Below are 112,498 nucleotides of genomic sequence, written 5' to 3'. Positions count from 1 at the left end.
GGGGCGGCCGGGGCGGCCGGGGCGGCCGGGGTGACTGAGGTGTTCTCGCCGGGCGCGATCCAGAACCGCACGGCGGTGCCGAACGCCCCGACGGCCAGCGACACGGCCAGCGCCGGGCGCAGATCGCTTGCGGGGTCGAGGCCGAGGCGGCGGGCGACGATCGCCACCGACTCGGTTTCGGCCTCGTCCTGCACCCGCAGATAGGCGGGCAGCAGCGCCGGCTCCGCGTGGAGCAGGCGCAGCAGGTCGCGCGAGCGGGGCAGGCGGTGCCAGGCGGTGGGCTCCTCGCCCAGCCAGCTCCGCAGGGCCCGGTAGTAGGCCGTGAGCGGGGTCTCCTCGGCGGGGCGGTCGGCGAGCGCCGCGTTGATCCGCGCGAAGTCGGCGCGCAGGGCGTCGACGACGGCGTCCTCCTTCCCGGCGAAGTACCGGGAGAAGGTGCGGCGGGAGACGTCGGCACGGTCACTGATCGTCTCGACGGTGACCTGGTCGAGGCCGTGGGCGAGGACCAGGTCCACGGCGGCGTTCGCCATGGTCTCCCGGCTCTCCCTGACCTTGCGGGTCCGACGGCCCTGCTCGCTGCTCATACCGACGACTGTACTCCTCAAACTGTCCCAGTGGGACATATGACCCAATGGGACAGGCAGGAGATCGGGACGCCGGAGGGAAGGGGGCTGGGCGCGTGCCGTTCTTCGGCCAGATCGCGTTCCTGTCCGGCGGCCCCCCGCGTGCCATGGTGAGGAGCCCGCTGGTCCGTACCAGCCTCACCATCGATCCGAGGAGCCAGCGCCATGCGCACAACGGTCCTGCCGGGCGAGGGGAACAACGGAGAACCGGGCGAGGACGGCATGCCCACCCACCGGCTGCAGGTCCCGATGCCCAACGCGCTGCCCTTCGCCATCGGCACCTTCGACACCATCGGCCCCATGTCGCGCGCGCCCTTCCCGCACCGGCACACCTTCCACGAGATCGTCCACGTCACCGGCGGCACCGGCGGCCACGTCGTCGACCTGAGCCGATTCGCGCTGCGGCCACCGAACCTGTGCTTCATCACCCCCGGGCAGGTCCACCACTGGGAGGACGTCACCGGCCTGGAGGGACACGTCATCCTCTTCACCGACGACTTCCTCCTGGACCATCCCGCCGACCGGTACGTCCTGCGGACGCTCGCCCGGCGTTCCTGGCTGGACCTGTCCGCGGATGCCTCGGAGTGGACCGCGCGCCTGGTCGCCGAGATGGACGACGAGTACCGGTCGGGGGCCGACGGTTTCCAGAGCGTGCTGCGTGCCCTGCTGCACGTCCTGGTCGTACGGGCGGCCCGGCTTCCCGCGCCCCGTGCGGCGCCGGTGTCGCTCCTGCCGCCGCACGAGGGGGCGCCGCCCGTGCCGACGTACTCGCGGCCGGTGTCGGTGGCCGAGGAGTTCGTGACGCTGCTCGGCGCCTCGGAGGGCGCCCTGCAGTCGGTGCGGTCGTGCGCGGACCGCCTGGGCGTCTCGGTCAGCTACCTCAGCGAGGCGGTGAAGGCGTCCACCGGCCGCACGCCCGGCGAGCTGATCCGACAGACCCGGGTGCACGAGGCCAAACGCCTTCTGCTGCGCACGGAGTTGTCGGTCCGTCAGGTGGCGGGGCGGGTCGGGTTCGGGGATCCCGCGTACTTCTGCCGCTTCTTCCGGCGGGAGACCGGCGCGAGTCCGGGGGACTTCCGCCGAGGCACCGGCGATATTCACCACGACCACCGGCTCGAGTCCATCGCCGGGCCCTCTTCCCGCGCATAGCTTCATAGCCGATCCGGAACCCACCCATCCCTTGAGGCTCAGGAGGAGCGATGGACCACGAGATCGGCACCCCCACCGGGGACGGCCCGACGGGCGACGACGGCACGTCCGGCGGGGACGGCGCCCCCGCACCCGGTATCAACGGCAGCAGGGGCCCCAGCCGCAAGACCGTCCTCAGGGCCGCCGCCGCGATGGGCATGGCCGTGCCCGTGACCCTCATGGGCGTGCCCGCCCTGGCCCGCACCGCCGGCGCCCGCGGCGAACAGATCGAGGCGACCCCGACCTGCGACGACGGTGACGATCCGACGATCCCGCAGATGGAGGGACCGTACTTCAAGCCCAACTCCCCGCAGCGCACCTCGCTCGTCCAGCCCGGCACCCCGGGGGTGCGGCTCACCGTCACCGGCTATGTCTTCGGCCTCGCCTGCAAGCCGATCTCCCGGGTCCTGCTCGACTTCTGGCAGGCCGACACGTACGGGACGTACGACAACACGGGCTACCGCTTCCGGGGGCACCAGTTCACCGACGCGAACGGCGCGTTCAAGCTCACCACGATCGTGCCCGGCCTCTACCCCGGCCGCACCCGCCACCTGCACGTCAAGGTGCAGGCCCCCGGGCGTCCGATCCTGACGACGCAGCTCTACTTCCCCGGTGAGCCGCGCAACAACACGGACCCGATCTTCGACTCCCGGCTGCTCATGAACGTACGCTCCGTCGGCAACGCGAAGGAGGCGGACTTCGACTTCGTCCTGAACGTCCCGCAGTAGGCGACGTGGCGCGCGATACGGGCGGGGCGGCGTACAACCTTCGGTGCCCCTGGCAGGTCAAGTGACCGGCCGATGTGACCCCGTGGTGAACCACGCGTGAACCACCGGGAACAGCACTCACCGAGGGACCTAGGGAAACCGTATGCCACGCGCCAGCCGCAGAGTCCGTCTCACCATGCCCCTGATCGCCGCGTCCCTGCTGGTGAGCGGAGGCCTCTCGGCCTGGACGCTGGGCCAGGGCACCGCCCGCGCCGCCGCGCAGGACGCCGGGGCGGGCCGCCCGGGCTCCGCCGCCGGGGCGTCGGACGACTTCAACGGGGACGGCTACGCCGACCTGGTCGTCGGCGCCCCGGGCGGCACGGTCTCCGGCAAGGCGAAGGCCGGGTACGCCGTGGTGACGTACGGCTCCAGGAACGGTCTCGACCCGGCCCGCAAGAAGGTCGTCAGCCGTTCCACGAGCGGGGTGCCGGGCGCGGCCACGGCCAAGCAGGAGTTCGGCCGGCACGTCGCCAAGGGCGATCTGGACAAGGACGGTTACGCGGACGTGGTCATCGGCACCGGTGTCCGCGGCGGCGGCTCGGTGATCCTCTGGGGCTCCGCGAACGGCCTCACCGGCGGTACGAAGATCGACGCCTTCGGATTCGCCCCGCAGACGGGGGACTTCGACGGCGACGGCACCACCGACCTGGCCCTGTTCGACCTGATGGCCGTGCACGGCGACGACCCGTCCGCCCAGCCGGCCCGCCTGTGGAAGGGCCCCGTCACCCGCACCGGCACCCCGGCCGCCACTCTCGACTTCATGGACAAGTCGCAGTGGTGGAGCTACGAGAGCGACCAGCGCCCCTATCCCGGCTGCCGCGAGAAGCCCGAGATCTGCGTGGACGGGCCGCTCTCCGTGCAGGGCGGGGTGATCCCGCAGGCCGTCGGTGACATCAACGGCGACGGCCGCTCCGACATCGCCATCAACGACTACACCGGCGACGGCGGCTGGACCAACCGCATCCTGTACGGCAGCCCGACCGGCTTCAAGCGCGGTGACCCCACGGGGTTCAGGGGCGCGCTGGCCCTCGGCGACATCAACGGAGACGACTACGACGACCTGGTAGTCGGCGACAGCGACAACGACGAGACCGAGGTCAAGGTCAAGGTCGCCTACGGCTCGGCGGGCGGCCTCAAGCCGGACGTCCAGGAGTTCGACCAGGACCTGCCCGGCGTTCCCGGCGCCCAGGAGGAGGGCGACAGTTTCGGCAGCTCCGTCTCCGTCGCCGACGTGACGGGCGACGGCTACGCGGACATCGCGGTCGGTGTCACCGGCGAGGACGTCAGGACGGTCACCGACGCGGGCTCGGTCGTCCTGGTGCGCGGCAGCGCCGACGGTGTGACGGGTGCCGGCGCGCAGGCCTTCCACCAGGACACGGCGGGCATCCCCGGAGTCGCCGAGAAGGACGACCGGTTCGGGGCCGCCACGGCACTGGTCGACGTCACGGGCGACGGCCTCGCCGACCTCACGGCGTCCTCCGTCGCGGAGAACGAGCAGGCCGGCGCGTTGTGGTCGCTGCACGGCACGGCGACGGGCCTGACCGCGACGGGGTCGGTGGCCTTTGGCCCCAAGGACGTCGGGGCCCCCGACGCCGCGGCGCTCTTCGGGAGCAGGCTGCGCTAGGCGCGCGGCACGATCCGGATCCGTCCGTCCTGCGAGCGGGTCTCGCTCAGGCCGGGCGGATCAACTCCCAGGTGTCGACGGCGAAGTCGAGGGTCATGCCGTGCCGTTCGTACAGGGCGAGTGCGCCGCTGCTGTTGTCGGTGTCCACGCCCAGGCCGATGCGGTCGCGGCCCAGCGCCGCGTAGTGCCCGAAGGCGTGGCGCAGGAGATGGCCGCCGAGCCCGCGGCCGCGCGCCTCGGACAGGACGCCGATGTTGCCGATCCAGCCCGCCGACGCACGGTCGTTGTGGGTGCGCAGCACCGCGACATCGCCAAGACCTGCGACCCGGGCGACCCAGATCAGTGACCAGTCGACGCGCTCGGCGCCGATGTCGTCCAGCCACTGCGGGTAGGTGCGCGACCGGTGGTCGAAGTGCTCGGCGAAGGTCTCCTGGAGCAGGGCGTGGGCCCGCCTGCGGTCCTCCTCGGCGAGGCAGGCACGCAGCGTCACGCCCGGCGGCGCCACGGGCAACGGGTCTGCTTCCGGACCGATGTGACGCTCCATCACGTGGTAGCGGCGCACGGTGCGCCAGCCCCGCGCCCGCAGCGTCCGAGGGTCCGTGGTGGGGTCGAGGGTGAGGTGCAGGTGCACGACCGCGCGCGCCGCGCCGTTCGCCGCCGCCCGCTCGCCCGCACGGGCCTCCAGCAGGTCGAGCAGATGCTCGGCACCCGCCGGCCGGCCGGGCAGGACGTAGTGGTCGACGTCGATCCGCTCGCCGCCCGACTCGTCCCGCAGCAGCGCGTACCCGACGAGCAGGTCACCTTCGTACAGCAGCCAGGAGTCCCGCTCCAGGTCCACGGCGGGGTGCCCCAAGTCGGCCCTGACATCGGCCGGCGAGGTGTCGGCGCGGCCGATCTCCAGCTGATCGACTTCGTTGAGCAGCGCGCACACCGCGGCCGCGTCGTCGGGCGTCACCGACCGCACGGTCAGTCCTGCGGGCGGCTTCAGGGACGTGGTCATGGCACCACTGTCGAGTGGCGGAGGCCCTGGCCGCAACGGACTTTTCCCGGACAGGGGGCGAACCCGAACCCCGCCCGAAAGGGACTCGCCCCGCAAGGGAACCCGGCCCGGCCCGCGCCCCCGCGGCCGCTCCCCCGGCTCCCGGTCGCGCAGACACCGGTGAAGCCGCCCGCGAGGTGATCGGCGAGCGCGGCGAGGGCCGCGGCGGGCGGCAGGCCTGCCGGGTCCGCGCAGAGGTGGGCCGTCAGCCCCTCGCGCCCGGGTACCACGGCACCGTTCACGGGCGCGCGGCGAGCGCCGTGCCCCCCTCCCCCCCCGGCAGGCCGAGGAGCCGTGCGAGGCGCGCCCGTACTCACCGGTGATCCGCGGCGGGTCGGCCGCGTCGGGCGGCTCCAGGGCGACGGCACCGGTGCAGTGGCCGCGCAGGAGATCTCCCGCGTTCCGTGCGCCGGTTCACGCGCCGGTGCACCGCCGACCGCCCTCGGACACGTCTCCCGAGGCGGGGCTCCCGACCGCCCCGGGAAGGGGCGGCTCAGGCCAGTACGGCCCTGATCGTCTTGCCGCCCCGGTGGGCGCCCACGACCTCGAGGCGGTGGGAGAGCTGCCGCACCATCGCGAGGCCGCGCCCGCTCTCCCGGTCGATGCTGTACTTCTGGAACCGGGGGCGTTCGGGGCTCGCGTCGGTGACTTCGACGGTCACCCGGCCACCCGTCACCTCGACGCTCAGGCGGCAGGCGCTGTTCCCGTGCCGCACGGCGTTGGACACGAGCTCGGAGACGATCAGCGTCGCGTCGTCCACGCGCTCGGCGTCCACCTCGGTTTTTCGGCGCCGGGACCCGTGGAGGAACCCGGAGGCCAGCCTCCGTGCCCGGCCCGCCGACGCGGGCTCCCTCGGCAGCGCGTACTGCACACGTTCCGTGGGCCGATGGGCGCGCTGGTGCGCACGCATGGCAGCTCACTCCCCTCCCAGAAGACAAACCGGTGTCCACCCGCGATCAACGTCGCCACCGGGGCCGCTGCGTCAGGTGCGCGACCGGTCCTGCCCCACGGTGATGCCCTCACGGGTTGATCGCCAATCCGTCGGCCCCGTGCTTCCTTCGTCACACGTTGACCCTGACATCAACTTCAATCCAGACTGAGCCGTCGTGCGCCGGCGCTGACGCCCTGGCGCCGCGTCCGCCCCCTCCATGCCGGGAAAGGCCACTCATATGAACCCGACGCCCCGCGCCTTCAAGGACTACCAGGACGAGATCTACCTCAACGGCCTGGGCGGCGTCGTTCCCAAGTACCCCATGACGTACGCGGAGTTGGAGTCGCGCGCGCAGGCCGCGATGCCACCCTCCGTCGTGTCGTACGTCGCGGGCGGCGCGGGGGACGAGCGGACGCAGCACGCCAACGTCACCGCGTTCGACCACTGGGGCCTGATCCCACGCATGTTCGTGGGCGCGGCGGAGCGCGATCTGTCCGTCGACCTGTTCGGGATGACGCTGCCCTCTCCCCTGTTCATGGCACCCATCGGTGTACTCGGCATCTGCGCGCAGGACGGGCACGGCGATCTCGCGACGGCGCGGGCGGCAGCGCGGACCGGGGTGCCGATGGTCGCCTCCACGCTGTCCGCCGACCCGATGGAGGAGGTCGCCGCCGAGCTCGGCGATACGCCCGGCTTCTTCCAGCTGTACACGCCGACCGACCGCGCCCTCGCCGAGAGCCTGGTGCGCCGGGCGGAGAAGTCCGGGTTCAAGGCGATCGTCGTCACCCTGGACACCTGGATCACGGGGTGGCGCCCGCGCGACCTGAGCACCTCCAACTTCCCGCAGCTGCGCGGCCACTGCCTGGCCAACTACACCAGTGACCCGGTCTTCCGCGCCCGGCTGTCCACCACCCCCGAGCAGGACATGCAGTCGGCGGTCCTGCAGTGGGTACAGGTCTTCGGCAACCCCCTCACCTGGGACGACCTGCCGTGGCTGCGCTCGCTGACGTCGTTGCCGCTGATCGTGAAGGGCCTCGGCCACCCGGAGGACGTGCGCCGCGCCAGGGACGGCGGGGTGGACGGCGTCTACTGCTCCAACCACGGCGGCCGCCAGGCCAACGGCGGCCTGCCCGCGCTCGACATGCTCCCCGACGTCGTCGAGGCGGCCGACGGGCTGCCCGTCCTCTTCGACTCGGGGGTGCGCGGCGGCGCGGACATCGTCAAGGCCGTCGCGCTCGGCGCCACCGCGGTCGGCGTGGGCCGCCCGTACGCCTACGGGCTCGGCATCGGCGGGGCCGACGGCGTCACGCACGTGCTGCGCTCGCTCCTCGCCGAGGCCGACCTGCTCATGGCCGTCGACGGCTACCCGACCCTCGCGGACCTCACCCGGGAGGCGCTCCGGCGCGTGCGCTGACCGGGACCGATCACACCGAGTAGACACCTCTGCGTTTCATGTGAGACATTTATGTCTCATTCGAAATTGAGGTGTTACACCACATGACCCCGCAACGTGATTCACGGCGCTGGGCCGTCCTCGCGATCCTCTCCGGCAGTCTCCTGCTGATCGCCATGGACACCACGATCCTGAACGTCGCCTTCCCGTCCCTCGTCGCCGATCTGCGGCCCAGCTCCGTGCAGCAGCTGTGGATCATCGACATCTACGCCCTCGTGCTCTCCGGACTCCTCGTGACCGCGGGCGCGCTCGGCGACCGGTGGGGCCGCAAGCGGCTGCTCCTGATCGGCTTCGGCATCTTCGCGCTGGCCTCGCTGCTCGCCGTCTTCGCGACGGCCGCCTGGCAGGTCATCGCCGCCCGCGCGCTGCTCGGCGCGGGTGGCGCGGCGATCATGCCGGCCACCTTGTCGATCCTGCGGAACGTCTTCACCGACGCCCGCGAGCGCGCCCTGGCCTACGCGGTCTGGTCGGCCGTCTTCGGCGGCGGCATGGCGCTCGGCCCGGTCGTCGGCGGCCTGCTGGTCCAGCACGACGGCTGGCACTCCGCGTTCCTGATCAACATCCCCGTCGCCCTGCTGATCATCGCCCTCGGCGCGTGGATCCTGCCCGAGTCCCACCAGCCCCGCCAGGGACGCTGGGACTGGTGGGGCGTCGGCCAGTCCGTCGTCGGCATGCTCGCCCTCGCGGGCGGCATCAAGCAGCTCGGCAAGGGCGGCCCCGCCGACCCCGCGGCCTGGGCGCTCCTTGTCGTCGCCGCGGTCACGCTGACGGTCTTCGTCCGCCGCCAACTGCGTCTGGAACACCCGCTGCTGCGGGTGCGCCTCTTCGCCTCCCGCCCCTTCGCCATCGCCGCGGCCTCGATCTTCCTCGGCATGATCGCGCTGGGCTCGGCACTGTTCCTGATCACCCAGTGGTTCCAGTACGGGCAGGGCTACACCCCGCTGGAGGCGGGCGTCCGACTGCTGCCGGCGCCGCTGGGCCTGGTCCTCACCTCGCTGATCACCCCGGCGCTGATGCACCGCCTGCCGATCCGGCACGTCATGGGCGGCGGTCTGCTGCTCATGACGGCGGGGCTCGCCCTGCCGTGGCTGCTCCAGCTGTCGGGGCCGCTCGGCTACGGCGGGATCGCGGTGGCGCTCGCGGTGCTCGGCTGCGGCGTCGGCATCGCGACGACCGCCGCGTCCGTGACGCTGATGGCCGCCACTCCGGCCGAGGACGTCAGTGGTGCCGCGGCGGTCGAGGAGACCTGTTACGAACTGGGGGCCGCGATGGGCGTGGCCGTACTCGGCAGCATCGCCACCGCGCTGTACCGCGTGAACCTGCCCGACCTCGGCCTCACGGCGGACACCACGGCGGCCGTGAGCGACTCGATCGGCGAGGCGGCGCGGGTGGCCTCCGAGCTGACGGGACCGGCCGGTTCGGCACTGCTGGCCCGGGCCGGTGAGGCGTTCACCTCCGGGATGACGCCGACGTTCCTGATGGCGGCCGCGCTGCCGCTCGCGGCCGCGGTGCTCACCTGGGCGAAGATCCCCAAGGGGCTGCGCCCGACCGAGAACGCGCACTGACGCCCAACTGGCCGCACCCGCCACTCACTTCACGCCTATCATCTGTTCGGCCCCGGGTTCGCTCACGCGTGCGGTCCGGGGCCGACACATGCTCTTCAGTGAGAGGACAACGGGGAATTGAGTTCCATACGCAAGCGCGGCGCACGCAAGCGCCGCATGGCGATGGCCGGTGTGGGTGCCGCGGCGGCCATCGTCGCGGGCGTGCAGCTGTCGCCCGCCGCGTTCGGCACCGGTGACGACGACGGCAGGCCGACGGCCGCGGGGCAGCCCGCGACGGCCGACTTCGGCGCCTCCCGCACGGACGGCACGACGTTCAAGGACGGCGTCATGTCGCTGAAGTCGCAGCCCGAGGGGTTCTCGGCGAACGCCTCCGGGCGGGCCGCGGCCGCCGTGCCGCAGGGCGAGGGCTGGAAGTCGGGCGGCATGTCCAAGTACCTCGCCACCGGCTACACCATCAAGTTCTACGACAAGAAGTCCGTGGACTGGCTCGGCCCGTACGTGAAGAAGTCCGCCGCGGACCTCAAGCGCGTCACCACGCTGCCGGTGACCGTCGACACGAACCCCGTCGGCTGGGACTACACCCGCCCCAGGGGCGAAATCATCATCGGTGTACTGCACCACCCCTGCATCCCGCCGGCCGACGGCGGCTCCACCGGGTGGAAGGTCGTCCGTGACGGCTCCGGCATCAAGAACCTGAGCTGCGGCTTCTACTCCGCCTCCCTCGCCGACACGGTGACCAGCGGACACGCCTACATCGACGACGAGTTCTTCACCTCCGCGGGCAAGCCCGCCCCGGCCTGGGGCGAGCCCTACCTGCGCAACCACATCAGCCACGAGCTCGGGCACACGATGGGGCTCACGCACGCCAACCGCAGCGCGACGCGCGGGGACTGCGTCAAGGGCACCGACTCCGGACAGAGCCCGGTGATGTGCACCCCCGTCACCGCCTACACGGACAAGCGCGCGGGCACCTACGTCCAGCAGTACGACGTGCAGGGCCTGCGCCACCTGGCCCGCGGCGGCGGCGCCAAGGTGCCCCCGCAGGGCAAGGTGACGGGCATCGGCTCCAAGTGCCTGGACGTCAAGGGCGGCAAGGCCGCCAACGGCACCCAGGTCCAGCTGTACACCTGCAACAAGGGCCCGGGGCAGTCCTGGATCCTGCAGAAGGACGGCACCTTCCGCTCGCTCGGCAAGTGCCTGGACAACTACCGCAACGCGAGCACCAACGGCAACAAGATCAGCCTCTACGACTGCAACGGTGACGCGTCGCAGCGCTGGTCGGTCAATGCCAAGGGCCAGATCGTGCACGTCGCGTCCGGCAAGGTCCTCGACGTGACGGGCGGCTCGACCGCCAACAGCACGAAGGTCCAGCTGTACACGGCGAACACGAACAAGCGCCAGGTGTGGGTCACGCCCAAGTAGCCCACGGGGGCCGGGCGGGGACGATCGACTCGTCCCCGGCCGGCCCTCTTCGCATGTCACCCGCGGTACGGCCGGCGGCGCGGCGGCGGGCGCAGCGGCTACAGTCACCAGCGATCAGCACCGCCCACCCGGGAGAATCTCGCACCATGGCCGTCGACGAACTCGACACCCGCATCCTGCGGCTGCTCCTGGAACAGCCCCGCACCAGCCTGCGCGAGTACGCGCGCATCCTCGGCATCGCCCGCGGCACCCTGCAGGCGCGGCTCGACCGCATGGAGCGGGACGGTGTGATCACCGGCACGGGCCCGTTCCTCTCCCCCGCCGCGCTCGGCCACCCCGTGCTCGCCTTCGTCCACATCGAGGTCACCCAGGGGCACCTGGACGAGGTGGGGGACGCGCTCGCCGCCGTGCCCGAGATCATCGAGGCGCACTCGATCACGGGCGGCGGCGACCTGCTGACCCGGGTCGCGGCCCGCGACAACGGGCACCTGGAGGACGTCATCCAGGAGCTGATCAACCTGCCGGGCGTGGTGCGCACGCGGACCGAGATGGCGCTGCGCGAGCGGGTGCCGCACCGCCTGCTCCCGCTCGTCGAGTCGGTCGGCAGGTCGTCGGCCGGACCGGGATGACCTGGCCGTTTGGCATGCTGGAGGCATGAGCACCTTCGGCAGCACCGCGGTCGTCCTCGATCTCGACGGCACCCTCGTGGACAGCGAACCCCACTACTTCGAAGCGTCGCGGGCCCTGCTCGCCGACCGCACGGGCCGGGCGTACACCTGGGCCGACAACGAGCAGTACGTCGGCATCAGCTCCCACGAGACGCTCGCGCTGTGGAAGAAGGAGTACGGCATCGAGGCGTCGGTGGCCGAGCTGCTCGCCGATCTCGACCGCCGCTACCTGGCGCTGGCCCGCGCCGACACGCCCGTCTACCCGCAGATGCGCAAGCTCGTCGAGCACCTGCACGACGCGGGCGTGCCGATGGCCGTGGCGTCCGGGTCCTCCCGGGCCGCGATCGAGGCGATCCTGGCCGGCACGGGCCTGGACGCCCAGCTGACCACGTTCGTCTCGGCCGAGGAGGTCCCGCGCGGCAAGCCGGCGCCGGACGTGTTCCTCGCGGCGGCCGAGCTGCTCGGCGCGGAGCCCGCCGACTGCGTGGTCTTCGAGGACGCCGCCCCGGGCGTGCTGGCGGCGCGCGCGGCCGGGATGCGGTGCGTCGCGATCCCGTACGTCGCGGCCCACGCGGACGACGAGGCGTTCGCGTCGGCGGAGCTGCTGGTGCGGGGCGGCCAGCGCGAGTTCACGGCCCAGGCGGCCCTGGACGTGCTCACGTCCGGCCGCTGACCGCTCTTCCCCTCCCCCCCCGGCCGGCGGTGACAGGCCGCGCGTTCCCCGCTCAGGCCGCCCCGGCGACCCGCTCGGGGGTGAGCAGCTCCGCGAGCCGCTCCGCCGGCATCAGCCCCTTCTCCAGGACCAGCTCGGCGACGCCCCGGCCGGTGCTGAGCGCCTCCTGGGCGATCTCGGTGGCCGCGGTGTAGCCGATGTGCGGGTTGAGCGCGGTGACCAGGCCGATGGAGGTCTCCACCGAGGCGCGCAGCACCTCCGTGTTGGCGGTGATGCCCGCCACGCACCGCTCGGCGAGCGTGAGGCAGGCCGCGCGCAACGAGGTGATGCTCTTGGCGAGCGAGTGCAGGATGATCGGCTCGAACGCGTTGAGCTGGAGCTGGCCCGCCTCGGCGGCCATGGTGATGGTGACGTCGTTGCCGATGACCTCGAAGGCGACCTGGTTGACGACCTCGGGGATCACCGGGTTGACCTTGCCCGGCATGATGCTCGAACCGGCCTGCACCGGCGGCAGGTTGATCTCGTTGAGCCCCGCGCGCGGGCCCGACGACAGCAGCCGCAGGTCGTTGCAGCTCTTGGAGAGCTTGACCGCGATCCGCTTCAGGACGCCGGACAGGTGCACGAAGGCACCGCAGTCCTGCGTCGCCTCGACGAGGTTGGCCGCGGTCACCAGCGGCATGCCGGTGATGTCGGCGAGGTGGCGGCGGGCCGTCTCGGCGTACCCGGCGGGGGCGTTGAGGCCGGTGCCGATGGCGGTGGCGCCGAGGTTGATCTCGTGGATCAGCTCGACGGCCTCGGCGAGCCGCATGCGGTCCTCGTCGAGCATCACGGCGTACGCGGAGAACTCCTGGCCGAGCGTCATCGGCACCGCGTCCTGGAGCTGGGTGCGCCCCATCTTCAGGACCTCGCGGAACTCCAGGGCCTTCGCGGCGAACGCGTCCTGCACCACCGCCATCGCACGCAGCAGCCCGTGCACCGCGCTGACCGTCGCGACCTTCACGGCGGTCGGGTAGACGTCGTTGGTGGACTGGCTGAGGTTGACGTCCTCGTTGGGGTGCAGGTGCCCGTACGCGCCCTTGGGGTGGCCGAGGAGTTCGAGGGCGCGGTTGGCGACGACCTCGTTGGCGTTCATGTTGGTGGAGGTGCCTGCGCCGCCCTGGATGACGTCGACCACGAACTGGTCGTGCAGGTGTCCCGCGCGGATCTCCCGGCAGGCGGCGGCGATCGCGTCGGCCTTGGCCTTCGGGAGCAGCCCCAGCTCCTCGTTGGCGCGGGCGGCGGCCTCCTTGACGGCGGCGAGCGCGTCGATCAGCTGGGGGTACACGGAGATCGGGATGCCCGTGATGGGGAAGTTCTCCGTGGCGCGCAGGGAGTGGATCCCCCAGTAGGCGTCGGCGGGTACGTCACGGTCGCCGAGCAGGTCGTGCTCGCGGCGCGGGGCGCTGGTGGGCGCGGCGGTCATGGTGGTTCTCTTCCGGCAGACGTGCTGGGCGGTGCTGGGGTCCGGTCGGCGGACGGCTCAGGCGGCGCGGTCGGCGGCGGGGTCCGCCGGTTCGGCGACGATGCGGCGCAGAGCGGCCGTGCGCGCGCCCGGGTCGCCGGCCGAGAGCAGGGCGGCGAGGAGCGCGGTGCGGACCTGGCCCGCGCGCAGGGTGCCGGTGAGGACCGCGCCGGCGGCGGAGAGGTCGACGGCGCCGCCGTGCGTGTAGATCTCGGTGACGGGTCCCGCCTGGACGCGGGTGGTCAGGGCGACGACGACGCCCCGCTCGATGGCGGCGGTGACGGCGGCGACGAACTCGGGGGTGGCGTTGCCCGCGCCGGTGGCGACGAGCACGATGCCTGCGGCGCCCGCCTCGACCGCGGTCTCCAGGAACAGCGGGTCGGCGTCGACGTGGTGCATGACCATGTCGATGCGCGGCAGGGACCCGGTCGGCAGCTCCGCGGGAAGCGGCAGCGGCTCGGGGCGCGCCGGGCGGTGCAGGATCGAGACCTTGCCGAAGCCGACCTTGCCGACGGGCGGCCGGGACGGGTCGGCGAAGGCGTCGGCGGCCAGGGTCTGGGTCTTCACGGTGCCGCGCGCGGCGTGCACCTTGCCGTCGAAGACGACCAGGACGCCGAGGTCGCGCACGGTCGCGGCGGTGAGCAGCGCGTCGTAGAGGTTGCCGGGCCCGTCGCCGTCCTCGGCGCCGAGCGGCTTCTGCGCGCCGGTGAAGACGACCGGGCGCGGGTCGTCGTGGTGGAGGTCGAGGAGGAACGCGGACTCCTCCAGGGTGTCCGTGCCGTGGGTGACGACGATGCCGTCGACGCCGGGGTCGGCGAACACCTCGCGCACGGTGCGCAGCAGGGTGACCTGCTGCGCGGAGGTCAGGCGGGGGCTGTTCACGTTGAACAGGTCGATGACCTCGGAGCGTATGCCGTGGGGTATCGAAGCCGTGGCGAGCACCTCGCGACCCGGGGCGTCGGCGGCGAAACCGGTGCCCTGCCAGCGGCTGGCGATGGTCCCGCCGGTGCTGATGACGACGACGCGGCGCGCGTGTGTTTCCACGACCTTGTACCTCCCAGGGATCCCGAGGAACTCCAGCCCCCTGAGCAGTGGGCAGCCTCGACGCAAGGATAGATCGAACATCGCGCAATGTGCTTGCCAAGAATCGATCCATCCGCAACACAAGTGGTCAATAATTGCGTCATGGACGACATCGATCGCAATATCTTGCGCGAACTGCAGAACGACGGCCGCCTGACCAATCAAGAGCTGGCCGCCCGGGTCGGCCTCAGCGCGTCGCCGTGCATGCGCCGGGTGCGCCAGCTGGAGCTGGACGGCGTGATCCAGGGGTACCGCGCGGTCGTCGCCCCCGAGGCCGTCGGCCGGGGCTTCGAAGTGCTCGTCTCCATCGAGGTGCGGCGCGACCGCGGGACGGTCGAGGCGTTCGAGGCGGCCCTGCAGGACATTCCGGACGTCATCGAGGCGCACCGCCTGTTCGGCAGCCCCGGCTGCCTGCTGCGCATCGCCGTCGCCGACCTCGCCGCGTACGAGCGCCTCTGGATCGAACGGCTCACGGCCCTCGCCGGAGTCACCGAGGTCAACTCGCAGATCATCATGAAACGGATCAAGGAGCCACAGGGCCTGCCGGTGGACGACTGAGCCGCGGCCCGGGCTCCATCGGCACACCAACTCCCCTTTGGTACAGACCTATTGACGACTGGTCTGGTCCAGCCTAAGTTGACGCACCGCACCAGGCACGTCTCCAGGTCCCCCACCGCACCCAGGGAGCACAGTGTGATCGGTCGGACGGTACGCCTGCTGGGGTCCGCCCTGGCACTGATCTGTTGCGCACAGCTGCCGGCCGCCGCGGCCGCAGCCGATCCCCCCGCCCCCAAGGCCGACACCTGCGCGATCAAGGCGAAGCCCGCGGGCAAGGTCCTCCAGGGGTACTGGGAGAACTGGGACGGCGCGTCCAACGGCGTGCACCCGCCGTTCGGCTGGACCCCGATCACCGACCCCCGCATGCGCGAGCACGGCTACAACGTGATCAACGCGGCCTTCCCCGTGATCCGCTCCGACGGCACCGTGCTGTGGGAGGACGGCATGGACGCGACGGTGAAGGTCGCCACGCCCGCCGAGATGTGCCAGGCCAAGGCCGACGGCGCCACCATCCTGATGTCCATCGGCGGCGCGGCGGCCGGGATCGACCTGAGCTCCAGCAAGGTCGCCGACCGCTTCGTCGAGACGATCGTGCCGATCCTGAAGAAGTACAACTTCGACGGGATCGACATCGACATCGAGACCGGCCTCGTGGGCAGCGGCAACATCAACCAGTTGTCGCCCTCGCAGTCCAACCTCATCCGCATCATCGACGGCGTGCTCGCCAAGATGCCCGCGGGCTTCGGCCTGACGATGGCCCCGGAGACCGCGTACGTCACCGGCGGCAGCGTCGTGTACGGCTCGATCTGGGGTGCCTACCTCCCCGTCATCAAGAAGTACGCCGACAACGGCCGCCTGTGGTGGCTCAACATGCAGTACTACAACGGAAGCATGTACGGCTGCTCCGGCGACTCCTACTCCGCCGGTACCGTCCAGGGCTTCACCGCCCAGACCGACTGCCTGAACAAGGGCCTGGTCATCCAGGGGACCACCATCAAGGTCCCCTACGACAAGCAGGTCCCGGGCCTCCCCGCCCAGCCGGGAGCCGGCGGCGGCTACATGTCCCCGAGCCTGGTGGCCCAGGCCTGGAACACGTACAACGGCGCACTGAAGGGCCTGATGACCTGGTCCATCAACTGGGACGGGTCGAAGGGCTGGACCTTCGGCGACAACTTCAAGCGGATCGCCCGGTAGAGGGCGCACCCGTGCGGCGGGACCACTCAGCCCCGCCGGAAGACGGCGACCGTGCGCCCGGGGACGGTGAAGGTACCCGAACTCCTCTCGTACGCCGATGACTTGACCTTCTGGTCGGCGCCCGAGGCCTGCACCGGATGCAGGGCGTACCGGGCGCCCTCGACGGCGGCGACGTGCTGGCGCCGCGCCCCCGGGCTCGCGTTGATCACGATCACGAGGTCGCCGAGCTTCATGGTGATGACCCCGGGCACCTCTCCCTCGGTGCCGGACAGCGGGAAGGAGAGCGCCGACTGGACCTGTCCGGCCGTGGCGAGGGAGAACTCCGGCTCGCTCGTCCGTATCCTCAGCAGGTCCTGGTACGCGGACGACGCCCCCTCGATCTCCGCGCAGCCGGGCGTCAGCGCCGCCGCGGACGCCAGCAGGGGCTTGGCGTAGGGCCACTTGTCCTTGTTGTCGGCCGCCGGCGGCAGCCCGCGCCCGAAGCCGTTGCCCGCGCGGCAGTCCCAGTGAATGGCGTTGAACCAGTCGCCGCTGTCGTAGGAGTTGCGGTCCAGGGACTTGGAGCGCAGCAGGTCCGTGCCCGCCTGGGAGAGCGCGGGCCCCTGGGAGAGCGAGGCGGTGGCCATCGCGAGGACCTGCATCCGGGCCCGGTCGGCCGCCGAGGTGCCCGCGGGCAGCTTGAAGGCGAGCGCGTCGTACAGCGATTCGTTGTCGTGTGCGTCGGCGTAGGAGAGGGCGTCGCCAGGAACCTTCGCGTATCCGGCCGGGGCGCCGTTGTAGTCGACCTGCGCGCCCGTGACCCTGCGGCCGGCGGAGTCCTTGAAGGTGAAGCCGGCGAGGTGGCCCGCGAGGCCGACCTTGATGAGGTCCTGGTAGTGCAGGAGCCGCGCTTTCTGCTCGACCGGCGTGCCGTTCGCCTTCGAGGAGTTGGGGTCGGTGTACAGGCCGGTGGCGAAGCCCTGCACGCCCGGGTCCGCGTCGAAGGGGCCGCCGCCGCGCAGGGCGTCGCGGGAGCGGTCGGAGAAGGTCGCGACGCCGGTGCCCGCCATGTTCTTCTGGGTGGCCTGGACGAAGCGGGCGTCGTCGGCGACCTCGCCGAAGTTCCATCCCTCGCCGTACAGGACGATGTCCTTGCCGTCGACGCCGTTCTTCGCCACGGTCAGCGCGTCGAGGGCCTTGCGGACGGCGACGATGTTGGCCTTGGGGTGGTGTCCCATCAGGTCGAAGCGGAAGCCGTCGACCTTGTACTCCCTGGCCCAGGTGACGATCGAGTCGACGACGAGCTTGCCCATCATGGTGTTCTCGGGGGCCGTGTTGGCGCAGCACGTGGAGGTGGCGACCGTGCCGTCGGCGTCCAGGCGCTGGTAGTAGCCGGGCACGATCTTGTCGAGGACGGACTTGCCGGCCTGGCCGCTCGCGACGGTGTGGTTGTAGACGACGTCCATCACCGCGCGCAGGCCGGAGCCGTTCAGCCCCTGCACCATCCTGCGGAACTCGACCGTGCGACGGGTGCCTTCGGGGTCGCTCGCGTACGAACCCTCCGGCACGGTGTGGTGCAAGGGGTCGTAGCCCCAGTTGTAGGCATCCTTGCCCGCGCTCTTGGACACGCACGCCTGCTGTTCTTCGGAGTCGGGGGCATAGGACGCCAAGTCGCAGTCGGGGCCGTCCTGTCCGGAGGCGCGCTCGGGGATGGTGCCGATGTCGAAGGCCGGCAGCAGGTGCACGTACGAGGTGCCCGAGCGGGCGAGGCGGCGCAGGTGCCGCATGCCGTCGGACGTCTTGTCGGCGAACGCCAGGTACTGGCCGGGGTGGTCCGAGGTGCGGTCCTCGACGGAGAAGTCCCGGATGTGCAGCTCCTGGATCTGCGCGTCGCGCAGGGGCGTCGCCCTCGGCTTGCGCAGGCCGGCCCAGCCCTTCGGCGCGAGCTCCGGGTCCGCCAGGTCGACGGCGAGGCTGCGCGCGGAGTCGGCGCTCAGGGCGGTCGAGTAGGGGTCGGTGACCTTGTTGGTGACGACCTTCCGGACGCTCGGCGCCCACACCTTGACGGCGTACCGGTAGGCCTTCCCCCGCCAGCTCCGGGGCCCGGTCACCGACCACACGCCGGAGGCGCGGTCGCGGCGCATCACCACGGTGCGGCCGCCGATGTCCAGGGCGACGCGCTGCGCGGTGGGGGCCCAGACGGCGAGCGTGGTACCGCCGTGCCCGAACCGCGGGCCGAGCGTGGCCTTGCCCGCGGCGGCTCCGTACAGGTCGTCGAGGACGCCCTGGGTCTGTACGCCGGTGGCGGCGCGCAGGGTGCCGTCGGCGGAGCGCCCGGTGGCGACGAGCTGGCCGGTGAGGGCGGCGCGGACCCGGTCGCGGTCCCGGTGGTCCACGGTGAAGGCGGCGTAGCCCTTGAGGTGCGGGAACCTGGCCCGCTGCGCCGCGGTGAGACCGCCGTCGACCGGGGTGAGCCGCAGCCGGTGGGCCGTACCGCTGACGTCGCCGCCTTTGACGGTGAGGCCGCCCCGGGGCGCGTACAGCAGCTCGTGCGCCGTGCCCGTACCGGTGTCCCAGGCGAGGGTGGACCGGTCGATCCACTGGGCCCGCGCCTTCGACAGGTCGAGCCCGTCGGCCGGGTCGGCCGCGGCGGACGGCTGTGACGGGGCGAGCGGCACGGCGCTCGCCGTCGCGGTCAGGGGCGCGGTCACGGCCAGCAGGGCGAGTGCCACGGCCACGGCGGTACGGCGCGGGGAGCCGGTCACGGGGGTTTCTCCTTGAGGGGTGACGAGAGGGGTACGGCCGCCCGGCGCGGGGACAGGGATGGGCCGGGCGGCCGGTCATGAGGGGAGCCGGTCAGCAGCTCCGCGCCCCGGCGTGCAGCGCGAGGGCGGTGTTCGGGGCGACGGAGGCGGTGAACCGGCCCGAACCGTCCACGGCGACGCTCCGGCCGCTCTGCACGTCGCAGTACGCGCCCGCCGCCAGGGAGGACTGGAAGGTGCGGTTGACGGCGGAGCCCTCGTGGTTGACGACGACGTACGCCTTGTCGCCCCGGCCGAAGGCGATGGCGTCGCTGCCGTTGTCCCACCAGTTCGTGACCGGCGTGCCGCTCGCGGCGTTGCGGAACTTGACCATGGCGCGGATCTCCGGCCAGGCGTGCTGACACTTCCAGCCGTCCTGGTAACAGGCCTTCACCTGGCCGCCGTTGGGTGATCCGGCGTCGGCGTCGCCGAACTCGTAGCCGGAGTGGACGTCCGGCGAGCCGTAGGGCCAGGCCAGCATGAAGACGTGCGCGAGGGTGTGGTTCGCGCCGTCCTTGTAGCTGAGGGTCTGGCCGTGCCGCTCGGTGTCGTGGTTGGCGACGAGGACCGCGGCCGAGCCGCTCGGCAGATACCCCCAGCCCTCGCCGAAGTTCTTGAGGTAGGCAAGCTTCTCGTCGGTGAAGACCCGCTTCAGGTCCCAGGCGTAGCGGAACTCCTGCACGTCCCCGGTGGCCGTGTACTCGCCCGGGGAGACCGTCTCCCCCGCGCCGTACAGCGTCTCCTGCTTCCAGTACACGCCGGGGTCGCTCAGCCGCGACTTGATGTTCTTCAGGTCGTCCACGGGGATGTGCTTGGCCGCGTCGACGCGGAAGCCGTCCACGCCCAGCGACAGCAGGTCGTCGAGGTAGGCGGCGATGCGCCCGCGCACGTACTCCTCGCCGGTGTCCAGGTCGGCCAGGCCGCCCAGTTCGCAGTGCTGGACGTTCCAGCGGTCCTGGTAGTTGCCGATGGCGGACGTGCAGTCGTTCATGTCCGCGGCGGAGTACGTGCCCGGGTAGTCGTACTTGGTGAAGCGGGAGCCCGCGGAGCCGGTGCCGGAGGCGTTGGTCATGTGGTTGATGACCGCGTCGGCGACGACCTTCACCCCGGCCGAGTGGCAGGTGTCGACCATGTCCTTGAACGCGGCGCGGTCACCGAGACGGCTGCCGATCCTGTAGCTGACGGGCTGGTAGGCGGCCCACCACGCGTCGCCCTGGATGCGCTCCTGGGGCGGGGAGACCTGGACGTATCCGTAGCCGTCCGGGCCGAGCCGGTCCGTGCAGGCCTTGGCGACCGACCGGAAGTTCCACTCGAAGAGGACGGCGGTGACGTCCTTGCCGCCGGGCGGGGCGGCCTGGGCCGCCGGCGCCCCGCCCACGACGCTGCCCGCGAAGCCCGCCAGCAGGGCGAGCGCGGTCGCGACGGATCTGCGGTGCTTGCCGGTCCGGTCTGTCATCGGTACCTCCTGCGCGTTGAAGGAGCTTTCAGCAAGTCATCACAACTTGTTGCGAGTTGGACCGTAGGGCGCCCCAAGGACTTGGTCAACCCTCTGGACACCGGCCGGAAATCCTGGGGAAACGCGGGGCCTGAAGCCGTCCGCAAGAGATTGCAGCGATGCTGGTTTCAGCGGCGCGCCTGGGCCGTGGACCCGCGGACGACCAGCTCGGGCCGGAAGACGAACTCCGTGCGCTGCACGGGGTTCCCGTCGATCTCCTCCAGAAGGGCGCCCACCGCCGCGGTCGCCATGGCCTGCACCGGCTGACGCACCGTGGTCAGCGGCGGATCGGTGAAGGCGATGAGCTGCGAGTCGTCGAACCCGACCACGGAGACGTCGCCGGGCACCGCGAGCCCGCGCTCGCGCACCGTCCGGACGGCGCCGAGCGCCATCAGGTCGCTGCCGCAGACCATCGCCGTGCACCCGAGGTCCAGCAGGGCACCGGCCGCGGCCTGGCCGCCCTCGACCGTGAACAGCGTCCGCTGCACGAGCCGTTCGGCCTCTGTCGCGGTCAGGCCGAGCATGCTGTGCAGCGCCGCCGCGAAGCCCTCCGCCTTGCGCCGCGAGGGCACGTACCGCGTCGGGCCGACGGCAAGGCCGATCCGCTCGTGCCCCAGCTCCACGAGGTGGCGGACCGCCATGTGGACGGCCGCGCGGTCGTCGGGTGAGACGAAGGACACCGGGATGTCCTCGTGGTAGCCGTTGACCAGGACGAACGGGACCTTGCGGCGGGCCAGTTCGCGGTAGCGGGTGGGGTCGGCGGTCGTGTCGGCGTGCAACCCCGACAGGAAGATGATGCCGCTGACCCCGCGGTCCTCCAGCTGCTCCACCAGCTCGTCCTCGGTGGCGCCGCCCGGCATCTGGGTGCAGAGCATCGGGGTGTAGCCGTGCCCCGCGAGCACCTGCTCGATGACCTGCGCGAACGCGGGGAAGATCGGGTTGGTGAGCTCGGGGATGACCAGGCCCACCAGTCCGGCGCTGCGCCTCCTCAGCCGGACGGGCCGCTCGTACCCGAGGACGTCCAGGGCGGCGAGCACCCGGCGCCTGGTGCCCGCCGCGACCCCCGCCTTGCCGTTGAGCACCCGGCTGGCGGTGGCCTCGCTGACGCCGGCCTGGGCCGCGATGTCCAGGAGCCGCGGGGCGCCCCGGTGCGCGTCCCGCGGCCCGGCGGGGAGTGTCACACCGCCCACCAGACGGTGGTGTCCGCGGGCAGCCGCACGGTTCCCGCCACGGTCTCCACCGGCTCGGCGGCGAGCAGGACACGGCCGGGTGCGGGGATCCGTACGTCCTCGCCGGTGGTGTTCACGGTGCACACGAAGCCCTCGCGGGCGAAGGCGAGCACGCCGTCGGGGGCGTCCAGCCACTCGATGGCGCCGCCCGCGCCGAGCCCTGGTTCCGCGCGGCGCACGGCGAGCGCGTCACGGTACAGCTCCAGGGTCGAGCCGGGGTCCCCGGTCTGGGCCTGCACGCTCAGCGCGCCCCACCCGGCGGGCTGCGGCAGCCAGCTGCCGCCCGTGCCGAAGCCGTACGACGGGCCGTCGGTGGTCCACGGGATGGGCACCCGGCAGCCGTCCCGGAACCCGTCCTGGCCGTCGGCCCGGTGGAAGGAGGGGTCCTGACGCGCCTCGTCGGGCAGGTCGGTGACGTCGGGCAGACCCAGTTCCTCGCCCTGGTAGAGGTAGGCGGAACCGGGCAGCGCCAGCATCAGCAGGGTCGCGGCACGGGCGCGGCGCAGGCCGAGCTCGCGGTCGCCCGCGGTCCGCAACTGCGTGCCGAGGCCCGGCGGGTTGGCGAGCCGCGTGGCGTGCCGGGTCACGTCGTGGTTGGAGAGCACCCAGGTGGCGGGGGCGCCCACGGGCCGCATCGCGGCCAGCGACACGTCGATGACCCCGCGCAGTTCGGCGGCGTCCCACGAGGTGCCCAGGTACTGGAAGTTGAAGGCCTGGTGCATCTCGTCGGGGCGCACGTAGTGGGCGGAGCGCTCGACGGTCGGCGTCCACGCCTCGGCGACGAGGATGCGCTCGCCCTCGTACTCCTCGAGTACCTCGCGCCAGCTGCGGTAGATCGCGTGCACGCCGTCCTGGTCGAAGAACGGCATGACGTCGTTGCCGAGCAGCTTGAGCTGGTCGCGGCTGCCGATGTCGGGCAGGCCGTGCTCCTTGACGAGGCCGTGGGCCACGTCGACCCGGAAGCCGTCGACACCCATGTCGAGCCAGAAGCGCAGGATCGAGCGGAACTCGTCGTGGACGGCCGGGTGTTCCCAGTTGAAGTCGGGCTGTTCGGGCGCGAAGAGGTGGAGGTACCACTCGCCGTCATCGACGCGGGTCCAGGCGGGGCCGCCGAAGATGGACTCCCAGTCGTTGGGCGGGAGTTCGCCGTCGGCGCCCTGGCCGGGGCGGAAGTGGTAGCGCTCCCGGAGCGGGGACCCCGGGCCCTCGCGCAGCGCGCGCCGGAACCAGTCGTGCCGGTCCGATGAGTGGTTGGGCACGAGGTCCACGAGGATGCGCAGGCCGAGTTCGTGGGCGTCGCGGATGACCGCGTCGGCGTCCAGGAGGTTGCCGAACATCGGGTCGATGGCGCGGTAGTCGGCGACGTCGTAGCCGGCGTCGGCCTGCGGCGACGCGTAGAAGGGGGAGAGCCAGACGGCGTCGACGCCGAGGTCCCTGAGGTACGGCAGCCGGCTGCGGATGCCCCGCAGGTCCCCCATGCCGTCGCCGTCGCCGTCGGCGAAGCTGCGCGGGTACACCTGGTAGATCACCGCGTCGCGCCACCAGTCCGTGCGCGTCTCGGCGGTGGGGGCGGCAGGGGCGGCGAGGTGCTGGGTCATGTCTTCCCTGGGGATCGAGTGTGGTGGGGGCGGCGCCGGACGGTGTCGGTCCGGCGCCGCCGACGTGCGTGCGCACCGTGCGGGTCGCGGGTCGGCGGTCGCGGGTCGCGGGATGACGCCTCAGGACTTCGTCGCGCCCGCCGTCAGGCCGGAGACGAGGTGGCGCTGGGCGAAGCCGAAGATGATCGCGGCGGGCACCGCGACGATCACGGCGGACGCGGTCAGCGAGCCCCAGTCGCTGGTGTACTGGTTGACGAACGTCTGCAGGCCGCCGGCGAGCGTGAGGTTCTCCTCGCCGGTCATGAAGGCGGACGCGTAGGCGACCTCGGCCCAGCCGGTGATGAAGCTGTAGAAGCCGGTGACGGCGAGGCCCGGCTTGGCGAGCGGCACGATGAGCCGCCAGAAGGTGCCGAACGGGTTGAGCCCGTCGACCCGTCCGGCCTCGTCGATCTCGACCGGGATGGTGTCGAAGTAGCCCTTCATCATCCAGGCGCAGAACGGCACGGCGATCGTCAGGTACGTGACGACGAGCCCGACGGGCTGATTGAGCAGGCCGAGATTGGCGAGGAGGTTGTACAGCGGCACGATGAGCACCGCGACCGGGAACATCTGGGTGATCAGCAGCAGCCACATCAGCGGCCGCATGCCGGGGAACGTGAAGCGGCTCACCGCATAGCCGGTGGTCGCCGCGATGAAGACGCCGATGACCGTGGTCAGGCCGACGACCACGAGGGAGTTGAGCAGCCAGTTCGGGAACTCGGTGTCGTTCAGGACGTGGTCGTAGTTGCCGAGGGTGAAGTCCTTCACCAGATCGGTGGAGAAGGCCTCGCTCTCCGGCTTGAACGAGGTGATCAGGAGCCACAGCGGAGGTCCCACCGCGACGGCAGCGGCGATCAGCAGGGTCGCGTGCAGGGCGACCGACGCGAGCGGTCCCCGCTCGTCGCGCCCCCGGGCCCTCATCACCCTCTCCCGCTTGTTCCCCTGCTCATGTGCCTTCGTCCGCACTGCGGTCACCACACCTCTCCCTGCTTGCGGAGCGCGCGGCGGTAGGCCACCGCGATGATCGACAGGAGGGCCAGGATGAGCACTCCCCAGGCCGCGGAGCCCGCGAAGTCGCGTGGACTGACGACGAACGAGAGCCGATAGGCGTACGTCACGAGGATCTCGGTGGCGTCCCCGGGACCGCCCCTGGTCAGCAGGAAGATCACCGGGAACATGTTGAACGTCCAGATGCCGCTGATCAGGATCACCGTGCTCGCCACGGAACGCAGCCCCGGCAGGGTGATGTGCCTGAAGCGCTGCCAGGCGTTGGCGCCGTCCATCTCGGCCGCCTCGTACAGCTCGCCCGCAATGGACTGCAGGCCGCCGAGCATGGCCACCAGCATGAAGGGCACGCCGAGCCAGACGTTGACGGTGATCACCGAGATCTTGGCCCAGGTCGGGTCGTTGAGCCACGGGACCGCGTCGATGCCGCCGCCCTCGAGGATCTTGTTGAGGATCCCCTTCTTCTCGTTGAAGAGCAGCCGCCAGGTGAAGACGGAGACGAAGGCCGGCACCGCCCACGGCAGGATCAGCGCCATCCGGTAGAAGGAGCGTCCCGCCAGCTTGCGGTTGAGCATGGTGGCGAGCGCGAGACCGAGCACGAAGGAGAGCGCGACGCAGGAGACGGTCCACACCACGGTCCAGGTGAGCCGGTCCCAGAAGACGCCGTCGGTCAGGATCGACTGGTAGTTGTCGAGACCGACGGACTCGTACGTGGCCGGGATGTCGTTGACACCGATGTGCCGTTCGACGTTCGCCTCGTTGGCGTTGGTGGTCGACAGATACACGCCGCGCACCAGCGGGTACCCGACGATCACGCCGATCACGAGTACGACGGGAGCGACCATGGCCCACGCGTACCAGTGGGTGGCGAACGCCCTGCGCAACCGCCCCGGGTTCTTGCCGGGCCGGTGGCCGCGGCCGCGGACGCTCCTCGCGTCTGCGGCCTTCGCCACCGGCCGGCCGGTCTCGACAGCCATGGGTCGGTCAGCCCTCCTTGTTCCTCGTCGTCCCTGTCACGCGGTTACTTGTAGTCCTTGAGGAGCTTGCGGTAGGCGTCACCGACGCCCCGGGCGCCCTTCTCGGGCGAGGCCTTGCCGCTGAGCACCTTCTCCAGCTGCAGCCGGATCGGCTCGAAGAGCGCGTTGGCCTCCGGGATCCACGGGCGCTGCACGGACTTCTCCACGGCGGGCTTGAAGAACTGCACCATCTGGTTGTCCTTGACGGACTTCACGTCGTAGACGGAGGTGCGGGTCGGCAGCAGGCTGAGCTGCTCGGTGGTCTCCTGCTGCACCTTGGCCGAGCTCATGTACTTGATGAACGCGTAGGACGCGTCGAGGTTCGAGGAACCGGCGTACGCGGCGAGGTTCCAGCCGCCCTGCGGGGCGCCCTGACGCGCGCTGCCCGCCGGGGCGGGGGCGACACCGAGGTTGCCCTTGTCGTCCTTGAACTCCTTGCCCTTCAGGGCGCCCTCGATGGACCAGGGGCCGTCGAGCGCCATCGCGACGTCGCCGTCCTTGAAGGCGTTGAGCTGGTTGTTGTAGCCGTCGCTCGCGTCGGTGACCGCCGCCTTGGAGTCGACCAGGTCCTTCATCACCCCGAACGCCTTGGCGCCCTCGGGGTCGTCGACGGTGACCTTCTTGCTCTTGGTGTCCAGGAGGTCGCCGCCCTCTCCGTAGAGGTACGGGAGGTAGTAGTACGGGTCGTCGCCGCGCAGATAGAGACCGGTCTTGCCGGACTTGGAACTGATCTTCTTCGCGGCCGACTTCACCTCGTCGAACGACGTGGGCACCTCGACACCGGCGTCCTTGAGCATCTTCTTGTTGTAGAAGAGCGCCAGGGTGTCGATGGTCTGCGGCGCGGCGTAGACCTTGCCCTTGAATTCGGTGCTCGCGGCCGCCTGCGGGAGGTAGTCGTCGGCCTTGTCGAGCGCGACCGTGCCGTCGAGCGGGGCGAGGTAGCCGAGCGAGGCGAAGTCCTGGGTCCAGGCGACCTCGGTGCGCATCACGTCCGGGGCGCCGGAGTTGCCCCCGGCCGCGTTCTTGAACTTGGCGTTGGCCTCGCCGAACGGGACGTTCACATAGTTGACCTCGACACCGGGGTGCAGCTTCTCGAAGCCCTTGGCGATCTTCTGGTACGCGCCCTTCTCGGCGTCGTTCGAGGTGTCCCAGAAGGTGACGGTGCCGGAGAGCTTGCCTCCCTTGCTGCCGCCGCTGCCCTCGTCGTCGCTCCCGCACGCTGCCGCTGTCATGGCCAGGGCCGCGATCAGCCCGGTGGCCGCTATGCCACGCCGCATGTGAACTCCTTCAACTGATCCCGGAATCACGGGGAGACGAAGAGGTGCCTCCTGCTGGCCGCTCTGGACGCGGCGCCGCCGGGTTGCCAGGAACGTAACAGCGTTGCAATGCCGCCGAAAGACCTTGCGAAATATTTCTGCAAGCTCTGGTGATCGTTACTTCTGCGTGTCCTTACCGTTGCCGGGACCACGCTTGACGGCGCATCTGACCCACGACTCTCGCGCTGTGTATGGCCTCTGGTCTGCGACAACCGTGACGCCGAGGGCATCGACCTGCGACGGACAGGCCCGCGAAGCCGCCTGCAAGGCTCTTGCAAGACGGATCTTCCCGCAAGCCTTCACCGGCTGTGTGCAATCCCCCGGATCACCGGTACAGTCCGGTGCCATGACCGCACGGCTCGTCGACATCGCAGCCCACGCGGGGGTCAGCGAAGCCACCGTGAGCCGCGTCCTCAACGGCAAGCCCGGCGTGGCCGTGGGCACCCGCGAGGCGGTCCTCGCCGCCCTCGACGTGCTCGGCTACGAGCGCCCGGTGCGCCTGCGCCGGCGCAGCGCGGGGCTCGTCGGCCTCATCACGCCCGAGTTGGACAACCCGATCTTCCCCGCGTTCGCCCAGGTCATCGCGCAGGCCCTGACCCGCCAGGGCTACACGCCGGTGCTCGCCACGCAGACGCCCGGCGGCTCCACCGAGGACGAGCTCACCGAGATGCTGGTGGACCGCGGGGTCAGCGGCATCGTCTTCGTCTCCGGGCTGCACGCGGACACCACCGCCGACATGACGCGCTACGACGCCCTGCGCGCCCAGGGCGTCCCCTATGTACTCGTCAACGGCTTCTCCCCCGACGTGGCGGCGCCCTTCGTCTCGACCGACGACCGCGCCGCCGTGCGCCTGGCCGTCACCCACCTGACCTCGCTCGGGCACACCCGCATCGGGCTCGCGGTCGGCCCCAGGCGGTTCGTGCCGGTGGTGCGCAAGATCGAGGGCTTCCTGCTCGGTCTGCACGAGCGCCTCGGCCTCACCGACGAGGAGTCGGCCGAGCTGATCCAGCACTCCCTCTACACCCTGGAGGGCGGTCAGGCCGCGGCCACCACCCTCATCAACCGCGGCTGCACCGCCGTCGTGTGCGCCAGCGACATGATGGCGCTCGGCGCCATCCGGGCCGCCCGCGACCTGGGTCTCACCGTCCCCCGCGACATCTCGGTCGTCGGGTTCGACGACTCCCCGCTGATCGCCTTCACCGATCCGCCGCTGACCACGATCCGCCAGCCCGTGCAGGCGATGGGCCAGGCGGCGGTCCGTGCGCTGCTGGAGGAGGTCGGCGGAACGCCCGCCCCGCACGGGGAGTTCGTCTTCCTGCCGGAGCTGGTGGTGCGGGGATCCACGGGGTCCGGACGCAGGGAACAACCGGCTTCCTGACCGGTCCGGCGCGAACCCGGCACGCGCGTACGGAGACACACGCACCGCCGCCGGGATCGACCGACGGGTGCTCAGCTCCCTTCGCCCGCACAGGACTTGGCGCCCACGTGGACGGCGAGGGCGCTCTTCGCGCCGACGGTGGCCGCCAGAGCGCCCCCGTCGTCGACGGTCACGGGCCTGCCGGACTGCACGTCGCAGTACTCGCCCGCCGGCAACGACGTCTTGAAGGTCTCCTTCAGCTCGCCCTCGCCCGCGTTGATCGCGACGAAGGCCTTGTCGCCGCGGCCGAACGCGATGCCGCTGCCGCCGTTGTCCCACCAGTCGGTGACCTCGGCGTCGCCCGCCTCGGCGCGGAACGCGACCATGCTCGCGATCTCCCGCTGCGCGTGCTGGCACACCCACGCCCCGCCGGAGCAGTCGGCCTTGCCGTCGTCGGGCGGGCCCTCGTCCTTGCCGGTGAACGCGTAGCCGGAGTGGACGTCCGGGGAGCCGTAGGGAAAGGCCAGCATGAAGACGTGGGCGAGGGTGTAGGGCGCGCCCTGCTTGTAGGTGAGGACGTTGCCCTGCCGCTCGGTGTCGTGGTTGGCGACGAACACGGCGGCCGACCCGGACGGCAGCTTGCCGTCGGCGATGTTCTTCAGCCCGGCCGGACCGCCGCCCTCGAAGGCTCCCTTGAGGTCGTACGCGTACGGGAACTCCTGTACGTCCCCGGTCCCGGTGTACTCGCCGGGCTGGACGTCCTCGCCGGGCCCGGGCAGCGTCTCCTGCTTCCAGTACGCGTCCGGGTCGCTCAGCCGCGACTTGATCGCCTTGAGGTCGTCCGCGGGCATGTGCTTGGCCGCGTCGACGCGGAAGCCGTCGACCCCGAGGCCGATGAGGTCGTTCATGTACCCGGCGATCGTCGTGCGGACGTACTCCTCACCGGTGTCCAGGTCGGCGAGGCCGCCGAGTTCGCAGTGCTGCGTCTCCTCCCGCTTCGTGTAGTCCTGGATCTCCTTCTTGCAGTCGTCCATGTCCGCGTCGCCGTAGGTACCGGGGTAGTCGTACTTCGTGAACCGCGTCCCACCGGATCCGGTGCCCTCGGCGTTGGTCATGTGGTTGATGACCGTGTCGGCGACGACCTTCACGCCCGCCGCGTGGCAGGTGTCGACCATGCGCTTGAACGCGGCGCGGTCGCCGAGCCGGGAGGCGATCCTGTAGCTGACCGGCTGGTAGGCGGTCCACCACGCCGGACCGGTGACGCGCTCCTGCGGGGGCGAGGTCTGGACGTACCCGTACCCGGCGGGGCCGAGCGTGTCCGTGCACGCCTTCGCGATGGAGTCGAAGCTCCACTCGAACATCACCGCCGTGACGTCCTTCTCACCGGCTGCCGCCCTCTCCTTGACCGGTGCCGCCTCGCTCGGCTGCTGGGCTCCTACGGCGAGACTGCCCGCGGCGCCCACCGCCAGCGCGGCGCCCATGACGGCGATCCTGCGGGGTCTCGATATACGGCCGTGCATCGAAGGCCTCCTGTGTGTGGGGGGAATGAGAGGTGGGGGGAGGCGGAGGGGGGAGGGAAGGGCCCGGTGGGAGTGCGGGTGTTCCAAGTCCCTTACCAGGCCCCTCCTTTGACGGCTCTATGCAAGCTTCCGCCACCTTGCAGCAACTTGTTGCAGTCGGACCCTAGGAGCCCTTCCTTGAAGGGTCAACCCTTCGCACTCCGCGCATCCCCCGCCTCCCGCAGCTCCCACACCTCCCGCGAGGACCGCGGCCCTTGCGCCGGCTGCCAGCGCCCGCCGGTCGTCACCCCGCATCGGCGCGTGCACGGTAATCCGCACCCCGAGGCCGCGTGCGCCGGCCACCCGGCGCAGTGACGCGGTGAAGTCCTCCTCGCCGAGGAAGGCGGCGGCGGTGCTCGGGGCGCCGCCCTGCCGGTACGCGACCGTCACCGGTCGCACGGGCGCGCCCGCGTCGACCGCGGCCTGGAAGGCGGCCCGCCGGAAGCGCCCGCCCGTCACCGAACACCAGGTCGTGGCCTGCGGGAAGACGAGAACGGAGGTACCGGACCGCAGCGCGTCGGTCACCTCGGCTATGACGTGCGGAAGTCGGCGCGGACTGCCGTCCCGGTCGATGAACTGCGTGCCCACGCGCCGGACCAGCGTGCCGACCCCCGGCCACTGACCCACCTCGCGCTTGGCGAGGACGGTCACCGGTTCCACGGCGAGCAGGGCGATGACGTCGAGCCAGGAGATGTGGTTGGCGACGACCAGGGTTCCGGTGCCGTCTCCCCCGGCGCCGAGCCGCTCGGCGCCCGCCACTTCCAGGCCCACCCCGAGGGCGCCGAGCACCGCACGCGCCTCGGTCCGCAGGGCCGCGGGTTCGGCGAGCCGCTCGCCCCGGGCGACCACCCTGGTCAGGGTGTACGTCAACATCGCGTACCGGCGGGCGAGTTCACCCAGCGGCACGCGCGGATCCGGGTCGAGGGCGCAGCTCGCCGGGCAGCCGCGGTCGACCGTCCAGGGGCTCACCGCGCGTCCTCCCCGAGGAAGTACCGGCGGTGGCGCGCGCTCAGCCGCTCGGTGTCGAGGAGCACGAAGAAGTCCGCGACGTCGAACTCGGGGTCGTGCGCGGGGGCCCCGCACACCCACGCGCCGAGGCGGAGGTAGCCACGCAGCAGGGGCGGCAGGTCGGCGTGGACCGGGCGCTCCGGCGTGGGGCCTTCGGGGGTCCAGGGGCGCCGGGGGTACACCCGCAGCTCGGGCGGCGACGCGTGCTTGGCGGTGCCGAGCAGCCAGGCACCGGCGGCCGCGCGGCCGCCGTCGGCCAGCGGCACGGAGGCGCAGCCGGCCAGGTAACGGTGGCCGGAGAGCAGGACGTAGCGGGCCAGCGCGGACCACATGAGGTTGATGACGGCGCCGGAACGGTGGTCGGGGTGGACGCAGGAGCGGCCCGCCTCCACGGTCGCCCCGCGGATGTTGCTGAGCGCACGCAGATCGAACTCCCCGTCGGAGTAGGACCGTTCGGCCCTGCCGGGCGGCAGCAGTCGGTACGTGCCGACGACTTCGCCGGTCGAGGTGTCGGTGACGATCAGGTGGTCGGCCAGGTCGTCGAAGGCGTCGACGTCGTGACCGGCCAGGGGCGTGTCGAGGACGGCACCCATCTCCCCGGCGAAGACGCGGTGACGCAGCCGTTGGGCGGCCCTGATCTGTTCGGCGGTGTCCGCGACGGAGGTGACGTACGAGCTGGTGACGGCCGTCGCGACGAGCGGTGTCGAGTTCATGACAGTTCCGTTTCTCGGTTCGATGGGGTACGAGACGAGGGGGACGACGGAGGTGCGAGGGGCGACGAAGGCGAAAGGGACGACGGGGTACTGGCAGGGGTGCTGGGCGCGGTGACTCCGCGCCGAGCGGGGACGACGGGGACGGTGGGTGGGGCAGGTGCGACAGGTCCGGTGGGGACGAGTCGAGCGTCGAGCGGAGCGGGTGGCTGCGATGGGGACGAGACGCGCGGGAGGGCCGGCGCCGCACCCGTCCGCGCCCCCACCCACGCAGCACGGTGACGGCGCCGGCTGAACTGCACGCTTCAGGCGCGCATCGCGCCGCCGTCCGGCGCGCGTCGGGATCGGGCCTTCGCACCCCCGGCACCTGGCGAAACAGGGCCGCTCCCCGGCAGACCCGTCATTGACCCACCCCCTGTTTGGCCGTACAAACGCGGCATGCCACCTCCCCCTCCCCGCCCCCTCGCCGGGATCACGGTCGTCAGCCTGGAGCAGGCCGTCGCGGCCCCCTTCGCCACCCGGCAGCTCGCCGATCTCGGCGCCCGGGTGATCAAGGTCGAGCGACCCGGCGGCGGCGACTTCGCCCGCCGCTACGACACCACCGTGCACGGCCAGGCCAGCTACTTCGTCTGGCTGAACAGGTCCAAGGAGTCGCTCACCCTGGACCTCAAGTCGGAGCGGGGCAGGGAGATCCTGGAGGAACTCCTCGCGGGCGCCGACGTTTTCGTGCAGAACCTCGCCCCGGGCGCCGCCACCCGCATGGGCCTGGGCGCGGACGCACTGCAGGAGCGCCACCCGTCCCTGGTCCCCTGCACGATCAGCGGCTACGGCACGGACGGGCCCTGGGCGGACCGCAAGGCGTACGACCTGCTCGTGCAGTGCCAGACCGGCCTGCTCCAGCTCACCGGCACCCCGGACGAGGCCGTGCGGGTGGGGATCTCGGTGGCCGACATCGCGGGCGGGATGTACGCCTACAGCGGCATCCTGTCGGCGCTGTTCACCCGGGCGACGACCGGCCGCGCACCCACCGTCGAGGTGTCGCTCTTCGACGCGCTCGCCGAGTGGATGGGCCAGCCCGCGTACTACACGCGCTACGGCGGCACCCAGCCGCCCCGCGTCGGCGCCCGGCACGCGACGGTCGCGCCCTACGGCCCCTTCACCGCCTCCGACGGCAAGGACGTGCTGCTCTCCGTGCAGAACGAACGCGAATGGGCCGCTCTGTGCGCGGACTTCATCGGCAGGCCCGAGCTGGCGGACGACCCGCGCTTCGCCACCGGCTCCGACCGGGTGGCGCACCGCGAGGCGCTCGACGCGATCATCGCCGCGCGCTTCGCGGAGCTCGGCAGCGACGAGGCGATGAAGCTGCTCGACCGCACGGGCATCGCGAACGCGGGCGTCAACTCGGTCCCCGAGTTCCTGGCCCACCCCGTGCTCACCGAGCGCGGGCGCTGGCAGGACATCCACGTGCCGGGCACGCACGAGCCCGTACAGGCCCTGCTGCCCCCGGCCGTCCTCTCCGGCGTCGTCCCGCGCATGGATCCGGTCCCGGCGGCGGGCGAGCACACCGAAGCGATCCTCGCCGAACTGGGCCGCGGCCCGGACGACATCGCACGGCTGCGCGCCGAGGGAGTCTGCCGGTGAGCGCCCTTGACACCCTCCCGGCCGAGGAGCGGCTGGTCGTCGCGACCGTACGTGACTTCGTCGACCGGGAGGTCCGGCCGGTCGTGCGCGAGCTGGAGCACGCCGACACCTATCCCGAAGCCCTCATCGAAGGGATGAAGGAGCTCGGCGTCTTCGGCCTGGCCGTCCCCGAGGAGTTCGGCGGGAGCGCCGTATCGACCCCCTGCTACGTCCTGGTCACCGAGGAACTGGCGCGCGGCTGGATGAGTCTGGCCGGGGCGATGGGCGGCCACACGGTCGTCGCCAGACTGCTCTCGCACTTCGGCACGCCGGAGCAGCGGCACCGCTGGCTGCCGCGCATGGCGACCGGCGAGGTGCGCGCCACGATGGCGCTGACCGAGCCGGGCGGCGGCTCGGACCTGCAGGCGCTGCGCACGGTGGCCCGCCGCACGGAGGACGGTGCGGGATACGTCGTCGACGGGGCGAAGACCTGGATCACCAACTCGCGCCGCTCGCAGCTGATCGCGCTGCTCTGCAAGACCGACCCGGATGCCGAACCCCGCCACCGCGGCATCTCCCTGCTCCTCGTCGAGCACGGTCCGGGCCTGACCGTCTCCCGCGACCTTCCGAAGCTCGGCTACAAGGGCGTGGAGAGCTGCGAGTTGTCCTTCCAGGGCTACCGGGCCCCGGAGGCCGCGCTGCTCGGCGCCGTCGAGGGCAGGGGGTTCGGGCAGATGATGAAGGGCCTGGAGACCGGGCGGTTGCAGGTCGCGGCCCGTGCACTGGGGGTGGGGCGGGCCGCGTTCGAGGACGCGTTGCGCTACGCCCAGGAGCGCGAGTCGTTCGGCGTCCCGATCTGGCAGCACCAGTCCATCGGCAACTACCTGGCGGACATGGCCACTTCGCTCTCCGCCGCGCGCCAGCTCACCCTGCACGCGGCCCGCGAGGCGGACGCGGGGCGGCGGGTGGACATGGAGGCGGGGATGGCCAAGCTCTTCGCGTCGGAGACGGCGATGCGCATCACCCTGGACGCGGTCCGCATCCACGGCGGGTACGGCTATTCGACGGAGTTCGACGTCGAACGCTACTTCCGGGACGCGCCGTTGATGATCGTCGGCGAGGGCACCAACGAGATCCAGCGCACGGTGATCGCGCGCCAGCTGGTGGCGCGCGGCGGCCTCGACATGTGAGCCGCGCGGCGTGGGTCATGCAGCGTGGGACGTGCGGCCATGCGGCGTGGGTCGTACGGCCATGCGGCGTGGGTCGTACGGCCATGCGGCGTGGGTCGTACGGCCATGCGGCGTGGGTCGTACGGCCATGCGGCGTGGGTGGTACGGCCATGAGGCGTGGGTCGTTCGGCGCGAGCCCGTCAGCCGTCAGCCGCTCTCTCAGCCCTCGACCGCGACGCCGAGCCCTTCGAGGACCACCGCGTTCGGCAGCCCGGCGAACACCTTGCCCGGCACGATGAGCTTGCCGCGCCGGCTTCCGCTGCCCACCAGGACGTACGACAGGTCGGCGACGGCGGCGTCGACCAGCAGGGGCCACGCGGCGGGCAGCCCGATCGGCGTGATGCCGCCGTACTCCATGCCGGTCTCCCCCGTGGCCGTGTCCATCGGCGCGAACGAGGCCTTGCGCGCGCCGAGTCGGCGGCGCACGGCGCCGTTGACGTCGACGCGGGTGCCGGACAGGACGAGACACGCGGCGAGCGTGGTCTCCCCGCCGCGCTTGCCCGCGACGACGACGCAGTTCGCCGAGTGGGCGAGGAGCTCGGGGCCGTAGTGCTCCAGGAAGGTGGCGGTGTCGGCCCAGCGCGGGTCGGTGTCCACGTGGACCAGTTCGTCGGCGGGGACGGGCCCGGCCCACCCGCGCACGGCGTCGGCGACGGGCGCGACGAGCAGATCGAGGGCTTCGGGGGCGGGGCTGACGACGTCGAATTCACCGAGGGGAGCACGCATGGCCGCACGCTAACAGCCCTCGGCACCCCGCGGGCCGGGTCCCTCAGTAGGAGCCCGCGTGGGCCGGCGGCACCGATACCGACATCGTCATCTCGACGGGCTCGGCACCCTTGTTGTGGTAACCGTGCGGGACGTTCGACTCGAAGCTGACGGCCGTCCCCGCCGGGACGACGTGCTCGACGCCGTCCACCATCAGGGTCAGGTCGCCCCGCACCACGTGCAGCAGCTCGACCGTGCCCGGCGGATGTGCGTCGGAGTCGCTTCCCTCGCCCGGCATCAGGTGCCAGGACCACAGTTCGAACGGCCCCCGCGCCTCGGTTCCCACGAGGAGCGTGGTGCTGCTGCCGGCCTCCGTGGACCACATGCGCACCGCCTGCTCCGGGGGTACGAGCCGGACGTGGGAGCCCTGTTCGTGGTCGAGGAGGGTGGTGATGCTGACGCCCAGCGCGTCCGCGAGCTTCACCGTGATACCCACGCTGGGGTTGGTCCTGGCCTGCTCGATCTGGATGATCATGCCGCGGCTCACGCCCGCGCGGGCGGCCAGGGCGTCGAGGGTGAATCCCCTTTCGTTGCGCCAGCGCTTGAGGTTGCGCGCGAGCGACTGCGTCAGCTGGTCGAGGTCCGACACATTCCCGTCCAATATATTGAATGACAGAGTCTACGATACTGAACTACGGTGTGGTGCACCTGATGATCCCAGATGGTTCAACACACTGTACTGCGAGGGTCCCCGATGACCGCACTGTTCGCCCTGGCCACCAGCCTCCTGTGGGGCCTTGCCGACTTCGGCGGCGGACTGCTGACCCGACGCGTCCCCGCCCTCACCGTGGTCGTCGCCTCGCAGACGATCGCGGTCGTCGTGCTCGGTGCCGTCGTCGTCGCGACCGGCGGGTGGACCGAGTGGGGGCCGCAGTTGTGGTTCGCGGTGGCGGCGGGGCTGGTCGGCCCGGTCGCGATGCTCGCGTTCTACAAGGCCCTCGCCCTCGGCCCGATGGGCGTCGTCTCGCCGCTCGGCTCGCTCGGCGTCGCCGTGCCCGTCGGCGTCGGCCTGCTGCTCGGCGAGCGGCCGGGCCTCGCCCAGTTCGCGGGCATCGCCGTGGCGGTCGCGGGCATCGTCCTCGCGGGCGGACCCGAGCTGCGCGGCGCCCCGGTGCGGCGGCAGGCCGTCCTGCTCACCCTGCTCGCCGCGTTCGGCTTCGGCGGGGTGATGGCGCTGATCTCCGAGGCGTCGAGCAGCCTGACCGGACTCTTCCTCGCGCTCTTCGTGCAGCGCGTGACGAACGTGGCCGCGGGCGGGGCCGCACTCTGCGTCTCCGTGCGACGCGGCGGCAGGGCGCTGCCCGCGGGCGCCGGCACGGGCATCCTGTGGGCGGCCCTGCCGGCCCTCGCCTTCGTCGGCCTCGCGGACGTCGCCGCCAACGGCACGTACTCGGTCGCCGCCCAGCACGGTCCCGTCACGGTCGCGGCGGTCCTCTCCTCCGTCTACCCGGTGGTCACAGCGCTGGCGGCGCGCGTCGTGCTCGACGAGCGACTGCGCGCGATCCAGGCGGCGGGCGCGGGCCTGGCCCTGGTGGGCACGGTGCTCCTGGCGAGCTGAGGGGCGCGGTGCCCGCCGGGCGCACGGGGTGGGCGTGACTCAGCCCTCCCCCAACTCCCCCAGCGCGAGCAACTGTTCCGGCGTGACCCCGTCGGGAATCGGCACCGGTGCCGGTGTCCGCAGCGGCGGCTGCCACCCCTGTTCCGCGTCCCACGTGCGCACGACCCGCGCGGGCGCCCCGGCCACCACCGCGTGGTCGGGCACCTCGCCCCGCACCACCGCCCCCGCGGCGACCACCACGTTCCGCCCGATCCGGGCGCCGGGCAGGATCACCGCGCCGGTCCCCACCCAACAGCCGGGCCCGATCTCCACCGGCTCCATCCGGGGCCACTGCTTGCCGATGGGCGTATGCGGATCGTCGTACGAGTGATTGGTGGAGGTCACGTACACATAGGGCCCGAAGTAGCAGTCGTCCCCGATGGAGACCGTCGTGTCCGCGATGACGTGGCTGCCGCGGCCCAGTACGACGCCGTTGCCGAGGCGCAGGATCGGCTCGGGCCCGAGGTCGAGGTCGGGCATCATGCCCGCGGTGAGCGTCACGTGCTGGCCCACGATGCAGTGGTCGCCGATCCTGATCCACGGCTCCCCGAAGACCGTGCCCTGCGGGAACGCGAGCTTGGTGCCCTCACCGAGCGCGCCGAATCGCAGCCGGCCGGGGTGCGCGGCGGTCACCGCGCCCGTGCGCTGCACCCAGTCCCAGCCCGCGTGGACGGCGCGCTGGGCGACCCTGCGCGGCACGGCGGCAAGGGATGAGAACGTGTTCCTGTTCTTCGGCACGCGCTCACGTTACTCAGTGCCATCACACCCCGCAGGCCCATGGCCTGTGATCTTCGCCCCACACGGCTGCGCGCGCTCCCTCGTCCCGTACCGTGCCGTCAGGCGTGACGCAGACAGACGCAGCGAAGAGGGAGCGAGTCGATGGGCCACGAGGCACTCATCACCGGCATCGGCGGCAAGGACCCGAAGATCGATCAGGACGCGTTCACCGCGCCGACGTCCGTCGTGATCGGTGAGGTGACCCTGGGGGCCGGGGCGAGCACCTGGTACGGCGCGGTGCTGCGCGCCGACTGCGGGCCCATCGTCGTGGGCGCCGACAGCAACATCCAGGACAACTGCAGCCTGCACGTCGACCCGGGCTTCCCCATCACGATCGGGGAGCGCGTCTCGGTCGGCCACAACGCCGTCCTGCACGGCTGCACCGTCGAGGACGACTCGCTGATCGGCATGGGCGCCACGGTCCTGAACGGCGCGGTGATCGGCACCGGTTCACTGGTGGCCGCCCAGGCCCTGGTGCCCCAGGGTATGCGGGTGCCCCCGGGCTCACTCGTCGCGGGCGTGCCCGCCAAGGTGCGCAGGCCGCTCACCGACGAGGAGCGCGAGGGCATCTCGCTCAACGGCACGCTGTACGTCGAGCTGGCCAAGGCCCACCGCGACGCGCACGCGGCGGGCTGACCCGGGGCGGTTCAGTCGGCGGGGACGGGCTGCGGCTCGGCCGCCGGGGCCCCTGCCGCCTCTGCCTCCGCCTGTGCCGCGGCCTTCTTCGCCCGGCGCTTGACGAACAGCATCGAGCCGACGCCGATGAGCACGGCGATGCCGAGTCCCACGTACGAGAACCGCTTGAGCCAGTCCTCGGCGACGACGCCGATGTAGTAGATGACGGCGGTGGTCCCGCCCGCCCAGACGATGCCGCCGAGGACGTTGGCGATCAGGAACTTCCAGTACGGCATGCGCAGGACGCCCGCGAGGGGTCCGGCGAAGATGCGCAGGAGCGCGACGAAGCGGCCGAAGAAGACCGCCCACATGCCCCACTTCTGGAAGGACCGCTCGGCGGTCGCCACGTTCGCGGCGCCGAAGTGCTTGGGGAACTTCCGTTCCAGCCAGGCGAGGAGCGGCCTGCCGCCCTTGCGTCCGATGGCGTACCCGATGGAGTCGCCGATGATGGCCCCCGCGGTGGCGCACGCCCCCAGGATCACCGGGTTGAGGTCGCCGTGCTGGGAGGAGAGGAGCGCCGCGGAGACCAGGACGATCTCACCGGGCAGCGGGATGCCCAGGCTCTCCAGGCCGATGACGAGGGCCACCAAGGCGTAGATGCTGACGGCCGGTACGTTCTCCAGCCACTCCTGGACGTGCAACGCCGGTTCCTCCCGTGGTTCAAGTGTGTGTGCCCGGCGTGCGCGCCCGCTCGGCCGCGCACGCCGGGCAGCCTACCCGGACGCGCTCACCCCGCAGGAACGGCGTCCCAGAGGTCGCACCGGTGTGCGTCGCCCACCGTCGTGCTGATCGCGCTCCCGCCCGCCGATGCGGTGCGCAGGGAGAGCACATGGCCCGGCCGGGTGCGCTGGTCGGGCGCGGTGGGACCGCCGTCGGCGCGGGGCACCCCGGTGCGGACGAAGGAGCCCCAGTAGCGGACCATCTGCCGGGACAGCGCCCGCTGTTCGGCGTTGAGCGGCGCGTCGAGACCGAAGTGCCTGAAGAGGTACTGGACTTCGTTGACGTGGGTCGCGCCGAAGTCGAAGTCGGTGTCCAGCTGCCGCAGCGAGGCGAAGGGCGGTGAGGTGCGGTCCGCGAACTCGTAGGCGTAGACAGGACCGCGGTGCGCGAGGGCCGTGTTCATGCGCAGCGCCGTGCAGGCGAACATCCGGTCACCCGTCGCCGCGCCGTAGGCGTGCGTCGGCGAGGCGTGCTCCGTGAGCGGATACCTCCGCAGGACGCGCTCGCCCAGTTCGGGACCGTACGCGTCGGTGAGTGCCCGCGGGTACCGCTCGGCGGTGAGCGGTGTGCCCCGGCCGTCGAACTGCGAGAAGGCGAAGAGGCGTCCTTCGTCGCTGTTCGCGCCGTTCAGCACCGGGACGTGGGCCGCGCTCCCCTTCTCGTACGCCTCCTCGGGCTGTACCGGCAGGAAGGCGCCGCCCACCACCGGGCCCCAGTCGAAGCCGGCCTGCGCGGCGAGGATCTCCGCGGCGGACTTGCCGCGCAGACAGGCGAGGGCCGACTTCCGGACGGCGCAGCCGGCCTTCTTCGCGAACGCCGCGCCGTCGGCCTTCGCCCGCGCCCGCCCGCGTCCCGCGCAGTCGCCGTACGCGCCGCTCTCCACGACGGCCGCGCGGAACAGGCCGCGTGCGGTGGGCGAGGCGAGCAGCGTGCAGACGGAGCGGCCGCCCGCGGACTCGCCCGCGATCGTGACCTGTCCCGGATCGCCCCCGAATCGGCCGATGTTGGACCGGACCCAGCGCAGCGCGGTCTGCTGGTCGAGCATCCCGTAGTTGCCGGACACACCGTCGGACGCCTCGCGGTCGAGGCCGTCGGCGGCGAGGAACCCCAGCGCTGCGAGACGGTAGTTGACGGTCACGACGACGGTGCCGGTGCTGCGGGCGAAGGTGTCGGGCACGATGTCCTCGCCCGCGCCCGCGGTCAGTCCGCCGCCGTGCAGCCACACCATCACGGGGCGCTGCCCCGCCCCCTTCGGTGCGTAGACGTTGAGGTCGAGGCAGTCCTCGGTGTGGCTCGGTTTCTCGTAGCCTGGATCCCAACTGGACGTCTGTACGCAGCGGTTGCCGAAGGCGGTGGCGCCGCGCACACCGTGCCAGGCCTTCGCGGGGCGCGGCTCCTTCCAACGGAGCCGCCCGACGGGCCGCTCCGCGTAGGGCACGCCGAGGAACTGCCGTCCCTCGTCGGTTGTTTCGCCGCGGATCCAGCCGGCGTCGGTGCGCACCAGGGTGCCGCCGTCGCCGGATTCCGCCTGCGCGGGGAGCGGCGCGAGGGAGGCCGCGGCGGCGGCCGCCAGGACGGCGACGACCGACGCGGCACGGCGTATGCGCCCGACGCCCCTCACGCTCCCGCCCCCTTGACGACAGCCGTGGCAGTCAGCTTCACATCCCGTGCGGACGTGCCCACTTGGATCCTCCGCCGCCCCGTGCCGAGCTTCCAGCCGTGGCGCTCGGTGTCCCACGCCGAGAGGGCCCGCCGGTCGACGTGGACGGTGACGCGCCGCCGCTCCCCCGCGCGCAGCACGAGCCGCCGGTAGCCGCCGAGTACCCGCTCGGCCTGCGGCATCCGCAGGTCCGGGGAGGCACCGACGTACACCTGCGCGACGGTGACGCCCTCGCGCCCGCCGGTGTTGCGGACGGTGAAACTGACGTCCAGGCCCCGGCCGAGGCCGCGGACCGACAGATCCTCGTAGGCGAAGGTGGTGTACGAGAGTCCGTGCCCGAAGGGGAACAGCGGCCGCACCCCTTCCGCGTCGTACCAGCGGTAGCCGACGAGGACGCCCTCCGAGTACTCCTCGACGCCGTCGGTGCCCGGGTAGCGGCGCGGGTCCCCTGCCATCGGATGGAGGTCGTCGTCCACCGGGAAGGTCTGGGTGAGCCGGCCGCCGGGGTCGCAGTCGCCGAACAGGACGGCGGCGGTGGCGGCCGCCCCCTCCTGGCCCGGGTAGTACATCTGCAGCACGGCGGCGGTCCGCTCCAGCCACGGCATGGAGGTGGCCGACGAGGTGTTCAGGACCACGGTGGTGCGCGGATTGGCCGCACAGACGGCCCTGATCAGCGCCTCCTGGTGGCCGGGCAGCGCGACGGTCGTGCGGTCCTGGCCCTCGGTGGCGTCCTCGTAGGCGAAGAGGACGACGGCGTGCGCGCCGCGTGCCGTGCGCACCGCCTCGGCGACATCGGCCGCGCGAGTGGCGCCGCTCACCCGGCGCAGCCGGAACGTCTGCCCCTGGTCGCCGCCCTTCGCCGTGATCCGCAGCCGGTGTCCGGCCCGGGTCAGGGGCCGCGTCGCGCGCCGCACGTTCAGCCCGTCGGACGCGGTGGAGACGAAGCCGCCGGAGAAGAACTCCCCGACGCCCGGCAACTTCGGATAGAGCTCGACACCGTCGAGCTCCACCGTGGGCCGCTCTCCGGAGTAGTGGATGACCAGCGTCCACTCGTCGTTCTCCGCGGGCGTCAAGGTCCCGTCGTACGTCCACTCCTTCCCCGCGGCGACCTGCTGGCCCTCGGGGTCGAGGCCGGGGGTGAGCAGGGTGCGGGGAATGGCCTTGCCGAAGAGGTCCTCGCCGAGCGCGTAGGTGACCTCGGCCTCGCGTCCGGCACGGGAGGTGATGGCGTCGAGCGGGCTGTCGGCCCAGTCGGGGACGACGTGGGCGCTGCCGCCGCCGCTCACGAACGGCCGGCGTCCCGTGGGTCCGATGACGGCGATGTCGCGGGCGGCTCGGCCGGTCAGCGGCAGGGTGCGGTACCTGTTGCGCAGCAGGGTGGCGCCCGCCTTGGCCACGTCGAGGGCGACCGTGGCTCCGGCGTCGGGGTCGCGGCCCGGGCGCGGCGGCACCTTCGCGTCGAGGAGTCCGAACCGCTCCATGACGCCGAGGATCCGGCGCACGGACCGGTCGACCTGCGGCTCGGGAACGCTGCCGTTCCTGACGGCGCGCTTGAGGGCCGCCCCGTAGTAGGCGTCGTCGGGCATCTCCATGTCGAGGCCGGCGGCGAGGGCTGCGGCGGTGCTGTGCTGCGCGAACCAGTCGGTCATCACCCACCCCTCAAAACCCCACTGTTCGCGCAGGATGTCGCTGAGCAGCTGCTTGTTCTCACAGGCGAACGTGCCGTTCACCTTGTTGTACGCGCCCATGACGGCGCCGGTGCCCGCGGCGACGGCCGCCTCGAACCCGCGCAGCTCCGTCTCGTGCATGGTCCGCTCGTCGGCCCGCACATCGACGGAATCGCGGTCCTTCTCCTGGTTGTTCAGGGCGAAGTGCTTGACGGTGGCGATCAGGCCCTCGCCCTGGATGCCCTTGATCTCCTCGGACACCATGTCCGCGGCGAGCAGCGGTTCCTCGCCGAAGGTCTCGAAGTTGCGGCCCGCGTACGGGGTGCGGATGAGGTTGACCATCGGCGACAGCAGCACGTCCTGCTGGAGGGCGCGTCCCTCGCGGCCGATGACCTGGCCGTACCGGCGGGCCAGTGCGGGGTCGAAGGCGGAGGCGAGGAGAACGGGCGCGGGCAGGGCGGTGGCGCGGGCCGTGACGCGGACGCCCGCGGGGCCGTCGGCGAGCCGCAGCGGCGGAATGCCCAGGCGCGGCACGCCGGGGACGTACCCCGCCTGGCCGAGACTCTTCGGGTCGGTGGTGCCGTGCAGCAGGGAGATCTTTTCGTCCAGCGTGAGCCTGCCGAGGAGGGACTCGACGCGGCGGCCCGCACCGGGGCCCTGTCTGGAGCGGGCCGCCGCGTGCGAGGGAACCGCCACGCCGGCGGTGGCCGCGGCAGCCACGGTGATCGCACCGCCGACCAGCCTGAGAGCTGACCGGCGGGACACGGAGTCGGACATGAGCCGTCACTTCCTTCTGTGCCTTGTGCGCGAACACGACTGTGCGAAGCGAAGCGTGTACACGTGCCAATGGCGGGTCGTCATTCGCCCTTTGAACGCACTATGCGACAAGGCGGGCTGACACGCCGTTAGACACCAGGTGTGGCGGCGGGAAAACTATGGCGGCCGATGACTCGTGTCAATGAGTTGAACAAGAAGCGAACGCGGACCCAGTCGCCGTCGTCGCCGTTGATCCGTGCGCCGAAGCGGTGGTGCTCCTGTGGGCGCACCCCTTGCGGGTGCGCTCCTTGCGGGTGCGCTCCTTGTACGGGCACCCGGTGGCCCAGTCCTGCGTGAACCTGGGCTTCCCGGCGGGGCGAGCCGGGCGGGCACCGGCGGAGCGCCTCACGCGAGAAGGCCCGTGACGGTGTCGGGTGACACAACCACGGGCCTTCGGGGGCCGGTTCGGCGATTTCGGCGCGGGCGGCGGGGCTTGACCGACACGGCGGCGGGGGCCCGGACGGCGCGCCCGCCGGGGCCCGGGCGCCTTCGGGGCTCGAGAGGGGGGTCAGCTGGGGTTGTTGGGCCGCAGCGTCCACACCACCGTCATCTCGCCGGTCACGGCACCGTCCTCGCGCCGGATCTCGACGGCGACCGGAAACTCGGGGCGCTCGCCGGCGTCGAGTTCGGCGATCACGTCGACGGCCGGGCGACCGAGGGTCGCCGTGGCCGTCACCGGACCCATGGCCAGCTTCTTGTACGCGATCTCGGCGCTCACGGCGAGCGGCACGGCCCGCGAGAGCTCGGCCCCGAACGCGGCGAGGACGATGGCCCCGCTCGCGGACTCGCCCAGCGTGAACATGGCGCCGGCGTGCGGGCCGCCGACGTGGTTGTGGTAGTCGCTCTGATCGGGCAGGGCGACCACGGCCCGGTCCGGCGCGGTCTCCCGGAACTCGAGGTTCAGGGTCCGGGCCATCGGAACCGTGGCGGCGAGCATCTCGCCGATCGACATCTGGTCTGCGCTCATGCGGCGATGTTACCCACGGGTAGCCACCCTTGGCCAGGACCTCGCCCCCCGTAGATCACCGTCACCTATCGTTGACGCCCATGTGGCAAGGACAGCAGCCGCCCGGGGGCGAGCAGAACCAGCGGGACCAGGGGTCGGGGCAGGGGCAGGGGCAGGTCCAGAACCCCTACCAGCAGCCGGGGTACCAGCAGCCCAACCCCTACGGGCAGCCGGCTTCGTGGCAGGCCCCGACCGTGCCGGGCGGTCCGCAGGGCACGGCACCCGAGCCGCCGGGCAACGGCAACGGCAACCGGACCGGACTGATCGCCCTCGTCGCGGCCGGTGCCGTCGTGGTCGCCGCGGGCGTCACCGGCGCCCTGCTGCTCGGCGGCGACGAGGACGACACCGCGAAGCCCGGCCCGGTGACGTCCTCGTCCCCCGCGCCGGATCCGTCCGACGCCGACGCCGACAGCGCGGACGACTCCGACCGCGATACGGGGGACGGCATTCCGGAGCCGACCGTGCCCGGCTGGAAGGTGGTCGTGAACCCGAAGCGCAGCATCGCGTTCGACGTGCCCGCCGACTGGTTCCTGGAGTCGAGGGACTGGGCGGGCGGAGTCGTGGAGGAGAAGGACGCCGAGGACGAGGCGGCACCGTTCCTCGCCGCGTACGCCGCGCCCGCCCACTTCAGGCAGAAGTGGTGCGCGAGCGACGACGACAAGGACGGCATCACGGACTACACGTCGCTGGCATCCGCGGGCACCCGGGGCAACCGCGGCGTCAAGAGCACCGAGGAGGCCGCGCGGACCGGCGCGGCCAACTGGGTCTACGGCGCGTACACGCAGCCGGACCGGAAGAAGGTCACCACAGGACCGACCGAGTCGTACACCACCAAGTCGGGCATCAAGGGCAGCCTGGTGAGCGCCAGTTCGGCCGGTGTCGAGAAGCTGGACAAGTGCGACTCGGACGGCAAGGCGACGGTGTTCGCCTTCAAGGACGTCGGGGGCGAGTTCGCCTCCTGGTCCTTCCACGGCGCCAAGGGCGTCGAGGGTGAACTGCCCGACTCCACCGTACGGAAGATCCTCGCGACGGTGCGCGAGTACAAGACGTCCGAGAGCTGATCGGAGGACCGGCCACCCCTCGCTCCCGCCGAACCGACCGGTTCGGCGGGCTCGTTGGTGACGCGTCCCCGGGGTGGCTGTGATCTTGCGTGATCGGTCCACGTATCGTGTCCCGCCATGTGGCCAGGACAGCAGCCGCCCGGGGGCGAGCAGAACCCGCAGGACCAGAGTCAGAACCCGTACCAGCAGCCGGGGTACCAGCAGCCGAATCCCTATCAGCAGCCGGGATATCAGGCGCCGAATCCCTACCAGCAGCCCGCGGCCGGACCGCAGGGGCACCCGCAGGGGCAACAACCGCACGGACAACCGCCGCAGGGCCAGTGGAGCGCACCGACCGCTCCGGTGGGCACCCCGCAGGTGCCCCAGGACGGCGGCGCCGGCGGCGGTGGCGGGGGCGGCGGCGGTGGCGGCCGCAACAAGGTCAAGATCGTCTCGATCGTGGCGGCGGCCGCCGTGGTCGTGGCCGCCGGCGTGACCGGGTTCCTGCTGCTCTCCGGCGGGGACGACAAGGACACCAAGGCCGACTCCCCCGCCGCGGACGCCAAGAAGCCGGGCCCCGCCAAGGAGGACGGCAACCAGCGTGGTGGGGACGACGGCCTCGAGCCGACCGTCAAGGGCTGGCACGTCGTGGTGAACCCGAAGTGGGGCACCGCCTTCGACGTTCCGCCGGAGTGGGACGTGCAGAATCCCGGCTCGGCCATCGCCTTCGAGGACAACAAGACCGGCAAGCCGCTGATGACCATGTCGGCGCCCGCCTACCTCCAGCCCAAGTGGTGCGTCACCGACGACAACAAGGACGGCAGGACCGAGGACCACGAGCTGGCCGCCGTGGGCACCAAGGGCGCCAACGGCGCGAAGAACACCGACCAGGTCGCGGTCAACCAGGTGGGCTGGTGGATCTACGCGGCTTACACGCAGCCGGACAAGAAGAGCCTGACCTCCGACGAGAAGGCGCAGCCGTACACCACCAAGGCCGGCATCAAGGGCAGCATCGCCCGCGCCAAGTCCACCGACACGCCCCAGCGGGGCAAGTGCGCGTCGGACGGCAAGGCGATCACCTTCGGCTTCAAGAACTCCGCGGGCGACTACGTGGCGTGGAGCCTGTACGGCGCCACGGGCGTGAAGGACGAGATCCCGGAGAAGACCGTGATGAAGATCCTCAGCACGGTCCGCACCCACGGCGACCCGACGGAATCCTGACAGGTCCCGCCACTCGCTCCCCCTGCCCCACCGCTCACTCCCCCTTTTCTCCGTACGTCCCCCACTTTCTCCGCTTGTTCTCCCCACCACCGGCGACCCGGCGCCCGTCCCACAGGGGGCGCGCATGGCACCTGGTCCCCGGCACCTCTATGGTTACTGGCCATGTGGCCAGAACAGCAGCCGCCCGGGGGCGAGCAGAACCCGCAGGACCAGAGTCAGAACCCGTACCAGCAGCCGGGGTACCAGCAGCCGAACCCTTACCAGCAGCCGGGGTACCAGCAGCAGCCTCCGGGTGGCTACCAGCAGCCGCACTCGGGCGCCTTCTCGCAGCCCGAGCAGCCGCAGTGGGCGGCTCCGACGCCGCCGCCCATGCCGCCGCAGCAGTCCGGCGGTCCGGGCGGGGGCGGCAACAAGACGAAGATCACCGCCATCGTCGCGGCGCTCGCCGTGGTGGCGGCGGCGGGCGTCACCGCCTTCCTGGTCCTGGGCGGCGACGGGGACAAGAACGACGAGGCAGGCCCGGCCAAGCCCTCGAAGTCCGTGTCGAAGAAGCCGAGCCCGACGGCCAGTGACGACGGGAACGCGCGGGGCGAGGGCGGTGAGGACAAGGCGACCGTCGACGGCTGGCAGGTCGTGGTGAACCCGAAGTGGGGCACCGCCTTCGACGTCCCCGCCGACTGGAAGGTCGAGACGCCCGACACCTTCATCGGCTTCGACGACCGCAAGGACGACGGCGCGAAGTCGATCATCGGCATGTCGGCGCCCGCGATCCTCAAAGAGAAGTGGTGCACGTCCGACGACGACAAGGACGGCGAACCCGACGACACCTCGCTCGCCGCGGTCGGCACCAAGGGCCAGAACGGCGCCAAGAACACCCAGGACGTCGCCCGCAACGACTCGGCCTGGTGGGTCTTCGGCGGCTACACCGAGCAGACCAAGGCCGACAAGAAGAAGATCGACATCGGCAAGATCGAGAGCTACACCACCGCCTCCGGCGTCAAGGGCAGCCTTGTCACGTCGACGACGTCCGGCGCCGCCACGTCGGCCAAGTGCGACTCCGAGGGCAAGGCCACGACGTTCGCCTTCAAGAACGAGGCCGGCGAGTACGTGGCCTGGACCCTCTACGGCGCCAAGGGCGTCAAGGAGGAGGTCTCCGACGCCACGGTGAAGAAGATCCTCAGCACCGTCCGGTGGAGCGAGGCGGCCGCCGAGGAGTCCTGAGCCACCGGGACCCTGAACCACCGGGACCCCGGGGAACCGCCGGCGCCCTGAGGCGCGCCGACGAACGTGCCGGCCGGCGGTGTCGGCCATCCGTTTGGCAAGTCGGGTGTCCGACGGGGATAGTCCCGGGGTGAAGACCGCCGCCCCCGCACCGCGCCGCCGTCCCTCCTGGGCCGGCCGCAACTACACACTGCTGACCGCCGCCGCGATCGTGACGAACCTCGGAAGCCACGGGGCGTTGATCGCGGCGGCGTTCGCGGTTCTCGACGCGGGCGGCGACGGCGGGGACGTGGGGCTCGTGGCCGCCGCGCGGACGCTGCCGCTCGTGCTGTTCCTGCTCATCGGCGGTGCGGTCGCCGACCGGCTGCCGCGGCACCACGTCATGGTCGCGGCCAACGCCCTCAACTGCGTGTCGCAGGCCGCCTTCGCCGCGCTCGTCATCGCGGGCGAGCCGCAGCTGTGGCAGATGATGCTGCTCACCGGGCTCGGGGGTGTGGGCCAGGCGTTCTTCGGGCCTGCCGCCGAGGGCATGCTGATGTCGTCCGTCAGCGGCGAGCAGGTCGGCCGGGCGTTCGCGATGTACCGCATGGCGATGCAGGGCGCGGGGCTCGGCGGTGCCGCGCTCGGCGGTCTGATGGTCGCGGGGATGGGCCCGGGCTGGGTGCTCGCCGTGGACGCGGCGGCCTTCGCGGTCGCCGGTGCGCTGCGGTCCTTCCTCGACGTGAGCCACATCCCCGCGCGCGCACCCGGCGGGGGGCTCCTCGCCGACCTGCGGGACGGCTGGCGGGAGTTCACCGGGCGGCCCTGGCTGTGGGCGATCGTGGCGCAGTTCTCGGTGGTGGTGGCGGTGGTCGGCGCCGCCGAGTCGGTGTTCGGGCCGCTGGTCGCGCGCGACGAGCTGGGCGGCGCGGGGCCGTGGGGCCTGGCGCTCGGCGCGTTCGGCGCGGGCACGGTCGGCGGGGCGTTCCTGATGATGCGCTGGAAGCCTCGGCGGCTGCTGCTCGCCGGCACCCTCTGTGTCTTCCCGCTGGCCGCCCCCTCGGCGGCGCTCGCGGTGCCGCTGTCGGTCGCGGGTCTGGCCACCGTGATGTTCGTCAGCGGCGTGGCGATCGAGGTGTTCGGCGTGTCGTGGATGACCGCGATGCACCAGGAGATCCCGGAGGAGAAGCTGTCGCGCGTCGCCGCCTACGACTGGTTCGGCTCGGTCGCGATGGTGCCGCTGGCCACGGCCCTCGCCGGACCCGCCGAGTCCGCCTTCGGCCGCTCCCCGTCGCTGTGGGGCTGCGCCGTCCTGGTGGTGCTGGTGACGGCGGCCGTCCTGTTCGTCCCCGACGTACGCAACCTGACACGGCGCACCACCCAGGTAGCCCTGGCGAAACCGAACCCGCACGCAACGGCCGACACATCAGCCGATGGAGAAGGCTCCGTCGGTCGGCTCGGGTGAAGCGACGGCGTCCTCATCATGCACCGGCCACACGTCCCCCGATGAGGCAGCGCAGCACCTCCCCGACATACGCAACCTGACACGACACACCACCCAGGCAGCCCCGGCGAAACCGAACCCGCACCCAACGGCCGACACATCAGCCGATGGAGAAGGCACCGTCGGGCGGCTCGGGTGAAGCGACGGCGTCCTCGTCGTGCACCGGCCGCGCGTCTCCGATGAGGCGGCGCAGCGCGTCGCCGTGCTCGACGCGGGCCGGGAAGACGTCGGACGCCGCGCGGCGGGCCAGCGCGGCGATGTCGATGGGCTCGTGCGCGGCGATCAGTACCGCGTTGCCGAAGCGGCGCCCGCGCAGGACGGACGGTTCGGCGATCAGTGCGAGCTCCTCGAAGACCGAGGCGAACGTGGCCAGTTGGGAGCGGAGGAAGGCGAAGGGCGCGCCGTCGGCGAGGTTCGCCGCGTAGTGTCCGCCGGGCCGCAGCACCCGCTCCGCGGTCCGCGCGTACGCGACCGTGGTCAGGTGCGCGGGCACGCGTGATCCGCCGAAGACGTCCGCGACGACGACGTCGGCGCTGTCGTCCGGCGCCGCGTCGAGCCACTTCCTGGCGTCCGCCCCGTGCACGCTGATGCCGCGGGATCCCGTCAGCGGCAGCCGCTCGGCGACCAGCCGGAGCAGCCCCCGGTCCGCGTCGACGACGTGCTGCCGCGAGCCCGGACGGGTGGCGGCGAGATAGCGGGGCAGGGTGAGGGCGCCGCCGCCGAGGTGGATGACGTCCAGGGGGCCGGCCGGCTCGCCCGCGGTGTCCAGGACGTGGGCGAGCCGGCGCGTGTACTCGAACTCCAGGTGCGTGGGTTCGTCCAGGTCGACGTACGACTGGGGCGCGCCGTCGACCGTGAGCAGCCAGGCGCGCGGCCGGTCGACGTCGGGCAGCAGTCTGGCGGTGCCGTGGTCGACCTCCCGGATCACCGGAATCGCCTCACCGGCGTCCGCGCCCCCACCGGGCGCATCCGCCCCGCCCGGAGCCACCGCCCCACCGGAAACGTCCGCCCCGGCCCCGCTCTCGAACTCGTGCTCGTCCACGCCGTCCATTGTGCCGCCCGCCCCGGGGTACGGATTCCCCGAGGCGGGCGGTCTGGGACACGGTCCTCGTCGGACGACGCCCGTCAGGCGACCTCCGTCACGGTGCCCGCGCCGACCGTGCGGCCGCCCTCGCGGATCGCGAAGCCGAGGCCCGTCTCCAGCGGTACGTCGCGGCCGAGCTCGACCGTCATCGTGACCGTGTCGCCGGGGCGGGCCACGGCGGCCTCGCCGAGGTCGACGTCGCCCACCACGTCCGCGGTGCGGAGGTAGAACTGCGGCCGGTACCCGGTGGCGATCGGTGTCCTGCGGCCTCCTTCACGCGTCGAGAGGACGTACACCTGCGCGGTGAAGCGCCGCCGTGGGGTGACGCTGCCGGGCGCGGCGACGACATGACCGCGTCGTACGGCGTCGCGGGGCAGACCGCGCAGCAGCAGCGCCACGTTGTCACCGGCCTGCGCCTCCTCCATGGGCTTGCCGAAGGTCTCCAGGCCGGTGACCACCGTCTCGGTCTCCGCGCCGAGGACCTCCACACGGTCCCCGATGCGGACGGTGCCGCGCTCCACGGCGCCGGTGACGACGGTGCCGCGCCCGGTGATGGTGAGCACGTTCTCGACGGGGAGCAGGAACGGCGCGTCGAGATAGCGCTCGGGCATCGGCACATAGGTGTCCACCGCGTCGAGCAGCGCCTCGATCGCGGACGTCCACCGCGGGTCACCCTGGAGCGCCCTCAGTCCCGACACCCGTACGACGGGCACGGAGTCGCCCCCGTACCCGTGCTCGGAGAGCAGGTCACGGATCTCCAGCTCGACGAGGTCGGCGAGCTCGGCGTCCGCAGCGTCGACGGCGTCGGCCTTGTTCAGAGCGACGACGATGTGGTCGACGCCGACCTGCCGGGCGAGCAGCACGTGCTCGGCGGTCTGCGGCATGATCCCGTCGAGCGCCGACACGACGAGGATCGCCCCGTCCAGCTGCGCCGCGCCGGTGACCATGTTCTTGACGTAGTCGGCGTGGCCGGGCATGTCCACGTGCGCGTAGTGCCGGGTGTCCGTCTCGTACTCGACGTGCGCGATGTTGATCGTGATGCCGCGCTGCGCCTCCTCCGGCGCGCGGTCGATCCGGTCGAAGGAGACGTACCGGGTGCTGCCGCCGGTGCCGCGCTCGCTGAGGACCTTGGTGATGGCGGCGGTCAGGGTGGTCTTGCCGTGGTCGACGTGGCCCATGGTGCCGATGTTCAGATGCGGCTTCGTGCGGACGTAGGCGGTCTTGGACATGGTGGTTCCTTCTCCGGAACTCGAAGCTGGTGCCCCGGGCCGGCGCTCCGCGCACGGTCGGGACGGGGACCCCGGGGGCCTGACCGACCCTCCCCCTGCGGGGTCCGCCGGAGTGTCCGGGGAGAGTCAGCTTCGGGCGCCGTCGAAGGCGTCGGGGGTGAGGACGGCAGCCGTCGCAGCGCCCGCTACCGCGGGCGTCGCTGCGAGAAAGGCGTACCGGAACATGTGACTGATCCTCACCGATGAAAACGCCCACGTCGAATGGTTTTCGCACGAACCGGGCACGCCGGGCACGGAGTTGCCGCCGGACGGGGTGCGCACGTCAGCGGTTCTTCAGAGGTTCTTCAGGGCTTCCCGCACGGACAGCGGCGCGAGCCTGTCCCGTTCCCGCTCGACGAAGGCGCGTACGGCATCCGGATCGGTCTTGGCGTACTCCCGCAGGCACCAGCCGATGGCCTTCTTGACGAAGAAGTCGGGGTGTCCTGCCTGGCGCACGCAGTACGCGAAGAGGCGCTCCGTGTCGGTGGCCGACTTGTGGCGCAGCTGGTGGAGGAGGGCCGTACGGGCCACCCACAGGTCCTCGTCCTCGATCCACTCGTCCATGACGGACCGCAGCCGCGGATCGGCCGCGACCAGACCTCCCACGACGTGCGCGGCGAGCAGGTCGACCGTGTCCCACCAGGAACGCGTCGCCACGAGGTGGCGGGCGACGGGCAGGAACCCGGACGAGCAGCGCCGCACGTGGCGGCGCAGGTAGTCGACGGCGAAGTAGGCGTACTCGCGCTCGGGCAGTTCCCAGCAGCGCAGCGCGATGGCCGCACAGTCTTTTTCGTCGGGGCGCGCGGTCCCGGCGAGGACGGCCCGGGACAGGTCGCGGCGCACCGGCGAGGTCAGTCCGAGGAAGGGGGCGACGTCCTTCATGTACGCCCTCATCTGCACGGCCCGCTCCGGATCGGCCGCTTCCGGATAGCTCGCGACGAGCCGTTCCAGGACGGTGTCGGCCAGGTCGCTGCTCGGCACTGTTCCCGGGACTGTGACGGTCATGAGACGCACCATACGGCGATCAGACACATGTGACGGTTACGCTTCCCGGATGTCCGAGACCGCAACCGCCCGTCCGCAGGGGTTCGCCGTGCGCTGTGCAAGGGCGCTGCTCTCACCCTGGTCGCGGCTGTCCCTGCTCGTGCTGCTGCTGGCCGCGGCGGCGACGTGCGTGCTGGTCTTCGAGCCGCAGAAGCTCCTCTCCGACGGGTGGCCCGCGCAGTTGGGCGGCGCCACGGCGGTGACCCTGTTCGCCGTGGCGTACGGGGTGTGCACGGCCGCGTTCGTGCCGCGTCCCCTGCTCAATCTCGCGGCCGGAGCGCTCTTCGGCTCACAGGCCGGACTCGTCTCGGCGATCGCCGGCACGGTCCTCGGCGCCGGGATCGCCTTCGGCCTGGGCCGGATGCTGGGCCAGGACGCGCTGCGACCACTGCTGCGGGGCCGCTGGCTGCAGGCCGCGGACAGCCAGCTCAGCCGGCACGGCTTCCGGTCGATGCTGGCGATACGGCTCTTCCCCGGTGTGCCCTTCGCCGCGGCCAACTACTGCGCGGCGGTCTCCCGCATGGGCTGGCTCCCGTTCCTGATCGCCACGGGCCTGGGCTCGATCCCGAACACGGCCGCGTACGTCATCGCGGGCGCCCGCGCGTCGACGCCGACGTCGCCCGTCTTCCTCGTCGCGATGGGGTTCATCGCGGTGACGGGCCTGGGCGGGGCGGCGGTGGCGTGGTTCAAGCGGCACCACTTCCGGGACCGCTGAGGCCCCTGTGCCTGCGGCCCTCCGCGCACCCGTGCCGGGCACCCGTGCGGAGGTTCCACGACCGGCTCACGGTCCCGCGGCAGAGCCCACGATCGGCCCTCGCACCGTCTCGTAACCCAAGCCAGCTACGCTGCCCCCACGACGGGGGACGTGATCACCTCTCGTGCTCAGGCGTTCCACCGACGCGCGCCACGGCCCCGCGTCAGCCCTACCGCACCTCCACCGCAGCCACCTCGACCACGCCCCTCGATGACCGCTACGACCGCACACGCGGCCTGATGATCAGTACTTGGACGGCGCAGTTTCATGTCTTGGCTTGAATCCTTCATCCTCGGACTCGTCCAGGGACTGACCGAGTTCCTCCCGATCTCGTCCAGCGCGCACCTGCGGCTGACCGCGGCGTTCGCGGGCTGGCACGATCCCGGGGCCGCGTTCACGGCGATCACGCAGATCGGCACGGAGGCCGCCGTGCTGATCTACTTCCGCAAGGACATCGCGCGCATCCTGTCGGCGTGGTTCGGCTCGCTCTTCGGCAAGGTGCCGCGCTCCGACCACGACGCGCAGATGGGCTGGCTGGTGATCGTCGGCTCGATCCCCATCGGCGTCCTCGGCATCACGCTCAAGGACCAGATCGAGGGGCCGTTCCGCGACCTGCGCCTGATCGCCACCACGCTCATCGTGATGGGCGTCGTCCTCGGCGTCGCCGACCGTCTGGCGGCCCGCGACGAGACGGGCGGCAAGCACCGCGCCGTACGGCACCGCAAGAGCCTTCGGGAACTCAACGTCAAGGACGGCCTGATCTACGGCATCTGCCAGGCCATGGCCCTGATCCCCGGCGTCTCGCGCTCCGGCGCCACGATCAGCGGCGGCCTCCTCATGGGCTACAACCGCGAGGCCGCGGCCCGCTACTCCTTCCTCCTCGCCATCCCCGCCGTCCTCGCCTCCGGCGCGTACGAACTGAAGGACGCGGGCGAGGGCCATGTCTCCTGGGGCCCGACGATCTTCGCCACGATCATCGCCTTCGTGGTCGGCTACGCGGTCATCGCCTGGTTCATGAAGTTCATTACCACGAAGTCCTTCATGCCGTTCGTGTACTACCGCGTCGTCCTCGGCATCGTCCTGTTCGTGCTGGTGGGCATGGGGACGCTGAGTCCGCATGCGGGTGAGTCGGGGGGCTGAGCCGCGGCGCGGCGGCCGGGCGCGCCGCCGCGAAGCCGGTTGCGTCAGAGCCGGGCGGTCAGCGCGGGCGGAACGATGAGATGCCGCGCCCGGTGTTCCGCCCCGGCCGTCACGGCGTACCCGGCGGCCCTGTCCGACATGGCCGGCCGCTCCAGATCCTGCCGGCATGTCGCGCACCGGGGGCACGCGGCATCGAAGTCCGGGAGGAGCTCCGCGTGCTCGCGCGCCATGTGCTGGCCGAGAGCGAGCTGGGCGGACAGCCCCGAATCGAACGGGTCGTGATCCATGACCCCCGACGTGGTCAGTTCGGCCTCCGCGACGGCCTCCCGGATGCCGATCATCCGTTGGTAGAGGCGCGTGCACTGGTCGCAGGCCATGAGCCAGGCCGGAGGGACCGGCCACAGCTCGGCATCATCCAAGTCATCCTTCGCCATGACCACTGAGCCTAGATCCGATCAGCGGCACGGCGCCCTCGTCATCGGGCAACAACAGCACCTGTTGCGCGAAAAGACGGACCGTTCCGTCGACAGGCGGCGTCGTGCCGCTCGTGCTGATGGGCAGCTCGAGCTGATGGGCAGGGAGACGCTGAGTTCGCGTGCGGGCGAGTCGGGCGGGATCACCCGCGGCGCGGCCACGGCTTGGTAGATTCACGGTCCGGCGGACACCCACCCCGCCTGCCCCGGCCGTCTGGAGGAGTGGCGCCGTGACGACCATCGCCCTGTATCTCCCCGGCTCGGGCTCACTCCCCCACTGGGCGCGGATCACGGTCGGCGTCGTGCTCCTCGGCCTGATCGCGGCCCGCATCTGGCTGTTGTTCCGGCGCCGGAAGTAGCCGTCGACGCCCGTCCCACCCCACTCATCCTTCACGCTGGCGCTCAGGCCGGGGCCGTACCCGGCGCATCCGGGGTCGTCCCAGACCGTTCGCACTCTGCGATTCGGGCGCGGACACTCGGGGCCTCTCGCAACGCAGCGGGTATGTGTGTGGACCGGTAGATGTTCGAGGCGCGAAGCTGTTCCGCTGTCAGGGCATGAGCCGAAGTCAGGTCGGCGTCCATCAGGTCTGTTTCCGCGAAAATCGCACCGGCCAGGGACGTTTCACCGAGGTGCGCGCGGAGGAGGGCGGCCCCGCCGAGATCAGCCCCTGACGCGTTCGCCCGATCCAGTTTCGCCCCTTCCAGGTTCGCTCGCCGCAGATCCGCCCTCATGAGTCGTGCCGACGCCAGATCCGCTTGCGTCATGTCGGCTCCACGGCAGTCCGCGGAGACGAGATTCGTCCCGATGAGGTCCGCGCCGGCCAACTCCGCGTCGGTCAGGCTTGCGTGGGAGAGCATCGCCCCCCGCAGATCGGCTCGCCCGAGGTTCGCCCCGTCGAGCCGAGCTCCGTCCATGGCGGCGCCCCTCAGGTCGGCCTCGCGCAGGTCGGACGCAGCCAGATGCGCCCCTCGCAGGTTGGCGCCGGCCAGGCGGGCATCGGTCAGGGACACGTGACACAAGCAGGTCGCGTGGAGGTCGATGACCGGCTCTGCCTCTCGTTCAGGGCGTCGGGCGATGACGGTGAGCGCCACCTGTACATCCTGGTCCGCTCCTGCCGGGAGGGGAACACCGCTCTCATCGTGCGCCGCCGCCTTCACCGGGTGGTCGCTCACGGGACTGGAAGTGCGGACGAAGGCGGCGAGTACCTCTACGACCGTCGAATGGTCCTTCCCGCTGTCACGCATGATGCGCTCCAGGGCGTAGATCCCTCCAAGCCGTTCGGTCAGGTTGGCGGAGCCGAGCAACTTGATCGCCTCGACGTATCGCTCGGTGACCTGCCCTTCGCGGGCCGACTCGGCTCGTTCCCGGTCGGCCTCTCGGGCGTGCTCGAACTGGTCCTGGCTGTGCAGGTAGAGCTTCTCCGCGTGCTGGTGGCTTCGGTGCGTGTACCAGAGGCCGAGTCCGGCGATGGTTCCTGCCGCGAGGGCGATGAACGCGGTACGGAGTCCGGTGATGATGATGCCGGCGGCCGGTACGAGGTCGCCGTTCTCGTCCCGGACCCGGTGGTCCTCGATGATCCAGGGCAGCCAGACGACAGCCGCCGCGAACACGAGCGCGGTGGCGCCGGCGGCGGCCCACTGCCAGGCTTTGAGGTTCTTCTTGGACTCCTCCATGTCTGTCATCATTTCCGTCGGCGGCCGCCTGATCCTTCGAACGGGCTTGTTCAGAGGCTGCGTTGAGGTTGGGTGCGCCTTCGGCTGATCGCGACGCCCCCTCCCGTGCGGGAGAGGGCGTCGCCTTGAACTACTGCCGAGCCGCTCGGGAAGTCATGCCGACGAGCGTCGTGGCGGCGATGATCCAGTCGGGGGTCACCCCGGCGCATCCGAGCACGATATGCGGACAGGTTGATGCGCGGGTCCTCCCCGGCGTCTGGACCCCGACCGCCTGGGCGGCTCCTGAGCGATGACGGTCACTCGACGGTTGGTGTGCGGCCCAGTTCTTCTCTGCAGGCGTGGAGGAAACTCTCCCGGGCCCGGTGCACCCGGTCCGGCAGACCCGCCACTTCTCCCTCTCGACCGGTGAGATCCTCCTGCAGGAACTCGATCAAGGTATTCGCGATGTCGAGCAGCCTCTCCGCCTGCTCGACCAAGGAGCGTGGTCCGGCGACGGACACCGAGACCCGGGCCCTGGACACCTCAACCACCGCGGACTGCAGCCTCGTTGCCGCCTGCTGAAGGTCCGCGTCGTTCCCTCCGGCGGCCATGGTCAGGCGGAACTGAAGGACTGCCTCGTCGAAGCCCCGAAGGATCGCGGTACACGCCGTCGCGCGCTGCTCACGCTGCCAATGGCCGTGATCGACAGCCGCTTGGGAATGGACCTGGCGCGCCACGGCCTCCGCCGCGATGACGGCGCCCCGCTCCACGGAACGCGCTCCGACCCGCGCCCCGACAAGGCCGGCCCCCGCAGCCACGATCGCCGTGCCGGCACCGATGATCGCTCCGAGTACCTCTGGGCTCATCCTCTGATGGTCCTGCGGAATGCGCGGCACCGGGAGAACTTCCCCTCGCGCCCACGCCCCGGGCCGTCACATCCAGAGCACGCCGTCCTGCTCGTGCTCACGGACGCGGAACTCCATCATGCGGCGGAGCAGGCCCTCGGGCAGGGGCTCACCGTACGGGAGCCTGACCGAGCCCTTGCCCGTGGTGAAGTCCGCGAGTTCGGCGTCGAACGCCTCGCGCGTACTGGGCGTGAACACCGCGTTCGCGTGCTTCGCGTGGGTGCTGACCACGAACAGGATCGTCCCGGAGGGATGCACCCACGCGGGGTTCCCCCACTTGATCGCCTCGCTCGCCTCGGGGACCACCTCGTTGGCCAGTGCCCGCGCCTGCTCGAACAGCTCGCGGCTCTGCCCGGTAAGCCCTTCGACGTACTCATCGACGGTCTGCGGCTTGCCCATGACGTCAGTCTGGCACGCGGGCCGCCCAACCCGGGGCCCAACCCGGGGGGGGGGGGGGGGAACGCGCGGCTCCCACTTGTGGAGGGTGTGCCGCTCTTGGCCGACGGGTTCCCCCGCCCGAGGAGTTGGGAGGGGGGAGGGCGGGACGTGCGGTCCACTTCTACGTGTGCATGGTCTACCTGCACCGCTCTTCCGTACGGGGGTTCCCGGCGAGAGCCGCGCGCTGGGTCGGCGTGAGCCTGCCGTGCGCGGCCCGCGTGGCGGTGGTGACGCGCACCTGTGACCAGCCCAGGGCAGCGGCGAGTTCGCTCGTGGCGAGGGGCCTGGCCGCGTGCAGGAGCGCGGCGAGCACGGTCATCGGGTCGTCGAGGGGCGTGGTGATCGGCGGGCCTGATGAGGCCGAGGGGAGCAAGGGGGCCGAGGGGTGCAAGGGAGCCAAGGAGGCAGACGGGGCAGAGCTGTCCGGCGGAACGGACGAGACCGACGGGTCCGACGGGTCCGACGGGTCCAGCGGGTCCAGCGGGTCCGACAGGCCCACTGCGTCCGAGGAGCCCAGCGGGTCCGACGGGCCCAGTGGGTCCGCCCGACCACTCATGTCCCGGTGGACCCCCGCGAAGAACCTCCGCATCGCGTCGAGCCGCGACCCCGCCGAAGTCCCCGTGCCGAACAGATCGGCGCCCGCCTGCGCGGTCTCGGCCCACTCCGCGTTCTTCCGGGCGCTGGTCAGCCAGGCACGGAGCCAGACGTCGTCGTCGATGACGTAGGTCTCGCGACGACGGCCGGGCTCGTGCTCGCGGGTGAGGACGTCGAGGCGTTCGAGGTAGCCCACGGCCTTGGACACCGAGGCGGGGCTGACCCGCAGGCGTCGGGCGAGTTCCGCGGCGGTCCGCGCACCGCACGGGGCGGTCACCAGACACGCCAGCACCCTCGCGGCCGTACGGGGCAGTCCGGCCCCGACCATCATCGCCGCGAACCTGTCCACGTAGGCGCGGACGGCGTCGGGGCCACGCCCCTGCGAGAGCTGGGCGTCGAGGTTCCGCCCGCTCACCCCCTCGGCGTCGGGGTCGCCCCCGTTCGATGCCTCCGCGTCGCCGACCGCCGGCGCCGTCCCTGCCCTGGTCCGCCGATCCCGTCGCCGCCAGGCGTCGGCCCGGTCGGCGTGCTCCGCGCGGTAACCGCCGGGCCCGCCGTTGCGGGCAACCTCTCTGCTGACGGTGGACGTCGGTCGACCCAGTCGTCGCGCGATGGCGGCATACGGCAGGCCGTCGGCCAGTCCCGCCTCGACGCCCCTGCGCTCCTCCGAGGTGAGTCTCCTGCCACCCATACCCGCTCCCCCTGCCCCACGCCCCTGTCCGTTGCGTTAGCCGTCATCGGTAACGCTACAAGGTCCGGGAAACGCCCCGATTCCCACTGATCGCGGCGCCTGTGCCACTCCCCCGGAAGCTCGCGCACCGTAGCTTTCAGGTACGGCGAAACATTCGAGCCGTACGACGAAACCGAGGGGGCGCACAGAAATGGCAGCTGCGGGGGCAATGGAGACAGACGCTGCCGCGCCCGACGCGCACGACACCACCCGCGGGGCCCACGGCGCCCACGTGAACCACGTGAACCACGTGAACCACGACGCAGCCCAGCGCGTACTCGACCAGGCCGTGGAGGAAGGGCACGTACCAGGAATCCTCGCTCGGATCCGCGACAGCGGCGGAGACAGCGGCGGGAACGGCGGCGGCCACTGGTTCGGCACGGCCGGCGTCGCCGACACACGGACCCGTGCGACGCGCGGGCACGAGGACCGGTTTCGGATCGGCAGCATCACCAAGACCTTCACCGCCACCGTGGTCCTGCACCTGGCGGCGGAGGGCCGACTGACCTTGGACGACACGGTGGAGCGATGGCTGCCAGGCGTACTCACCAGGAGCGGGGCCGGGCGCGGCCACAAGCACAGGCACAGGCACAGGCACAGGCACGACGGCGGCACGATCACTCTCCGGCAGCTCCTCAACCACACCAGCGGAGTCTTCAGCCACACCCGTGACCAGCCGGCCCTGAGCACACAGGAGAGCTACACGCCGGCGGAACTCGTGGCGATCGCCGTCTCCCATCCCGCCGACTTCCCCGCGGGGACGGGCTGGGCGTACTCCAACACCAACTACGTGCTGGCCGGGATGATCGTCGAGCACGTGACCGGCCGCCCGCTCGCCGCCGAGATCACCGACCGGATCGTCCGGCCGCTCGGCCTGGAGGGAACCTCTCTGCCGCTCGGCGCCGACCCGTCGCTCCCCGGCCCGCATGCCACCCACTACACCAAGCTGTTCTCCACCGATCCCGACGCCACGGTCCACGACGTCACGGAACTGGAGACGAGTCCGTACTGGGCGGCCGGCGGCATGATCTCCACCGTCACCGACCTCGACCGGTTCTTCGCGGCGCTGCTCGCAGGGCGGCTCCTCCCGCCGGAACAACAGCGCGAGATGTTCACCATGACCCCTACCGAGAGCTGGCTTCCGGGCGCCGCCTACGGTCTCGGCGTCTCCCGCCTGACCCTCCCCTCCGGCACGACGCTCTGGGGCATGGGCGGTGCGCTCTTCGGTTCTTGGTCGTACGTCTACGGCGTGCGCGACGGCACACGCCTGCTCGCGGTGAACATCAACGCCGACTGGGCGGCGGGGCGTTGGGACGACCCCATCGGCATCTTCACCGACCTCCTGGAGGCCGAGTTCAGCCGCGTCGCCGAACAGGGCCACCACAGAAAGCACTTGGGCGCGGCGGATCGAGGCAAGGGGTCCCCGGACGAGGACCCTGAGACAAGGGCCCTGAGACAAGGGCCCTGAAGCAAGGGCCTTGAGCAAGGGCCTTGAGACGAGGGATTCAGGTCCGGCTGGACGCTCTGTCGGTTTCGGTGGGCGGCGGGATGGTGGCGACACCGGCGACGATGTCGCGGGCCAGATCGACCAGGCGCAGGCGATTGCGCCGGGCGTGCGCGCGCAGTTGGCGGAAGGACGTGTCGGGGTCGCTCTCGTGACGTGCCGTCAGGAATCCCTTGGCCTGTTCGATGACGGTACGGGTACTCAGAGCCGCCTGGAGCTGGGCCCGCACGGTGCGGTGCTCGTCGAGGGTGGTCTGCTGGAGCAGGGAGATGGCGGTGGCGTCGGCCAGGGCGCGGGCCAGGTGTCGGTCGGCCTCCAGGAGCGGGCCGGGAACGCGGCGGAAGAGATTGAGCACGCCGATGGTCGCTCCGCGCAGCCGTATCGGAGAAGCGTGCACGGAGGTGTAACCGGCCCGGTGCGCACGGGTGCTGAAGCGCGGCCATCGCGGTGAGGGCGCGGCGCTGATGGAGTGGTCGACGGGGACGGCCTGGTGGTAGGCCGTGCAGCAGGGTCCTTCGTTGGCGTCGAGTTCGAAGAGTTCGACCAGGCGGACGCGTTCGGAGGAGGCGGCGACCAGTTGCAGCGGACCGTCGGGCAGAGCGAGCATGACACCGGCGTCGCCGATGTCGAGCAGGTCCATGCAGTGCTCGGCGACGCGGTAGAGGAACTCCGCGGGGTCGAAGTCATCGACCAGGGTGTCGGCCAGGTCGATGAGAGCGGCGGTGATCCGGGCCTCGCGCGGCAGCAGCGGCGTCCCGTTCACCGAGGACGGTTCCTGCCTGGGAGGAAAGGGCAAGTTGGGCATGGGGACCTCCGGCCGTGGGTGGAGGATCAGCAACCGGGGCCGGAAGGCACGCTACGGGGGCTGGGTGTAATACCACCCGCCGAGGACTGACCTATCGACAAGCTACCCCCTCGGGATGCGGACGACGAGCCCGTCACGACCGGAACATGGGACCCCGCGCGGAACCGGAGCGCGGAACCCCGGCGCAGACCCGCGCACGGAACCCTGGCGCAGACCCCCGGTCACGGGACCGGACCTCGCCCCGCGACACGACCCGCAGTCGCCCGAGACACCGTCCTCCCGCCCCCGCCCGCACCCTCACCCTCGCCTCACCGCCCCCCGAAGCGGGGATGGCGCCTCGCATCCGAGTCGCGTATCCGGCGATTGCTCCGCGACTGCCGGCCCACGGCACCGCTGGCCGCGTCGGCGCGAGTACGCGCACCCGTGCACATGCCCTCTCCCGAACCCGGCCGCACACCGGAGCACAACACGCGAACGCCCCGCTACGCGCTGCCCGCTACCCGCTACCCGCTACAGGAGGCCCACTCCCTGCCCCCTGTTCCATCTACACCGCAGGCGCCGCCTCGGCGGCCTCCGCCGCGGTGTAGGCGGAGGTGAAGGTGAACGCGCGCGGGGACGGCCCGTGTGCCCGCAGGTCCGCCAGCCGCTCCAGCGCCTCGCCGACGGTCGGAAGGTGGCCGACGGGGACCCACCAGAGCACGAGGTGCGCCTCGACGTGCCGCTCGAACCACTCGCGCCGCCGCCGCATCGCTTCCAAGTGCCCGCTGCGATAGGCGAAGTCCCACAGGGCTTCCTGGTTCTCCCACACCGTCAGGTTGACGATGACGTTCTCGCCCGCCGGGCGCAGGCCGGTGGCATCGGCCTCCCCCTCCTCCGCGAGCCGCCACACGAAGCCGGGCGCTCCGTCGGCGGCGGCGTTGACCGGGTCGAGCAGCTCGACGAACGGCGCGATGCGCGGGTCGTCGAGGGGATGGCGGAGCGTCGCGACATTGAGCTGGGCGAGGTGGGCGCCGTCGGCGGCATGCCTGAGTGCGGTCATGCCTCATCCCAGCACGGCCCGGTTTTCTATGTCAATGGGAATTGTTTTTAGAGGCCTCGACCACCGCGCAGCACATCCCCGGACGGGCGTCCATGCGGGCACGGACCGGCCCGTCCGTGCCGAGCAGCCCTTCCAGCAAGGCGAGATTCATGCCGCAGACGAGGGGCGGGAAGCGCTCGGCGACGGCATGGAAGGGGCAGTTGCGCATGCGGACGACGCGCCCGGCCACTTCCCCCTCCAGGGCTTTGCCCGCCTCCAGGGCTTCGCCCCCCGTCAGGACTTCGCCCCCCGTCAGGACTTCATCCGCCTCCACGTGCGGCTCGTAGCCGCGGGACGCCAGGAGCTCCATGACCTCATCGAGGTCGCCGCAGGGGGCCGCCGAGCCGCGCAGACCCTCGCCCCGGCGGCGGGCAGCCGCGCGGAGCTCCGCGTCGAGTCCGGCCTGCTCGGCGGCCTCGGCCAGCAGTTCGGCGGCGGTGCGGTAGTCGCGGGCGGGCAGCGACACCGCCCGCTCGGCCCGGGAGCGCGTATAGACCTTGGCGGGGCGGCCCGCCCCCGGCCCCGAGCGGCCCGTCAGGCGACGGCTGCCGCTCTCCAGCAGGCCGGCCTCGGTCAGCTTGTCCAAGTGGTGCGCCGCGAGCGTACGCGCCACCCCGGCCGCCTCGGCGGCCTCGTTGCGCCCGACCTCGCGGCCCTGGGCCGCCACGTACTCGTACAAACGGCGGCGCACCGGATCCTGCAGCGCCGCGATCGCGTCGATGTCCTCCACCCGGCCATTCTAGGAACAACGCAGGTTGGAGTTAGAAAACGCATCGGGAAGCACAGCTCAAGACACATCACGGCCGCGCGGCCGCCGGCGATCCGCCACCCCCAAGGGCAGCGGATCGCACCGCTCACCTCAGCCCTTCGCACCTCAGGACGCAGAGCCCAGAGCGCAGGGCTCAGGGCTCAGGACTGGGGACGGCTTCCGTGGTTGGCCGCATGCTTGCGGCGGGCCTTCTTCTTGCGGCGTCGCTTCGAGGACATGGCGCCACCCCTTCCATGAGGGAATCGGTAGTTCTTACCGTTTTCCACCGTTCCATACGAGTCCGCGGAGGGCGACCGGACTCGGCGACGATCACATGGCGGAGGTGTGCGGTAGCTGACAGTTCCGATTGTCGTAGCCATCCCCTAGGCTTGCGTCATGCCCTTAACCCCACCACCCCATGGTTCCGCGCGGTCTTCCGTAGAAATCAACGAGCGGATCCGCGGCCTGTGGCTGCGCGCCGGCGGGCGGCTCTCCGCCGAACAGCGCAGGGAGTACGAGCAGTTGGTGACGGAGTGGGCCGCCGCGGTCCGCGAGGAGATCGTGAAGGCCGCGTAGCTCGCGCAGGCGGCCCGGTCCGCGACAGCCGTCCCGACCGTGAAGGCCGCACAGTGCAGCAGTTCAGCGTCGATCCGGGCGTGCGTGTGCCCTCACCCTCGGCCGGCGGCACCTGGACCGTCGGCGCCGTCATCCTCAAGTCGTCATCCTCAATGAGCGGGGCCATGCCTTCGCCCAGCGACGCAGCCCCGACCGCCGACTCCTTCCCGACCGCTGGGACGCCGTCGGCGGCCATGTCGAGCCCGGCGAAGCCCCGCCCTACGCGCTCGCCCACGAGACCGAGGAGGAGACCGACCGGCGGCTGCGGCGCGTGCGTCGGTTCCCGGACCAGCACTCCCCCGCCATCGATCAGCACACCCTTGGACCCCACGGGAACATCGGGCCCCACCGCCCTACCCGCCCCACCGTCCTATCCACCCCACCGCCCCACCGGCTCCATCAGCCCCTCGCACCCCTGGGGACGCCCCGTCCCCGGTCCGGACGCGGCCACATCCCGCACGCCAACTCTTCGGCCCTGCACGCCCCTTGGCGCGGCACCTCGCGTGCCCAACACTGAGCCGATGACGCAGCGCGTGGAACTAGCCGCCGTGATCGACCGGTTGGCCATCGATGCCCTCATCACCGAGTACGCGGTGACCGTCGACGATGGGGACTGGGACGCCTATCGACAGTTGTTCGCTCCCGGAGGGCGTGCCGACTACCGCTCCGCGGGCGGCATAGAGGGAGCGGCCGACGAGATAGCGGGGTGGCTGGCGGAGACGATGCGGATGTTCCCCATGCGCCAGCACCTGATCGCCAACCGCAAGGTGGACTTCGAGATCCTGGACCAGGACACGGGTGACACCGCCCACGTTCAGGCCGATTTCGTGAACCCGATGCGGTTCGCCGAACCGCCGGGGTCGGCAGCGGACCCGGGCGCCTCGACCGCGCCGGACTTCGTCTGCGGCGGCCGCTACTCCTTCGCACTCCTGCGTACGACCAGTGGCTGGCGGTTGCGCCGAGTGACCGTCTCGGAGAAGTGGCGCCAACTGTCAGGTGAGGGACACCGCTAGGGCCTGTCCTCACACCCCTGTCGTCGCCCGGATGGCGGGCCCGCAACGTCTGGTGCGTGCTCTCGGCGTGGCGGGCGGATGTCCTCGTACCGGACCGTACTTGGGCATGCGCCCGGCGCGGCGGGAGTGGGTGCCAGGCGTCGCGGGCCGGACTGGAGTGTGAGGACAGGCCCCAGGAGGCGGCCTCGGACGACACGCGACTCCCACCCGGGAGCCGCTGCTCCCCCAGCGCCCCACCGGACCACGCCGCTCCGCCCCCGAACACACTCGGACGCACGCCCACTGTCCTAGATCGTCCGAGACGCGCACACTGGAGGCACGGCCGGGGCGTCGGGGACCGAGGGAGGCGCTGCATGGATCTGTTCGGCGACGACCGGTGGGAGCGGCACGGGCGGCGCGCCACGCGGCTGCTCGCCTCCCGCTGGTGGCGCGGCGGCCTCGCCGTCACGGCGGGGGCGCTGCCCGCCCTGGCGTTCCCCGCGCCGTCGCTGTGGTGGTTCGCGTACGTCGCGCTGGTGCCCTGGATGCTGCTGGCCAGGTCCGCCCCGACCCCTCGGCGCGCGGCGCTCGACGGCTGGCTCGGCGGGCTCGGCTTCATGGTGGCCGTGCACCACTGGCTGCTGCCGAGCCTGCATGTGTTCACGGTCGTGATCGCCGCGCTGCTCGGTCTGCTGTGGGCGCCCTGGGGCTGGCTGGTGCGGCGGTTCCTCGGCGGTGCGCCCGCGACCGGGCGGGCCGCGGCCGCGCTCGTGGTGCTGCCTTCGGGCTGGCTCATGGTCGAACTGGTCAGGTCCTGGGAGGGGTTGGGCGGCCCGTGGGGTCTGCTCGGCTCCAGTCAGTGGCAGGTGGCGCCCGCGCTGCGGCTGGCCTCGGTGGGCGGGGTGTGGCTGATCAGCGCGTTCGTCGTGGTGGTGAACACGTCCGTCGCGCTGCTGGCCGTGGCCGTGACCGTGCGGATCCCGACGTCGCGTACGTCGCCCTGGGTCACGGGCATCCGGGTGCCCTCCTCTCCCGCGGCGCTGCTGCGCACCACGGGTCCTGCCACGCCCCGGAGCCCTCTGCCGACCGCGTACACCAGCCCCGGCGCGGTGGCCGTCCCCGCCGTCGCGGGTGTCCTCGCGGTCGCCGCGGCCACCGCCGCCGCGTGGGCATGGGCTCCCCGCCCCGATCCTGCCGGGCACACCCGTGTCGCCGTCGTCCAGCCCGGCGTCGTCGACGGCGCCCGGAGCGCGGAGCGGCGGCTGGCCCGTGAGGAGGCGCTGACCCGCACCCTGGCGGGACGGGACCTGGACCTCGTGGTGTGGGGCGAGAGCAGCGTGGGTTTCGACCTGGCCGACCGGCCGGACGTCGCGCGGCGGATCGCCGCGCTCTCCCGCGAGGTCGGCGCGGACATCCTGGTGAACGTCGACGCGCGCCGCTCCGACCGGCCCGGCATCTTCAAGAGTTCGGTCCTGGTCGGCCCGGAAGGACCGACCGGCGACCGCTACGACAAGATGCGGCTCGTGCCCTTCGGCGAGTACATACCGGCGCGTTCCCTGCTCGGCTGGGCGACGTCCGTCGGCAAGGCGGCGGGCGAGGACCGCAGGCGCGGTGACCGGCAGGTCGTGATGGACGTGGGACGCGACCTGCGGGTCGGGCCGCTGGTCTGCTTCGAGTCGGCGTTCCCCGACATGAGCCGGCAGCTCACGCGGGACGGCGCCCAACTGCTCCTCGCCCAGTCCGCCACCTCGTCGTTCCAGTCCAGCTGGGCGCCCCCGCAGCACGCCTCGCTCGCGGCGGTGCGGGCCGCCGAGACGGGCCGCCCGATGGTGCACGCCACCCTCACCGGCGTCTCCGCGGTGTACGCCCCCGACGGCTCGCGCGTGGGCGCCCCGCTCGGCACCTCGGCGAACGCCGCGGCGGTGTACGACGTGCCGCTGGGCACCGGCGTCACGGCGTACGTCCGCTGGGGCGACTGGCCCGTGCACGCCGCGCTCCTCGTGCTGACCGCGCTCTGCGTGGGCGAGGGCGCACGGGCCCTCAGGCGGCCTGCTCCTGAACGGCTCGGACCACGCGCTCGCACAGTTCATGGGTCGCCAGCGCGTCCCGGGCGCTGAGCACCTCGCCCGCGCGCACGGCGTCCAGGAAGGAGAGGACGACCTGCTCGATGCCGCGCTGACGGGCCACCGGCACCCAGTCGCCGCGCCGCCGCACGGTGGGCTGGCCCTTGTGGTCGACGACCTCGGCGAGGTTGAGGACCTGCCGCTTGGTGTCCTGCCCCGAGACCTCCAGGATCTCCTCGGTCGAGCCGCTCAGCCGGTTCATCACGCCGAGCGCCGTGAAGCCGTCGCCGGCCAGCTGCAGCACGACGTGGTGCAGCAGGCCGTCCTCGACCCGGGCTCGCACTCCGACATGGTCGATCGTCCCCGGCACCAGGAACCGCAGCGTGTCCACGACGTGGATGAAGTCGTCGAGGACCAGGGTGCGCGGGTCCTCGGGCAGGCCGACGCGGTTCTTCTGCATGAGGATCAGCTCGCGCGGGTGGTCGGCGCACTGCGCGTAGCCGGGCGCGTGGCGGCGGTTGAAGCCGACGGCGAGGCTGACGCCGCGGTCCTCCGCGAGGCTCACCAGACGCTCGGAGTCGGCGAGTTCGTACGCGATCGGCTTGTCGACGTAGGTCGGCACGCCCGCTTCGAGAAGGCGGGCGACGATGTCCGGGTGCACGGCGGTCGGCGCGTGCACGAAGGCGGCGTCAAGACCCTGGTCGAGCAGCGCGTCCAGGTCGGTGTGGCAGTGCGCGTCCGGGATGTGGTGGACGCCGGCGACACGGGCCAGGGTCGCGGGGGTACGGGTCTGCAGGTGCAGGTCGACGCCCGGCAGAGTGGTCAGGACGGGCAGGTACGCCTTCTGCGCGATGTCGCCGAGCCCGATGCAGCCGATCTTCATCCGTCGGTCTCCCCCGGCAGGTGTTGCGCTGGTCTCGCGGTGTGCGTCCACAGTCAGCCTCTGGTTGTTCTCGATCGTGCCCTGGACCCCACGTCGGCTCCCGCACGCCGCTCGGGCGACGCGCTTCAAGGTTCCGGGCTCCGGTGAAGTGCTGCCATTTTCCCACTGGGGGGTGCCGGGACGCGGAACCGGGGCGGGACTCCGGGCGGCCTACGGGGTGATGACGGCGCCGGTCCCCGGGCCCGTGGCCCTCGGCACCTGCGGCGGGTACCAGTCGGTGAGGCTGGTGAAGCCGCGCAGGACGGCGTCCGGGGCGAGCCTGGCCGCCGTCGCGACGAAGGCGTTGCGCACGGCGATGAGCGGGGCGCCCGTCAGGTGGGTGACGCGCGCCGCACGGGCCGCCCGCCGGACGATCCCGGACGTACGCGGGACACGCGCCGCGCTGTAGGCGGCGAGGCCCGCCGCGAGGTCGCCGTCCGGGGCCGCGTGATGGGCGAGGACGACGGCGTCCTCGATGGCCTGGTTGGCGCCCTGGCCGAGGCTGGGCGTCATGGCGTGCGCGGCGTCACCGACGAGCGCGACGCGGCCGTGGTGGTGGCGAGTGAGGGGTGTGGACAGGTGGCGGACGTCGTTGCGCAGGACGTCCTCGGCCCTGACGGCGGCGATCAGCCGCGGGATCGGGTCGTGCCAGTCGCGGAAGCGCCGCTCCAGCTCCGCCTTCTCGTCGTCGGGCGCCCTGCCGCCTTCGGGGAGGCGGGCGGTCGCGTACGCGTACACCCTGCCGTCCTTGAGCGGCTGTGTGCCCCAAACGCCGCCGCGCCCCCAGGTCTCGTGCGGCGCGAAGGCCTCGTCGGGTGCCGGGACGACGAACCGCCACGCCGTGAATCCGGCGTACACGGGCCGGGGGTGGTCCGGGAAGAGGGCCGTGCGCACGGCGGAGTCGATGCCGTCCGCGCCGACGACGAGGGCCGCCTCGACGTCCCCCGCGTCCGTGGTGACGACGGCGGGGCGGTCCGCGGCTCCGGGGTCCGTGAGGCGCGCCCGGGTGCCGGTACGCAGCACGCCCTCGGGCAGCGCGGAGACCAGCAGGTCGACCAGGGTCGCGCGGTGCAGCATCACCAGGGATCCGTCGTACGTGACCGCCGCCTCCGCCGCACTCGTGCGCACCAGCCAGCGGCCGCTCTGGGCGCGCATGCCGCCTGTGCCCTGCCAGGCGGCGAGGGACCGGACCCGCTCGCCGAGGCCGAGGGCGTCAAGGGCGCGCTGGCCGTTCGGCGCGAGGCCGATGCCGGAGCCCACCGGCTCCAGGGAGTCGGCGCGCTCGTACACGGTGACGCTCCAGCCGGACTCGTGCAGGCCGATGGCCGTGGCGAGTCCGCCGATACCGCCCCCGATGACCACCGCGTGTGGCTGCTGCTCCATGGCTCCTCCTCCGCGGCACCCTGCACGAGCGCCGCATGCGTGTCACCCACCCGCTCACTACAGGTGTAGTAGGCGAGGGAACGACCGTACTACAGGCGTAGTGAGAGAGATAGGGTTCCCGTCATGTCCGTACGCAGCGCGGGAGCCCCCCGCACCGAACGCATCGCCGACGCCGCCCTCGCCCTGCTCGCGGAACGCGGCATGCGCGGTCTCACCCACCGGGCCGTCGACGAGGCGGCGGGGCTGCCCCAGGGCTCCACGTCCAACCACGCGCGCACCCGGCTCGCCCTCCTGGAGGCGGCGGTGCGGCGGCAGGCGGAACGCGAGGCGGAGGTCCTGGACCCCACGGAGCTGCCGGATCCCGCCGGCGGCCTCGAACAGCTCACCGCCGGCCTGGCCCTCGCTCTGCACCGCTACCTCACCGGCGACCACCGCCACCTCCTCGTGTCCCGGTACGAGTTGGCCCTCGAAGCGACCCGCAGACCGGAACTCCGGACCTACTACGACGAGGCGGGTACCCAGTTCAGGAAGCCCTTGGAAGCGTTGCTCCGCGCCGCGGGCTCCGCCGCCCCCGAACGCCACACGCTCTCCCTGGTGGCCTGGTGCGACGGTCTGATGTTCTCGTGCGTGGCGGGCTCGTACCACGCCACGGCGCCGACGCTGGAAGAACTGCGGACGAGCGTGGGCGAGCTGTTGCGCGGCATGCTGGACGAGTGAGGCCCCGCGCCGCGCCGGCCCCGCGCCGCGCCAGCCTCGACTCCTACCCCTACCCCTGCCCCCGACTCCTGCCCTTGCCCCACCGTCACCTGTGCGGGGCATCCTCACCGGGTTCCGGCGCCAACGGACCGCGGACGCATCAGAGTTGCGCGCGTGCATCGATCGACGACCACCGCCGCGCTCCTCGTCTCCGTGGCCGTCTCGGCCGCCGTCTCCGGCTGCGTGAGCGTCGAGCGGCCCGCCGGGCCCGCCGCGGCCACCACGCAACCGCCCCCGCCCCGGGCCGACGCGAGGAACCGGCCGCAGATCGTGCAGGCCCCGGCCAGGGAGGCGCTGCAGCGCATGGGCCCGCCCCGGCGCCCCGCACCGTCGCGGACCGCCGCCGAGGCCGCCCCCGCACCCCCACCGCCCCGCTCCGCCCACCCGACGCCCCCACCGGCAGTCCCCGCGCAGCGGCCCGCCCCGACACGGCCCGACCCCGGAGCCACCCGCCCCACCGCCCCGCGCGAGGCCCCCGCCGCACCCGGCGCCGACGTCTGCGCACTCGGCGAGGCGTACGGCAACTGGGACCCGGAGAGCCCGCAAGCCGTCATCTGCCGTGGTGCGTACGGGCGTTGACGTGACACGGAGGGCGACCGCGAACCGCCGGAACCGCCACCCCCGGCCGCGCGAGGCGCGAGAAGCTGCCCCGTAGGCCACTGGGCACTGCGTGCGGAACCCGGCCCAGCGCCGACCCCACGCACGAGAGCGGATACCGGCACGGGCACAGGGCCCCGGCGCAGACACGGGCACGGGCAGCGGCACAGGCGCAGGCACAGCCACGAGCGGCAAGGCACGGGCACCGGCACCGGCACCGGCACCGGCACCGGCACCGAACCCAAGCCCAGCCCCAGCCGGAGTCAAAGCCGGAGTCAAAGCCGGAGTCAAAGCCACACAGCCACAGCCCCAGCCCCAGCCACCACGCGGCAACCCTCGCCCCCGCCAGGCCCCCTGCCCAGCGGCGACACCCCCGTGGCCGCCGCTGCGCGGACCTCGCCCCCGCGTGGGCGCCCCTCGCCCCTCGCGCCCGAGCCCACCCGCCCCTACCGCCGACTCTGCCCAGCCCTCTCTGCGCCCCCCCTTCCCCCAGCCCCCGCTACTCCTCCTCGCTCCCCTCCCCCACCTCACCCTCCAGCCGTGCGATGGCCTCCTTGATCCCCCTGCCGTAGCCGTCGTCCTCCAGTGAGCCCACCGCGCCCCGGGCGCGACGCAGGTGGCTGCGGGCCGCTTCCGGGCGGCCCAGCTTCACGTAGTCCGCGGCGAGATTGAGGTGCAGGGAGGGGTAGAAACCACGGACCGCCGCCGGCGACTGGTGATGCTCGTTCAGCCGCTCGTCCGTGAGCTCGTCCGCCGCCGACAACGCCCGCAGGTCCCAGGCCAGTTCGACCGTGGGGTCCTCCTGCGTGTCCGCCATGTAGTGCGCCAGCGTGCAGCGGTGCAGCGGGTCGCCGTCCTCGCCGATCTCCCCCCACAGACCGAGGAAGCGCCCCTGCGCCTCCTCGCGGTCGCCGCCGTGGTGCAACATGACCGCCTGCCCGATGCGCGTCATCATCGCGTCTTCCGCCGTCTGCTCCTGCTGCTCCGTCACCGGATCCTCCGTGGTCGTACGGCCATGCCCCCCATCCCCGACGACGCTAGCGGCCACCGCTGACAATCACGGTCAGGCACGTTCACAGGCGGGGCACGCACGCGTACCGATGGGCCAGCCCAGTGACGGTGACGGCGGCCACCCCGTGCCCCTCGACTCCCCCGACCTGGCGATCGAGGGAGTGTGCGCCGGCGTCAGCCGATGTCGGGAATGCGCCAGTCGATCGGCTCGTGGCCCTGCGCGGCGACCGCCTCGTTGATCTGTGTGAAGGGGTGGGAGCCGAAGAACTTCTTCGCGGAGAGCGGCGAGGGGTGCGCGCCCTTCACCACGATGTGCCGCTCCTCATCGATGAGGGGGAGCTTCTTCTGGGCGTAGTTCCCCCACAGGACGAAGACCGCGGGGTCGGGACGGTCGGCCACCGACCGGATCACCGCATCCGTGAACTTCTCCCAGCCCTTGCCCTTGTGGGAGTTGGCCTCACCGGAGCGGACCGTCAGGACCGCGTTCAGCAGGAGGACGCCCTGCTGGGCCCACGGCAGCAGATAGCCGTTGTCGGGCACGGGGTGGCCGAGCTCCTCCTTCATCTCCTTGTAGATGTTCCGCAGGGAGGGCGGGGTCTTCACACCGGGACGCACGGAGAAGCACAGGCCGTGGCCCTGCCCCTCGCCGTGGTAGGGGTCCTGACCGAGGACCAGGACCTTCACCTCGTCGTACGGCGTCGCGTCGAGGGCGGCGAAGACCTCGTCACGCGGAGGGAAGACCGGGCCCCTCGCCCGCTCCTCCTCGACGAACTCGGTGAGCTCCTTGAAGTAGGGCTTCTGCAGCTCCTCGCCGAGGACTCCGCGCCAGGACGCGGGCAGCATGGCGATGTCGGTCACGTCAACAACCTCCGGTGTGCGGTCACTTCTCACCACAGAACCTACCGGCGCCCACTGACAATCGACCGGCTCCCCCGGCGCACTACCAGCTGGTCTTGCGCTGCAGCTCCCACATCATCATGATCGCCGAAGGGTCGAGGGCACGCTCGCCGCCCGCGATCTCCTCGCTGGAGAGGATGTACTGCTTGCCCTGCCACAGCGGCAACAGCCTGACGTCGTCGACGAGGATCTTCTGCGCCCGCTCGAAGTCATCGATCACCGCGCCCCGGTCGGCCTCCCTGCGCTCGCGCGGCAGCACCTGGTCGGTGATCTCCTTGGACGGGTACGGCGTGTTGAGCACGTTCTTGGGGCCGACGAACGGGGCGATGAAGTTGTCCGCGTCGGGGAAGTCGGGGAACCAGCCGCGCCCGAAGACCGGGTACTCGCCCCTGCTGTAGCCCTCCTGGAACTCGGTCCACGGGCGGCTCTTGAGCGTGATCCGGAACAGGCCCGAGGCCTCCAGCTGCCGCTTGAGCTCGGCGAACTCCGGCTCGGTCGCCGAACCGTAGCGGTCGGTGGTGTACCAGAGGGTGAGCGGCACCGGCTGATGGATGCCGGCGTCGGTGAGGATCTTCTCGGCCTTGGCGGCGCTGGGGTTGCCGTAGTCGTCGAAGAAGCCGGTGGCATGGCCCGTGAGGCCCCTCGGGACCATCGAGTACAGCGGCTCGACCGTGTCCTTGTAGATCTTGTGGGCGATGGCCCCTCGGTCCACGAGCTGCGCGACGGCCCGCCGGACCGGCAGCTTCCGCGCCCACGGGTCCTTGGTGTTGAACACCAGGTAGCGGATCTCGGTGCCCGATCCTTCGACGAGCTCGATGTCCTGTTCGCGCCTGCCCCGGCCCTGCATCGTGACGATGTCCTCGGAGGCGAGGCCTCGGAACGTCACGTCGATCTGCTTGCTCTTGAGGGCGTCGATCATGGCCGACGACTTCTTGAAGTACCGGATGGTGACGGCGTCGTTCTTGATGTCGGCGGCGCCCTTGTAGGCGTCGTTCCTGACCAGCTCGGCCTTCTCGTTCGGCGCGTACGCCTTGAGCGTGTACGGTCCCGAGCCGGTGATCGTGCTTCCCTCGCGGAGCTTGCCCGCCGGGTACTCGCCGGGGTCGACGATCGACATGGCGGGGGTCGCGAGGACGAACGGGAAGGTCGCGTCCGCCTTCTTGAGGTGGAAGACGACGGTCCGGTCCCCCTTCGTCGTGACCTTGTCGAGCGAGCCGAGCAGACCGGTGGGGCCGCCCTTCACCGCGATGGTCCGCATGCGGTCGAAGGAGTACTTCACGGCCGCCGCGTCCAGGGTGTCCCCGTCGGAGAACTTCAGGCCGTCGCGGAGCTCGCAGGTGAAGATCGTGCTGGAGGGGTCGCTGAACTCGCAGGACTCCGCGGCGTCCGGTTCGGGCTCCGTGGCCCCCGAGGGGAAGCTGAGCAGCGTCTGGAAGACATTCCTGTACAGCTCCCAGGAACTGTCCCACGCCTTCGCCGGGTCCAGGGTGCTGGGCGCGCTCATCGTGCCGACCGTGATCTGCTCCTCGTCGTCCGGCCCTTCGGACGAGAGGACCCCGCAACCCGCGAGCAGGGATATCGACGCGATCGCCGCCACCGGACGCAGACCCCTGGTCCGCTTGGCGGGGGGAACTTCACTGAACACGCGCACGCTCCTCGATCGGCCATGCCATGGGATCGGGAGACAATATCGCAGTGCCCTGCCGGGCCAAGTCCTGGCGCCGACAGGGCACTTGATGCGTGTGCACAACACCGAAAATGGCAGCCTCGGCGGTTGTGGGGCCTTCGTCAGCCGACGCCCGCATTGAGGAAGATGCCGCCGTCGACCACGAGCGTCTGGCCCGTGATCCAGTCGGACTGCGCGGACGTGAGGAACGCGGCAGCGCCCCCGATGTCCTCCGGCACGCCGAGCCGGCCGAGCGGGTACGAGGCGGCCGCCTCCGCCTCGCGGCCCTCGTAGAGCGCCTGCGCGAACTTCGTCTTGACGACCGCGGGCGCGATGGAGTTCACCCGCACCTGCGGCGCGAACTCGTGCGCCAGCTGCAGGGTGAGGTTGACCATGGCGGCCTTGCTCATCCCGTACGCCCCGATGAACGGCGACGCGGAGACGCCGGCGACGGAGGCGATGTTGACGATCGCGCCGCCGTTCTCGCTCTGCCAGGCCTTCCAGGTCTGCTGGGCGAAGCCGAGCGCCGAGATGACGTTGGTCTCGAACACCTTGCGCGCCACATTGAGGTCGAGCTCGGCGATCGGCCCGAACACCGGATTCGTACCGGCGTTGTTGACCAGGAAGTCGACGCGGCCGAAGGCCTCCATGGCACGCTCGACGGCAACCGCCTGGTGCGCCTCGTCGTGGGCCTTGCCCGCGACGCCGATGACGCGGTCGGAGCCGAGCTTCTCGACGGCCTCCTTGAGGGCGTCCTCGTTGCGGCCGGTGATGCAGACCCGGTCGCCGCGGGCGACCAGCGCCTCGGCGATGCCGTATCCGATGCCGCGGCTCGCGCCGGTGACCAGCGCGGCCTTCCCACTGTCCTGCACAGCCATGATCTCTGCCTTCCGGGGCTTCCGGGTCTGCGGGGTCTCCGCTTCGGGGTCTTCGGTCTTCGGGGTCAGTTGAGCGGGCCGCCGGCGACGTACATGACCTGCCCGGAGACGAAGCCCGCCGCGTCGCCCGTGAAGAAGGCGATGGCGTTGGCGATGTCCTCGGGGCGGCCGACGCGCTGCACCGGGATCTGGGTGGCGGCCGCGGCCTGGAAGTCCTCGAAGCCCATGCCGACGCGGTCCGCGGTGGCCTTGGTCATCTCCGTGACGATGAAGCCGGGGGCGACGGAGTTGGCGGTGACGCCGAACTTGCCGAGTTCCTTGGCGAGGGTCTTGGTGAAGCCCTGCAGGCCGGCCTTGGCGGCGGCGTAGTTGACCTGGCCGCGGTTGCCGAGCGCGGACGAGGAGGAGAGGTTGACGATGCGGCCGAAGCCCGCGTCCACCATGTGCTTCTGGATGGCGCGGGACATCAGGAAGGCGCCGCGCAGGTGCACGTTCATGACCGTGTCCCAGTCGCCCGCGCTCATCTTGAAGAGGAGGTTGTCGCGGAGGACACCGGCGTTGTTGACGAGGATCGTCGGCGCGCCGAGCTCTGCGGCGATGCGGGCGATCGCGGCCTCGACCTGGGCCTCGTCGGACACGTCGCAGCCGACGGCGAGCGCCTTGCCACCGGCCGCGGTGATCTGCGCGACGGTGTCCTTGCAGGCGGCCTCGTCGAGGTCGATGACGGCCACGGCGCGGCCCTCGGCGGCGAGCCGTACGGCGGTCGCCGCTCCGATGCCTCGCGCTGCGCCGGTCACGACAGCGACGCGCTGCTCAGTGGTGGACATGCTGGTTCTCCTCGCCCTTGGGGTGCGGCTCCACGGTACGCCCCGATGGTGAGCGACCGCTTAGTACCTTCAGCTGGACGAGACGCTAGAAGCCCTGGCACCGGGTGTCAACGGCCCGCAGGAGAGCTGTGATGCTTTACCTGACCAGCAGATCGAGGAGGCGGGCCACCTCGGCCTCGGGATCCGCCGTCAGGCCGGTGTGCACCGGGCCCGGCTGGACCACGGTGGAGCGCGGCGCGATCAGCCAGCGAAAGCGCCGTCCCGCGTCGTCGCGCTCGGCCTGGCCCGCGTCCTCGCCGCCCCGGCAGATCCGCTCCACGGCACCGAGCGCGGCCCTGATGCCGGGCGCGTCGGCCGCCGGGTCCAGCGCGAGGAGCTTGGCCTCGTCGAGGTGGGTGCGGGCGGCCACGAAGGACTTGGCGCGGCAGTAGACGACCACGCCCGCGTTGAACTGTTCGCCGCGTTCGATCCGCGGCACGACGCGCACCAGCGCGTACTCGAAGACGTCCCGTGCGGGCGCGCTCTGCTCGGTCACTGGGTGGCGCCCTTCGGCTCGGTCGGCTCGGTGCCCGGCAGAGTGATCCGCTCATGGATGGTCTTGGCCCGCGGCAGCAGCGCGGCCACGTAGGCGCGGCGCACCTCGTCGGGCCCTTCGAAGCCGGGCTCGTCCGCCAGCCACTCCTCGGGCACCTCGGCCGCGACCTCGGTCAGCAGCTCTTCGGTGACGAGGGGGGCGAGCTCGGCCGCGGCCGTCGCCACGTCGGGGCCGTAGGGGGCGAGGACGTGGTCCGAGGCGTCGTACGGCTTGGTGGCCGCGGTCTCCGCGGTGCGCCAGTTGTGGTGCCAGATCATGCTCGCCCCGTGGTCGATGAGCCACAGCTCGCCGCGGCGCAGGAGCAGGTTGGGGTTGCGCCAGGAGCGGTCCACGTTGTTGATCAGCGCGTCGAACCAGACGACGCGGCCCGCCTCGGCGGGGGTGACGTCGTGGGCGAGCGGGTCGAAGCCGAGGGCGCCCGACAGGAACTCCATGCCGAGGTTGAGGCCGCCACTCGCCTTGAGCAGCGCCTGCACCCGTTCGTCGGGTTCACCGAGGCCCAGGACCGGGTCGAGCCGGATCCCCACGAGCCGCGGCATCCGCAGCCCGAGCCTGCGGGCCAGCTCACCGCAGATCACCTCGGCGACGAGCGTCTTGCGCCCCTGCCCCGCGCCGGTGAACTTGATGACGTACGTCTCGTACGTCCCGTGGTCGTCGGTCTCCACGACCCCGGGCAGCGATCCGCCCTCCCGCAGGGGCGTGACGTAGCGGACCGCGGTGACTTCGCTGAGCATGGGCCCAGATTACTGCCGGGCGTGCGCTGTTCGATCATCCGGCCCGCTGCCTACAGTGCCCGGCATGGACTCCCTTGATCTTCCCCGCCAGTTCGCGCGCACGCACCGCTTCTCCCTCGGCGTGCCGCGCGGCTTCACGGTCTCGCCCGACGGGGAGCGGGTGCTGTTCGTGCGCTCCACCGCGGGCGACGATCCGGTCGACCGGCTGTGGGTGTACGAGGACGGGGTCGAACGCCTGCTCGCCGATCCGCTCGTCCTGGGCGAGGCGGGTCCGGTGCCCGAGGCGGAGCGCGTGCGCCGGGAGCGCGCGCGGGAGTCGTCGCAAGGAGTGGTGTCGTTCGCGGCCGACCACCACGCGCGCGTGGCTGTCTTCGCGCTGGGCGGTGCTCTCTGGACGGTGGCGACGGAGGGGAGCGCGCCGCGCCGGATCCGTACGGCGGGCCCGGTGGTCGACCCGCGCCCCTCGCCCGACGGGGCCCTCATCGCGTACGTCACCGGCGGGGCCCTGCGGGTCGTCGGCGCCGACGGGACGGGCGACCGGGCGCTCGCGGAGCCGGAGGGCGACGAGGTCACGTACGGTCTCGCCGACCATGTGGCCGCCGAGTCGATGGGCCGCCGGCGCGGCTTCTGGTGGTCCCCTCGGGGCGACGCGCTGCTCCTCGCCCGCGTGGACGCCTCGCCGGTGCGGGTCTGGTGGCTCTCGGACCCGGCCCACCCCGAGCTGCCGCCGCGCGCGGTGCGCTATCCGGCGGCGGGCACCGCCAATACGGAGACGTCGCTGCACATCCTGCGCACGGACGGCACACGGACGGCGGTGCGCACCCCGCGTCGGGCGCCGGAGCACCGCGCGGCCCAGGAGTGGACGGACGACGCCCTTGAATACGTCCCCACCGCGTGCTGGGACGCCCATGGGCCGCTGATCACACTCCAGAGCCGTGACCAGCGTTCGGTCTGCGTCATGGAGGTCGACCCCTCGTCCGGCGAGACCCGGCTGGTCGACCACCAGCACGACGACGCCTGGGTGGAGTTGATGCCGGGAGCGCCCCTGCGGCTCGGCAGCGGCCGGGTCGTGCGGCACGAGAGCCTCCCTGACGGCACGCGCGGCCTGCGGGTGGGCGGTACGTCGACCCCGGCCGGCCTCCAGGTGCGTGAAGTCCTGGGCAGCGTGGGCGAGCGCGTGTGGTTCACCGCGTCGACCGAGCCGACGGAGGTCCACGTCTGGTCCTTCGACCACGCGGACGACGTGGCCGACCCGGAGCGCCGTGAGGGCCCCTTGCGCCGGCTCAGCGAAGGGCCCGGCGTGCACACGGCGGCCGTCGGTGGCGGCACGGTGGTCCTGGACAGCAGGACGCCCGGCGGCCGGACGGTGACCGTGCTGCGCGGGGGCGGGCCGGCCGGCCGCATCGCCATGCACGCGCAGGAGCCGGTCGTCACTCCGCGGCCCCGCCATCTGACGCTCGGGAAACGGCAGCTGCGCAGTGCCCTCTTCCTGCCGTCCTGGTACGAGCCGGGGACGGGGAAGCTGCCGGTGCTGCTCTGCCCGTACGCGGGTCCGGGGATGCAGCTCGTGGTCCACGCGCGCGCGTGGTGGACGGTAGTGGCCCAGTGGTTCGCCGAACAGGGCTACGCGGTACTGATCACGGACGGGCGCGGCACGCCCGGGCGCGGCGACGCGTGGGAGAAGGCCGTGCACGGCGACCAGTTGACGCCCGTGCTCGACGACCAGGTGGACGCGCTGCACGCCGCCGCCGAGCGGTTCCCCGACCTCGACCTGGGGCGCGTGGGCGTGCGCGGCTGGTCGTTCGGCGGGTTCCTGGCGGCCGGCGCGGTGCTGCACCGGCCCGACGTGTTCCACGCGGCGGTGGCCGGCGCGGCGCCCACGGACCTGCGCCTGTACGACACGCACTGGAAGGAGCGCTATCTCGGCCACCCGGACGTGACGCCCACCGCGTACGACACCTGCTCGCTGGTCGCGCACGCCCACCGGCTGCGGCGGCCCCTGATGCTGGTGCACGGCCTGTCCGACGACAACGTCCTGCCCGTCCACATGCTGCGCTTCTCCTCGGCGCTGCTGGCCGCGGGCCGCCCGCACACCGTGCTGCCGCTGCCCGGCGCGAGCCACCTGGTCTCCCGCGAGGAAGTGGCGGCGAACCTGCTCCGCATCGAACGGGACTTCCTCGGCAGATCCTTGACCGTGTGAACAGCACGGCCCACGGGTCCGTACTCCTGGGCATGACGACTTTCCAAGAGACCGGCGCCGGGCCCTGCCGCCGTACCGTCGTGGCCACGCTCGGCGCCGCGGGGTTCGCGGCGGCCCTCACCGCCTGCGGGGCCGGTGAGGCCGCCGACGACCCGGCCGCCTCCGAGCCGAAGGACGCGCAGTCGCCGGGCGGCGGCGATGCCTCGCGGGCCGCCCTGGCCAAGACGTCGGACATCCCGGTGGGCGGCGGCAAGATCTTCAAGGACGAGGGCGTGGTGGTCACCCAGCCCACGAAGGGCGAGTTCAAGGCGTTCTCGAACCGCTGCACGCACAAGGGGTGTCCGGTGTCGAACGTCGCGGACGGCACCGTCAACTGCCCTTGTCACGGCAGCAAGTTCGACCTCGCCGACGGCAGCGTGAAGGACGGACCGGCGCCGAAATCGCTGCCGGCGGCGGGGATCAAGGTCTCGGGCGGCTCGATCGAACTGGCATAGACCGCGCGGTCTGAGCCGGCCCCGGCTCGGCCCGCGCCGGCTCAGCCCGCGCGGTGCGGCCGCTTCCAGGCGCGGAGCACGTCCTGCGTGGAAGTGATGGTGGCGACGAGCGCGAGCGTGTTGCGGACCATGGCGGGCGCGTAGTCCGAGGGGACGCCGGCGATGGCGTCGGCCGGCACGACGGCGGTGTAGCCGAGGTTCACGGCGTCGAACACCGCGTTCGGTATGGCGACGTTGGCCGAGACCCCGGTGACCAGCAGCGTGCGGCAGCCGAGGTTGCGCAGCAGGGGATCCACGTCGGTGCCCGCGACGGGCGAGAGGCCGTGCAGGCGGCGTACGACGAAGTCCTCGTCGGCCACCTCGATCGGCGGCGCGATCCGGACGGCCGCGGTGCCCGACAACTGCTGGACGGGCAGCCGCCCCGCGGCGCGGAAGAGCCGCGCGTTGTGGTTGGCCCCGCGCCCGTCGGGCCGCCGCTCGGCGATCGCGTGCAGGACCTGGACGCCACTGTGGTGAGCGGCGGCGACCAGCCGGGCGACGTTGACGAGGGCGCCCGACGTCCGCGCCTCGGCCGCCAGTTCGGGCAGCGCGCTCTCCGTACCGACGACGCCCTGCTGGCACTCGACGGTCAGCAGGGCCGTGGTGGCGGGGTCGAGGAGTTCCCTGAGCTGTTCGTACGACGGCATGGCTTCCCCTTGTCGCGGACGTCCGGGACACCGATCGGCCGGGCGGCACCCCTCGTGCCCGGAATTCGCGCGAGGCTAACGGCCATTGCGCCACGAAGGAAGAGCCCGCATCCTTTCCTGACGCAGAGTCAGACCGGCGGTGCGGGCGGACCGTACGGCCGGACGGGCCGTTCGGGAGGAAGTACAGATGACCGTCACACAGCGCCGGGGCCGCAGGATCATGATGACGCCGGAGGAGCTCGACGCGTTCCTCACCACGGAGCGCACCTGCCGGGTGGCGACGGTGTCCCCTGAGGGCGCGCCGCACGTGAGCACGCTCTGGTTCGTCTGGGACGGCGCCTCGCTGTGGCTGTACTCGGTCACCCGCAGCAAGCGCTGGGCCGACCTGCGCAAGGATCCGCGGGTCGCCGTGGTGGTCGACGCCGGGGAGGAGTACGGGGAGCTGCGCGGTGTGGAGCTCTCGGGCACCGTGGAGTTCGTCGGCGAGGCCCCGCGCACGGGGGAACCGTGTCCCGAACTCGACGCCGTGGAGCGGGTTTTCGCCCGGAAGAACTTCGGCATCGACCAGCTGCCGCATGACGGCCGCCACGCCTGGATGCGCCTGACACCGGACGCGGTGGCGTCGTGGGACTTCCGAAAGCTGGCGCATCTGGGGTGAGCGGCGGGCCCGGGTGACGGGCGATCAGAGGCACCCCCGCACCCCCGGCCCGCCCACGCCCACGCCTGCCCACGTCAACCGACCCCCACCTGACCCCGCCCTTCCGAACTCCCACCCCTACCGAAGCCCCGCCCCCGCGGCCCGCAGCGCCTCCGCCGCCGCCCTGATCGACGGGCGGCGGTCCGCGTCCGCGCGCCACACCACGTACACGTGCCGTCGCACCCGCTGCCGCACCGGGACCGTGCGCACCCCCGCGGGCATCGGATCGCGCCCCAACTGCGGTGCCACGCAGACGCCGAGGCCCGCGGCGACCAGGGCGAGCTGGGTGTGGTGCTCCTCCGCACGGTGTGCGACGCGCGGCTCGACGCCCTTGCCGCGCAGCGTGAACATCAACCACTCGTGGCAGAACTCGCCCTCCGCCCAGGTGATCCACTCGTCGTCCGCGAACTCCTCGAGGTCCACTTCGGCGCGGTCGGCGAGCGGGTGCGCCGCGGGCATCGCGATGTCGGCGGGATCGTCGAGGAGGGGGGCCTTGACCAGGCCTTCCGGGATCGGCAACGGCTTGTTGTACCAGTCGAGGACGACCGCCATGTCGATGTCTCCGCGGACCACCGCCGCGACGGCCGGCGCCGGTTCCATCTCGTGGCAGCCCACCCGCAGGCCGGGGTGGTCGGCGCGCAGCGCGGACAGCGTGGCGGGCAGCAGTCCGCGCATGGCGGTGGGGAACGCGGAGATCCGCAGCTCGCCGACCGCCTTGCCGCGCTGTTCCTCCAGGTCGGCCTGGGCGAGCTCGACCTGCGAGAGGATCCGCGCGGCATGTTCGGCGAGCAGCCGTCCGGCATCGGTCAGGCGCACTCCCCTGCCGTTCTTGGCGAGGAGCTGCTGGCCCACCTCCCGCTCCAGCTTCGTCATCTGCTGCGAGACCGCCGACGTCGTGACGTGCAGCCCCGCGGCCGCCCCGCTGACCGAGCCATGGCGGGCGAGGGCATCGAGCGTGCGCAGCCGCTCCAGGTTCAACATGTAAGAGATGCTACGCGATACAGCACACGAAATCTCGCTTGTGCTACGAGATTGCCGGGGCGCATCGTGGGCCCATGAGCACCCTGAGCCCGCCGTCCCGGCCGGCCACCCCCACCGCAGCCGTCACAGCCATCACCACCACGCCCCACGGCCGCCGCACCCTCGACTGGCGTCTCCGCTTCGGCATCCTCTCGCTGATCTGGGGCTTCAGCTTCCTGCTCATCAAGGTGGGCACGGAGGGGTACGCCCCCTTCCACGTCACCCTGGGAAGGCTGGTGTTCGGCACGGCCGTCATCGCCGCGGTACTCGTGGTGAAGCGGCAGCGGCTGCCGCGCGGGGTGCGCACCTGGCTGCACCTGACAGTGGCGGCCTTCCTGCTCAACGCCCTGCCGTTCTCGCTCTTCGCGTACGCGGAGCTGACGATCCCCTCCACGCTCGCCGGCATCTGCAACGCGACGTCACCGCTGTGGGGCATGGCCCTCTCGCTCGTCGCGCTCTCCGAGGACCGGCCCACCCGGCGCCGCGTCGCGGGCCTCGGCATCGGGTTCCTCGGGGTGCTCACGGTGCTCGGTGCCTGGCAGGGCTTCCACGGGCTGGATCTCGGGGGCACGGCGATGGCGCTGGGCGCCTCGCTCAGCTACCCGGTCGGCTGGATCTACGTGCGTCGCACGCTGGCCGGTTCCGGGCACTCGCACCTCTCCCTGTCCGGCGCCCAACTGCTCGTCGCGTCCGCCGAACTGGCCGTCGTGACACCGCTGTTCACCTCGCTGCCGACGCACTTCCCCGTCGTGCCGCTGCTGGCGATCGTGGCACTGGGCGCCGTCGGCACCGGACTCGCCTTCCTGCTGCAGTACGCGCTGGTCGCCGAGGTCGGCCCGACGACCGCCCAGATGGTCACGTACTTCATCCCGGTCATCGCGACCGCCGCGGGCGTCGCCGTCCTCGGCGAGTCCCTGAGTTGGTCGACACCGGTCGGCGCGGTGATCGTCCTGGCGGGAGCCGCACTCACCCGGTCCCGGCCGCGCGCCCGCCGGCCCCGTCAGTCGTAACGCCGCGCCGGAGCGGGCCCCGTCGCGGCGGCCACGGCGTCCGCGACGACCTCGATGTCCGCGTCGTCCAGCGCCGCCACCGTGACCCGTACAGCGGGCGGGGCGTCCATCCGGAACCTGGCCCCCGGGGCCACGGCCCAGCCCGCGTGCAGCAGCCGCGCGACCGCCCCGGTCTCGTCGGGCACCGGAATCCAGACGTTCATGCCGCTGCGCCCGCAGGCGGGAACGCCCCGCTCGGCGAGCGCCGCGATCAGCGCCTCCCTCCGCCGCCCGTAGGACGCGGCCACCGCACGGGCGTCGACCGCCCCCTCGGCCCAGAGCCACGCGACGGCGCGCTGCTGCAGCCGGCTCACCCAGCCGGGGCCGAGGCGCTGACGCCCCCGCACCCGGTCGACGGTGACGGGATCGCCGGTGAGCACGGCGAGCCGCAGGTCGGGACCGTACGCCTTGGCCGTCGAGCGGGTGAGGGCCCAGGTGCGGGTCACGCCGGCCAGCGGGTGCAGGGGCAGGTCGACGATGCCGTGGCCGTGATCGTCCTCGATGAGCAGCACGTCCGGGTGCCCGGCGAACACCGTGCGCAGGGCACGCGCGCGTGGCGCGGTGACGGCGGCGCCGGTGGGGTTCTGCGCGCGGTCCGTCACGACGGCCGCGCGGGCGCCGGACGCCAGCGCCCGTTCCATGTCGGCGGGCAGCGGCCCGTCGTCGTCGACGCCCACCGGGACCGTGCGCAGCCCGAGCGCGGAGACGAGGTCGAGCAGGCTCCCCCAGCCCGGATCCTCCAGGGCGACCCCGTCGCCCGGCTTGAGGTGGGCGGCGAGCACCCGCTCGATGGCGTCGAGCGATCCGGAGGTGACGGCGAGGGGGCCGTGGGGGACGCCGTCCGCGTCGAAGGCCACGCGCGCGTGCCGTTCGAGTTCCGGGTCCACCGCCCCCTCTCCGTAGAGGACGGGTTGCTTGTCGCTCTGCGCCGCGGCCTCGGCGAACGCCTCGGCGAGCGCGGGCAGCAGCCTCGGGTCCGGGTTGCCCAGGGAGACGTTGCGCACGCCGGGCGGCGCGTCCACCCGGATCAGCTCGCGCATGGTGGTGGCGGGCTTGGGGCGCACGCGACTGCCGCGTCGGCCCGCCGTCTCGATGACCCCGCGTTCACGCAGCGTGCGGTAGGCGGCCGCCACGGTATTGGGGTTCACGCCGAGACGGGTGGCCAACTCCCGCATCGGGGGCAGCAGTTGCCCCGGTTCGAGGCCGCCGTCACCCACGGCGCTCTCCACACTGGCCGCGATATCGGCTGCACGCCGACCTTTGATCGGATACTCTCCTAGCACAAAGCACATTATGCACTAGTGCAATACGAACCGCAAGTCGGCACCGCGGGCAGCGTCGCCCACGGACCGCCGGGCGGGCGGATCAGGCCATGGAACAGCAGCAGAGCAGTACAGGGAGAGTCATGCGGACGACGCAGAGCACCACCGACACCGCCTCGCCGGAGAGCGCCGCCTACACACCGACCGACCGCACGATCCCCACCCGCTCCCGGGAGCGTGCCGCGTACGACCACGCGTCGGTGCACGCGATACTCGACGAGGCCTACGTCTGCCATCTCGGATTCGTGCGCGACGGCGACCCCGTCGTACTGCCCACGCTCTACGCACGGGTCGGCGACCACCTGTACGTGCACGGCTCGACGGGTTCCCGGCCGCTGCGCACGGCGGGCGGCACCGCCGCCGAGCGGGACCCGGGCCTGCGCGTGTGCCTGACCGTCACCCACGTCGACGGCCTGGTCCTGGCCCGCTCCGCCTTCCACCACTCGATCAACTACCGCTCCGTGGTGGTCCACGGCACCGCCCACCAGGTCACGGACCCCGAGGAGAAGCGGCTCGCGCTGGACGCCCTGGTCGACCACGTCGTGCCGGGCCGCGCCGCCGACTCCCGCCCCGCCGACGCCAAGGAGCTCGCGGCGACCGCCGTGCTCCGCCTCGACCTCAACGAGGTGTCCGCGAAGGCGCGCACCGGCGGCCCGATCGACGAGCCGCGCGACATGGACCTGCCCCACTGGGCGGGCGTGGTCCCGCTCCGCAAGGGTCACGACCCCCTCGTCCCGTCCACGGACCTCGCGCCGGACGTCGAGGTGCCCGACTACCTCATGGAACTGTGATGCTGATCCACCCCTGGGACGCCGCCCGCGACGACACCGAGTGGCACCAGTGGCTCGCCGCCCACGACTTCGGGCAGCTCGCCGTGAACGGCCTGCCGGGCGAGCCGCCCCACGTACAGCCCCTCCACTTCGCCTACGAGCCCGGACCCGGTCAGCACGGCCCGCACGGCCGGGTCCTGACCCACCTGGCACGCCCCAACCCCCTGTGGCCCGCGCTGGAGGCCGACCCGGAGGTGCTCCTGAGCGTGGTCGACGACTACGTGTACGTGCCGGGCCCCTGGCAGGCCACCCCGGACACCCCTGCCGAGCACGGCGTGCCGACCAGCTTCTACGCCGCCGTCCAGCTCCGCTGCACCGCACGCGTCGTCGACGACCCCGCCGAGAAGGCCGACGTCCTGAACCGCCAGGTCGGCCACTTCCAGCCGGAGGGCGGCTCCGCGCAGGCGACGCCGGGCGAGGCCCCGTACGGCCGCATGCTCTCCGGCATCCGCGCCCTGGTCCTCGCCGTGACGGACGTACGGGCGAAGTTCAAGTACGCGAGCCACAAGCCGGAGGACGTGCAGGACCGTATCGCCGCGGGTCTCGCGCGGCGGCGGGGCCCCGGCGACGAGGCCGCCCGCGCGCACCAGGCACGCCGCCGCACGGGCTGACCCGGCACCGGCCCCGGGAGACGGGCCCTCGCGGACACCTCGTGCACAAGGACCCGCCCCCGGCCGGCCGCGCTACACCGGTGCCGCCGCCTTCCGCTGCGCCACCGCGCCCCGCGTCTCCGCGACCGCGAGGCCCGTCACCGCGGCCAGCATCAGGGCCGTGCCCGCCACGGTCGCCGCCGTCAGCGCCTCACCGAGCAGGGCGACCGCGATGGCCGCGGCGCCCACCGGCTCCAGAAGCATGATCACGGACACGGTCGCGGACCGTACGACGGCCGCCCCCGCGAAGTACAGCGTGTACGCGACCGCCGTCGGCACGGCGGCGATGTACAGCAGGCAGACGGCCACGCGCACGGGTTCGGCGGTGTACGGCAGCAGGCCCTCCGCCACGGCGAGCGGCAGCAGGCAGAGCGAGACGACGGCGAACGACCAGATCGTCGTGTCGGACGAGTCGGTTCCGCCGTCGCGCCCCCACCGCCGCGTCAGCAGCGTCATGGCGGCGTACGCGGCGGCGGACACGAGCCCCCAGAGCACGCCCGCGGGACGCACGGCCGCGCCGGTGTCACCGCCCTCGCCGCCTCCGCCGAGGACGAGTACGACCAGGCCGGCGAGGGCGCCCACGACGGCGACGGCCCCGCCTCGCCCGAGCCGCTCCCCCAGGGTCAGCCGCGCGCCGAGCGCGATGAGGACGGGCCCCGACCCCATGGTCACGACGGTGCCGACGGCGAGTCCCGTCGCCTCGACGGACGCGAAGTAGGCGGTCTGGAACACCGCGAGGGCCACACCGGTCACGACGGCCCTGCGCACCCGGCGGCCGCGCGGCACGGCCGCCGCGTCCCGCCCCCTGGGCCGACGCGGCCGACGCACCAGGCGCGCGGCGAACAGCAGCACGAAGCCGCCCGCGCACCGCCAGAAGGAGAGGCTGACCGGCCCCATGCCACCGGCCTCGAAGACCAGCGCGGCGGCGGCGCCCGCGGTGCCCCAGGCGGTGCCGGCGACGATCAGACAGAAGAGGCCCCGCCCGACGGACAGACCGGCGACGGCCCGCGGCACAGGGGTGTTTCCTACGCGGTCATGCGACCCGTGGTTGCTTGAGTCGCTGTGTGATACGAGGTCATTCGGTACGACGGCGTCCGGCACAGTGGACGCGCCGGACGTGCTCGACAGGTTCGACACGTGAGTTCTCCGCAGCGAGGAGGGATGACTGGCTCCGTCTGCGGGCAGCACCGTTCCGCCCGGCCACCGGCTCGGGCGTGATCCGTGAGTGCCCCGCGCTAGGCGGCGGGGGGCGGAAGAACGAGTGCGTGTGCGTGCATGAGCGGCACCCTAGGACCGGGTCCCACTGGTCGACAACTCCGTTCCGGATTCTGGAACTCCGCCCGGTACGACCGACTCGGCCGGCGCCGACGACTGGGCGATGAACGCGCCCACCAGTACGACCGCGCCACCGATCACCTGCGGCGCCGACAGGTGCTCGCCCAGGACGACCCACGCCAGGGCAGTCGCGATGACGGCTTCGAGGCAGGCCACCACGCCGGCCACCTGGGGCGAGAGCCTGCGCACGGACAGGACGCCGGTGACGTAGGCGACGACCGTCGCGACGAGCACGATCCAGCCGAGCAGCACCCAGGCGGGAACGGCCGAGCCGTCCAGGTCGGCCTCGCCCGCGAGCACCGGCCAGTCCATGCCCCACGGCCGCGCGACGACGGTCAGTACGGCGGTGCCGACGAGCAGGCCGTACGCGATGACGCCGAGCGGGTCCGGGGCGTCGTCGCCCGCGTCGCTGCCCTGGTCGGACAGGACGAAGTAGCCGACCTGGCAGCAGGCCGCGCCGAGCGCGAGCAGCAGTCCGACGGCGTCGAAGCTCAGCCCCGCCCACACCTCGACGACGCAGGCGAGTCCGCCGACGGCGAGCACCACGCCGAGCGCGGCGGCCCGCGTCACGGGCTTGCGCTGCACGAAACGCACCCAGCCGAGGACCAGCGCGGGCGCCAGGTACTCGATGAGCAGGGCGACACCGACGGGGATGCGCGAGAGCGCCGCGAAGTAGCAGGCCTGGACGCCCGCGACGGCGAGGAGACCGAATCCGGCGAGCAGCGCGGGCCTGCTCCGCACCAGGCCGCGGTGGCGCCAGGCCACGGGCAGCATGACCAGGGCGGCGCCTGCCACCCGCAGCCACACCACGTGCAAGGGGTCGAGACCCGCCTCGATCAGCGGTTTCGCCGCGACACCCGAGCCACCGAAGGCGACGGCCGACACCAGGGCGAGCGCGAGGCCGACACCCCTGCCGGGCTTTCCCCGGCTGCCCGGGTCCCCCGGGACGGCCGATTCCCCCAGGCCCGCCCGGCTCTCCTGAATCCCCTCAGACGCTTGCACCGGCACATCATGGCAGGAGACGTCATGACCGTCATCCCCGTTGACCCCTGTCTCAATCGGCGGACGCCGGCACGCGTATCGCTCCGCCGATACGGTGCGTCAGCAGCCGGCGCCCTGGCCCCCGGTGTACCCGTGGTCGCCCGCGAATCGGTGGTCAGCGGCGTATCCGTGGCTCTCGGAGGCGTACTGCCTGCACCCCTGCTCGACGCGCCGCAGCAGCGCGGGGACGTCGACGTGGGCGCGGGCGAGGACCTCGACGGCACGGCAGTCAGGGTCGGTCACGAGTCCCGCGAGCAGGTCCATGCCCAGGGCGCGCGCTTCCCCGCGCAGCTCGGCACGTTCGAGGGCCACTTCCATGGCGCCCGCGGCGGCCGGCGACCAGCCGGCCTCCTTCACCGACGTCACCAGCGGCACGGCGCCGGAGTCCTCGACGGTGCCCTGCCACTGCAGGCCGTAGCCGATGCTGCGTTGCACGAGGTAGCCGAGGACCCGCACGGCCTGCGCGCCGCTGTCGAAGACGGCACGCACCTCGGGGTCGGTCTCCAGGAGGGAGTGCAGCAGGTGCGCGGTGTCGATCTGCCGGTCCCCGTCGCGTACGGCGCGCCGGCGCGCGCCCGCCACCACCGACGCCAGCTCGGGGCTGAGTCGGGCATCGAGGTCTGCTCGGGTCGGGCCGGGTTCGGCGCCCGGCGGGGTACGGCTTTGCACATCTCCCACCACATCAACCCCCAGAGGCATATGCATCGGCGGCGGGAAGCATCTTCACGTCCGACACAGGGTGGGCAAGCCTGCGTTGGTTGTCCTCCTTACGGATGAGATCCGATCAATCCGCACTCGCAACGCGCGCCGCCTTGTCGCGCGCCGGTACGCAACCACGGCACGGCGGCACACGTCCCTCACAGGCATGGAGTACGGGTCCTGGATGGTCGCCCTGCCGGCGATCGACGGCAGGCAGTACGTCTACCGGGTGTACGCACCCGACGACGCGCTGCCCGCCGACCTGTTCTGGGAGGCCTGGCACTGTCACGACGAGGGCCCGTTCCCGAGGGCATCGGACCTCTTCGACGCGGCGGTGATACGCCGGGTCGGCTGACCCGCCCGTGAGCGCGGGCCGGACCACCGCCGCGCGGGACCCCTCAGGCGGCGGACGGATCCGCCCCGCGGATCATCATCCGTCCGCGGTACGCCCGCCGGCCACAGGTGGTACGGCAGGCGACTTCGCGGACGCGTCGGCCGGCCCGTTCACGGCCGCGTCCCGACGACGACCGTGGCGTACAGCGCCTCGTCCTCGGCCACCCGGGCGGCCAGACCGGCCCGCTCGACGACGTCGACGGCCGCGTCCAGCTGACCCTCGCTCGTCTCGAAGAGCAGGTGACCGCCCGGCGCCAGCCACTCGGGCGCCCGCCCGGCCACCCGGCGCAGCACGTCCAGCCCGTCCGCGCCGCCGTCGAGCGCCACGCGTGCCTCGTGCACGCGGGCCTCCGCGGGCAGCAGGCCGACCTCTTCGGTGGGGACGTAGGGGACGTTGGCGAGCAGGATGTCGACGCGGCCCCGGAGCGTGCCGGGCAGCGGGTCGTACAGGTCGCCCTCGTAGACCGCGCCCCCGGCGTCGGCGACGTTGCGGCGGGCGCAGCGGACCGCCGCCGGGTCGATGTCGGCGGCGTGCAGCTCGACCCGGTCCAGGACGGCGGCCAGTGCGGCTCCCAGGGCGCCCGACCCGCAGCACAGGTCGACGACGACGGCTTCGCGCCCGGCGAGCGCGGCGGCCTGGCCGACGAGGAACTCGGTGCGGCGGCGCGGCACGAACACCCCCGGGTCCACGGCGATCCGCAGCCCGCGGAAGTCGGCCCAGCCCAGGACGTGTTCGAGCGGAAGACCGTCCGCGCGGCGCTCGACCATGGCGGCCAGTTCGGCCGCGGTGCGAGCGGTGGAGAGGATCAGTTCCGCCTCGTCCTCGGCGAAGACGCAGCCCGCGGCGCGCAGGGCGCCGACGACGGAGGAACGGTGTGACGCGGAGAAAACTGGTACCGACATACGAAGAAAACCTTCCGGGATCCCGATGGGGCTCCCTCGGGTCACCTACGCCGGGTGAACCGTGCGGTCGCGAAGGGGGAGCACCCGACCTGCCACTGCGGTAATGGGTCTCACCTCCCAGGTGCGCCGCCTGCGTCCGTCGCAGGGCAAGGGAACAGTACCCCACGCCTTCCGGGACCCACGAGGCCGGCGCCCTGCCGCCGCATCCGGTTCCGCCCGGCCGTGCCCGGTCCCGCCCGGCGCCGCCACACGAACTGACGGTTCATCAGTATTGAATGTTCCGGACCCTGCGGCTACGTTCCGCGACACCGTAGCTGCGGCCGTCGCAGCGCCCGACGGGAAGGGGTGGCCGCATGGCCGAAGTCAGCGCGGAAGCACGGATCGAGGCGCCGGCCGAGAAGGTCTGGGCCCAGCTCACCGACTTCACCTCGCACAGCGAGTGGAACGCCACGCACACGAGCTTCCCCCAGGGCGGCCCCAGCACGCTGGAGGTGGGCGGCACCTTCCTGGAGAACATGAAGCTGATGGGCTTCCCCGCCGAGGTCAACTGGACCATCGAGGAGCTGGAGACTGCCCGCACCCTGGCCATCGCGGGCAAGGGGCCGATGGGCGTCAACGTCACCACCCGCTACTCCCTGACGCCCGAAGGGGACGCGACGGTGGTCCGCATCGACGGGACGTTCACCGGTGCCGCGGTGTCGCTGATGGCGGGCAAGCTGAAGGACTCGGCGACCGCCGCGCTCAACGAGTCGCTGCGCAAGCTGGGCGCTCTGGTGACCTGAGCCGGCTCGCCCGTCGGCCGACCGCGCGCTCCCGGAACACCCCCCGCACGACGGACGAGGCGCCCCACACCTGTGTGCGGGGCGCCTCATTCATGGCGGGGGCCGTCGGCCCCGACCACGTCAGTCCTCATCGGCGAGGATCAGGTACAGCTTCTTGCGGGCGTCGTTGATGACGGTGACCGCCTTCTCGCGCTGCTCCTTGCTGCCGGTCTTCCAGACCTGGCCGAACGCCTCCATCAGACCGAAGCCGGCCTGCCGGATCTCGTTCAGCGTGTCCCAGTCGACGCCGCGCCCGGCCTCTTCCCAAGGGGCCTCCGCGCCCTCGTCGGCCGCTTCGCGACCGGCCTCGGTGAGCGAGAAGAGCTTCTTGCCGCCCTCGCTCGCGCTGCTGATCAGACCCTCGTCCTCCAGGAGCTGGAGGGTGGGGTAGACCGAACCGGGGCTGGGCTTCCACGCCCCGCCGCTGCGCTCGGCGATCTCCTGGATCATTTCGTAGCCGTGCATGGGCCGGTCCTTCAGCAGGGCCAGGATCGACGCGCGTACGTCGCCGCGCCTCGCCCTGCCGCGGGGACCGCCGCGACCGCCTCGGCCGCCGCCCCAGGGGCCACCGGGCCCACCGAAGCCGGGACCGAACGGACCGAACGCGCCGCGCCGCCCCTCGAAGCCACCGAAGCCGCCGAATCCTTCGCGGCCGGGACCTCCACGGCCCTCGGGGCCGCCACCGCGGCGACCGTGCCCCTGTCCGTGCTCGTGTTCAAAACCGTGGGAACGCATGTCGATCACTCCTTGATTCATCGATTCGTCGTTTCGTCGATTTCTCGACCCACTGACTCACTGACTCGCGAACCGGAAGAGGCCGATCTTTGATCAGTCACGTCCCTGTCGCGATGCCTCAACGATATATCGGAACTATTCTTATGACAACCCCAGGCCTGACCTGCGGTTGTTCCACGCCCCGCGCATCGGAGCGAAGGCAAAGGGCCGGCCGGGACGGCGCTCAGGCGGGTCTTGCGCCACAGCCACAGCCGCCGTGCGCAGAACGGCGCGGCCACCTCGGAGTGCCGCCGGACGCTGACGCTGCACCCGCAGCCGACCGGGTCCGGCGGCTCGCTGCGCATCGTCTGCGCCGAGGGCCCGGGCCGGTACGTGCCGGGCGGGTTTCCCCTGGGCTCCGGGGACGTGGGGTACACCAGGGCGGTTCCCTGAACCTGCACGAACCGGGCGCCGTCCGGGCTCTGCTCGACGCGGCGGTGGCCCGCGGATGGCAGCTGGGCCGGGACGGCGCGACGGAGGTCGACGGCTGGCCCCTGCCGGAGGTGGCGGCCGCCGCGCGGGCCGGGGACGCCGACCTGTGAAAGGGCTGGGCCCTACGCCTCGTACTCGGTGAGGTCGATGGCGTGCACGTTCAGCGCGTGACCGTACAGGGGATGCGTCGTCTCGCGTTCGTGCGTCATGCCGAGCTTGCGGACGACGTTCTCGGAGGCCTGGTTGCCCACCCGGTCGATGCTGATGACCCGGTCGATGCCACGGTCCTGGAGCGCGAACTCCAGCGTTGCCTGGGCGGCCTCGGACGCGTACCCCTGGCCCCAGAACTGCGCGCCGAGCCGCCAGCCGATCGCCACGTCGGGCATCGCCTCCGGCAGGAACTCGGGCAGGAAGAGCCCCGTGAAGCCCGCCAGCTCGCCCGAGGCGAGGAGCTCCACGGCGAAGAGGCCGAAGCCCTCGTCGTCCCACTCCTCCTCCCACCGCTCGATCTCCTCCGCGGTGCGATCGAGGTCGTGGACGGCGCCGTCGTCGATCCAGCGCATGACGCGGGGGTCCGCGTTGATGTCCGCCATGGGCGCGAGGTCGTCGTCGTGCCAGCGGCGCAGGAGGAGGCGGGGGGTGCGGATCTCGGTCATGGGCTCATCCTGCCGAAGGCGGGCCGCTCAGCGGTAATCGCGGCGGTCCCGGTCGTCCCCGCTCACACCACGAAGGTGTCCGGATCGCTCTCGTCCCAGGCCAGGGCCCACTCCCGGGGCAGGCCCTTGCCGTCGAGGAGCTGGCCCGGTTCGAGCCAGGTGAACAGTTCGGCGTACGACAGCACCGCGTCGTACGCGGTGCGCCGCCGCAGCATGTACGGGCGCAGCCGGGCCGGGTCCGTGACGCCCATGGACGCCATGATCTGCAGCGCGCTGTGCACCGTGGCCCGCTGGTAGCGCCGTACCCGCAGGGCCTTGTCGGGCACGTCCAGGGCGCGGCCCCGGCCCGGGTCCTGCGTCGCCACGCCGACCGGGCAGGTGTTGGTGTGGCAGCGCTGGGACTGGATGCATCCGACGGCGAACATCATGGCGCGGGCCGCGTTGGTGTAGTCCGCGCCCTGGATGAGGCGGCGCACGATGTCGGAGCCGGTGGCCACCTTGCCGCTCGCCCCGATCCGGATGCGGTCCCGCAGGCCGGTGCCCACCAGGGCGTTGTGCACGATCGACAGGCCCTCGGTGAGCGGGGTGCCGACGTGGTCCACGAATTCCATGGGTGCCGCGCCCGTGCCGCCCTCCGCGCCGTCCACCACGATGAAGTCGGGCGTGCAGTCCTCGGCGAGCATCGCCCGGCAGATCGCGAGCACGTCCCGGCGGCTGCCCACGCACAGCTTGAACCCGGCGGGCTTGCCGCCGGCCAGGCGCCGCAACTCGGCGATGAACCGCACCAGTTCGCGGGGCGTGGAGAAGACCCGGTGATAGCTCGGCGAGATCACGGTCTCGCCCTCGGGCACCTCACGGACCCGGGCGATCTCCGCGTTCACCTTGGCGCCGGGCAGCACACCGCCCATGCCGGGTTTCGCGCCCTGCGAGAGCTTCAGGGAGACGCAGCGCACGGACTCCCCCGCCGCCTTGCGCCGGAACTCCTCGGCGTCGAAACCGCCGTCGTCCGTACGGCAGCCGAAGTAGCCGGTGCCGATCTCCCACACCAGGTCACCGCCGTGCCGCAGGTGGTGCTCGGAGATGCCGCCCTCACCGGTGTCGTGCGCGAACCCGCCCTCGGCAGCGCCCTTGTTGAGCGCGAGGATGGCCTGCGCGGAGAGCGAGCCGAAGCTCATCGCCGACACGTTGAGCAGCGCCATCCCGTACGGCTTCGTGCAGTCGGGGCCGCCGACCGCGGCCGTGGGCGGGGTGTCGGGCACCGGCTTCGGCGCCACCGAGTGCGTGAAGAACTCGTAGCCCGGCTCGTACACGGACAGCTCGGTGCCGAACGGGTCCTCGTCCGCCACGCCCTTGGCCCGCTCGTAGACGGTGGAGCGGGTGTCCTTGTCGAAGGGCCGCCCGTCGTAGTCCCGCTCGACGAAGTACTGCTGCACCTCCGGACGGATCGCCTCCATCAGGTAGCGCAGATGCCCCACGACCGGATAGTTCCGCAACACGGAATGCCGGCGCTGAGTGATGTCGTACGTCCCCACGACGGCGGCACCCAGGAGTGGCGCCGCCGCACACCACCACCAAGGGCTCACGGCGAGCGCCAGACCGCTCACGGCAAGGGCCACCGCCGCGAGTACGGCCACCATCGCGGTACGCAACACGGCTTCCGCCACCTCCTCGCTCCGCCACTCCGCAGGCCGCCCACCCCGCCTTCTGCCTGCCTACCAGGGGAAGCCGGGGCCCGCCAGACGAGTCCGCCGCCCCGCCCACGCACCGGGGAGGCCCACATCGGCGCACGGGACCACAGTCCAATCACACCCAGAAACCAGTCCAGGAGATCCGGATTGGCCTTGTCCCCAGCACTTCGCGGCCCCCTACCGTCGTCCTCATGCCGACTTCCCACCGCATCCGCATCGTCGACGCCTTCACCGACCGCCCCTTCGCCGGCAACCCGGCCGGGGTCATGCTCCTCGACGCCTTCCCCGACGACACCTGGCTGCAGCACGTGGCCAGGGAGGTCAACCACGCGGAGACCGCCTTCGCCCACCGGCTGCCCGAGGGCGCCGACGCCGACTGGGCGCTGCGCTGGTTCACGCCCGCCACCGAGGTCAACCTCTGCGGCCATGCCACTTTGGCCACGGCTCATGTCCTGCACACCACCGGCACCGCCTCGGGCACCGTCCGCTTCGCCACCCGCGGCGGCATCCTCACCTCGACCGCGCACGAGGACGGCACCCTCACCCTCGACTTCCCGACCGCCCCGCTCACCGTGACGGACCTGCCCGAGGGCATCGCCGAGGCCTTGGGCGCCGAGCCGCTCGCCGCGTACGACACGGGCCATGACCTCGGCGACCTGCTGGTCGAGCTCGCCGACGAGAAGACGGTGCGGGCGCTCGCCCCGGACCACAAGGCGCTCGTCCGGCACTCCGAGCGCGGGATCATCGCCACGGCGCGCGCGGAGGACCCCTCCCGCGGCCACGACTTCGTCTCGCGCGGCTTCTTCCCGCGCGTCGGCATCGACGAGGACCCGGTGACGGGCAGCGCGCACACCGCCCTCGCGCCCTTCTGGGCCAAGCGCCTCGGCCGCGCCGAACTGACCGGCCTGCAGGCCTCGGCACGCACCGGCCTGGTCCGCACCGAGCTGCGCGGCGACCGCACCCTCCTGACCGGCCGCGCGGTCACGGTCATCGAGGGCGAACTCCTGGCCTGACCCGTGCCCGGCGTCCGAGAACGTGGCCGGACGGGGCGCCGCCTATGAAGGTGTGGGCAGCCACCCCACCTTTCCGGCGAGCAGCGCGTATCCGACGAACGCCCCGGTGTCGAGCAGCGAGTGGGCCACCACCAGTGGCCCGACCCGCCCCCACCTGCGGTAGAGCAGCACGAAGACCACGCCCATCGCGAGGTTGCCGAGGAACCCGCCGATGCCCTGGTACAGGTGATACGAGCCGCGCAGCACCGAACTGCCCACCAGCGCGGCCATCGGTGTCCACCCCAACTGTCCGAGCCTGCGCAGCAGATACCCGACGACGATCACTTCTTCGAGGACCGCGTTCTGCACCGCGGACAGCACGAGGACGGGGTACTTCCACCACACGTCGGGCAGCGCCTCGGGCACCACCGTGAGGTTGAAGCCGAGCCCGCGGGCCGCCAGGTAGAAGGCGATGCCCGTGCTGCCGATCACCGCGGCCACCGCGGTGCCGCGCCCCAGGTCCGGCCACGGCCGCCGCCGGTCGAACCCGAGCGTCCCCAGCCCTTCCCGCTCCCGCAGCAGGAAGTGCGCGACCAGCGCGACCGGCACCAACGCGCTCGCAATTCCGAACAATTGCCACGCGAGATCAAGCCACGGCCGGCCCGGCGCGGCCGACGCGTTCATCGTGGCCGCCTGGTCCTTCAGACCGCCCGGCTTGGTGACCGATCCGACAAAGCTGATCAGCGCTGACACGCCGCTCGCCCCGAGCGAGAGGGCCAGGACGAGCAGCGTCTCGTCCCGCAGGATCCGCCGCGAACTTCCGTCCGCCGGAAAAGAACCGGCCATCGGCCCCGGCTCCTCTTGCACTGACGCCTCCAGTTGAGTAATCCCGCCTCATCCCCATCCTCGCCCCGCTAGGGTCTCGAAAGAAGTTACGAAGATCGTGCGCGACAGGCCGAGGGGGACTGACGCCGCTTTCGGGCGTACCGCCCCCTCTTTCCTTGCTTCACCGTTCAAGGAGGGGCACCACCGCCATGGGACGTCACAGCTTGCCCGATGAGCGCGGGAGCGCAGCGCCCGACCCCCGGCAGCGTTCGCGCGGCCGTTCGGTCGCCATCGCCACGGCACTCGTCCTCGTGGTGGCGGGGGGCACGGCGGTGGCGGTCCGCAGCGGACTGCTCACGTTCGGCGGCTCCTGCGGCGACGACGCGGTGCGCCTCGACGTCGTCGCCGCCCCCGACGTGAGCCCCGCGCTGCGCGAGGCCGCCGAGGCCGCCCGCGAGGAGGAGCTCACCTCGGACGGGCACTGCATCGACGTGCGGGTGACCGCGCGCGACTCGTACGCGGTGGCCGCCGAACTCCGTGCGGACAAGGGCGATCCCGACTACGACGTGTGGGTGCCGGACTCCGAGCTGTGGGTGCAGCAGGTCGGCCTCGGCGCGAAGCAGACCAAGGTCTCCCCGGCGGGCAACATCGCCTCGTCACCGGTCGGCATCGGCATGATCCCGTCCGCCGCGGAATCGCTGGGCTGGCCCAAGAAGACGTACGACTGGACCGAGTTGACCGGGGCCGCCATGAAGGGCGACAAGCTGCGCCTCGGCGCGGCCGACCCCGCGCGCAGCGCGACCGGACTGCTCGCGCTCGCCAAACTGGGCGCCTCCGCGAAGAAGCAGGGCGGAAAGGAGGGCGACACACATGCAGCAGCGCTGGCGAAGGCCCTGTCCGCCCGCACCACCGCCGGCGATGGCCGACTCCTGGACACGCTGGCCCGCGACGCGTCCGGCACCGAACAGGGCGACCCCCGCCGCAACCAGGCGCTGATCGTCTCCGAACAGGCCGCGTACACGCACAACGCGTCGGCGGGCGAGGAGAACAACCTCGACCTCTTCTACCCCAAGGACGGCTCGCCCCGGCTCGACTACCCGTACACGCTCGTCGAGGACGACCGGATGTCCACCGACACGAGCCGCGCGGCCCTGCGCTTCATGACCATGTTCAGCGACGGGGAGGGCCAGGGGATCCTGGCCGAGCACGGCTTCAGGACCGGCCCCGACGAGCCGTCCGACAAGCTGATCACCGCCGCCGGCGGCCGCACCCCGCAGCCGTATGCGGCCGAGGCCACCGACCCGCCCTCGGACAAGCAGCTCCAGGAGACCCTGGGCATGTGGACGATCACGGTGCAGAGCGCCCGGCTGAGCACCGTGGTCGACGCGTCGGAGTCCATGCGTCAGCTCGTCCCTGGCCGCGCCGAGTCCCGTATGGAGGTCACCAAGGCCTCACTGCTGAAGGCCCTCGCGGGCTTCACGGACGAGGACGAGATCGGCCTGTGGGAGTTCGCCACCCGGCTGGACGGCGCCCGCGACTACCGCGAACTGCAGCCGACCGAGCGCCTGGGCGACCGCAAGGGCGGCGCCACCCACCGCGACGAGCTGTCCGAGGCCTTCAGCGGCCTGCAGCCCGTGCCCGGCGGCGCCACCGGTCTGTACGACACCACGCTCGCCGCCTACAAGGAGGCGCGGTCGACGTACGCGAAGGGCAAGTTCAACGCCCTGGTGATCCTCACCGACGGCGCCAACCAGGACCCGGGGAGCATCTCGCGCGGCTCCCTCATCTCCCAGCTGGACGAGCTCTCCGAGCCCGGGCGGCCGGTGCCGATCATCGCCATCGCCGTAGGACCGGACGCGGACAAGGACGAGGTCCAGCAGATCGCCGCGGCGACCGGCGGCTCCGGTCACCAGGTCGACGACCCGGCGCAGATCCACGCGGTCATCCTCAAGGCGATCATGGAGGCGGGCAGCAGCCGGGGCTGAGGCCACCCCTCGGTGTCCCCGGCCCGACGCCTCAGCCCAGCGGCACGGCGGGCGCCCTGAGCCCGACGGGCCACGTGTGCACCGGCTCCCCCACGTGCATCAGCTCGAAGTACCGCTGGGTGGTCGCGGCCAGCGCCTCCTCCCGGGCCATCCCGCTCTCCAGCGCCCGGTGGTACGTCGTCGCCTGCCACGACGCGCCGTTGACCCGCCGGCGGCACCGCTCCTCGATCACCCCGAGGTACAGGTCCCGGTCGGCCGGCTCCACGCCCCACGCGTCCAGGCCCGCGGCCGCGAGGGGCAGCAGCTCGTCGCGTACCAGCTGCACGGCCGCCACCTCGTTGAGGCCGCCGAGCCTGCCGCGCCGGGGCCACTGCAGGGTGGCGTCGATGCCGTGGCGGCACGCGGCGTCGAAGTTCTGGGCGGCGGCCTCGAAGGGGAGCCGGGTCCACACGGGCCGGGACTCCTCGGCGAGCGCGCGCACGAGTCCGTAGTAGAAGGCGGCGTTGGCGATGACGTCGGTGATGGTGGGGCCCGCGGGCAGGACGCGGTTCTCCACCCGCAGGTGCGGGACGCCGTCGGCGATGCCGTACACCGGACGGTTCCAGCGGTAGACGGTGCCGTTGTGCAGGACGAGTTCGCCGAGGCGCGGCACGCCTCCCGCGTCGAGGACACCCATCGGGTCCTCGTCCTCCATCAGGGGCAGCAGCGCAGGGAAGTACCGCAGGTTCTCCTCGAAGAGCTCCAGCGGCCTGGTGATCCAGCGCTCGCCGAACCAGGTGCGCGGGCGCACGCCCTGGGCCTGCAGCTCGGGCGGCCGCGTGTCGGTGGACTGCAGGAACAGCGGCGGCCGCGACTCGCGCCACAGCTCACGGCCGAACAGGAACGGCGCGTTGGCGCCCACGGCGACCTGCGCAGCCGCGATCGCCTGCGCCGCGTTCCACACGTCGGGGAACCGGCCCGGCGTGACCTGCAGGTGCAACTGCACGGATGTACAGGCCGCTTCGGGCGCGATCGACGCGGAGGTGCAGGTCAGCCGCTCCACGCCCTGGATGTCGAGGGCGAAGTGCTCACCGCGCGCCGCCACGATCTGATCGTTCAGGAGGGCGTAGCGGTCGACGTCCGAGAGGTTCCCCGAGACCAGATCGGCGCGGTTCAGCGTCGGCAGGATGCCGATCATGACGATGCCGGCGTCGAGCTCGTTCGCCTTCCTGTGCGCGTAGTTGAGCCCGGTGCGCAGCTCTTCGGCGAGTCGGTCGAGAACGCGTCCGCCGAGCCGGTGCGGAGCAATGTTCACTTCCAGATTGAACATTCCGAGTTCCGTCTGGAAATCCCGGCTCGCAATGCGCTCCAGAACCTGCGCATTCAACATTCTCGGCAGCCCGTCCGGCCCGGCGAGATTCAGCTCGATCTCCATCCCCATCAGATTCTTGGGACGATCGAACCGCTGCTCCTCCAGCAATCGCTCCAGCCCCGCAAGACACTCTCGGAGCTTGCCTCGGTAGTGGTTCCGATCGGCCAGGTCGAACGTGCCCGCCGCGACCTTCTCCCCCATCGAAGCGTCCCTCCTAGAACGGAGCGACCGAGGACCCGGCCGCTGTGTACGGGGGATGATGCCCCGGCAATGTGATCGATAACGCCCCACGCGCGACCACCGACCAGTACGCTCGACGCAGCTGTCGTCCGGCACATTCACCAGGCATGCGGCACGGTGAAGATTCCCTTCCGACGCGCCTGGTCAAAAGTACCGGCAAAAATCGGCCGACCGCGCCCGAGCGGCAATGCGAGGTCATGACGGTGGACCCCGCGCAAAATCGGGTGAAAGCTCTCACAAGCGCGTCCGAATAAGGACTTGCTCGCAATATCCGCTTCGTCTAGATGAAACATCGTTCGAACACATCTCGTATAAACTCCACAATCTAGGCAGAGAGTTGGCGCTCGCGGTTCCAGCCCCCGCCCCTCTGACCCAGAGCTGACAGCGACGTCACGCACCTGCCCCCGCTCCACCGTGCCTGTCGAATGAGAGAGGCGACCCACCATGCCGCTGCATGTCCCCCCGGCCCCCGCGCCCGCCCTGCGCAGCGTTCTCGCGGCACTCGGTTCCCCCACCGCCGTACGCGAGGCCCGCACCCCGTCCCTGCGTACCGCACAGGGACCGGCGAGCCCGGAACTCCCGCTGCCGGTCCACGTCCTGGACCGCATCACTCCAGAGGGCACCTCGCCCACCCGCCTCGCCGGCTGGCGCTTCCTGATCCGCTGCGGCGAACGCGCCGTGGCCGCGGCCGACACGATGCTCACCCCCGACGGCTGGGCGTTCTCCCACTTCTTCGAAGGCCCGTACATCGCCTCCACCGAACGGGCGCTGCGGCACGCCGAGGCCATGCCCATGCCCTGCCAGCCGCGGCTGCTGTCCGTACCCGAGCTCTACATGATCACTCTCTGGCTGCACCGCGACTGCACGGACGACGGCGCCGAGGGCCCTCTCGCCGCCACCGACCTGCTCGTGCCGCTGGCACCGGCGCCGCCCGGCATCGCGGCCCACCGCCCGCACCGTGTCGCCGAGTTGCTCCCGATGCTCAACCACCGTCTGACCCCGGCGCCGCTGCTGAGCTCACCCGCCTGACGCCACCCCCTGCGCTTCCTGGTGCCCCGTGCCCCCGGCCGCGGGGCACAGTGCTGTCCACCCAAGTGGACTAGCCCAGTAAGGCCACCCCGAACCACCCAAAGGGACAGGGAAGTTGAGCTGAACCGTCCGGGCGGGTGATACGTCATTAAGCGGGAGAGGCCGCTGCACCAAAATCCCTGCGGATTGACGCCCGGAGGGCAACACTGGGAGCGGACCGACTACAAACGGGGGGCGGTTATGAACACCGCATCGAGCCACAGGACCGACGTCACAGCCATCTCATCGCAGCGAAAGAACCCTTCCATGTGCCAGCACCAACCACCGTGCCCGACAGCCGACTCCGCCGACCGGGAAGCCGCACTCCTCGCGGCGAGCCACCCGGAGCAGGGCTGGAGCCTGCTGTGCAACGGCGTCCTGCTCTTCGAGGACACCGGTGAGCTGCTGCCGGACGGTCAGATCATCGCCCCGCACCGACCGCTGGGCACCGACCAGGTCATGACAGCCGCCTGAGCACTGGCACATCCGCACACCCGTACTTCCGCGCAGCACCGACGCACCACCGACGCTCCACAGACAAGACGAGGGGCCGGCCCGGAGAGAAGTCTCCGAACCGGCCCCGCCGCATGCCCGGCTCCGCACGGGCGCGGTCATCAGTCCTCGTACGCATCCAGGGGCGGGCAGGAGCAGACCAGATTCCGGTCGCCGTACGCCTGGTCGATGCGGCGCACCGGCGGCCAGTACTTGTCCGCGGCGGCGACGCCGGACGGGAAGACCGCCTCCTCACGGCTGTAGCCGTGCTCCCAGTCGCCGCCCAGGGCCGCGGCGGTGTGCGGCGCGTTGCGCAGCGGGTTGTCCTGCGCGGTCCACTCGCCGGAGCCGACCTTCTCGATCTCCCGGCGGATGGCGATCATCGCCTCGCAGAACCGGTCGATCTCGTGGAGGTCCTCGCTCTCCGTCGGCTCGATCATCAGCGTGCCGGCGACCGGGAACGACATGGTCGGCGCGTGGAAGCCGTAGTCGATGAGCCGCTTGGCGATGTCGTCGACGCTGACGCCGGTCGCCTTGCTGAGCGGACGCAGGTCGATGATGCACTCGTGCGCGACGAGACCGCCGGGACCGGTGTAGAGCACCGGGTAGTGCGGCTCGAGCCGCTTGGCGATGTAGTTGGCGGAGAGCACCGCGACCTGGGTGGCCCGCTTGAGGCCCTCACCGCCCATGAGGCGCACGTACGACCAGGAGATCGGCAGGATGCCGGCCGAGCCCCACGGCGCCGCGGAGATCGGGCCGACACCGGTCTCGGGTCCCGCCGCGGGCTGCAGCGGGTGGTTGGGCAGGTACGGCGCGAGGTGCTCGCGGACGCCGACCGGGCCGACGCCGGGGCCGCCGCCGCCGTGCGGGATGCAGAAGGTCTTGTGCAGGTTCAGGTGCGAGACGTCGCCGCCGAAGTGGCCCGGCTTGGCGAGGCCCACCAGGGCGTTGAGATTGGCCCCGTCGACGTACACCTGGCCGCCGGCCTCGTGCACCGACGCGCAGATGTCGGCCACGTGCTCCTCGAAGACGCCGTGCGTCGAGGGGTAGGTGATCATCAGCACGGCCAGCTCGTCGCGGTGCTTCTCGATCTTGGCGCGCAGGTCCTCTATGTCGACCTCGCCGTCCCCGGCGGTCTTCACGACGACGACCTTCATGCCGGCCATCACGGCGCTCGCCGCGTTCGTGCCGTGCGCGGAGGACGGGATGAGGCAGACGGTGCGCTGCTCGTCGCCGTTGGCCCGGTGGTAGCCGCGGACCGCGAGCAGGCCCGCGAGCTCGCCCTGCGAGCCGGCGTTGGGCTGCAGGGAGACCTTGTCGTAGCCGGTGACCTCGGCGAGCCGCTCCTCCAGCTCACGGATGAGCGTGAGGTAGCCCTGGGCCTGCTGGGCGGGCGCGAAGGGGTGCAGCTGGCCGAACTCGGGCCAGGTGACCGGCTCCATCTCGGTGGTCGCGTTGAGCTTCATGGTGCAGGAGCCCAGCGGGATCATGCCGCGGTCGAGCGCGTAGTCCCGGTCGGCGAGCCTGCGCAGGTAGCGCAGCATGGCCGTCTCGGAGCGGTACTGGTGGAAGACCGGGTGGGCGAGGTAGTCGTCGCCGCGCAGCAGGCCCTCCGGCAGTGTGTCCGCCGTCTGCTCGTCGAGCGCCTCGATGTCCGCCTCGACCCCGAACGCGCTCCACACGGCGGCCAGCTGGCCCCGCGTGGTGGTCTCGTCGCAGGCGAGCGAGACGTGGTCGGCGTCGACCTGGTGGATGTTCACGCCGCCTTCGCGGGCGGCGGAGACGAGCTCCTCGGCCTTGCCCTCGACGCGCACGGTCAGCGTGTCGAAGTACGCGCCGTGGACGACCTCGACGCCGCCGGCGGTGAGGCCCGCCGCGAGGAGCGTCGCGTACCGGTGGGTGCGCCGCGCGATCGACTTCAGGCCCTCGGGCCCGTGGTAGACGGCGTACATGCCGGCCATGACCGCGAGCAGCACCTGCGCGGTACAGATGTTGCTGGTGGCCTTCTCGCGGCGGATGTGCTGCTCGCGGGTCTGCAGCGCGAGGCGGTAGGCCTTGTTGCCGTCGGCGTCGACGGAGACGCCGACGAGCCGCCCCGGCAGGCTGCGCGCGAACTTCTCACGGACCGCCATGTAGCCGGCGTGCGGTCCGCCGAAGCCCATCGGCACGCCGAAGCGCTGGGTCGTGCCGACGGCGATGTCGGCGTCCAGCTCGCCGGGCGAGGTGAGCAGCGTCAGGGCGAGCAGGTCGGCGGCGACGGTGACGACGGCGCCGAGCTCGTGCGCCTGGTCGATCAGGGGCTTGATGTCGCGTACGGCACCGGAGGCGCCCGGGTACTGGATCAGCACGCCGACCACGCCGCGCTCGGCCACCTCGGCGGGCACGCCTTCGCTCAGGTCGGCGACGACGACCTCGACGCCGGTGGGCTCGGCACGGGTCCGGATGACGGCGACGGTCTGCGGCAGGGCGTCGGCGTCCACGAGGAACACGCCGTCCTTGACCTTGCCCATGCGCCGCGAGAGGGCCATGGCCTCGGCGGCGGCGGTGCCCTCGTCCAGGAGCGAGGCGCCCGATGTGGGCAGTCCGGTCAGCTCGGCGACCATCGTCTGGAAGTTGAGCAGCGCCTCGAGCCGGCCCTGCGAGATCTCGGGCTGGTACGGCGTGTAGGCCGTGTACCAGGCCGGGTTCTCCATGACGTTGCGCAGGATGACCGGCGGGGTGAAGGTCCCGTAGTACCCGAGCCCGATCATGGAGTCGAGGACCTGGTTCCGGTCGGCGAGGGAACGCAGCTCGGCCAGGACCTCGGCCTCGGTGCGCGCGCCGGGCAGGTTCAGCGCCTCGGCGTTCTTGATCACATCCGGCACCGCGGCGGCCGTCAGCTCGTCGAGCGAGCCGTACCCGACCTGGGCGAGCATCTTGGCCCGCGCTTCCGCATCGGGCCCGATGTGCCGCGACTCGAAGGGGATGCCCTGCTCGAGCTCGGAGAGCGGGATGCGATTGGTGGCAGTCATTGCGGAGGCCTCCTGGTCTGCACGACCTGCGAGGGGTACCACGGCGCGGGTACCCGGACGGCCTCCCCCTCTGTCATCTCAACCTGAGAGCTTCACAGGCCCGTCCGGTCCATGGACAGATCTGCTTTCACCGTCGGTGAGGAAGGGTTCCGAACGTGCCCGCCCGACGCCCGCCCTGCTTTCCAGAGTGACCTCGTCCGTGCGGTACGGGTGCCTGAGAGATTCCGGGGAGGATTTGCTCCTTCGGCGCCTCCGGGAAGTGCATTCCGGAGAGCTCTCCCGCACGGGGTCAGCAGCCAGGCGCCAGCCTACCAGCGAGGACCATGGCCGATCCCTCGAGTGGCCGCCTGCCCCGAAGTGCTCTTTCGTAGTGACTACGAACGAATAAGGATGAGTTACGCCCGATTTCGACAAGCCGCGATCAGCTGGAGGGCCCGTGCAGACCGACATCGATCCGCGCAACCTGATCGGCCGCAAGGCGTTCGACAGGAACGGGGCGAAGATCGGCACGATCGACGAGGTCTACCTCGACGATGCCACCGGCGCCCCGGAGTGGGCGGCCATACGCACCGGCCTGTTCAGCCGCGACACCTTCGTCCCGCTGGAGCCGAGCGAACTGGTCGAGGACGGCACCCTGCACATCCCCTTCGACCGCGCCCTGATCAGGGACGCCCCGGACTTCGGCGTGGGCCGCCACCTCTCCCCCGAGCAGGAACTGCAGCTCTACCACCACTACGGCCTGGACACGGCCCCGCCGCAGGCCCCGCCGCCCCCGGACCAGACCTTCGGCCGGATCGCGGGCACGGAAATCCCCTGAGCCCCGTCCCACGCGACACCCCTCACTCCGGTCACTCCGGTCACTCCGGCCCGGAGCGCACCTCGGCCCTGCCCTCCGCCGCCGCACCAGCGACACCGGACCCGGCCTCGAGCTCCGCCCCGGCCACCCCCTCGCCGCACGACCCCGCGCCGACCAACGGCAACGGCTCCGCGAGCTCCAGATCCAGGTCGTCCGTCTTGAACGTCCGCACCCGCCCGGGCGGCGAACCGGGCGTCTCGAAGCGCACCGTCACCCGCCCCAGACCGCTCCCCTGCACCCACCCGTGCCCGTACTCGGCATGCCGCACGTCGTGCCCTGCCGCCCACCGACGCTCCGCCGGCGCCTCGGTCTCCTCGGCGAGCTCCCTGCCCCGCTCTTGCGCCGTGTCCCGCTCCGTCGGCACCGCCTCCCGGGCCCCGACGACACCCGCCCCGGCCTCGGCACGGCCCTCAGCACCGGCCTCGGCCGCCGCCACCGCCACCGCCAGGAGCGCCTCGGCCGCCTGCGCCTGCGCGAACAGGTCCTCCTGCGTGTAGTCGGCGAGGCCCGTGACGCCCACGCCGAGCAGCCGCACCCCGCCCGTGGTGTCCACGGCCTCCAGCAGCCGCGCGGCGGCCTCCCGCACCACCCCGGGGTCGTCCGTGGGCCCGCGCAGCGTCTCGGACCGCGTCAGCGTCGAGAAGTCGAACCGGCGGACCTTCAGCACGATGGTCCGCCCCGAGTGCCCCGCCGCCCGCAGCCGCTGCACACACCGCTCGGCAAGCCGCGCCACCTCCGTCCTGACCCGCACCCTGTCGTGGATGTCCACGTCGTACGTGTCCTCGACGCTGACCGACTTCGACTCACGCTCCGCCACCACGGGCCGCTCGTCCCGCGCCAGCGCCATCGCGTACAGCGAGCCGCCGTGCGCCTTCCCCAGCAGCCGTACGAGCTCGTCCTCACCGGCCTCCGCGATCTCATCGACCGTGATGATCCCGGCCCGCCGCAAATGGTCACCCGTGGCCGGCCCCACGCCCGGCAGCGTCCGCACCGACATCGGACCGAGCAGCGCACGCTCCGTCCCCGGCGCTATCAGCCTGAGCCCGTCCGGCTTGGCCTCCTCGGAGGCGATCTTCGCCAGCATCTTGGAGACGGCGAGCCCCACCGAGCCGTTCAGCCCCGTCACCGCCCTGATGTCCGCCCGCAGCCGCTCCCCCACGGCCCTGGCCGATCCCTCGTCGTCGGCGACACCGCCCGCCTCCAGGTCCACGAAGGCCTCGTCCAGGCTGAGCGGCTCCACGAGCGGTGACAGTGCCCGCAGCAGCCCCATCACCTGTTCGCTGACCTCGCGGTAGAGCCCGAAGCGCGGCACGAGGTAGGCGGCGTTCGGCGCCAGCCTGCGCGCCTGTCCCATGGGCATCGCCGAGTGCACCCCGAACCGACGGGCCTCGTAGGAAGCGGTGGCGACCACGCCTCGCGGCCCGAGACCGCCCACGACCACGGCTTTTCCGCGCAGGCTCGGCTTCGCGGCCTGCTCCGCGGACGCGTAGAAGGCATCCATGTCCAGATGCAGAATCGTCGGCGCGCTTCTCACATCTCCGATGCTGCCCTACGCCACTGACAACGCGGCCTCAGACGGCCTTGTTGCGCCGTCTGGCCAGCTCGTCGGCCGGGTTGTGCCCGACGAGGGTCTCCCCGGTGTCGATGCGCTCGCCGTGCAGCTGGGACAGCGCGGCCTCGACGTCCTGCCAGACGACGCCCACGGCGATCCCGAAGACCCCCTGGCCGCCCTGGAGCAGTTCGTGGACCTCACTGGGGGACGTGCACTCGTAGACCGTCGCGCCGTCGCTCATCAGCGTCATCCGCTCCAGATCGCGGAACCCGCGCTCCCGCAGATGCTGGACAGTCGTACGAATGTTCTGCAGCGACACCCCGGTGTCGAGGAAGCGCTTCACGATCTTCAGCACGACCACGTCACGGAAGCTGTAGAGCCGCTGTGTCCCGGAGCCGCCCGCGGCCCGCACGCTGGGCTCGACCAGACCCGTACGGGCCCAGTAGTCGAGCTGTCGGTAGGTGATGCCCGCGGCCGCGCACGCGGTGGGACCGCGGTAGCCGACCTGCTCGGTGTGCTCGAACGTAGCGTCCCCGCTCCCCTGGACCGCCATGGGCCGGTTCGGAGAGTGCTCGGCCGCGCCGCCGTGGAGCGGGTACGGACCGCCCATCGCCGTACCGTCGCCGCTGCTTCTCACGCCGACCTCCCTCCTTGACCTGCCTTCACGACGGTAGGCAGTCGCCAGGGGCTCGTCAACGATCGCCACACTCGGCACGCCGAGTGATAATCACCCTGAGAGTGGTTTCCCGTGCCTCACCGCGGGGAAAGGCTAGCTGAATGGTCCGACGCGGGCCGCCGGAAGCGGCTCACTGGCTGTTGGTCCCGAAGTCCTCGGGCGAGATCTGGTCGAGGAACTCGCGGAACTTCTCCACTTCGTCCTCCTGCTCGTCCGGGATCGCGATGCCGGCGTCGTCCAGGACGCCGTCGCTCCCGAAGATGGGCGTCCCGGTGCGCAGCGCCAGCGCTATGGCGTCGGACGGGCGCGCACTCACCTCGACACCACTGGCGAAGACGAGCTCCGCGTAGAAGACCCCTTCGCGCAGGTCCGTGATGCGCACCTCGGAGAGCTCCTGGCCCACCGCCTCCAGCACGTCCTTGAACAGGTCGTGGGTCAGCGGCCGTGCGGGTGCCATGCCCTGCTGAGCGAAGGCGATGGCGGTCGCCTCACCTGGTCCGATCCAGATGGGGAGGTACCGGTCGCCTCCCACTTCACGCAGGAGCACGATCGGCTGGTTGGAGGGCATTTCGACCCGGACACCTACGACGTCGAGCTCGTTCACACAGCAACCCTAGGACGTGGCTGGCAGGTTTGGGTAGTCGGGCACCCGCCGAGTACCGGCCGGGCACGGTCCGCGTCAGGGCAATCTGACCCCGAGCGCCGTCTGCACGAGCGCCGAGTGCAGACGTCCGGTGAGGCCCGCCAGCTCCTTGGTGCGCGCCTCGGCATGGGCCCTGGTCTGCGGATTGCGGTGCCGGCGCAGCGGCGCGACCACCTGGTCCACGAGCCCGGCCTCCCGCTCCGCGGCGGCCTTCATGACCCTCAGGTGACGTGGCTCGATACCGAACCGGCCCAGTTCGACGACGAGCGTGGCGACCGTGACGGCCTCCGCGTCGTACCCGCCCTCGGGCAACGGTGCGACCAGGCCGTACGTCTCCCACTCCGCCAGCTGCCGCTCGTCGATCTCCGCGGCGGCCAGCAGTTCGTCACGGCCCACACGGGCCGCCGTGGGCCCCTCGGCGTCGTCCTGGCCCAGTGGGTCGTCGCCGTCCCGCTGACGCCCCAGGGACGGCAGCGGGGGGCGCTCGCCGCGCTCCAGCGCGTCGAGGTGCTCACGGATGACCTTGAGCGGCAAGTAGTGGTCGCGCTGCATCCGCAGGACGTGTCCGAGCCGGTCGACGTCCTCCGGGCTGAACTTCCGGTAGCCGGAGGGCGTGCGCTGCGGCTCGATGAGCCCCTCGGCCTCCAAAAACCGGATCTTGGAGATCGTGACCTCGGGAAACTCGTCACGCAGGAGGTTCAACACGGAACCGATGCTCATCAGCCGACGGTCCGCGGCGGCGGTGCCGGTGTCGGCACCGCCACTCGGTGTTTGAAGCATGGACCTTCCCTGGGGTTCCCCCCAGACGGCGTCTGGGGGCGGGTCAGATGGCCCGCTGGCTCGCGTAGAAGACCAGGCGGTACTTGCCGATCTGCACCTCGTCGCCGTTCGAGAGCGCGACGGAGTCGATACGCTCACGGTTGACGTACGTGCCGTTGAGGCTGCCCACATCCGCGACGGTGAACGAACCGTCCTGGACGCGACGGAACTCCACGTGGCGACGCGACACGGTCACGTCGTCCAGGAAGATGTCGCTCTGCGGGTGACGCCCGGCCGTGGTCAGCTCGCCGTCGAGCAGGAAACGACTGCCCGAGTTCGGACCGCGGCGCACCACGAGGAGCGCGGAGCCGAGCGGCAGTGCGTCGACGGCCGCCTGCGCCTCCGGGGAGAGCGCGGGTGACGGGTTCTGCCCCGTCACCTCGGCGTCGTAGGCCTCCAGGCCCGAGATGGAGATCGTCGAGGTCGTCTCGGAGGGGCGCTCCGGAGCGGCTCCGGCCCGCAGCGGAGCGCCGCAGTTGGAGCAGAACCGGCTCGCCTCGGCGTTGCGGTTCCCGCACCTCGTACACACCAGAGCCATGGACGGATCCTCCTGCCGCGGCTGCCCCGCAGGGCCATTCGATGCGTACGGGTCCGAGGCGAACCCTCCACCCGTACTTGAGGTTGACGGTTCTCCGAAACCTATGCGGCCGGGACCGGCAGGGTCAACAGACGACGCGCCCTGTCCGCCCGAAATGTCACCACCTGGACCAGCGACCTGATCGCGGAACATCGGGCGCCCTGCGCCCTGCTCCTCACCGTCTCCGTGGCGCGGGGCACGGTGCCGGGCAGTGGCCGGATTGCCGCTGTCCTCACGTGCACTCTTGCCGAACAACTTCGCAAACAACTTCACGGGCGATTCCCCTTGACCGAAACAGACCCGCCCGTGGGGCAGGACGAACCCTGATTGCACACACCGGCATTCATCGGTGAGCCAGACATCCTCACAACGTCTGTGGCCACCAAACAGTTTCCACCACGCACCACGCTTCCGGTGCGCCGACCCCCCGCAACCTCATGCCCTCGCCTGACGCGCCCCATGCGTCCGCCCCTCACTGGGAGGACGACCGAGCGTAGTCAGGCCGCTTCGCTGGTCGCAAGGCGTTCACAATGATCTTCTCCGAGCGTTCCACGGTCACCGTGGCCTGCTCCTTCTCCAGAGTCTGCACCACACCGCCGGGGATGTTCAGCGCAGGCTCGAGATCCTGCGGCTTGCCGATCACCTTGAAGAGGTACGGCTCGCCGACCTTGTGGCCGTCCACCCGTACGCCACCGCCCTCGGCATCCGACAGATAGGTGTTGGCCACCACCCGCACATCGTTGATCTGGATCGCCTCGGCGCCTGCGGCGCGCAGCTCCTGAATGGCGTCGAGCAGCATGTCCGCCTCGATCGCCCCCTTCTTGTCCTCGATGGTCAGCGTGATGCCGGGCCCCTGGGCCGCCACCGTGCCTGCCAGGATGCCGAGTTGCCGCTCCCGCTCGACCGTCTGCTTACGGGCCTCCTCGGCCTGGTCCGAGCTGTTCTCCAACCCGGTCCGCTGGTCCTCGAGGCGCCGCTTCTCTTCTTCCAGACGCTGAGTCCGGTCATCCAGTTCATCGAGGATGCGTACGAGATCTTCCTGTCGCGCGCCGCGCAGCGCGCCGCTGTCGTTGTTGGACCGCACCTGGATGGCCAGGCCCAGGCCGAGCACGAACAGCAGCAGGGCGACGATGAGTTGGGGCCGGGTCACCCGCGGCGGCCACAGCCCCTGCGCCAGCCGCTGACGGCCGGTCAGCCGGGGCGGGCCCTCGGGGTCCGCCGGCGCGGGCGTCTCGGGCGCGCTGGGGACCTCCGCCGGGAGTTCCCTGCGCCGGTTGTAGTCGGGCCTCTCGTCACTCACGGCGTCACGCCCTGAAGATGTGTCGGCGGATCGCGGCGGCGTTGGAGAAGATGCGGATGCCCAAGACCACGACGACGCCCGTGGACAGCTGGGCGCCGACGCCGAGCTTGTCCCCCAGGAACACGATCAGCGCGGCCACCACCACGTTCGACAGGAACGACACCACGAACACCTTGTCGTCGAAGATGCCGTCGAGCATGGCCCGCAGCCCTCCGAACACGGCGTCGAGAGCCGCGACCACGGCGATCGGCAGATAAGGCTCGACGACCGCCGGAACCTCGGGCCGAACCAACAATCCGGCCACGACTCCCACGACGAGGCCCAGTACGGCGATCACGATGTGCCCTTTCCTGCCTTCGGCTCTGCTGTACGTACGGTCACGCTCGGCGCTGCCGGCAGCCGGAGCTCGTCCGACACGGAGATGCTGGTCCGGATGCCGAAGTTCTCCTGCAGAGCATGCAGGTACTGACCGTCACGGCTGTTCTGGAACCGGGAGCTCAGGCGCTTCCCGTCCCCCACCGCCAGCACCGTATACGGCGGCACCAGCGGTCTGTTGTCGACCAGTATCGCGTCACCGGCGGCCCTGATCGCCGACAGCGCGGTGAGTCGCTGGTCGTTGATGGAGATGGCCTCGGCGCCCGACTGCCACAGGCCGTTGACGACGCGCTGCATGTCGCGGTCGCGCACCCGCCCGGTGTCGGAGAACCCGTTGCTCTCGCGGGGCCCGCCGCCGCCCTGGGCGGCCTCCTTCTTGTCGTCCACGACGAGCTTCACGCCCTGTCCGTGGACCTCCGAGGCCCCGGAGAGGAGACCCACCAACTCCCCCTGGCTGCCACCGTGCTTCTTCAGCGCGGCCTCCTGCCGCTCACCCACGTCGTCGCGGAGCTTGTCGACATCGTCTTCGAGCTTGTCGGCTCCCGCCGTCGCCTCTTCGACACGGTCGATGAGCTCCTCGCGCTCCTTGGCCAGCACCGGTGCCTCTATCCGCGCCTGCGCGGCCCCTACGGTGACCACCAACGCGGCGAGCACCAGCCCTGCCGCGAGCCCGAGTTTGGCCCGCAACGGCCGCGGGACACCGCTGTCCCCCTTGGCCTTCTTGCGGACCGCCGCCTCCGCGTACCCCTCGTCAAGGCTGTGGTCCATGACGGTGGTGAGCAGCGACATGGACGCGTCCGGGCGCCGGGGGCGCGAGGGGGTGCTCCGAACGGGGGGCTGCTGCGGCATGCCGCACATCGTCGCACGTCGCGGGCGCTACCTCCGAATGGCCCCACCGGCGCGGGGGGGGGGGGGGGGGGGGGGGGGGGGGGGGGGGGGGGGGGGGGGGGGGGGGGGGGGGGGGGGGGGGGGGGGGGGGGGGGGGGGGGGTACG

104 protein-coding genes, 3 pseudogenes and 1 riboswitch (1 of these 108 cut by a window edge) are annotated in these 112,498 nt (G+C 71.8%); of the genes and pseudogenes, 43 read left to right on the top strand and 64 right to left on the bottom strand.

Annotation, left to right across the window (positions count from 1 at the left end; all coding sequences use genetic code 11):
* Positions 1-584 carry the 5' portion of a TetR family transcriptional regulator gene (locus tag ACZ592_RS00550; RefSeq protein ID WP_471579265.1) on the bottom strand. It extends 109 nt beyond the left edge of the window, so 584 of the gene's 693 nt are visible here — the first part of the coding sequence; it begins with the start codon at positions 582-584; its stop codon lies off the left edge, out of view.
* 204 nt (positions 585-788) lie between these two features.
* Here ACZ592_RS00550 and ACZ592_RS00545 point away from each other — a divergent pair, with 204 nt between their 5' ends.
* The 3 genes and pseudogenes from ACZ592_RS00545 (at position 789) to ACZ592_RS00535 (ending at position 4,202) form a co-directional block, all read left to right on the top strand.
* Positions 789-1,772 (top strand): AraC family transcriptional regulator, encoded by a 984-nt coding sequence (locus ACZ592_RS00545; RefSeq protein WP_471579264.1) that lies wholly within the window; start codon positions 789-791, stop codon positions 1,770-1,772.
* Positions 1,773-1,822: 50 nt separating this feature from the next.
* Positions 1,823-2,536: pseudogene (locus ACZ592_RS00540) on the top strand (dioxygenase family protein); the annotation flags it as partial.
* A 145-nt stretch (positions 2,537-2,681) separates the two neighbouring features.
* Complete coding sequence (locus ACZ592_RS00535; protein ID WP_471579263.1) at positions 2,682-4,202, top strand: hypothetical protein; 1,521 nt, start codon at positions 2,682-2,684, stop codon at positions 4,200-4,202.
* Positions 4,203-4,248: 46 nt separating this feature from the next.
* On the opposite strand, the gene ACZ592_RS00530 is transcribed toward ACZ592_RS00535, so the two are convergent.
* Both ACZ592_RS00530 and ACZ592_RS00525 read right to left on the bottom strand, forming a co-directional pair.
* Positions 4,249-5,202 (bottom strand): GNAT family N-acetyltransferase, encoded by a 954-nt coding sequence (locus tag ACZ592_RS00530; protein ID WP_471579262.1) that lies wholly within the window; start codon positions 5,200-5,202, stop codon positions 4,249-4,251.
* A gap of 532 nt (positions 5,203-5,734) precedes the next feature.
* Positions 5,735-6,151: an ATP-binding protein gene (locus ACZ592_RS00525; protein WP_471579261.1), complete on the bottom strand. Its 417-nt coding sequence runs from the start codon at positions 6,149-6,151 to the stop codon at positions 5,735-5,737.
* 259 nt (positions 6,152-6,410) lie between these two features.
* Here ACZ592_RS00525 and ACZ592_RS00520 point away from each other — a divergent pair, with 259 nt between their 5' ends.
* The 5 genes from ACZ592_RS00520 to ACZ592_RS00500 all read left to right on the top strand — a co-directional run bounded on the left by ACZ592_RS00520 (position 6,411) and on the right by ACZ592_RS00500 (position 11,953).
* The gene (locus ACZ592_RS00520; protein ID WP_471579260.1) at positions 6,411-7,586 is read left to right on the top strand and encodes an alpha-hydroxy-acid oxidizing protein; all 1,176 of its coding nucleotides are present in this window, start codon (positions 6,411-6,413) and stop codon (positions 7,584-7,586) included.
* 83 nt (positions 7,587-7,669) lie between these two features.
* The gene (locus ACZ592_RS00515; RefSeq protein ID WP_471579259.1) at positions 7,670-9,190 is read left to right on the top strand and encodes an MFS transporter; all 1,521 of its coding nucleotides are present in this window, start codon (positions 7,670-7,672) and stop codon (positions 9,188-9,190) included.
* Positions 9,191-9,307: 117 nt separating this feature from the next.
* Positions 9,308-10,612 carry a ricin-type beta-trefoil lectin domain protein gene (locus tag ACZ592_RS00510; protein WP_471579258.1) on the top strand — a complete coding sequence of 435 codons (1,305 nt, stop codon included), beginning with the start codon at positions 9,308-9,310 and terminating at the stop codon, positions 10,610-10,612.
* Positions 10,613-10,758: 146 nt separating this feature from the next.
* A complete protein-coding gene (locus ACZ592_RS00505; RefSeq protein WP_471579257.1) occupies positions 10,759-11,241 on the top strand; it encodes an Lrp/AsnC family transcriptional regulator in 483 nt (160 codons plus the stop codon).
* Between the two features lie 25 nt (positions 11,242-11,266).
* The gene (locus ACZ592_RS00500) at positions 11,267-11,953 is read left to right on the top strand and encodes an HAD family hydrolase (protein WP_471579256.1); all 687 of its coding nucleotides are present in this window, start codon (positions 11,267-11,269) and stop codon (positions 11,951-11,953) included.
* Between the two features lie 52 nt (positions 11,954-12,005).
* Here the strand turns inward: ACZ592_RS00500 and aspA are convergent, their stop codons facing one another.
* Both aspA and ACZ592_RS00490 read right to left on the bottom strand, forming a co-directional pair.
* Entirely contained in the window at positions 12,006-13,415 is a 1,410-nt protein-coding gene (aspA, locus tag ACZ592_RS00495) for an aspartate ammonia-lyase (protein ID WP_471579255.1), read from the bottom strand.
* 57 nt (positions 13,416-13,472) lie between these two features.
* Complete coding sequence (locus ACZ592_RS00490) at positions 13,473-14,498, bottom strand: asparaginase (protein ID WP_471579254.1); 1,026 nt, start codon at positions 14,496-14,498, stop codon at positions 13,473-13,475.
* Positions 14,499-14,639: 141 nt separating this feature from the next.
* On the opposite strand from ACZ592_RS00490, the gene ACZ592_RS00485 reads away from it, so the two are divergent.
* Both ACZ592_RS00485 and ACZ592_RS00480 read left to right on the top strand, forming a co-directional pair.
* A complete protein-coding gene (locus tag ACZ592_RS00485) occupies positions 14,640-15,095 on the top strand; it encodes an Lrp/AsnC family transcriptional regulator (protein ID WP_471579253.1) in 456 nt (151 codons plus the stop codon).
* Between the two features lie 135 nt (positions 15,096-15,230).
* Positions 15,231-16,289, top strand: coding sequence for a chitinase (locus ACZ592_RS00480; protein ID WP_471579252.1), 1,059 nt, complete (start codon positions 15,231-15,233; stop codon positions 16,287-16,289).
* A 26-nt stretch (positions 16,290-16,315) separates the two neighbouring features.
* Here the strand turns inward: ACZ592_RS00480 and pulA are convergent, their stop codons facing one another.
* The 7 genes and pseudogenes from pulA to ACZ592_RS00445 all read right to left on the bottom strand — a co-directional run bounded on the left by pulA (position 16,316) and on the right by ACZ592_RS00445 (position 26,728).
* Entirely contained in the window at positions 16,316-19,033 is a 2,718-nt protein-coding gene (pulA, locus tag ACZ592_RS00475) for a pullulanase-type alpha-1,6-glucosidase (protein WP_471579251.1), read from the bottom strand.
* A 94-nt stretch (positions 19,034-19,127) separates the two neighbouring features.
* Positions 19,128-20,525, bottom strand: a pseudogene (locus ACZ592_RS00470) (alpha-amylase); the annotation flags it as partial.
* A gap of 167 nt (positions 20,526-20,692) precedes the next feature.
* Positions 20,693-21,754, bottom strand: coding sequence for a LacI family DNA-binding transcriptional regulator (locus tag ACZ592_RS00465; protein ID WP_471579250.1), 1,062 nt, complete (start codon positions 21,752-21,754; stop codon positions 20,693-20,695).
* Positions 21,742-23,391, bottom strand: a complete 1,650-nt coding sequence (locus tag ACZ592_RS00460) for a glycoside hydrolase family 13 protein (RefSeq protein WP_471579249.1) — start codon at positions 23,389-23,391, stop codon at positions 21,742-21,744. Before ACZ592_RS00460 ends, ACZ592_RS00465 begins: the two co-directional genes overlap by 13 nt.
* Positions 23,392-23,511: 120 nt before the next feature.
* Positions 23,512-24,408 carry a sugar ABC transporter permease gene (locus tag ACZ592_RS00455; RefSeq protein ID WP_471579248.1) on the bottom strand — a complete coding sequence of 299 codons (897 nt, stop codon included), beginning with the start codon at positions 24,406-24,408 and terminating at the stop codon, positions 23,512-23,514.
* A complete protein-coding gene (locus ACZ592_RS00450) occupies positions 24,402-25,412 on the bottom strand; it encodes a carbohydrate ABC transporter permease (protein ID WP_471579247.1) in 1,011 nt (336 codons plus the stop codon). Before ACZ592_RS00450 ends, ACZ592_RS00455 begins: the two co-directional genes overlap by 7 nt.
* A gap of 44 nt (positions 25,413-25,456) precedes the next feature.
* Positions 25,457-26,728 (bottom strand): extracellular solute-binding protein, encoded by a 1,272-nt coding sequence (locus tag ACZ592_RS00445; RefSeq protein ID WP_471579246.1) that lies wholly within the window; start codon positions 26,726-26,728, stop codon positions 25,457-25,459.
* Positions 26,729-27,113: 385 nt separating this feature from the next.
* Between ACZ592_RS00445 and ACZ592_RS00440 the strand changes: the two genes are divergently transcribed.
* A complete protein-coding gene (locus ACZ592_RS00440) occupies positions 27,114-28,145 on the top strand; it encodes a LacI family DNA-binding transcriptional regulator (RefSeq protein ID WP_471579245.1) in 1,032 nt (343 codons plus the stop codon).
* A gap of 83 nt (positions 28,146-28,228) precedes the next feature.
* Here the strand turns inward: ACZ592_RS00440 and ACZ592_RS00435 are convergent.
* The 3 genes and pseudogenes from ACZ592_RS00435 to ACZ592_RS00425 all read right to left on the bottom strand — a co-directional run.
* Positions 28,229-29,644 (bottom strand): annotated as a pseudogene (locus ACZ592_RS00435) (alpha-amylase); the annotation flags it as partial.
* A gap of 117 nt (positions 29,645-29,761) precedes the next feature.
* Complete coding sequence (locus ACZ592_RS00430; protein WP_471579244.1) at positions 29,762-30,652, bottom strand: lysophospholipid acyltransferase family protein; 891 nt, start codon at positions 30,650-30,652, stop codon at positions 29,762-29,764.
* Positions 30,649-31,404, bottom strand: coding sequence for a GNAT family N-acetyltransferase (locus ACZ592_RS00425; RefSeq protein WP_471579243.1), 756 nt, complete (start codon positions 31,402-31,404; stop codon positions 30,649-30,651). Before ACZ592_RS00425 ends, ACZ592_RS00430 begins: the two co-directional genes overlap by 4 nt.
* A 435-nt stretch (positions 31,405-31,839) precedes the next feature.
* On the opposite strand from ACZ592_RS00425, the gene ACZ592_RS00420 reads away from it, so the two are divergent.
* Both ACZ592_RS00420 and ACZ592_RS00415 read left to right on the top strand, forming a co-directional pair.
* Positions 31,840-33,042, top strand: coding sequence for a CaiB/BaiF CoA transferase family protein (locus tag ACZ592_RS00420; RefSeq protein WP_471579242.1), 1,203 nt, complete (start codon positions 31,840-31,842; stop codon positions 33,040-33,042).
* The gene (locus tag ACZ592_RS00415) at positions 33,039-34,211 is read left to right on the top strand and encodes an acyl-CoA dehydrogenase family protein (RefSeq protein ID WP_471579241.1); all 1,173 of its coding nucleotides are present in this window, start codon (positions 33,039-33,041) and stop codon (positions 34,209-34,211) included. Before ACZ592_RS00420 ends, ACZ592_RS00415 begins: the two co-directional genes overlap by 4 nt.
* Positions 34,212-34,409: 198 nt before the next feature.
* Here the strand turns inward: ACZ592_RS00415 and ACZ592_RS00410 are convergent, their stop codons facing one another.
* Together ACZ592_RS00410 and ACZ592_RS00405 are read right to left on the bottom strand one after the other, a co-directional pair.
* Positions 34,410-34,976 (bottom strand): YbaK/EbsC family protein, encoded by a 567-nt coding sequence (locus tag ACZ592_RS00410; protein WP_471579240.1) that lies wholly within the window; start codon positions 34,974-34,976, stop codon positions 34,410-34,412.
* Positions 34,977-35,019: 43 nt separating this feature from the next.
* Positions 35,020-35,604: a helix-turn-helix domain-containing protein gene (locus ACZ592_RS00405; RefSeq protein WP_471579239.1), complete on the bottom strand. Its 585-nt coding sequence runs from the start codon at positions 35,602-35,604 to the stop codon at positions 35,020-35,022.
* Positions 35,605-35,709: 105 nt separating this feature from the next.
* Between ACZ592_RS00405 and ACZ592_RS00400 the strand changes: the two genes are divergently transcribed.
* The gene (locus ACZ592_RS00400) at positions 35,710-36,573 is read left to right on the top strand and encodes an EamA family transporter (protein WP_471579238.1); all 864 of its coding nucleotides are present in this window, start codon (positions 35,710-35,712) and stop codon (positions 36,571-36,573) included.
* A 39-nt stretch (positions 36,574-36,612) separates the two neighbouring features.
* Here the strand turns inward: ACZ592_RS00400 and ACZ592_RS00395 are convergent, their stop codons facing one another.
* On the bottom strand, positions 36,613-37,350 hold the full coding sequence (locus ACZ592_RS00395) for an acyltransferase (RefSeq protein WP_471579237.1): 738 nt from the start codon (positions 37,348-37,350) through the stop codon (positions 36,613-36,615).
* Positions 37,351-37,491: 141 nt separating this feature from the next.
* Here ACZ592_RS00395 and ACZ592_RS00390 point away from each other — a divergent pair, with 141 nt between their 5' ends.
* Positions 37,492-38,025, top strand: a complete 534-nt coding sequence (locus tag ACZ592_RS00390; protein ID WP_471579236.1) for a gamma carbonic anhydrase family protein — start codon at positions 37,492-37,494, stop codon at positions 38,023-38,025.
* A gap of 11 nt (positions 38,026-38,036) precedes the next feature.
* Here the strand turns inward: ACZ592_RS00390 and ACZ592_RS00385 are convergent, their stop codons facing one another.
* The 4 genes from ACZ592_RS00385 to ACZ592_RS00370 all read right to left on the bottom strand — a co-directional run bounded on the left by ACZ592_RS00385 (position 38,037) and on the right by ACZ592_RS00370 (position 43,894).
* Positions 38,037-38,705 (bottom strand): DedA family protein, encoded by a 669-nt coding sequence (locus ACZ592_RS00385; RefSeq protein WP_471579235.1) that lies wholly within the window; start codon positions 38,703-38,705, stop codon positions 38,037-38,039.
* Between the two features lie 86 nt (positions 38,706-38,791).
* Positions 38,792-40,405 (bottom strand): carboxylesterase/lipase family protein, encoded by a 1,614-nt coding sequence (locus ACZ592_RS00380; protein ID WP_471579234.1) that lies wholly within the window; start codon positions 40,403-40,405, stop codon positions 38,792-38,794.
* Positions 40,402-42,888, bottom strand: coding sequence for a beta-glucosidase (locus tag ACZ592_RS00375; RefSeq protein ID WP_471579233.1), 2,487 nt, complete (start codon positions 42,886-42,888; stop codon positions 40,402-40,404). The genes ACZ592_RS00380 and ACZ592_RS00375 overlap by 4 nt, the downstream gene beginning before the upstream one ends.
* 547 nt (positions 42,889-43,435) lie before the next feature.
* Positions 43,436-43,894, bottom strand: a complete 459-nt coding sequence (locus ACZ592_RS00370) for a DUF4442 domain-containing protein (RefSeq protein ID WP_471579232.1) — start codon at positions 43,892-43,894, stop codon at positions 43,436-43,438.
* Between the two features lie 80 nt (positions 43,895-43,974).
* On the opposite strand from ACZ592_RS00370, the gene ACZ592_RS00365 reads away from it, so the two are divergent.
* The 4 genes from ACZ592_RS00365 to ACZ592_RS00350 all read left to right on the top strand — a co-directional run bounded on the left by ACZ592_RS00365 (position 43,975) and on the right by ACZ592_RS00350 (position 48,859).
* Entirely contained in the window at positions 43,975-44,994 is a 1,020-nt protein-coding gene (locus ACZ592_RS00365) for a DUF8017 domain-containing protein (RefSeq protein WP_471579231.1), read from the top strand.
* Between the two features lie 117 nt (positions 44,995-45,111).
* Entirely contained in the window at positions 45,112-46,194 is a 1,083-nt protein-coding gene (locus ACZ592_RS00360) for a DUF8017 domain-containing protein (protein WP_471579230.1), read from the top strand.
* A gap of 162 nt (positions 46,195-46,356) precedes the next feature.
* Positions 46,357-47,415 (top strand): DUF8017 domain-containing protein, encoded by a 1,059-nt coding sequence (locus ACZ592_RS00355; RefSeq protein ID WP_471579229.1) that lies wholly within the window; start codon positions 46,357-46,359, stop codon positions 47,413-47,415.
* 130 nt (positions 47,416-47,545) lie between these two features.
* Entirely contained in the window at positions 47,546-48,859 is a 1,314-nt protein-coding gene (locus ACZ592_RS00350; protein WP_471579228.1) for an MFS transporter, read from the top strand.
* Between the two features lie 139 nt (positions 48,860-48,998).
* Here the strand turns inward: ACZ592_RS00350 and ACZ592_RS00345 are convergent, their stop codons facing one another.
* From ACZ592_RS00345 to ACZ592_RS00335, 3 genes are all read right to left on the bottom strand, one after another.
* Positions 48,999-49,886: a spermidine synthase gene (locus ACZ592_RS00345; RefSeq protein WP_471579979.1), complete on the bottom strand. Its 888-nt coding sequence runs from the start codon at positions 49,884-49,886 to the stop codon at positions 48,999-49,001.
* Positions 49,887-50,023: 137 nt separating this feature from the next.
* On the bottom strand, positions 50,024-51,211 hold the full coding sequence (gene tuf, locus ACZ592_RS00340) for an elongation factor Tu (protein WP_471579227.1): 1,188 nt from the start codon (positions 51,209-51,211) through the stop codon (positions 50,024-50,026).
* 333 nt (positions 51,212-51,544) lie between these two features.
* A complete protein-coding gene (locus ACZ592_RS00335; protein WP_471579226.1) occupies positions 51,545-52,255 on the bottom strand; it encodes a DNA alkylation repair protein in 711 nt (236 codons plus the stop codon).
* A gap of 49 nt (positions 52,256-52,304) precedes the next feature.
* On the opposite strand from ACZ592_RS00335, the gene ACZ592_RS00330 reads away from it, so the two are divergent.
* Positions 52,305-53,009: a TVP38/TMEM64 family protein gene (locus ACZ592_RS00330; RefSeq protein WP_471579225.1), complete on the top strand. Its 705-nt coding sequence runs from the start codon at positions 52,305-52,307 to the stop codon at positions 53,007-53,009.
* Positions 53,010-53,315: 306 nt separating this feature from the next.
* Positions 53,316-54,188, top strand: coding sequence for an undecaprenyl-diphosphate phosphatase (locus ACZ592_RS00325; RefSeq protein WP_471579224.1), 873 nt, complete (start codon positions 53,316-53,318; stop codon positions 54,186-54,188).
* Positions 54,189-54,232: 44 nt separating this feature from the next.
* On the opposite strand, the gene ACZ592_RS00320 is transcribed toward ACZ592_RS00325, so the two are convergent.
* Positions 54,233-54,622 carry a hypothetical protein gene (locus ACZ592_RS00320; protein WP_471579223.1) on the bottom strand — a complete coding sequence of 130 codons (390 nt, stop codon included), beginning with the start codon at positions 54,620-54,622 and terminating at the stop codon, positions 54,233-54,235.
* Between the two features lie 269 nt (positions 54,623-54,891).
* On the opposite strand from ACZ592_RS00320, the gene ACZ592_RS00315 reads away from it, so the two are divergent.
* A complete protein-coding gene (locus ACZ592_RS00315; RefSeq protein WP_471579222.1) occupies positions 54,892-55,020 on the top strand; it encodes a hypothetical protein in 129 nt (42 codons plus the stop codon).
* Between the two features lie 43 nt (positions 55,021-55,063).
* Here ACZ592_RS00315 and ACZ592_RS00310 read toward each other — a convergent pair whose 3' ends face one another.
* The 4 genes from ACZ592_RS00310 to ACZ592_RS00295 all read right to left on the bottom strand — a co-directional run bounded on the left by ACZ592_RS00310 (position 55,064) and on the right by ACZ592_RS00295 (position 58,942).
* On the bottom strand, positions 55,064-56,335 hold the full coding sequence (locus ACZ592_RS00310; RefSeq protein ID WP_471579221.1) for a pentapeptide repeat-containing protein: 1,272 nt from the start codon (positions 56,333-56,335) through the stop codon (positions 55,064-55,066).
* A gap of 296 nt (positions 56,336-56,631) precedes the next feature.
* A complete protein-coding gene (locus tag ACZ592_RS00305) occupies positions 56,632-57,180 on the bottom strand; it encodes a hypothetical protein (protein WP_471579220.1) in 549 nt (182 codons plus the stop codon).
* 66 nt (positions 57,181-57,246) lie between these two features.
* A complete protein-coding gene (locus ACZ592_RS00300; RefSeq protein ID WP_471579219.1) occupies positions 57,247-57,618 on the bottom strand; it encodes an iron chaperone in 372 nt (123 codons plus the stop codon).
* A gap of 175 nt (positions 57,619-57,793) precedes the next feature.
* The gene (locus ACZ592_RS00295) at positions 57,794-58,942 is read right to left on the bottom strand and encodes a GbsR/MarR family transcriptional regulator (RefSeq protein WP_471579218.1); all 1,149 of its coding nucleotides are present in this window, start codon (positions 58,940-58,942) and stop codon (positions 57,794-57,796) included.
* A 208-nt stretch (positions 58,943-59,150) separates the two neighbouring features.
* Between ACZ592_RS00295 and ACZ592_RS00290 the strand changes: the two genes are divergently transcribed.
* Positions 59,151-60,449 (top strand): serine hydrolase domain-containing protein, encoded by a 1,299-nt coding sequence (locus ACZ592_RS00290; RefSeq protein WP_471579217.1) that lies wholly within the window; start codon positions 59,151-59,153, stop codon positions 60,447-60,449.
* Positions 60,450-60,486: 37 nt separating this feature from the next.
* Here the strand turns inward: ACZ592_RS00290 and ACZ592_RS00285 are convergent, their stop codons facing one another.
* The 4 genes from ACZ592_RS00285 to ACZ592_RS00270 all read right to left on the bottom strand — a co-directional run bounded on the left by ACZ592_RS00285 (position 60,487) and on the right by ACZ592_RS00270 (position 63,355).
* Complete coding sequence (locus tag ACZ592_RS00285; RefSeq protein WP_471579216.1) at positions 60,487-61,248, bottom strand: GAF and ANTAR domain-containing protein; 762 nt, start codon at positions 61,246-61,248, stop codon at positions 60,487-60,489.
* A gap of 586 nt (positions 61,249-61,834) precedes the next feature.
* Positions 61,835-62,329: a DUF3291 domain-containing protein gene (locus ACZ592_RS00280; protein WP_471579215.1), complete on the bottom strand. Its 495-nt coding sequence runs from the start codon at positions 62,327-62,329 to the stop codon at positions 61,835-61,837.
* 31 nt (positions 62,330-62,360) lie between these two features.
* Positions 62,361-63,098: a helix-turn-helix transcriptional regulator gene (locus ACZ592_RS00275; RefSeq protein ID WP_471579214.1), complete on the bottom strand. Its 738-nt coding sequence runs from the start codon at positions 63,096-63,098 to the stop codon at positions 62,361-62,363.
* A gap of 179 nt (positions 63,099-63,277) precedes the next feature.
* Complete coding sequence (locus ACZ592_RS00270; protein ID WP_466231358.1) at positions 63,278-63,355, bottom strand: 50S ribosomal protein bL37; 78 nt, start codon at positions 63,353-63,355, stop codon at positions 63,278-63,280.
* Between the two features lie 157 nt (positions 63,356-63,512).
* On the opposite strand from ACZ592_RS00270, the gene ACZ592_RS00265 reads away from it, so the two are divergent.
* The 4 genes from ACZ592_RS00265 to lnt all read left to right on the top strand — a co-directional run bounded on the left by ACZ592_RS00265 (position 63,513) and on the right by lnt (position 66,840).
* A complete protein-coding gene (locus ACZ592_RS00265; RefSeq protein ID WP_471579213.1) occupies positions 63,513-63,692 on the top strand; it encodes a hypothetical protein in 180 nt (59 codons plus the stop codon).
* Positions 63,693-63,804: 112 nt separating this feature from the next.
* Positions 63,805-64,248: an NUDIX hydrolase gene (locus tag ACZ592_RS00260; protein ID WP_471579978.1), complete on the top strand. Its 444-nt coding sequence runs from the start codon at positions 63,805-63,807 to the stop codon at positions 64,246-64,248.
* A 4-nt stretch (positions 64,249-64,252) separates the two neighbouring features.
* The gene (locus ACZ592_RS00255; RefSeq protein WP_471579212.1) at positions 64,253-64,744 is read left to right on the top strand and encodes a nuclear transport factor 2 family protein; all 492 of its coding nucleotides are present in this window, start codon (positions 64,253-64,255) and stop codon (positions 64,742-64,744) included.
* 353 nt (positions 64,745-65,097) lie between these two features.
* Entirely contained in the window at positions 65,098-66,840 is a 1,743-nt protein-coding gene (gene lnt, locus ACZ592_RS00250) for an apolipoprotein N-acyltransferase (RefSeq protein ID WP_471579211.1), read from the top strand.
* On the opposite strand, the gene ACZ592_RS00245 is transcribed toward lnt, so the two are convergent.
* Complete coding sequence (locus ACZ592_RS00245) at positions 66,764-67,669, bottom strand: Gfo/Idh/MocA family protein (RefSeq protein WP_471579210.1); 906 nt, start codon at positions 67,667-67,669, stop codon at positions 66,764-66,766. The two genes, lnt and ACZ592_RS00245, sit on opposite strands and share 77 nt — an antisense overlap.
* Positions 67,670-67,879: 210 nt before the next feature.
* A complete protein-coding gene (locus ACZ592_RS00240; protein ID WP_471579209.1) occupies positions 67,880-69,091 on the bottom strand; it encodes an FAD-dependent monooxygenase in 1,212 nt (403 codons plus the stop codon).
* A gap of 123 nt (positions 69,092-69,214) precedes the next feature.
* Here ACZ592_RS00240 and ACZ592_RS00235 point away from each other — a divergent pair, with 123 nt between their 5' ends.
* Positions 69,215-69,808, top strand: a complete 594-nt coding sequence (locus ACZ592_RS00235) for a TetR/AcrR family transcriptional regulator (RefSeq protein WP_471579208.1) — start codon at positions 69,215-69,217, stop codon at positions 69,806-69,808.
* Between the two features lie 153 nt (positions 69,809-69,961).
* The gene (locus ACZ592_RS00230) at positions 69,962-70,426 is read left to right on the top strand and encodes a hypothetical protein (protein ID WP_471579207.1); all 465 of its coding nucleotides are present in this window, start codon (positions 69,962-69,964) and stop codon (positions 70,424-70,426) included.
* Positions 70,427-70,943: 517 nt separating this feature from the next.
* Here the strand turns inward: ACZ592_RS00230 and ACZ592_RS00225 are convergent.
* From ACZ592_RS00225 to ACZ592_RS00195, 7 genes are all read right to left on the bottom strand, one after another.
* Entirely contained in the window at positions 70,944-71,435 is a 492-nt protein-coding gene (locus tag ACZ592_RS00225; protein ID WP_471579206.1) for a hypothetical protein, read from the bottom strand.
* A 194-nt stretch (positions 71,436-71,629) separates the two neighbouring features.
* Positions 71,630-72,313, bottom strand: coding sequence for a uracil-DNA glycosylase (ung, locus tag ACZ592_RS00220; protein ID WP_471579205.1), 684 nt, complete (start codon positions 72,311-72,313; stop codon positions 71,630-71,632).
* A gap of 82 nt (positions 72,314-72,395) precedes the next feature.
* Positions 72,396-74,003: an ABC transporter substrate-binding protein gene (locus ACZ592_RS00215; RefSeq protein WP_471579204.1), complete on the bottom strand. Its 1,608-nt coding sequence runs from the start codon at positions 74,001-74,003 to the stop codon at positions 72,396-72,398.
* Between the two features lie 137 nt (positions 74,004-74,140).
* Positions 74,141-74,896 carry an SDR family oxidoreductase gene (locus ACZ592_RS00210; RefSeq protein ID WP_471579203.1) on the bottom strand — a complete coding sequence of 252 codons (756 nt, stop codon included), beginning with the start codon at positions 74,894-74,896 and terminating at the stop codon, positions 74,141-74,143.
* A gap of 65 nt (positions 74,897-74,961) precedes the next feature.
* Positions 74,962-75,723, bottom strand: a complete 762-nt coding sequence (gene fabG / locus ACZ592_RS00205; RefSeq protein WP_471579202.1) for a 3-oxoacyl-ACP reductase FabG — start codon at positions 75,721-75,723, stop codon at positions 74,962-74,964.
* Positions 75,724-75,859: 136 nt separating this feature from the next.
* Positions 75,860-76,258 carry a DUF3037 domain-containing protein gene (locus ACZ592_RS00200; protein ID WP_471579201.1) on the bottom strand — a complete coding sequence of 133 codons (399 nt, stop codon included), beginning with the start codon at positions 76,256-76,258 and terminating at the stop codon, positions 75,860-75,862.
* The gene (locus ACZ592_RS00195; protein WP_471579200.1) at positions 76,255-77,052 is read right to left on the bottom strand and encodes a HipA family kinase; all 798 of its coding nucleotides are present in this window, start codon (positions 77,050-77,052) and stop codon (positions 76,255-76,257) included. Before ACZ592_RS00195 ends, ACZ592_RS00200 begins: the two co-directional genes overlap by 4 nt.
* Positions 77,053-77,116: 64 nt before the next feature.
* Here ACZ592_RS00195 and ACZ592_RS00190 point away from each other — a divergent pair, with 64 nt between their 5' ends.
* Positions 77,117-79,252 carry a S9 family peptidase gene (locus ACZ592_RS00190; protein WP_471579199.1) on the top strand — a complete coding sequence of 712 codons (2,136 nt, stop codon included), beginning with the start codon at positions 77,117-77,119 and terminating at the stop codon, positions 79,250-79,252.
* 32 nt (positions 79,253-79,284) lie between these two features.
* On the top strand, positions 79,285-79,746 hold the full coding sequence (locus tag ACZ592_RS00185) for a Rieske (2Fe-2S) protein (protein ID WP_471579198.1): 462 nt from the start codon (positions 79,285-79,287) through the stop codon (positions 79,744-79,746).
* A gap of 41 nt (positions 79,747-79,787) precedes the next feature.
* On the opposite strand, the gene ACZ592_RS00180 is transcribed toward ACZ592_RS00185, so the two are convergent.
* Positions 79,788-80,432, bottom strand: coding sequence for a cysteine hydrolase family protein (locus ACZ592_RS00180; RefSeq protein ID WP_471579197.1), 645 nt, complete (start codon positions 80,430-80,432; stop codon positions 79,788-79,790).
* A 187-nt stretch (positions 80,433-80,619) separates the two neighbouring features.
* On the opposite strand from ACZ592_RS00180, the gene ACZ592_RS00175 reads away from it, so the two are divergent.
* Complete coding sequence (locus tag ACZ592_RS00175) at positions 80,620-81,090, top strand: pyridoxamine 5'-phosphate oxidase family protein (protein WP_471579196.1); 471 nt, start codon at positions 80,620-80,622, stop codon at positions 81,088-81,090.
* Positions 81,091-81,207: 117 nt separating this feature from the next.
* On the opposite strand, the gene ACZ592_RS00170 is transcribed toward ACZ592_RS00175, so the two are convergent.
* Positions 81,208-82,110 (bottom strand): LysR family transcriptional regulator, encoded by a 903-nt coding sequence (locus ACZ592_RS00170; protein ID WP_471579195.1) that lies wholly within the window; start codon positions 82,108-82,110, stop codon positions 81,208-81,210.
* Positions 82,111-82,184: 74 nt separating this feature from the next.
* Between ACZ592_RS00170 and ACZ592_RS00165 the strand changes: the two genes are divergently transcribed.
* Complete coding sequence (locus ACZ592_RS00165) at positions 82,185-83,159, top strand: DMT family transporter (protein WP_471579194.1); 975 nt, start codon at positions 82,185-82,187, stop codon at positions 83,157-83,159.
* Here the strand turns inward: ACZ592_RS00165 and ACZ592_RS00160 are convergent.
* On the bottom strand, positions 83,150-84,481 hold the full coding sequence (locus ACZ592_RS00160) for an aminotransferase class I/II-fold pyridoxal phosphate-dependent enzyme (RefSeq protein ID WP_471579193.1): 1,332 nt from the start codon (positions 84,479-84,481) through the stop codon (positions 83,150-83,152). The two genes, ACZ592_RS00165 and ACZ592_RS00160, sit on opposite strands and share 10 nt — an antisense overlap.
* Before the next feature lie 122 nt (positions 84,482-84,603).
* On the opposite strand from ACZ592_RS00160, the gene ACZ592_RS00155 reads away from it, so the two are divergent.
* On the top strand, positions 84,604-85,311 hold the full coding sequence (locus tag ACZ592_RS00155; protein ID WP_471579192.1) for a pyridoxamine 5'-phosphate oxidase family protein: 708 nt from the start codon (positions 84,604-84,606) through the stop codon (positions 85,309-85,311).
* Positions 85,311-85,961, top strand: coding sequence for an FMN-binding negative transcriptional regulator (locus tag ACZ592_RS00150; protein WP_471579191.1), 651 nt, complete (start codon positions 85,311-85,313; stop codon positions 85,959-85,961). Before ACZ592_RS00155 ends, ACZ592_RS00150 begins: the two co-directional genes overlap by 1 nt.
* A gap of 72 nt (positions 85,962-86,033) precedes the next feature.
* Here the strand turns inward: ACZ592_RS00150 and ACZ592_RS00145 are convergent, their stop codons facing one another.
* The 3 genes from ACZ592_RS00145 to ACZ592_RS00135 all read right to left on the bottom strand — a co-directional run bounded on the left by ACZ592_RS00145 (position 86,034) and on the right by ACZ592_RS00135 (position 89,045).
* Positions 86,034-87,014, bottom strand: coding sequence for a DMT family transporter (locus ACZ592_RS00145; protein ID WP_471579190.1), 981 nt, complete (start codon positions 87,012-87,014; stop codon positions 86,034-86,036).
* 273 nt (positions 87,015-87,287) lie between these two features.
* On the bottom strand, positions 87,288-88,298 hold the full coding sequence (locus ACZ592_RS00140) for an EamA family transporter (RefSeq protein ID WP_471579977.1): 1,011 nt from the start codon (positions 88,296-88,298) through the stop codon (positions 87,288-87,290).
* A gap of 138 nt (positions 88,299-88,436) precedes the next feature.
* Positions 88,437-89,045: a peptidase gene (locus ACZ592_RS00135; RefSeq protein ID WP_471579189.1), complete on the bottom strand. Its 609-nt coding sequence runs from the start codon at positions 89,043-89,045 to the stop codon at positions 88,437-88,439.
* Positions 89,046-89,241: 196 nt separating this feature from the next.
* Here ACZ592_RS00135 and ACZ592_RS00130 point away from each other — a divergent pair, with 196 nt between their 5' ends.
* Positions 89,242-89,430, top strand: a complete 189-nt coding sequence (locus tag ACZ592_RS00130; protein WP_471579188.1) for a hypothetical protein — start codon at positions 89,242-89,244, stop codon at positions 89,428-89,430.
* Between the two features lie 149 nt (positions 89,431-89,579).
* On the opposite strand, the gene ACZ592_RS00125 is transcribed toward ACZ592_RS00130, so the two are convergent.
* On the bottom strand, positions 89,580-90,371 hold the full coding sequence (locus ACZ592_RS00125) for a putative protein N(5)-glutamine methyltransferase (protein ID WP_471579187.1): 792 nt from the start codon (positions 90,369-90,371) through the stop codon (positions 89,580-89,582).
* A gap of 353 nt (positions 90,372-90,724) precedes the next feature.
* On the opposite strand from ACZ592_RS00125, the gene ACZ592_RS00120 reads away from it, so the two are divergent.
* Positions 90,725-91,153, top strand: coding sequence for a type II toxin-antitoxin system Rv0910 family toxin (locus tag ACZ592_RS00120; protein WP_471579186.1), 429 nt, complete (start codon positions 90,725-90,727; stop codon positions 91,151-91,153).
* A gap of 120 nt (positions 91,154-91,273) precedes the next feature.
* On the opposite strand, the gene ACZ592_RS00115 is transcribed toward ACZ592_RS00120, so the two are convergent.
* The gene (locus ACZ592_RS00115) at positions 91,274-91,927 is read right to left on the bottom strand and encodes a PadR family transcriptional regulator (protein WP_471579185.1); all 654 of its coding nucleotides are present in this window, start codon (positions 91,925-91,927) and stop codon (positions 91,274-91,276) included.
* Positions 91,928-92,161: 234 nt separating this feature from the next.
* Between ACZ592_RS00115 and ACZ592_RS00110 the strand changes: the two genes are divergently transcribed.
* Positions 92,162-92,359, top strand: coding sequence for a hypothetical protein (locus ACZ592_RS00110; protein ID WP_471579184.1), 198 nt, complete (start codon positions 92,162-92,164; stop codon positions 92,357-92,359).
* Between the two features lie 161 nt (positions 92,360-92,520).
* On the opposite strand, the gene ACZ592_RS00105 is transcribed toward ACZ592_RS00110, so the two are convergent.
* Together ACZ592_RS00105 and ACZ592_RS00100 are read right to left on the bottom strand one after the other, a co-directional pair.
* Positions 92,521-93,054, bottom strand: a complete 534-nt coding sequence (locus ACZ592_RS00105) for a GNAT family N-acetyltransferase (RefSeq protein WP_471579183.1) — start codon at positions 93,052-93,054, stop codon at positions 92,521-92,523.
* Between the two features lie 62 nt (positions 93,055-93,116).
* Positions 93,117-94,706 carry an FMN-binding glutamate synthase family protein gene (locus tag ACZ592_RS00100; RefSeq protein WP_471579182.1) on the bottom strand — a complete coding sequence of 530 codons (1,590 nt, stop codon included), beginning with the start codon at positions 94,704-94,706 and terminating at the stop codon, positions 93,117-93,119.
* Positions 94,707-94,933: 227 nt separating this feature from the next.
* Here ACZ592_RS00100 and ACZ592_RS00095 point away from each other — a divergent pair, with 227 nt between their 5' ends.
* Positions 94,934-95,755 carry a PhzF family phenazine biosynthesis protein gene (locus ACZ592_RS00095; RefSeq protein ID WP_471579181.1) on the top strand — a complete coding sequence of 274 codons (822 nt, stop codon included), beginning with the start codon at positions 94,934-94,936 and terminating at the stop codon, positions 95,753-95,755.
* 42 nt (positions 95,756-95,797) lie between these two features.
* Here the strand turns inward: ACZ592_RS00095 and ACZ592_RS00090 are convergent, their stop codons facing one another.
* On the bottom strand, positions 95,798-96,580 hold the full coding sequence (locus tag ACZ592_RS00090) for a CPBP family intramembrane glutamic endopeptidase (protein ID WP_471579180.1): 783 nt from the start codon (positions 96,578-96,580) through the stop codon (positions 95,798-95,800).
* 188 nt (positions 96,581-96,768) lie between these two features.
* On the opposite strand from ACZ592_RS00090, the gene ACZ592_RS00085 reads away from it, so the two are divergent.
* Complete coding sequence (locus tag ACZ592_RS00085) at positions 96,769-98,544, top strand: substrate-binding domain-containing protein (RefSeq protein WP_471579179.1); 1,776 nt, start codon at positions 96,769-96,771, stop codon at positions 98,542-98,544.
* 31 nt (positions 98,545-98,575) lie between these two features.
* Here the strand turns inward: ACZ592_RS00085 and ACZ592_RS00080 are convergent, their stop codons facing one another.
* Positions 98,576-100,096 carry a glutamate-cysteine ligase family protein gene (locus ACZ592_RS00080; RefSeq protein ID WP_471579178.1) on the bottom strand — a complete coding sequence of 507 codons (1,521 nt, stop codon included), beginning with the start codon at positions 100,094-100,096 and terminating at the stop codon, positions 98,576-98,578.
* A 483-nt stretch (positions 100,097-100,579) separates the two neighbouring features.
* On the opposite strand from ACZ592_RS00080, the gene ACZ592_RS00075 reads away from it, so the two are divergent.
* Positions 100,580-101,164: a hypothetical protein gene (locus ACZ592_RS00075; protein ID WP_471579177.1), complete on the top strand. Its 585-nt coding sequence runs from the start codon at positions 100,580-100,582 to the stop codon at positions 101,162-101,164.
* A 306-nt stretch (positions 101,165-101,470) separates the two neighbouring features.
* Positions 101,471-101,677: a DUF5999 family protein gene (locus ACZ592_RS00070; RefSeq protein ID WP_471579176.1), complete on the top strand. Its 207-nt coding sequence runs from the start codon at positions 101,471-101,473 to the stop codon at positions 101,675-101,677.
* A 140-nt stretch (positions 101,678-101,817) separates the two neighbouring features.
* Here ACZ592_RS00070 and gcvP read toward each other — a convergent pair whose 3' ends face one another.
* Complete coding sequence (gene gcvP / locus ACZ592_RS00065) at positions 101,818-104,706, bottom strand: aminomethyl-transferring glycine dehydrogenase (RefSeq protein WP_471579175.1); 2,889 nt, start codon at positions 104,704-104,706, stop codon at positions 101,818-101,820.
* 192 nt (positions 104,707-104,898) lie between these two features.
* A riboswitch (glycine riboswitch) is annotated at positions 104,899-104,998 on the bottom strand.
* Positions 104,999-105,142: 144 nt separating this feature from the next.
* Between gcvP and ACZ592_RS00060 the strand changes: the two genes are divergently transcribed.
* Positions 105,143-105,523, top strand: coding sequence for a PRC-barrel domain-containing protein (locus tag ACZ592_RS00060; RefSeq protein ID WP_471579174.1), 381 nt, complete (start codon positions 105,143-105,145; stop codon positions 105,521-105,523).
* A 40-nt stretch (positions 105,524-105,563) separates the two neighbouring features.
* On the opposite strand, the gene ACZ592_RS00055 is transcribed toward ACZ592_RS00060, so the two are convergent.
* From ACZ592_RS00055 to ACZ592_RS00020, 8 genes are all read right to left on the bottom strand, one after another.
* Positions 105,564-107,096, bottom strand: a complete 1,533-nt coding sequence (locus ACZ592_RS00055; RefSeq protein WP_471579173.1) for a DNA polymerase IV — start codon at positions 107,094-107,096, stop codon at positions 105,564-105,566.
* Between the two features lie 37 nt (positions 107,097-107,133).
* The gene (locus tag ACZ592_RS00050) at positions 107,134-107,751 is read right to left on the bottom strand and encodes a MerR family transcriptional regulator (protein ID WP_471579172.1); all 618 of its coding nucleotides are present in this window, start codon (positions 107,749-107,751) and stop codon (positions 107,134-107,136) included.
* A 169-nt stretch (positions 107,752-107,920) separates the two neighbouring features.
* Positions 107,921-108,394: a bifunctional nuclease family protein gene (locus ACZ592_RS00045; protein WP_063795355.1), complete on the bottom strand. Its 474-nt coding sequence runs from the start codon at positions 108,392-108,394 to the stop codon at positions 107,921-107,923.
* A 75-nt stretch (positions 108,395-108,469) separates the two neighbouring features.
* Positions 108,470-109,213: a transcriptional regulator FtsR gene (gene ftsR / locus ACZ592_RS00040; RefSeq protein ID WP_471579171.1), complete on the bottom strand. Its 744-nt coding sequence runs from the start codon at positions 109,211-109,213 to the stop codon at positions 108,470-108,472.
* Positions 109,214-109,256: 43 nt separating this feature from the next.
* Positions 109,257-110,219, bottom strand: a complete 963-nt coding sequence (locus tag ACZ592_RS00035; protein WP_471579976.1) for an FHA domain-containing protein — start codon at positions 110,217-110,219, stop codon at positions 109,257-109,259.
* Positions 110,220-110,301: 82 nt separating this feature from the next.
* Positions 110,302-111,129: a DUF881 domain-containing protein gene (locus tag ACZ592_RS00030; RefSeq protein ID WP_471579170.1), complete on the bottom strand. Its 828-nt coding sequence runs from the start codon at positions 111,127-111,129 to the stop codon at positions 110,302-110,304.
* Positions 111,130-111,133: 4 nt separating this feature from the next.
* Positions 111,134-111,466, bottom strand: coding sequence for a small basic family protein (locus ACZ592_RS00025; RefSeq protein WP_030794354.1), 333 nt, complete (start codon positions 111,464-111,466; stop codon positions 111,134-111,136).
* The gene (locus ACZ592_RS00020; protein WP_471579169.1) at positions 111,463-112,362 is read right to left on the bottom strand and encodes a DUF881 domain-containing protein; all 900 of its coding nucleotides are present in this window, start codon (positions 112,360-112,362) and stop codon (positions 111,463-111,465) included. Before ACZ592_RS00020 ends, ACZ592_RS00025 begins: the two co-directional genes overlap by 4 nt.
* Positions 112,363-112,498: the final 136 nt, after the last annotated feature.

Source organism: Streptomyces sp. NPDC040622 (assembly GCF_055593965.1).
The sequence above is the reverse complement of the archived record's forward strand: the minus strand, read 5'-3'. Positions and strand labels throughout refer to the sequence as shown.

What these genes read in the sequence shown, in the direction of transcription:
- ACZ592_RS00355 (WP_471579229.1), top strand. Translation starts at nt 46,357, where the DNA reads ATGTGGCCAGAACAGCAGCCGCCCGGGGGCGAGCAGAACCCGCAGGAC.
- ACZ592_RS00485 (WP_471579253.1), top strand. Translation starts at nt 14,640, where the DNA reads ATGGACGACATCGATCGCAATATCTTGCGCGAACTGCAGAACGACGGC.
- ACZ592_RS00020 (WP_471579169.1), bottom strand. Translation starts at nt 112,362, where the DNA reads ATGTGCGGCATGCCGCAGCAGCCCCCCGTTCGGAGCACCCCCTCGCGC.
- ACZ592_RS00185 (WP_471579198.1), top strand. Translation starts at nt 79,285, where the DNA reads ATGACGACTTTCCAAGAGACCGGCGCCGGGCCCTGCCGCCGTACCGTC.
- ACZ592_RS00360 (WP_471579230.1), top strand. Translation starts at nt 45,112, where the DNA reads ATGTGGCCAGGACAGCAGCCGCCCGGGGGCGAGCAGAACCCGCAGGAC.
- ACZ592_RS00085 (WP_471579179.1), top strand. Translation starts at nt 96,769, where the DNA reads ATGGGACGTCACAGCTTGCCCGATGAGCGCGGGAGCGCAGCGCCCGAC.
- ACZ592_RS00410 (WP_471579240.1), bottom strand. Translation starts at nt 34,976, where the DNA reads ATGCGTGCTCCCCTCGGTGAATTCGACGTCGTCAGCCCCGCCCCCGAA.
- ACZ592_RS00105 (WP_471579183.1), bottom strand. Translation starts at nt 93,054, where the DNA reads ATGACCGAGATCCGCACCCCCCGCCTCCTCCTGCGCCGCTGGCACGAC.
- ACZ592_RS00505 (WP_471579257.1), top strand. Translation starts at nt 10,759, where the DNA reads ATGGCCGTCGACGAACTCGACACCCGCATCCTGCGGCTGCTCCTGGAA.
- ACZ592_RS00175 (WP_471579196.1), top strand. Translation starts at nt 80,620, where the DNA reads ATGACCGTCACACAGCGCCGGGGCCGCAGGATCATGATGACGCCGGAG.
- ACZ592_RS00255 (WP_471579212.1), top strand. Translation starts at nt 64,253, where the DNA reads ATGACGCAGCGCGTGGAACTAGCCGCCGTGATCGACCGGTTGGCCATC.
- ACZ592_RS00520 (WP_471579260.1), top strand. Translation starts at nt 6,411, where the DNA reads ATGAACCCGACGCCCCGCGCCTTCAAGGACTACCAGGACGAGATCTAC.
- ACZ592_RS00460 (WP_471579249.1), bottom strand. Translation starts at nt 23,391, where the DNA reads ATGACCCAGCACCTCGCCGCCCCTGCCGCCCCCACCGCCGAGACGCGC.
- ACZ592_RS00280 (WP_471579215.1), bottom strand. Translation starts at nt 62,329, where the DNA reads ATGACCGCACTCAGGCATGCCGCCGACGGCGCCCACCTCGCCCAGCTC.
- ACZ592_RS00190 (WP_471579199.1), top strand. Translation starts at nt 77,117, where the DNA reads ATGGACTCCCTTGATCTTCCCCGCCAGTTCGCGCGCACGCACCGCTTC.
- ACZ592_RS00500 (WP_471579256.1), top strand. Translation starts at nt 11,267, where the DNA reads ATGAGCACCTTCGGCAGCACCGCGGTCGTCCTCGATCTCGACGGCACC.
- ACZ592_RS00450 (WP_471579247.1), bottom strand. Translation starts at nt 25,412, where the DNA reads ATGGCTGTCGAGACCGGCCGGCCGGTGGCGAAGGCCGCAGACGCGAGG.
- ACZ592_RS00325 (WP_471579224.1), top strand. Translation starts at nt 53,316, where the DNA reads ATGTCTTGGCTTGAATCCTTCATCCTCGGACTCGTCCAGGGACTGACC.
- ACZ592_RS00180 (WP_471579197.1), bottom strand. Translation starts at nt 80,432, where the DNA reads ATGCCGTCGTACGAACAGCTCAGGGAACTCCTCGACCCCGCCACCACG.
- ACZ592_RS00525 (WP_471579261.1), bottom strand. Translation starts at nt 6,151, where the DNA reads ATGCGTGCGCACCAGCGCGCCCATCGGCCCACGGAACGTGTGCAGTAC.
- ACZ592_RS00270 (WP_466231358.1), bottom strand. Translation starts at nt 63,355, where the DNA reads ATGTCCTCGAAGCGACGCCGCAAGAAGAAGGCCCGCCGCAAGCATGCG.
- ACZ592_RS00305 (WP_471579220.1), bottom strand. Translation starts at nt 57,180, where the DNA reads ATGAGCCCAGAGGTACTCGGAGCGATCATCGGTGCCGGCACGGCGATC.
- ACZ592_RS00265 (WP_471579213.1), top strand. Translation starts at nt 63,513, where the DNA reads ATGCCCTTAACCCCACCACCCCATGGTTCCGCGCGGTCTTCCGTAGAA.
- ACZ592_RS00130 (WP_471579188.1), top strand. Translation starts at nt 89,242, where the DNA reads ATGGAGTACGGGTCCTGGATGGTCGCCCTGCCGGCGATCGACGGCAGG.
- ACZ592_RS00330 (WP_471579225.1), top strand. Translation starts at nt 52,305, where the DNA reads ATGTCCGAGACCGCAACCGCCCGTCCGCAGGGGTTCGCCGTGCGCTGT.
- ACZ592_RS00310 (WP_471579221.1), bottom strand. Translation starts at nt 56,335, where the DNA reads ATGGAGGAGTCCAAGAAGAACCTCAAAGCCTGGCAGTGGGCCGCCGCC.
- ACZ592_RS00420 (WP_471579242.1), top strand. Translation starts at nt 31,840, where the DNA reads ATGCCACCTCCCCCTCCCCGCCCCCTCGCCGGGATCACGGTCGTCAGC.
- ACZ592_RS00070 (WP_471579176.1), top strand. Translation starts at nt 101,471, where the DNA reads ATGTGCCAGCACCAACCACCGTGCCCGACAGCCGACTCCGCCGACCGG.
- ACZ592_RS00290 (WP_471579217.1), top strand. Translation starts at nt 59,151, where the DNA reads ATGGAGACAGACGCTGCCGCGCCCGACGCGCACGACACCACCCGCGGG.
- lnt (WP_471579211.1), top strand. Translation starts at nt 65,098, where the DNA reads ATGGATCTGTTCGGCGACGACCGGTGGGAGCGGCACGGGCGGCGCGCC.
- ACZ592_RS00235 (WP_471579208.1), top strand. Translation starts at nt 69,215, where the DNA reads ATGTCCGTACGCAGCGCGGGAGCCCCCCGCACCGAACGCATCGCCGAC.
- ACZ592_RS00295 (WP_471579218.1), bottom strand. Translation starts at nt 58,942, where the DNA reads ATGGGTGGCAGGAGACTCACCTCGGAGGAGCGCAGGGGCGTCGAGGCG.
- ACZ592_RS00300 (WP_471579219.1), bottom strand. Translation starts at nt 57,618, where the DNA reads ATGGGCAAGCCGCAGACCGTCGATGAGTACGTCGAAGGGCTTACCGGG.
- gcvP (WP_471579175.1), bottom strand. Translation starts at nt 104,706, where the DNA reads ATGACTGCCACCAATCGCATCCCGCTCTCCGAGCTCGAGCAGGGCATC.
- ACZ592_RS00115 (WP_471579185.1), bottom strand. Translation starts at nt 91,927, where the DNA reads ATGCGTTCCCACGGTTTTGAACACGAGCACGGACAGGGGCACGGTCGC.
- ACZ592_RS00320 (WP_471579223.1), bottom strand. Translation starts at nt 54,622, where the DNA reads ATGGCGAAGGATGACTTGGATGATGCCGAGCTGTGGCCGGTCCCTCCG.
- ACZ592_RS00390 (WP_471579236.1), top strand. Translation starts at nt 37,492, where the DNA reads ATGGGCCACGAGGCACTCATCACCGGCATCGGCGGCAAGGACCCGAAG.
- ACZ592_RS00150 (WP_471579191.1), top strand. Translation starts at nt 85,311, where the DNA reads ATGCTGATCCACCCCTGGGACGCCGCCCGCGACGACACCGAGTGGCAC.
- ACZ592_RS00210 (WP_471579203.1), bottom strand. Translation starts at nt 74,896, where the DNA reads ATGGCTGTGCAGGACAGTGGGAAGGCCGCGCTGGTCACCGGCGCGAGC.
- ACZ592_RS00440 (WP_471579245.1), top strand. Translation starts at nt 27,114, where the DNA reads ATGACCGCACGGCTCGTCGACATCGCAGCCCACGCGGGGGTCAGCGAA.
- ACZ592_RS00195 (WP_471579200.1), bottom strand. Translation starts at nt 77,052, where the DNA reads ATGCTCAGCGAAGTCACCGCGGTCCGCTACGTCACGCCCCTGCGGGAG.
- ACZ592_RS00365 (WP_471579231.1), top strand. Translation starts at nt 43,975, where the DNA reads ATGTGGCAAGGACAGCAGCCGCCCGGGGGCGAGCAGAACCAGCGGGAC.
- ACZ592_RS00335 (WP_471579226.1), bottom strand. Translation starts at nt 52,255, where the DNA reads ATGACCGTCACAGTCCCGGGAACAGTGCCGAGCAGCGACCTGGCCGAC.
- ACZ592_RS00155 (WP_471579192.1), top strand. Translation starts at nt 84,604, where the DNA reads ATGCGGACGACGCAGAGCACCACCGACACCGCCTCGCCGGAGAGCGCC.
- ACZ592_RS00530 (WP_471579262.1), bottom strand. Translation starts at nt 5,202, where the DNA reads ATGACCACGTCCCTGAAGCCGCCCGCAGGACTGACCGTGCGGTCGGTG.
- ACZ592_RS00170 (WP_471579195.1), bottom strand. Translation starts at nt 82,110, where the DNA reads ATGTTGAACCTGGAGCGGCTGCGCACGCTCGATGCCCTCGCCCGCCAT.
- aspA (WP_471579255.1), bottom strand. Translation starts at nt 13,415, where the DNA reads ATGACCGCCGCGCCCACCAGCGCCCCGCGCCGCGAGCACGACCTGCTC.
- ACZ592_RS00165 (WP_471579194.1), top strand. Translation starts at nt 82,185, where the DNA reads ATGAGCACCCTGAGCCCGCCGTCCCGGCCGGCCACCCCCACCGCAGCC.
- ACZ592_RS00075 (WP_471579177.1), top strand. Translation starts at nt 100,580, where the DNA reads ATGCCGCTGCATGTCCCCCCGGCCCCCGCGCCCGCCCTGCGCAGCGTT.
- tuf (WP_471579227.1), bottom strand. Translation starts at nt 51,211, where the DNA reads ATGTCCAAGACCGCCTACGTCCGCACGAAGCCGCATCTGAACATCGGC.
- ACZ592_RS00120 (WP_471579186.1), top strand. Translation starts at nt 90,725, where the DNA reads ATGGCCGAAGTCAGCGCGGAAGCACGGATCGAGGCGCCGGCCGAGAAG.
- ftsR (WP_471579171.1), bottom strand. Translation starts at nt 109,213, where the DNA reads ATGCTTCAAACACCGAGTGGCGGTGCCGACACCGGCACCGCCGCCGCG.
- ACZ592_RS00425 (WP_471579243.1), bottom strand. Translation starts at nt 31,404, where the DNA reads ATGAACTCGACACCGCTCGTCGCGACGGCCGTCACCAGCTCGTACGTC.
- ACZ592_RS00125 (WP_471579187.1), bottom strand. Translation starts at nt 90,371, where the DNA reads ATGTCGGTACCAGTTTTCTCCGCGTCACACCGTTCCTCCGTCGTCGGC.
- ACZ592_RS00370 (WP_471579232.1), bottom strand. Translation starts at nt 43,894, where the DNA reads ATGAGCGCAGACCAGATGTCGATCGGCGAGATGCTCGCCGCCACGGTT.
- ACZ592_RS00535 (WP_471579263.1), top strand. Translation starts at nt 2,682, where the DNA reads ATGCCACGCGCCAGCCGCAGAGTCCGTCTCACCATGCCCCTGATCGCC.
- ACZ592_RS00245 (WP_471579210.1), bottom strand. Translation starts at nt 67,669, where the DNA reads ATGAAGATCGGCTGCATCGGGCTCGGCGACATCGCGCAGAAGGCGTAC.
- ACZ592_RS00445 (WP_471579246.1), bottom strand. Translation starts at nt 26,728, where the DNA reads ATGCGGCGTGGCATAGCGGCCACCGGGCTGATCGCGGCCCTGGCCATG.
- ACZ592_RS00090 (WP_471579180.1), bottom strand. Translation starts at nt 96,580, where the DNA reads ATGGCCGGTTCTTTTCCGGCGGACGGAAGTTCGCGGCGGATCCTGCGG.
- ACZ592_RS00400 (WP_471579238.1), top strand. Translation starts at nt 35,710, where the DNA reads ATGACCGCACTGTTCGCCCTGGCCACCAGCCTCCTGTGGGGCCTTGCC.
- ACZ592_RS00375 (WP_471579233.1), bottom strand. Translation starts at nt 42,888, where the DNA reads ATGTCCGACTCCGTGTCCCGCCGGTCAGCTCTCAGGCTGGTCGGCGGT.
- ACZ592_RS00545 (WP_471579264.1), top strand. Translation starts at nt 789, where the DNA reads ATGCGCACAACGGTCCTGCCGGGCGAGGGGAACAACGGAGAACCGGGC.
- fabG (WP_471579202.1), bottom strand. Translation starts at nt 75,723, where the DNA reads ATGTCCACCACTGAGCAGCGCGTCGCTGTCGTGACCGGCGCAGCGCGA.
- ACZ592_RS00515 (WP_471579259.1), top strand. Translation starts at nt 7,670, where the DNA reads ATGACCCCGCAACGTGATTCACGGCGCTGGGCCGTCCTCGCGATCCTC.
- ACZ592_RS00080 (WP_471579178.1), bottom strand. Translation starts at nt 100,096, where the DNA reads ATGGGGGAGAAGGTCGCGGCGGGCACGTTCGACCTGGCCGATCGGAAC.
- ACZ592_RS00240 (WP_471579209.1), bottom strand. Translation starts at nt 69,091, where the DNA reads ATGGAGCAGCAGCCACACGCGGTGGTCATCGGGGGCGGTATCGGCGGA.
- ACZ592_RS00095 (WP_471579181.1), top strand. Translation starts at nt 94,934, where the DNA reads ATGCCGACTTCCCACCGCATCCGCATCGTCGACGCCTTCACCGACCGC.